Annotated in this window: 94 protein-coding genes, 2 tRNA genes and 2 pseudogenes (1 of these 98 running past the window's edge); 62 read left to right on the top strand and 36 right to left on the bottom strand. The window is 58.6% G+C overall.

Annotated elements, in window-relative coordinates; genetic code table 11:
* The 9 genes and pseudogenes from LJ738_RS07990 to rplT all read left to right on the top strand — a co-directional run.
* Positions 1 to 997: the 3' portion of a DNA topoisomerase IV subunit B gene (locus LJ738_RS07990; RefSeq protein WP_068195191.1), read on the top strand. 947 nt of this gene lie to the left of the window's left edge; the window shows 997 of its 1,944 coding nt (coding positions 948-1,944); its start codon lies off the left edge, out of view; its stop codon occupies positions 995 to 997.
* A gap of 245 nt (positions 998 to 1,242) precedes the next feature.
* On the top strand, positions 1,243 to 3,288 hold the full coding sequence (locus tag LJ738_RS07985; protein ID WP_262907609.1) for a tetratricopeptide repeat protein: 2,046 nt from the start codon (positions 1,243 to 1,245) through the stop codon (positions 3,286 to 3,288).
* Positions 3,289 to 4,154: 866 nt separating this feature from the next.
* Complete coding sequence (locus LJ738_RS07980) at positions 4,155 to 6,893, top strand: DNA gyrase/topoisomerase IV subunit A (protein ID WP_410779911.1); 2,739 nt, start codon at positions 4,155 to 4,157, stop codon at positions 6,891 to 6,893.
* A gap of 184 nt (positions 6,894 to 7,077) precedes the next feature.
* Complete coding sequence (locus LJ738_RS07975) at positions 7,078 to 8,004, top strand: tetratricopeptide repeat protein (RefSeq protein ID WP_227785805.1); 927 nt, start codon at positions 7,078 to 7,080, stop codon at positions 8,002 to 8,004.
* A 181-nt stretch (positions 8,005 to 8,185) separates the two neighbouring features.
* Positions 8,186 to 9,346 carry a tetratricopeptide repeat protein gene (locus LJ738_RS07970; RefSeq protein WP_227785803.1) on the top strand — a complete coding sequence of 387 codons (1,161 nt, stop codon included), beginning with the start codon at positions 8,186 to 8,188 and terminating at the stop codon, positions 9,344 to 9,346.
* Between the two features lie 141 nt (positions 9,347 to 9,487).
* Positions 9,488 to 11,422, top strand: coding sequence for a threonine--tRNA ligase (gene thrS / locus LJ738_RS07965; RefSeq protein WP_227785801.1), 1,935 nt, complete (start codon positions 9,488 to 9,490; stop codon positions 11,420 to 11,422).
* A gap of 226 nt (positions 11,423 to 11,648) precedes the next feature.
* A pseudogene (gene infC, locus LJ738_RS07960) lies at positions 11,649 to 12,206 on the top strand (translation initiation factor IF-3); the annotation flags it as partial.
* Between the two features lie 203 nt (positions 12,207 to 12,409).
* Entirely contained in the window at positions 12,410 to 12,604 is a 195-nt protein-coding gene (gene rpmI, locus LJ738_RS07955; RefSeq protein ID WP_046242504.1) for a 50S ribosomal protein L35, read from the top strand.
* Between the two features lie 152 nt (positions 12,605 to 12,756).
* The gene (gene rplT, locus LJ738_RS07950) at positions 12,757 to 13,101 is read left to right on the top strand and encodes a 50S ribosomal protein L20 (protein ID WP_068195169.1); all 345 of its coding nucleotides are present in this window, start codon (positions 12,757 to 12,759) and stop codon (positions 13,099 to 13,101) included.
* 193 nt (positions 13,102 to 13,294) lie between these two features.
* Here rplT and LJ738_RS07945 read toward each other — a convergent pair.
* A tRNA-Met gene (locus tag LJ738_RS07945) sits at positions 13,295 to 13,368 on the bottom strand.
* 133 nt (positions 13,369 to 13,501) lie between these two features.
* Between LJ738_RS07945 and LJ738_RS07940 the strand changes: the two genes are divergently transcribed.
* The 11 genes from LJ738_RS07940 to LJ738_RS07890 all read left to right on the top strand — a co-directional run bounded on the left by LJ738_RS07940 (position 13,502) and on the right by LJ738_RS07890 (position 24,388).
* Positions 13,502 to 13,915 (top strand): START-like domain-containing protein, encoded by a 414-nt coding sequence (locus LJ738_RS07940; RefSeq protein ID WP_227785799.1) that lies wholly within the window; start codon positions 13,502 to 13,504, stop codon positions 13,913 to 13,915.
* Positions 13,916 to 14,019: 104 nt separating this feature from the next.
* Positions 14,020 to 15,465 carry an LptF/LptG family permease gene (locus LJ738_RS07935; protein WP_227785797.1) on the top strand — a complete coding sequence of 482 codons (1,446 nt, stop codon included), beginning with the start codon at positions 14,020 to 14,022 and terminating at the stop codon, positions 15,463 to 15,465.
* Positions 15,466 to 15,634: 169 nt separating this feature from the next.
* Positions 15,635 to 15,910: a 30S ribosomal protein S15 gene (gene rpsO / locus LJ738_RS07930; protein ID WP_068195160.1), complete on the top strand. Its 276-nt coding sequence runs from the start codon at positions 15,635 to 15,637 to the stop codon at positions 15,908 to 15,910.
* Between the two features lie 201 nt (positions 15,911 to 16,111).
* A complete protein-coding gene (gene pnp / locus LJ738_RS07925; RefSeq protein WP_227785795.1) occupies positions 16,112 to 18,283 on the top strand; it encodes a polyribonucleotide nucleotidyltransferase in 2,172 nt (723 codons plus the stop codon).
* Positions 18,284 to 18,404: 121 nt separating this feature from the next.
* The gene (locus tag LJ738_RS07920) at positions 18,405 to 19,268 is read left to right on the top strand and encodes a sigma-70 family RNA polymerase sigma factor (protein WP_035566352.1); all 864 of its coding nucleotides are present in this window, start codon (positions 18,405 to 18,407) and stop codon (positions 19,266 to 19,268) included.
* A 196-nt stretch (positions 19,269 to 19,464) separates the two neighbouring features.
* Positions 19,465 to 20,400: a thioredoxin-disulfide reductase gene (gene trxB / locus LJ738_RS07915; protein ID WP_227785794.1), complete on the top strand. Its 936-nt coding sequence runs from the start codon at positions 19,465 to 19,467 to the stop codon at positions 20,398 to 20,400.
* Positions 20,401 to 20,580: 180 nt separating this feature from the next.
* Complete coding sequence (locus LJ738_RS21465; protein ID WP_317206788.1) at positions 20,581 to 21,645, top strand: peptidoglycan DD-metalloendopeptidase family protein; 1,065 nt, start codon at positions 20,581 to 20,583, stop codon at positions 21,643 to 21,645.
* A 106-nt stretch (positions 21,646 to 21,751) separates the two neighbouring features.
* On the top strand, positions 21,752 to 22,471 hold the full coding sequence (bshB1, locus tag LJ738_RS07905) for a bacillithiol biosynthesis deacetylase BshB1 (protein ID WP_227785793.1): 720 nt from the start codon (positions 21,752 to 21,754) through the stop codon (positions 22,469 to 22,471).
* A gap of 138 nt (positions 22,472 to 22,609) precedes the next feature.
* Entirely contained in the window at positions 22,610 to 23,050 is a 441-nt protein-coding gene (locus tag LJ738_RS07900) for an Xre family toxin-antitoxin system antitoxin (protein WP_227785792.1), read from the top strand.
* A gap of 8 nt (positions 23,051 to 23,058) precedes the next feature.
* Positions 23,059 to 23,508, top strand: coding sequence for an RES family NAD+ phosphorylase (locus LJ738_RS07895; protein ID WP_227785791.1), 450 nt, complete (start codon positions 23,059 to 23,061; stop codon positions 23,506 to 23,508).
* 85 nt (positions 23,509 to 23,593) lie between these two features.
* The gene (locus LJ738_RS07890; protein ID WP_227785790.1) at positions 23,594 to 24,388 is read left to right on the top strand and encodes a bestrophin-like domain; all 795 of its coding nucleotides are present in this window, start codon (positions 23,594 to 23,596) and stop codon (positions 24,386 to 24,388) included.
* Between the two features lie 108 nt (positions 24,389 to 24,496).
* On the opposite strand, the gene accC is transcribed toward LJ738_RS07890, so the two are convergent.
* Positions 24,497 to 26,008: an acetyl-CoA carboxylase biotin carboxylase subunit gene (gene accC, locus LJ738_RS07885; RefSeq protein WP_227785789.1), complete on the bottom strand. Its 1,512-nt coding sequence runs from the start codon at positions 26,006 to 26,008 to the stop codon at positions 24,497 to 24,499.
* Between the two features lie 216 nt (positions 26,009 to 26,224).
* On the opposite strand from accC, the gene LJ738_RS07880 reads away from it, so the two are divergent.
* Positions 26,225 to 27,472, top strand: a complete 1,248-nt coding sequence (locus LJ738_RS07880) for an aminotransferase class I/II-fold pyridoxal phosphate-dependent enzyme (RefSeq protein WP_227785788.1) — start codon at positions 26,225 to 26,227, stop codon at positions 27,470 to 27,472.
* A 255-nt stretch (positions 27,473 to 27,727) separates the two neighbouring features.
* Positions 27,728 to 27,898 (top strand): annotated as a pseudogene (locus tag LJ738_RS21460) (histone H1); the annotation flags it as partial.
* 355 nt (positions 27,899 to 28,253) lie between these two features.
* On the opposite strand, the gene tyrS reads toward LJ738_RS21460, so the two are convergent.
* Positions 28,254 to 29,594, bottom strand: a complete 1,341-nt coding sequence (tyrS, locus tag LJ738_RS07870) for a tyrosine--tRNA ligase (protein ID WP_227785787.1) — start codon at positions 29,592 to 29,594, stop codon at positions 28,254 to 28,256.
* A gap of 138 nt (positions 29,595 to 29,732) precedes the next feature.
* Between tyrS and holA the strand changes: the two genes are divergently transcribed.
* The 10 genes from holA (at position 29,733) to trmB (ending at position 42,143) form a co-directional block, all read left to right on the top strand.
* A complete protein-coding gene (gene holA / locus LJ738_RS07865; protein WP_227785786.1) occupies positions 29,733 to 30,791 on the top strand; it encodes a DNA polymerase III subunit delta in 1,059 nt (352 codons plus the stop codon).
* A gap of 68 nt (positions 30,792 to 30,859) precedes the next feature.
* Positions 30,860 to 31,084 (top strand): hypothetical protein, encoded by a 225-nt coding sequence (locus LJ738_RS07860; protein ID WP_227785785.1) that lies wholly within the window; start codon positions 30,860 to 30,862, stop codon positions 31,082 to 31,084.
* Between the two features lie 355 nt (positions 31,085 to 31,439).
* Positions 31,440 to 34,688, top strand: coding sequence for a tetratricopeptide repeat protein (locus LJ738_RS07855; protein ID WP_227785784.1), 3,249 nt, complete (start codon positions 31,440 to 31,442; stop codon positions 34,686 to 34,688).
* A gap of 93 nt (positions 34,689 to 34,781) precedes the next feature.
* Entirely contained in the window at positions 34,782 to 36,533 is a 1,752-nt protein-coding gene (locus LJ738_RS07850) for a TonB-dependent receptor (RefSeq protein ID WP_227785783.1), read from the top strand.
* Between the two features lie 108 nt (positions 36,534 to 36,641).
* Positions 36,642 to 37,865: an HU domain-containing protein gene (locus tag LJ738_RS07845; protein ID WP_227785782.1), complete on the top strand. Its 1,224-nt coding sequence runs from the start codon at positions 36,642 to 36,644 to the stop codon at positions 37,863 to 37,865.
* A gap of 8 nt (positions 37,866 to 37,873) precedes the next feature.
* A complete protein-coding gene (locus LJ738_RS07840) occupies positions 37,874 to 38,569 on the top strand; it encodes a MotA/TolQ/ExbB proton channel family protein (RefSeq protein WP_068195124.1) in 696 nt (231 codons plus the stop codon).
* A 95-nt stretch (positions 38,570 to 38,664) separates the two neighbouring features.
* Complete coding sequence (locus LJ738_RS07835) at positions 38,665 to 39,084, top strand: ExbD/TolR family protein (protein ID WP_227785781.1); 420 nt, start codon at positions 38,665 to 38,667, stop codon at positions 39,082 to 39,084.
* Between the two features lie 31 nt (positions 39,085 to 39,115).
* Positions 39,116 to 40,000, top strand: coding sequence for a hypothetical protein (locus tag LJ738_RS07830; protein ID WP_227785780.1), 885 nt, complete (start codon positions 39,116 to 39,118; stop codon positions 39,998 to 40,000).
* A 120-nt stretch (positions 40,001 to 40,120) separates the two neighbouring features.
* Positions 40,121 to 41,434, top strand: coding sequence for a bifunctional folylpolyglutamate synthase/dihydrofolate synthase (locus LJ738_RS07825; RefSeq protein WP_227785779.1), 1,314 nt, complete (start codon positions 40,121 to 40,123; stop codon positions 41,432 to 41,434).
* A gap of 43 nt (positions 41,435 to 41,477) precedes the next feature.
* Positions 41,478 to 42,143, top strand: coding sequence for a tRNA (guanosine(46)-N7)-methyltransferase TrmB (gene trmB, locus LJ738_RS07820; RefSeq protein ID WP_227785778.1), 666 nt, complete (start codon positions 41,478 to 41,480; stop codon positions 42,141 to 42,143).
* On the opposite strand, the gene LJ738_RS07815 is transcribed toward trmB, so the two are convergent.
* Entirely contained in the window at positions 42,140 to 42,736 is a 597-nt protein-coding gene (locus LJ738_RS07815) for a beta/alpha barrel domain-containing protein (RefSeq protein ID WP_227785777.1), read from the bottom strand. The two genes, trmB and LJ738_RS07815, sit on opposite strands and share 4 nt — an antisense overlap.
* A gap of 141 nt (positions 42,737 to 42,877) precedes the next feature.
* Here LJ738_RS07815 and rpe point away from each other — a divergent pair, with 141 nt between their 5' ends.
* From rpe to hisIE, 9 genes are all read left to right on the top strand, one after another.
* Positions 42,878 to 43,597, top strand: a complete 720-nt coding sequence (rpe, locus tag LJ738_RS07810; RefSeq protein ID WP_227785776.1) for a ribulose-phosphate 3-epimerase — start codon at positions 42,878 to 42,880, stop codon at positions 43,595 to 43,597.
* 29 nt (positions 43,598 to 43,626) lie between these two features.
* On the top strand, positions 43,627 to 46,221 hold the full coding sequence (locus LJ738_RS07805; protein ID WP_227785775.1) for a TonB-dependent receptor: 2,595 nt from the start codon (positions 43,627 to 43,629) through the stop codon (positions 46,219 to 46,221).
* A gap of 503 nt (positions 46,222 to 46,724) precedes the next feature.
* Positions 46,725 to 47,576 (top strand): ATP phosphoribosyltransferase, encoded by an 852-nt coding sequence (gene hisG, locus LJ738_RS07800; RefSeq protein WP_227785774.1) that lies wholly within the window; start codon positions 46,725 to 46,727, stop codon positions 47,574 to 47,576.
* Between the two features lie 9 nt (positions 47,577 to 47,585).
* Positions 47,586 to 49,994 carry a histidinol dehydrogenase gene (gene hisD / locus LJ738_RS21455; protein WP_317206787.1) on the top strand — a complete coding sequence of 803 codons (2,409 nt, stop codon included), beginning with the start codon at positions 47,586 to 47,588 and terminating at the stop codon, positions 49,992 to 49,994.
* A 57-nt stretch (positions 49,995 to 50,051) separates the two neighbouring features.
* A complete protein-coding gene (gene hisB, locus LJ738_RS07785) occupies positions 50,052 to 51,152 on the top strand; it encodes a bifunctional histidinol-phosphatase/imidazoleglycerol-phosphate dehydratase HisB (protein WP_227785773.1) in 1,101 nt (366 codons plus the stop codon).
* Positions 51,153 to 51,231: 79 nt separating this feature from the next.
* Positions 51,232 to 51,819, top strand: a complete 588-nt coding sequence (gene hisH / locus LJ738_RS07780) for an imidazole glycerol phosphate synthase subunit HisH (RefSeq protein WP_227785772.1) — start codon at positions 51,232 to 51,234, stop codon at positions 51,817 to 51,819.
* 35 nt (positions 51,820 to 51,854) lie between these two features.
* Positions 51,855 to 52,571 carry a 1-(5-phosphoribosyl)-5-[(5-phosphoribosylamino)methylideneamino]imidazole-4-carboxamide isomerase gene (locus LJ738_RS07775; RefSeq protein WP_227785771.1) on the top strand — a complete coding sequence of 239 codons (717 nt, stop codon included), beginning with the start codon at positions 51,855 to 51,857 and terminating at the stop codon, positions 52,569 to 52,571.
* Positions 52,572 to 52,640: 69 nt separating this feature from the next.
* Positions 52,641 to 53,396: an imidazole glycerol phosphate synthase subunit HisF gene (gene hisF, locus LJ738_RS07770; RefSeq protein ID WP_227785770.1), complete on the top strand. Its 756-nt coding sequence runs from the start codon at positions 52,641 to 52,643 to the stop codon at positions 53,394 to 53,396.
* Positions 53,397 to 53,467: 71 nt separating this feature from the next.
* Positions 53,468 to 54,136 (top strand): bifunctional phosphoribosyl-AMP cyclohydrolase/phosphoribosyl-ATP diphosphatase HisIE, encoded by a 669-nt coding sequence (gene hisIE, locus LJ738_RS07765; protein ID WP_227785769.1) that lies wholly within the window; start codon positions 53,468 to 53,470, stop codon positions 54,134 to 54,136.
* A gap of 87 nt (positions 54,137 to 54,223) precedes the next feature.
* On the opposite strand, the gene LJ738_RS07760 is transcribed toward hisIE, so the two are convergent.
* The 6 genes from LJ738_RS07760 to LJ738_RS07735 form a co-directional block, all read right to left on the bottom strand.
* Positions 54,224 to 55,249, bottom strand: a complete 1,026-nt coding sequence (locus tag LJ738_RS07760; protein WP_227785768.1) for a hypothetical protein — start codon at positions 55,247 to 55,249, stop codon at positions 54,224 to 54,226.
* A gap of 1,064 nt (positions 55,250 to 56,313) precedes the next feature.
* Entirely contained in the window at positions 56,314 to 57,471 is a 1,158-nt protein-coding gene (locus tag LJ738_RS07755; protein WP_227785767.1) for a tetratricopeptide repeat protein, read from the bottom strand.
* A gap of 195 nt (positions 57,472 to 57,666) precedes the next feature.
* Positions 57,667 to 60,267: a DNA gyrase subunit A gene (gene gyrA / locus LJ738_RS07750; protein ID WP_227785766.1), complete on the bottom strand. Its 2,601-nt coding sequence runs from the start codon at positions 60,265 to 60,267 to the stop codon at positions 57,667 to 57,669.
* 213 nt (positions 60,268 to 60,480) lie between these two features.
* Positions 60,481 to 60,711: a hypothetical protein gene (locus tag LJ738_RS07745; RefSeq protein ID WP_227785765.1), complete on the bottom strand. Its 231-nt coding sequence runs from the start codon at positions 60,709 to 60,711 to the stop codon at positions 60,481 to 60,483.
* A 61-nt stretch (positions 60,712 to 60,772) separates the two neighbouring features.
* A complete protein-coding gene (locus tag LJ738_RS07740; RefSeq protein ID WP_227785764.1) occupies positions 60,773 to 61,420 on the bottom strand; it encodes an HD domain-containing protein in 648 nt (215 codons plus the stop codon).
* Positions 61,421 to 61,528: 108 nt separating this feature from the next.
* Positions 61,529 to 62,695, bottom strand: coding sequence for a hypothetical protein (locus tag LJ738_RS07735; protein WP_227785763.1), 1,167 nt, complete (start codon positions 62,693 to 62,695; stop codon positions 61,529 to 61,531).
* 149 nt (positions 62,696 to 62,844) lie between these two features.
* Between LJ738_RS07735 and LJ738_RS07730 the strand changes: the two genes are divergently transcribed.
* Positions 62,845 to 63,657 carry a phosphatase PAP2 family protein gene (locus LJ738_RS07730; RefSeq protein WP_227785762.1) on the top strand — a complete coding sequence of 271 codons (813 nt, stop codon included), beginning with the start codon at positions 62,845 to 62,847 and terminating at the stop codon, positions 63,655 to 63,657.
* 11 nt (positions 63,658 to 63,668) lie between these two features.
* Here the strand turns inward: LJ738_RS07730 and LJ738_RS07725 are convergent, their stop codons facing one another.
* From LJ738_RS07725 to LJ738_RS07710, 4 genes are all read right to left on the bottom strand, one after another.
* Positions 63,669 to 64,538, bottom strand: coding sequence for an EamA family transporter (locus LJ738_RS07725; RefSeq protein ID WP_227785761.1), 870 nt, complete (start codon positions 64,536 to 64,538; stop codon positions 63,669 to 63,671).
* 143 nt (positions 64,539 to 64,681) lie between these two features.
* Positions 64,682 to 64,754: transfer RNA gene (locus LJ738_RS07720), tRNA-Thr, on the bottom strand.
* Between the two features lie 132 nt (positions 64,755 to 64,886).
* On the bottom strand, positions 64,887 to 67,331 hold the full coding sequence (locus tag LJ738_RS07715) for a DUF349 domain-containing protein (protein WP_227785760.1): 2,445 nt from the start codon (positions 67,329 to 67,331) through the stop codon (positions 64,887 to 64,889).
* 91 nt (positions 67,332 to 67,422) lie between these two features.
* The gene (locus tag LJ738_RS07710; protein WP_227785759.1) at positions 67,423 to 67,980 is read right to left on the bottom strand and encodes a YqgE/AlgH family protein; all 558 of its coding nucleotides are present in this window, start codon (positions 67,978 to 67,980) and stop codon (positions 67,423 to 67,425) included.
* Between the two features lie 332 nt (positions 67,981 to 68,312).
* Here LJ738_RS07710 and pdxH point away from each other — a divergent pair, with 332 nt between their 5' ends.
* The 5 genes from pdxH (at position 68,313) to LJ738_RS07685 (ending at position 74,661) form a co-directional block, all read left to right on the top strand.
* On the top strand, positions 68,313 to 68,963 hold the full coding sequence (pdxH, locus tag LJ738_RS07705; protein WP_227785758.1) for a pyridoxamine 5'-phosphate oxidase: 651 nt from the start codon (positions 68,313 to 68,315) through the stop codon (positions 68,961 to 68,963).
* A 134-nt stretch (positions 68,964 to 69,097) separates the two neighbouring features.
* Positions 69,098 to 70,423 carry a DUF1015 domain-containing protein gene (locus LJ738_RS07700; protein ID WP_227785757.1) on the top strand — a complete coding sequence of 442 codons (1,326 nt, stop codon included), beginning with the start codon at positions 69,098 to 69,100 and terminating at the stop codon, positions 70,421 to 70,423.
* Positions 70,420 to 71,010: a Maf family protein gene (locus LJ738_RS07695; RefSeq protein ID WP_227785756.1), complete on the top strand. Its 591-nt coding sequence runs from the start codon at positions 70,420 to 70,422 to the stop codon at positions 71,008 to 71,010. The genes LJ738_RS07700 and LJ738_RS07695 overlap by 4 nt, the downstream gene beginning before the upstream one ends.
* A 15-nt stretch (positions 71,011 to 71,025) precedes the next feature.
* Positions 71,026 to 72,777 carry a hypothetical protein gene (locus LJ738_RS07690; RefSeq protein ID WP_227785755.1) on the top strand — a complete coding sequence of 584 codons (1,752 nt, stop codon included), beginning with the start codon at positions 71,026 to 71,028 and terminating at the stop codon, positions 72,775 to 72,777.
* A 75-nt stretch (positions 72,778 to 72,852) separates the two neighbouring features.
* Positions 72,853 to 74,661 (top strand): hypothetical protein, encoded by a 1,809-nt coding sequence (locus LJ738_RS07685; RefSeq protein ID WP_227785754.1) that lies wholly within the window; start codon positions 72,853 to 72,855, stop codon positions 74,659 to 74,661.
* Between the two features lie 55 nt (positions 74,662 to 74,716).
* Here LJ738_RS07685 and LJ738_RS07680 read toward each other — a convergent pair whose 3' ends face one another.
* From LJ738_RS07680 to sdaAB, 6 genes are all read right to left on the bottom strand, one after another.
* A complete protein-coding gene (locus tag LJ738_RS07680; protein WP_227785753.1) occupies positions 74,717 to 75,145 on the bottom strand; it encodes an EamA family transporter in 429 nt (142 codons plus the stop codon).
* Positions 75,146 to 75,250: 105 nt separating this feature from the next.
* Positions 75,251 to 76,123 (bottom strand): glycosyltransferase family protein, encoded by an 873-nt coding sequence (locus LJ738_RS07675; RefSeq protein ID WP_227785752.1) that lies wholly within the window; start codon positions 76,121 to 76,123, stop codon positions 75,251 to 75,253.
* 6 nt (positions 76,124 to 76,129) lie between these two features.
* Positions 76,130 to 77,119, bottom strand: a complete 990-nt coding sequence (locus LJ738_RS07670) for an NAD(P)H-dependent glycerol-3-phosphate dehydrogenase (protein ID WP_227785751.1) — start codon at positions 77,117 to 77,119, stop codon at positions 76,130 to 76,132.
* A gap of 71 nt (positions 77,120 to 77,190) precedes the next feature.
* A complete protein-coding gene (locus LJ738_RS07665; protein WP_227785750.1) occupies positions 77,191 to 78,600 on the bottom strand; it encodes an efflux RND transporter periplasmic adaptor subunit in 1,410 nt (469 codons plus the stop codon).
* Between the two features lie 88 nt (positions 78,601 to 78,688).
* Positions 78,689 to 80,215 (bottom strand): TolC family protein, encoded by a 1,527-nt coding sequence (locus LJ738_RS07660; protein ID WP_227785749.1) that lies wholly within the window; start codon positions 80,213 to 80,215, stop codon positions 78,689 to 78,691.
* 53 nt (positions 80,216 to 80,268) lie between these two features.
* Positions 80,269 to 80,949: an L-serine ammonia-lyase, iron-sulfur-dependent subunit beta gene (gene sdaAB / locus LJ738_RS07655; protein WP_227785747.1), complete on the bottom strand. Its 681-nt coding sequence runs from the start codon at positions 80,947 to 80,949 to the stop codon at positions 80,269 to 80,271.
* 278 nt (positions 80,950 to 81,227) lie between these two features.
* On the opposite strand from sdaAB, the gene LJ738_RS07650 reads away from it, so the two are divergent.
* Complete coding sequence (locus tag LJ738_RS07650; RefSeq protein WP_227785740.1) at positions 81,228 to 82,220, top strand: tryptophan 2,3-dioxygenase family protein; 993 nt, start codon at positions 81,228 to 81,230, stop codon at positions 82,218 to 82,220.
* 178 nt (positions 82,221 to 82,398) lie between these two features.
* Positions 82,399 to 82,680 carry a hypothetical protein gene (locus LJ738_RS07645; RefSeq protein WP_227785739.1) on the top strand — a complete coding sequence of 94 codons (282 nt, stop codon included), beginning with the start codon at positions 82,399 to 82,401 and terminating at the stop codon, positions 82,678 to 82,680.
* Positions 82,681 to 82,739: 59 nt separating this feature from the next.
* On the opposite strand, the gene LJ738_RS07640 is transcribed toward LJ738_RS07645, so the two are convergent.
* Together LJ738_RS07640 and LJ738_RS07635 are read right to left on the bottom strand one after the other, a co-directional pair.
* The gene (locus tag LJ738_RS07640) at positions 82,740 to 82,901 is read right to left on the bottom strand and encodes a hypothetical protein (protein WP_227785738.1); all 162 of its coding nucleotides are present in this window, start codon (positions 82,899 to 82,901) and stop codon (positions 82,740 to 82,742) included.
* Between the two features lie 358 nt (positions 82,902 to 83,259).
* Entirely contained in the window at positions 83,260 to 84,585 is a 1,326-nt protein-coding gene (locus LJ738_RS07635; protein ID WP_227785737.1) for an MFS transporter, read from the bottom strand.
* 164 nt (positions 84,586 to 84,749) lie between these two features.
* Between LJ738_RS07635 and LJ738_RS07630 the strand changes: the two genes are divergently transcribed.
* Entirely contained in the window at positions 84,750 to 86,321 is a 1,572-nt protein-coding gene (locus LJ738_RS07630) for an NAD(P)/FAD-dependent oxidoreductase (RefSeq protein WP_227785736.1), read from the top strand.
* Positions 86,322 to 86,340: 19 nt separating this feature from the next.
* Here LJ738_RS07630 and LJ738_RS07625 read toward each other — a convergent pair whose 3' ends face one another.
* The gene (locus LJ738_RS07625) at positions 86,341 to 87,021 is read right to left on the bottom strand and encodes an RNA polymerase sigma factor (RefSeq protein WP_227785735.1); all 681 of its coding nucleotides are present in this window, start codon (positions 87,019 to 87,021) and stop codon (positions 86,341 to 86,343) included.
* Positions 87,022 to 87,175: 154 nt separating this feature from the next.
* On the opposite strand from LJ738_RS07625, the gene LJ738_RS07620 reads away from it, so the two are divergent.
* Together LJ738_RS07620 and LJ738_RS07615 are read left to right on the top strand one after the other, a co-directional pair.
* On the top strand, positions 87,176 to 87,601 hold the full coding sequence (locus tag LJ738_RS07620; protein ID WP_227785734.1) for a hypothetical protein: 426 nt from the start codon (positions 87,176 to 87,178) through the stop codon (positions 87,599 to 87,601).
* Between the two features lie 77 nt (positions 87,602 to 87,678).
* Positions 87,679 to 88,047 carry a CoA-binding protein gene (locus tag LJ738_RS07615; protein WP_227785733.1) on the top strand — a complete coding sequence of 123 codons (369 nt, stop codon included), beginning with the start codon at positions 87,679 to 87,681 and terminating at the stop codon, positions 88,045 to 88,047.
* A gap of 57 nt (positions 88,048 to 88,104) precedes the next feature.
* On the opposite strand, the gene LJ738_RS07610 is transcribed toward LJ738_RS07615, so the two are convergent.
* Positions 88,105 to 89,100, bottom strand: a complete 996-nt coding sequence (locus LJ738_RS07610; RefSeq protein ID WP_227785732.1) for an ABC transporter ATP-binding protein — start codon at positions 89,098 to 89,100, stop codon at positions 88,105 to 88,107.
* Between the two features lie 277 nt (positions 89,101 to 89,377).
* Between LJ738_RS07610 and LJ738_RS07605 the strand changes: the two genes are divergently transcribed.
* The 3 genes from LJ738_RS07605 to LJ738_RS07595 are packed head-to-tail and all read left to right on the top strand — an operon-like array spanning position 89,378 to position 92,203.
* Complete coding sequence (locus LJ738_RS07605; RefSeq protein ID WP_227785723.1) at positions 89,378 to 89,938, top strand: RNA polymerase sigma factor; 561 nt, start codon at positions 89,378 to 89,380, stop codon at positions 89,936 to 89,938.
* A gap of 4 nt (positions 89,939 to 89,942) precedes the next feature.
* Positions 89,943 to 91,031 carry a hypothetical protein gene (locus LJ738_RS07600; RefSeq protein ID WP_227785722.1) on the top strand — a complete coding sequence of 363 codons (1,089 nt, stop codon included), beginning with the start codon at positions 89,943 to 89,945 and terminating at the stop codon, positions 91,029 to 91,031.
* Between the two features lie 20 nt (positions 91,032 to 91,051).
* On the top strand, positions 91,052 to 92,203 hold the full coding sequence (locus tag LJ738_RS07595; RefSeq protein WP_227785721.1) for an outer membrane beta-barrel protein: 1,152 nt from the start codon (positions 91,052 to 91,054) through the stop codon (positions 92,201 to 92,203).
* Between the two features lie 157 nt (positions 92,204 to 92,360).
* On the opposite strand, the gene LJ738_RS07590 is transcribed toward LJ738_RS07595, so the two are convergent.
* Positions 92,361 to 93,119, bottom strand: a complete 759-nt coding sequence (locus tag LJ738_RS07590) for a TrmH family RNA methyltransferase (RefSeq protein ID WP_227785715.1) — start codon at positions 93,117 to 93,119, stop codon at positions 92,361 to 92,363.
* On the opposite strand from LJ738_RS07590, the gene tamL reads away from it, so the two are divergent.
* On the top strand, positions 93,110 to 95,806 hold the full coding sequence (gene tamL / locus LJ738_RS07585) for a translocation and assembly module lipoprotein TamL (RefSeq protein WP_227785714.1): 2,697 nt from the start codon (positions 93,110 to 93,112) through the stop codon (positions 95,804 to 95,806). The genes LJ738_RS07590 and tamL overlap by 10 nt on opposite strands.
* 91 nt (positions 95,807 to 95,897) lie before the next feature.
* On the opposite strand, the gene LJ738_RS07580 is transcribed toward tamL, so the two are convergent.
* Positions 95,898 to 98,090 carry an alpha-ketoacid dehydrogenase subunit alpha/beta gene (locus LJ738_RS07580; protein ID WP_227785713.1) on the bottom strand — a complete coding sequence of 731 codons (2,193 nt, stop codon included), beginning with the start codon at positions 98,088 to 98,090 and terminating at the stop codon, positions 95,898 to 95,900.
* A gap of 151 nt (positions 98,091 to 98,241) precedes the next feature.
* On the opposite strand from LJ738_RS07580, the gene hemF reads away from it, so the two are divergent.
* Positions 98,242 to 99,159 carry an oxygen-dependent coproporphyrinogen oxidase gene (hemF, locus tag LJ738_RS07575; protein ID WP_227785863.1) on the top strand — a complete coding sequence of 306 codons (918 nt, stop codon included), beginning with the start codon at positions 98,242 to 98,244 and terminating at the stop codon, positions 99,157 to 99,159.
* Positions 99,152 to 99,727 carry a phosphatase PAP2 family protein gene (locus LJ738_RS07570; protein WP_227785712.1) on the top strand — a complete coding sequence of 192 codons (576 nt, stop codon included), beginning with the start codon at positions 99,152 to 99,154 and terminating at the stop codon, positions 99,725 to 99,727. Before hemF ends, LJ738_RS07570 begins: the two co-directional genes overlap by 8 nt.
* A gap of 88 nt (positions 99,728 to 99,815) precedes the next feature.
* Here the strand turns inward: LJ738_RS07570 and LJ738_RS07565 are convergent, their stop codons facing one another.
* The 7 genes from LJ738_RS07565 to LJ738_RS07535 form a co-directional block, all read right to left on the bottom strand.
* Positions 99,816 to 100,016, bottom strand: coding sequence for a hypothetical protein (locus LJ738_RS07565; RefSeq protein WP_227785711.1), 201 nt, complete (start codon positions 100,014 to 100,016; stop codon positions 99,816 to 99,818).
* A 63-nt stretch (positions 100,017 to 100,079) separates the two neighbouring features.
* Positions 100,080 to 100,670, bottom strand: a complete 591-nt coding sequence (locus LJ738_RS07560; RefSeq protein WP_227785710.1) for a riboflavin synthase — start codon at positions 100,668 to 100,670, stop codon at positions 100,080 to 100,082.
* A 111-nt stretch (positions 100,671 to 100,781) separates the two neighbouring features.
* The gene (locus LJ738_RS07555) at positions 100,782 to 101,105 is read right to left on the bottom strand and encodes a hypothetical protein (protein ID WP_068194976.1); all 324 of its coding nucleotides are present in this window, start codon (positions 101,103 to 101,105) and stop codon (positions 100,782 to 100,784) included.
* Positions 101,106 to 101,238: 133 nt separating this feature from the next.
* Positions 101,239 to 102,906: a S8 family serine peptidase gene (locus LJ738_RS07550; protein WP_227785709.1), complete on the bottom strand. Its 1,668-nt coding sequence runs from the start codon at positions 102,904 to 102,906 to the stop codon at positions 101,239 to 101,241.
* Positions 102,907 to 102,978: 72 nt separating this feature from the next.
* Positions 102,979 to 103,794, bottom strand: coding sequence for a hypothetical protein (locus LJ738_RS07545; protein WP_227785708.1), 816 nt, complete (start codon positions 103,792 to 103,794; stop codon positions 102,979 to 102,981).
* Between the two features lie 30 nt (positions 103,795 to 103,824).
* On the bottom strand, positions 103,825 to 104,982 hold the full coding sequence (gene mnmA / locus LJ738_RS07540; protein ID WP_227785707.1) for a tRNA 2-thiouridine(34) synthase MnmA: 1,158 nt from the start codon (positions 104,980 to 104,982) through the stop codon (positions 103,825 to 103,827).
* 158 nt (positions 104,983 to 105,140) lie between these two features.
* Positions 105,141 to 106,562, bottom strand: a complete 1,422-nt coding sequence (locus tag LJ738_RS07535) for a sugar transferase (RefSeq protein ID WP_227785706.1) — start codon at positions 106,560 to 106,562, stop codon at positions 105,141 to 105,143.
* A gap of 207 nt (positions 106,563 to 106,769) precedes the next feature.
* On the opposite strand from LJ738_RS07535, the gene LJ738_RS07530 reads away from it, so the two are divergent.
* The 4 genes from LJ738_RS07530 (at position 106,770) to LJ738_RS07515 (ending at position 111,288) form a co-directional block, all read left to right on the top strand.
* The gene (locus tag LJ738_RS07530; RefSeq protein ID WP_302716795.1) at positions 106,770 to 107,384 is read left to right on the top strand and encodes a protein-L-isoaspartate(D-aspartate) O-methyltransferase; all 615 of its coding nucleotides are present in this window, start codon (positions 106,770 to 106,772) and stop codon (positions 107,382 to 107,384) included.
* Between the two features lie 204 nt (positions 107,385 to 107,588).
* Positions 107,589 to 109,784: a M43 family zinc metalloprotease gene (locus tag LJ738_RS07525; RefSeq protein ID WP_227785705.1), complete on the top strand. Its 2,196-nt coding sequence runs from the start codon at positions 107,589 to 107,591 to the stop codon at positions 109,782 to 109,784.
* A gap of 169 nt (positions 109,785 to 109,953) precedes the next feature.
* The gene (locus LJ738_RS07520) at positions 109,954 to 110,472 is read left to right on the top strand and encodes an acyl-CoA thioesterase (protein ID WP_068194954.1); all 519 of its coding nucleotides are present in this window, start codon (positions 109,954 to 109,956) and stop codon (positions 110,470 to 110,472) included.
* Between the two features lie 51 nt (positions 110,473 to 110,523).
* Positions 110,524 to 111,288, top strand: a complete 765-nt coding sequence (locus LJ738_RS07515; protein WP_227785704.1) for a hypothetical protein — start codon at positions 110,524 to 110,526, stop codon at positions 111,286 to 111,288.
* 96 nt (positions 111,289 to 111,384) lie between these two features.
* Here LJ738_RS07515 and LJ738_RS07510 read toward each other — a convergent pair whose 3' ends face one another.
* The 3 genes from LJ738_RS07510 to LJ738_RS07500 all read right to left on the bottom strand — a co-directional run bounded on the left by LJ738_RS07510 (position 111,385) and on the right by LJ738_RS07500 (position 115,108).
* Positions 111,385 to 112,515, bottom strand: coding sequence for a TlpA disulfide reductase family protein (locus tag LJ738_RS07510; RefSeq protein ID WP_227785700.1), 1,131 nt, complete (start codon positions 112,513 to 112,515; stop codon positions 111,385 to 111,387).
* Positions 112,516 to 112,669: 154 nt separating this feature from the next.
* Positions 112,670 to 114,127 carry an Asp-tRNA(Asn)/Glu-tRNA(Gln) amidotransferase subunit GatB gene (gene gatB, locus LJ738_RS07505; RefSeq protein ID WP_227785699.1) on the bottom strand — a complete coding sequence of 486 codons (1,458 nt, stop codon included), beginning with the start codon at positions 114,125 to 114,127 and terminating at the stop codon, positions 112,670 to 112,672.
* A 123-nt stretch (positions 114,128 to 114,250) separates the two neighbouring features.
* A complete protein-coding gene (locus LJ738_RS07500) occupies positions 114,251 to 115,108 on the bottom strand; it encodes an energy transducer TonB (RefSeq protein ID WP_227785697.1) in 858 nt (285 codons plus the stop codon).
* Between the last annotated feature and the right edge of the window lie 235 nt (positions 115,109 to 115,343).

Genomic DNA, 115,343 nt, shown 5'->3' with positions numbered 1-115,343 from the left:
GGTGCAGGAGCCCGTGTTTGAGAGCCAGACCAAGACCAAGCTCGGCTCCATCAACATGGGCGAGGACGGCCCCACGGTGCGCGGCTTCATCCTGGACTTTGTGAAGGAGCACCTCGACAACTACCTGCACAAGAACCCCGCCACGGCCGATGCCCTTCTCAAGCGCATTCTGCAGAGTGAGCGGGAGCGCAAGGACATGGCCGGCGTAAAAAAGCTCGCCAACCAGCGCGCCAAAAAAGCCAACCTACACAACCGCAAGCTGCGCGACTGCCGCTTCCACCTGGGCGAAAACGCCAAGGACGGCGCCGAAAAGGAGCTGCTCACCACGCTCTTCATCACCGAGGGCGACTCGGCTTCGGGCAGCATCACCAAGAGCCGCAACGTGGAGCTGGAAGCCGTGTTCAGCCTTCGCGGCAAGCCGCTGAACTGCTTCGGACTGAAGAAGAAAATCGTGTACGAAAACGAGGAGCTCAACCTGCTGCAGCACGCCCTCAACATCGAAGAAGGCATCGAGCACCTGCGCTACAACCGCGTAGTAGTAGCCACCGATGCTGACGTGGACGGCATGCACATCCGGCTGCTGCTGCTCACGTTCTTCCTGCAGTTCTTCCCCGATTTGGTGCGCAATGGCCACGTGTTCATCCTCGAAACGCCGCTGTTCCGCGTGCGCAACAAGAAGGAAACCATCTACTGCTACAACGAGCAGGAGAAGCAGAACGCCATGCGCAAGCTGGGCAAAAACCCTGAAATCACCCGCTTCAAAGGCCTGGGCGAGATTTCGCCCGAGGAGTTCGGCAAGTTCATCGGCGAGAACATCAAGCTTGAGCCGGTGATTCTACAGTCGGACCGCAGCATCCAGCAGGTGCTGACGTATTACATGGGCAAAAACACCCCCGACCGCCAGAACTTCATCATCGAAAACCTGCGCTTGGAAAAGGACTTGGTGACTAGTGATGTGCTGCCCGTGGCCGAGGTGGCCGAAGCCGACCTGGCTTAATTGAGCTGAAATGCTATTGTGTTAGGAGCCCCGTTTGGCATTTGCCAAACGGGGCTTTTTTGATGCAGCCGGTATGCTTTCAGCGCAATAAATGTTAATATATGAATAGTAAAGCCATTCAGCAATAGGCGGGAGCAGCATAAAAACTGCCGTGGATTAAAGTTGACGCATATAGTGCCGCTTGCTTAAATTAGTCAATTCATAGCTCAGCAGTAGTACATTTATGGGCTGATTATCTAGATCTAATGCGGAGAATGATAGCGGGCCTGGGGCCGACTGCGATATTCGCCTTGGTATTTTGCTGGGGCCTGAAGCAGGCGGGGGCACAAGCCCCGTCGTCGGCATCCGGCCCGCGCCAGCCAATTGCATGGGCCGGGGCCGCAGCCCGAGCCACAATTGGCCAGGCCCAGCAGCACCGCATTGATAGCGTGCGTGGGCTGGTGCGGGCCCATCCCCAACTGGATTCTGTTCGGATAGTCCTGCTCACGCACCTGGCCAGCGAGCTGAAGCTGCAGAATGTGCAGTCGGCCCGCCCGGTGCTGGAAGCAGCCGTGCAGTTGTCTCGCCAATTGGCCATCGGGGATTTATTAGCGGAATGCTTGCTGGACCTGGCCGACTACCATATCACCCTGGCCGAATACGGCCCGGCCGTGCGGCGGCTGCGGGAGTCCCGCCAGGAGTTTGCCCGCATGCACAACCAGGGAGGCGAGGTGCGGTGCCTGGGCCGCCTGGCCCTGGTGGCCGACCAGCGGGGCCAGTACGCCTCCAGCCTGGCCTACTGCCTGCAAGGCCTGGCGCTATCCGACAGCGGCGATGTCCGCCGCTTTAATACTACCCTCAAGATTCAAGCCGGTGGCACCTTCAACAAGCTGGGCGACTACGCCCATGCCCGTTCTTACCTGCTGGATGCGTTGCAGGTGGCCCGAAAGTACGATTACCCCGACCGCATCAACCTGGCTTTGGCCGGGCTCGGCGATGTGTGCCGCAGCCAAAAGCAATGGGATGCCGCGCGGCTCTACTACACGCAAAGCCAGGCCGTGAGCCAGCGCTTGAGCAATGCGCCGGAGGTGCTGGCTATGCAAGTCAATCTGGCGGAAGTGAGCGAGCGGCAGGGCAAGCTGCAGGAGGCGTTTGCGCTGGGGTACCCGGCCTTGCGCCAGTCTGTGGCGGCGGGCCAGCTGCTGGCCATTCCGCGGGCGCTGGGGGTGCTGGCCCGGGCTTTCCTGCGCGTGGGCCAGCCTGACAGCGCCATTCTTTACGGGCAGCGCAGTCTGCGCGCCAGCCAGCAGGCCCGCTTCAACGAAGGCGGCCGCGCGGCCAATGAGGTGCTGGCGCTGGCTTATGCGGCCCGCAAAGACTTTGCGCGGGCCTACGAGGCCTCCATTGGCCGCAAGGTGTACAACGACAGCCTACTGAGTGAGGCCACCACCCGCCGCACCGCCGCGTTGCAGCTCAATTTTGAGCTGGGGCAGAAGCAAGCCCAAATCAAGCTGCTCACCCAGCAGGCCCGCCTGCAAAACCAGCAACGCGAGCTGGAAAAGCTGCGGCAAGCAAACCAGCTTATTGGACTGGCCGGGCTGAGCTTGGTGGCCATTGTCTTTGCCGCCTACCTGTTTTGGCGGTTTCGGCGGCGGCAGAGTGCCCGCGAAACCGCCCTGCGTGAAAGCTTGGCCGCCGATTTGCGCAACGACGTGGGGGCATTGCTGCGTCAAATCAGCCTGCAAAGCAATCTGCTGCAGGAGGGCCTGGCCGATGCGGCTGGCCAGCGCTTGCAAATCAGCCGGCTGTCCGATGCCAGCCGCACCGCCGTGCGCCAGCTCAATGACGTGGTGTGGAGCCTCGACGCCAAGAATGATTATTTGGCCGACTTACTCACCCGGATGCGCGACTACGCGCACGAAGTGCTTGACCCTAAAGGCATCGAATTTGCCTACGAGGTGCCTGAGGTACTACCTATTTGCCGCCTGCCAGCCCGGCTGCGCCGCAACCTGTATCTGATTTATAAAGAGAGCCTTCAGAACATTGCCAAGCATGCCCAGCAGGTGTCCCGCACCACCGTGCGCGTGCGGCTGGAAGGACCCCAACTGATTGTTGATATTACTGACAACGGGCAGCTAGTGCCAGAATTCAGCTCAACCGGCCCGGCCGAAAGGGCGGGGAACGGCCTGGCCAATATTGAGCTGCGGGCCACTGCCATGGGCGGAGCCGCCACCGCCGGCCCGGTGCTGGCCGCAAATGGCACTGTAATCGGTTTTGGCGTTCGGGTAGCTGTACCGCTGCCCTCCGCTTAATTCATGAAAATCCGGATGCTTTCGGGAGGGCGCTTTTATATAAGAAAGCCATGTCTTCTTTATTTAATAATTTGAATATTTATATCTATACTAATCACCTTGAGAGAGTATCAAATATTAAATGCACCAATGTTTGATTTTATGTAATTAAGCACTGCTATTGGCTAATAGCATGTTGTATTGGATGAAAGCTCAGCTGTAATAATCCGAAACGCTTGAAAAATTCTGCGTAAAAAGTACGTATTGTGCGCGGACTAAGTATTGTCTTGTACTTTTTTTTTCGTAGGTTTGAACCGCCGCCTAGGGGTAGACTAGTCGGCACATTCCACGGAAAAGCCCGGACCTTTGGTTCGGGCTTTTTTCGTTTGGTTAAAACCAGCATATTGTCGGGCTTTAATGCTATAGAATCCGATAGTATTTGGCTAGTAATTTTAGCTTGTTTTTTGGCCAAAAATTGCCGTATTTTGGGGTCCCTGTCCGCTTTTTCTGACTTACTGGATTTGACGGTTTATCGCGAATTCGCTAAGAAATTTGGGAACTTTCCGGCTTGGGCTGGAATTGTAATATGTTGCGCTCCGCGCTGATTCCGGTATTTTTGATGGCATTCGCCGACCTCTTTCGTTTCCCTCGTGGCTACTCTCGATACTCCTGATTCCGAACTCCCCGACCAAAATATTTTGCAGCCCGGTGATTCGGTCGACTTTGACCTAACGGCGTTTTCGCCTGCCGCGGCGGCTGATGCCCAGGAACTCGCCAGTTTTGCCGACCAAGCGGCCGAGCACGCGGCTGCCGAGAGCAGTCAAGCCGCTGCCGACGCCACCGATTTATTCGGCGACTTGCCCGCCGTGCACCTGGCGGCCGAGACCGTGCCCGAACCCGAAACCGAGGAGGAGCCCAAGTTTGCGCCCGGCGAGACCATTCACGACGTAGCCACGGTAAAGGGCATGTACCAGAACTGGTTTCTGGACTATGCCTCTTATGTGATTCTGGAGCGGGCTGTGCCGGCCATTGAAGATGGCCTCAAGCCGGTGCAGCGGCGCATTCTGCACGCCATGAAGGAGATGGACGACGGCCGCTTCAACAAGGTGGCCAACGTCATCGGCCAGACCATGCAGTACCACCCGCACGGCGACGCCAGCATCGGTGATGCCATGGTGAACCTGGGGCAGAAAGACCTGCTCATCGAAACCCAGGGCAACTGGGGCGATGTGCGCACCGGCGATGGCGCCGCCGCGCCCCGCTACATCGAAGCGCGCCTGAGCAAGTTTGCCCTCGACGTGGTGTTCAACCCCGACACTACGGAGTGGCAGCTCAGCTACGACGGCCGCAAGCGCGAGCCCACCACCCTGCCCGTTAAGTTCCCGCTGCTGCTGGCGCAGGGCGTGGAAGGCATCGCCGTGGGCTTGAGCACCAAGATTATGCCCCACAACTTTCGCGAGCTGTGCAAGGCCAGCATCGACGTGCTGCGGGGCAAAGAGGTGCAGTTGTTTCCGGACTTTTCGACCGGCGGCTTGTGTGACGTGAGCAACTACAACTCAGGTATGCGCGGGGCGCGCATTCGCCTGCGCGCCACCATCGAGAAGGTCGACAAAACCCTACTCATCATCCGCGACATTCCCTACGGCTCCACCACCACGGCGCTGATGGAAAGCATCGTGAAGGCCTCGGAAGCCAACAAAATCAAGATTAAGAAGGTGGTCGACAACACGGCCGCCGACGTGGAAATTCAGGTGCAGTTGCCCGCCGGCGTCTCACCCGACCTGACCATCGACGCGCTGTACGCCTTCACCGACTGCGAAATCAGCATCTCGCCCAATACCTGCGTCATCATCGACGAGAAGCCCCGGTTTGTGGGCGTGGAGGACGTGCTGCGCCAAAGCACCAAGGCCACCGTGCGCCTGCTGGAGCGCGAGCTGGAAATCCGCCAGGATGAGTTGTGGGAGAAATGGCACAACGCTTCGCTGGAAAAGATTTTCATCGAGAACCGTATTTACCGCAAGATTGAGGAATGCGAAACTTGGGCTGAAATCCTCGAAACAATCGACAAGGGCTTGAAGAAATTCGTGCGCATCGAAGGGGAGAAGGCCAAGGCCGACGACACCCGCATCGTGCTGCGCCGTCCCATCGAAGAAGACGACCTTACCCGCCTGACCGAAATTCGCATCAAGCGCATTTCTAAGTTCGACGGTTTCAAAGCCGACGAGTACATCCAGCGCCTGGAAACAGAACTGGCCGAAGTAGCCGACCACCTCGCCAACCTGACGCGCTATGCCATCCAGTACTTCGAAAACCTGCTCAAGAAGTACGGCGCGGGCCGTGAGCGCAAAACCCAGCTCCGCACCTTCGATGTCGTAACGGCTCAGAAAGTGGCCATTGCCAACCAGAAGCTTTACGTGAACCGCGTCGACGGTTTTGTGGGCTACGGGCTTAAGAAAGACGAATTCGTCTGCGACTGCTCGGACCTGGACGATATCATCGCCATTAAGCGCGACGGCACGTTTACGGTGACCAAAATTGCGGAGAAGACCTTCGTGGGCCGCGATATTCTGCACGTGGGCGTGTACAATAAGAACGACGACCGGCTGGTGTACAACATGGTGTACTTGGACGGCGCCTCGGGCATCAGCTTCGCCAAGCGCTTCCTGGTGTCGGGCATCACCCGCGACAAAACCTACGACCTGACCAAAGGCACCAAAGGCACCAAAGTGCTGTACCTGACGGCCAACCCTAACTCGGAATCCGAGATTGTTAACATTCAGCTCTCGGATAAGGCGCCGGCGCGGGTGAAGCAGTTTGACTTTGATTTTGCCGAGCTCGGCATCAAGGGCAAGGGCTCGATGGGCAACATCGTAACTAAGCAGCCCATCAAGAAAATCACGCAAAAAACCCTGGGCGACTCCACCCTGGGCGGGCGCGAGATATTCTTCGACAGCGTGGTTGGCCGCCTAAACACCGCCGGCCACGGCCGTTACCTGGGCCAGTTCGATACCGAGCACCACGTTTTAGTGGTCTTCAAAGATGGCAGCTACGAGCTGACCACGCCCGACCCCGCCAACCACTACGACGTGCCCAATATTGTGCTGCTGCGCAAGTACGAGCCCGATGTGGTGCTCAGCGCCGTGTACTTGGACGGGGAAACCAAAATCCACTACGTCAAGCGGTTCAAAATTGAAACCAGCACGTTGGGCAAGCGCTTCACCTTCATTTCCGAGACCAAGGGCTCGAAGCTGCTGGCCGTTACCGCTAATCCCGAGCCGCTGGTGGAAGTGAAGTTTCAGAAGGACAAGAAGTCTGACAAGGAAACCGAGAAAATCAACCTGCACGATTTCATCGACGTGAAAGGCTGGAAGGCGATGGGCAACAAGCTCAACTACTTCAAGGTGCACGCCTTAACGCTGCTCACCGACGAAGGCCCCGAGCCCCAGCGCCGCGAGGTAGCCAAGAAGCGCGTGGCTGCGGCCTTGCCCAAGCCGGGGGAGAACGGGGGAGGAGCCACTGATGCCGAACGCCCCGAGCCCAGCGGGGCGGTGGACGTGACGGCCGAAGAAGTAGCCCAGGCACGGGAGTTGCTCAAACGGCCAAAGGCGCAGCTAGGCCTGTTCTAATGCGCGCAGCCATTGGTATTGGGTGGTCGGGAGAACTTTTCTTCTGGCCGGCTGCCTGATACCAATAGTGAGCTACTTCTTTTCGGTGCCCCGTTTCTTTGCCCTTATGCTTGTTGTGCCCTGGTCGCGGTTTTGTCCTGCCTTTCCATTCAGGCTGTGGCGAAGCTGGCTGCTGGGAGTACTCATGCTGGGCTGGCTCGCCACGCCTGCCGCTGGACAATTTCGGACCCAGCCGCGCAAGCCAGCCGCAGCCGCCCCCAGCCGGCGGCCGCTCAATGCGCTGCCGCCGGACCCGCCGGCGGTACAGGCACAACTCTTTCAGGCTGCCACGCTGGCCAAGGGCTTTAAAGATTCGGAGGCGCTGGCCGTTTACCAGGAAATTCTGAAAGGCACTCCTAACCATTACTTGTCGCTGTGCCAGGCCGCTGTGCTGAGCGTAAAAATTGGGAGCCGTTACTCAGACGAAACCCGGAAAGCAGCGTATTTCGATGCCGGCCGGCAGTACGCCGACCGTGCCCTGCTTATTCGGCCCGAAGGCGGTGAGAGCAATTACGCTGTCGCATTGGCCTTATTCAACCAGGCCACCCTCTACAAGGCCGGCGCCCGCTTGAAGGCCTTCCGGGATTTGCGCTCGCACGTGTACCTCGTCACCGAGCGCCGCCCTGATATGGCGGAGGGCTGGCAGCTACTGGGCCGCTGGCAGTACCGTGTGGCCCACTACAACCTGCTCGAGCGGCTATACAGCAAATTTGTGCTGGGTGGCGTGCCAGATGGCGGTGACAGCCACGAGGCCATGGAAGACCTGGAAAAAGCCCGAAAGCTCGCGCCCAATAACATCGAATTTTGCTACGACCTGGCCCGCATGTGCCGCTATCAGGGCCGCCGTCGTCGGGCCATCGAGGTTCTGCGCGAAGCGGAAAGAATTTCGCCCATCACCAGCGAAGACCTTGTCATAAGTAGGCTTTGCCGGCAGATGCTACCTCCCTTGCTCCGTGCCGATGCCCGCCGGAACCAGCGCTCCACCCGGCTCGAACAGACAGAATCAGCGCCGGCCGCGCTGCCGCCCAGCCCTAGCCCAGCCGCTGCCGATTCAGTTAGCCGCAAACAGTAGCTTGGCTAGCCGGTCGAGTTGACGCACCGCCAATTGAGCTGATTGCAACCAAGCAGGCCAGCATTTGGCGCTTGGGGCAAAGCTAAAAGGCACTTCCAAGCCACACGTTAAGTTATGAGTACTATCAAAAAAGGTGCTTGACTAATCAGCGGAAGCTTATCCTCAACCGCTGCAGCTACCTTTGAACCACGCTTTCCTGCCGCTTGGCCTGTTCATGACCCGCCGTTTGCCTTTCTTACTGGTTCTACTCGCCGCTTGCCAGGCCGAGCCCAACGAACGGCCTGATACGCTGGTTAATTTGGCTACGGTCCAAAGCGGGCCCCGCGTGCAGGCCGATGAGCTGAACGGAGCCATTGTTAGGGAGCCAAAAAATACGGCTCTGCTGGCGCGTCGGGCCACTTTGCGCCTGGCCGCCGGGCAGCCCCGCGCCGCCCTCCAGGATGTCGCGACTGCCCTGGAAATCGATGACACCGATGGCAGGCTGTACTTTTTGCAAGCGCGGGCATACCGGGCGTTGGGCCAATTGCCCGAGGCCCTGGCCGCCGCACGGCAAGCGGCCGAACACGGGTTTTCCGGGCCAGAGCTGCCTCTACTGGTGGGCGAAACCCATTTAGCCGCGCGCAACTATTCCGCTGCTCTGGACAACCTCGACCGCACCCTGCGCCTCGACCCTGACCAGCCCGCTGCCCTTTTCTACAAAGGCCTGGCCTACGCTGCCACCGCTGATACCTCGACTGCCGTTCAGTATCTGCAGGACGCCCTGGCCCGTGACCCCCGCGAGCCCGAGATTCTGCACCAGCTGGCGTTTCTGCTTAATGCTTGGCGGGTGCCGAGCGATGCCGCCCGCTACGCCGCCTTGGGTATGAAGCTGGATACTACCTCCGGGCTACTTCGGTACGACTACGGTCGCCAGCTGGAGCTGCAGGGCCGCCCCGATAGCGCCCTGTGGTACTACCGCCGCGCCTTAACGCTGGACACCACCGTGTACCGGGCCGACTACCGCCTGGGCTTGGCCGCGGCCAAAGCGCGCCGCCCCCTAGCTGTGATTGAGCACCTCACGCGGGCCCTGCGCCGTAATCCCCGCCTGCCGCAGGCCCGGGCGCTGCTCGCCGAAGCGCTGGAAACCCAAAACCGCCTGCCCGAAGCGTTGACCCAATACCGCCAGCTCGTGGCCGAAAACCCGGGCAACGCGCACTGGACCTATAAAGTCTGGAAACTCAACGGCCGGGTGCAAGGCCAGCTGCCGGATAGCTTGCGTCCCGCGCCACGGTATTATTACCGCCGGCCCCAGCGGCCCGCGCCCATTAGCCCGCTACCATCGCTCAGGCCCAGCACGGGGTGAATGCCATCGGGACGGAAAACCGAAGTGCTTGCGTAAGTTGAAAAATTATAAACCCAGCTTCCTCAGTAATCTTAAATTCATTATTGAGCAACGTGTAACTTGCGCCCCGCTTAGCCCCACGGGGGCTTTTATTCCAATCCTATGCTCAATATTACCCTCCCCGACGGCTCGGTTCGCCAAGTCGAGTCTGGCTCTACGGGCCATGCCCTGGCCGCCAGCATCAGTGAAGGCCTGGCCCGCAATGCCTTGGCTGTGCGCGTCAATGGCGAAGTCCGCGACCTCTACCGTCCCTTCACGGAAGATGCTACCGTTGAAATCCTGACCTGGAACGACGAGGCCGGCAAGGCTACTTATTGGCATTCCTCGGCTCACCTGATGGCCGAAGCGCTCGAAACGCTCTATCCCGGCGTGAAGCTGGCCATCGGCCCCGCCGTAGAGAACGGCTTCTACTACGACGTCGATTTGGGCGAAGGTCGCAGCATTTCCAGCGAAGACTTCCCCGAAATCGAGAAGAAGATGCTGGAGCTGGCCAAAAACAAAAGCCGCTACATCCGCCAGGAAATATCGAAGGCCGATGCCATCGCCTACTTCCAGGAAAAGCAGGACCCCTACAAACTGGAACTGCTCGAAAACTTGGAAGACGGCCAGATTACCTTCTATACCCAAGGTGGTTTCACCGACCTCTGCCGAGGCCCGCACATCCCCGACACCAGCACCATCAAAGCAGCCAAGCTCATGAACGTGGCCGGTGCCTACTGGCGCGGCGATGAGAAAAACAAGCAGCTCACGCGCCTCTACGGCATCACTTTCCCCAAAGCCAAGGACCTCACCGAGTACCTGGAGCGGCTGGAGGAAGCCAAGCGCCGCGACCACCGCAAGTTGGGCAAGGAGTTGAAGCTGTTTGCTTTCTCAGAGAAAGTAGGAGCTGGGCTGCCCTTGTGGCTGCCCAAAGGCACTGCCCTGCGCGAGCGCCTCGAGCAGTTCCTGCGCAAAGCCCAGGTGAAGGCCGGCTACCAGCCCGTGGTAACTCCCCACATCGGAGCGAAAGAGCTGTACGTGACCAGCGGCCACTACGAGAAATACGGCGCTGACTCGTTCCAACCCATCAAGACGCCTAACCCCGGCGAGGAATTCTTCCTCAAGCCGATGAACTGCCCCCACCACTGCGAAATCTATAAAACGGAGCCCCGCAGCTACCGCGACCTTCCCGTTCGCTACGCCGAGTTTGGCACCGTGTACCGCTACGAGCAATCGGGCGAGCTGCACGGCCTGACCCGTGTGCGCGGCTTTACGCAGGACGATGCCCACATCTTCTGCCGCCCCGACCAGGTGAAGGAGGAGTTCAAGAAGGTGATTGACTTGGTGCTTTACGTGTTCAAAAACCTCGGTTTTGAAGACTACACAGCCCAAATCAGCCTCCGCGACCCGGAGAACAAAACCAAGTACATCGGCTCCGATGAGAACTGGTTTTTGGCTGAAAGCGCCATCCAGGAAGCCGCCGCCGAAAAAGGCCTGCCCACGGTAACCGAACTAGGCGAAGCGGCCTTCTACGGCCCCAAGCTCGACTTCATGGTGCGCGATGCCCTCGGGCGCCGCTGGCAGTTGGGCACCATTCAGGTAGACTACAACCTGCCGGAGCGGTTCGACTTGGAGTATGTCGCTTCCGACAACTCCCGCCAGCGCCCCGTGATGCTGCACCGCGCGCCCTTTGGCTCGCTGGAGCGGTTCGTGGCTGTGCTCATCGAACATTGCGCTGGCAATTTCCCCCTGTGGCTGACACCCGAGCAATTCATTGTGCTCCCGATTTCGGACAAGTACATCGACTACGCCAACGAGGTGAAAGCCCAACTGGAACAGCGCGAGCTACGCGGTACCGTGGATGCCCGCGATGAGCGTATTGGCCGCAAAATTCGCGATGCCGAAATGGGCAAAATCCCTTACCTGCTGGTAGTAGGCGAGAAGGAAGCCCAGGACAACATCATTTCGGTGCGCAAGCATGGCGAAGGCGACCTGGGTTCTATGCCTCTCGATGCTTTCGTGAAGAGCGTGCAAAGCCAGATTGTTGAAGCTTATTAATTAAGGAACAGCACCGTCAGGTTGAGCCAGCGAAAGCAGCTCAACCTGACGGTGTTTGATTTTCCTTGCCTGAGGCCGTGCTTAGTGTATTTCACTACTGATTTCACAAGTAATTTGCCTTTACCAAGATAAATACCGATATTTGCCCCCTGATTGCCAGGCCTTACCAGGCCTAAACCGCCCCGAATCTCATTTCCCGCCACTTTTTTAGGAGGAGGACCAAACCATAGCAGCCCCGAATCGTCGGTACGTGCCCCGCCAGCAGGTGGAAGAGCCGTTCAAAATCAACCAAAAAATCCTGGCTCGCGAAGTGCGCCTGGTCGGCGACAACGTCGAGCAAGGCGTTTATCCGACCGACCAAGCCCGGAAAATGGCCCAGGACCAGAATCTCGACCTCGTTGAGATTTCGCCCACGGCCACGCCGCCCGTATGCCGCGTCATCGACTACTCGAAATTCAAGTACGAGCAGAAGAAGAAGACCCGCGAGCTGAAGGCCAAGCAGACCAAGGTCGTCCTGAAAGAAATTCGTTTCGGTCCCAACACCGACGAGCACGACTTCGCCTTTAAGGTGAAGCACGCCCAGGAGTTTTTGCGCGAAGGCGCGAAAATCAAGAGCTACGTGCACTTTGTGGGTCGTAGCATCGTGTTTAAAGAGCGGGGCGAAATCCTGCTGCTCAAGTTTGCCCAGGCTCTTGAAGACCTGGCCAAAGTAGAGCAACTGCCCAAGCTCGAAGGCAAGCGCATGTTCCTCTACCTCGCTCCCAAAGCGGCGGCCGTAGTGAAGCCTGCTGCTAAGCCGGCCGCTGCTCCGGATGCTAAGGCTGAGAAAAAAGCTCCCAAGCCTGCTGCTGAGCCTGCCGACAAGGCAGCTGAATCGGCACCGGCGACCACGGACGCTGAATAGATTTTACCGGTTGAAGATGGCTTCCCGACCCCCGGTCGGTCAGCAATCAACAATCAACAACCAACCCTCCAACAACCACTACAATGCCGAAAGTAAAGACGAAATCCGGTGCTAAGAAGCGCTTTGCGCTCACCGGAACGGGCAAGGTGAAGCGGAAGCACGCCTTCAAATCACACATCCTCACGAAGAAGACGACCAAGCAGAAGCGTGGTTTGACCCACACGGGCCTCGTGAGCAGCGCCGACATGAACCGCGTGCGCCAGATGTTGAACATCTGATTTGTTGTCAGTTGCTCATGGTCAGTTGTTGGGTTTTCCTGCATCTGATTTGATACAAACAACTGACAGCCAACAACTAATAACTAAACAATCACCAGGCTTCCGGCTCTAAGACAACCCTCTGTCGCCGGCTGCCAAAAACTCTCTAGGTTATGCCAAGAAGTGTCAACCACGTGGCCTCGCGCCACCGTCGTAAGAAAATCATGCGTTTGGCGAAAGGCTATTATGGCCGACGCAAAAACGTATGGACCGTAGCCAAGAACGCCGTTGAAAAAGGCCTCTTGTACGCTTACCGCGACCGTAAAGTAAAGAAGCGCGAATTCCGTGCCCTCTGGATTCAGCGTATCAACGCCGGCGCTCGTGAGCACGGCCTGTCGTACTCGCAGCTGATGGGCGGTCTGAAAAAGGCTGGCATCGAACTCAACCGCAAAGTGCTGGCTGATTTGGCGCTGAACCACCCAGAGGCCTTCAAAGGCATCGTGGAAAAAGTGAAGTAATTGCCCCTGTGCATCAAGAACCAAGAAAACGCTGGCCCTTGGGTTCAGCGTTTTCTTGTTTTTAGCCCAGGAAAAATAGTTCAGTCTAAATATTGAGCTAAAAAGAAGTCAGTATTGCTCCGGAAGTAATGCCGTCTTCAAAAGTCCCCAAAGCAAAAAAACCGCCCCAGCGTAGCTGAAACGGTTTCTAAAGTAGCGGGGACGAGAGTTGAACTCGTGACCTCAGGGTTATGAATCCTGTGCTCTAACCAACTGAGCTACCCCGCCGGGTTTTTTGTGGGTGCAAAGGTAACGCTACAATCGGCCCCGACGCAAGGTCCTGGGGCAAAAAAACACTGTATTTCTCCCTCGTGGCCGGTTTCAGACCTTTGTTTGACCAGGCCCCTTCGTATCAAAAACTATGGCTCTGCCTGATACCCAAACTAAAACGCGCTTCGTGGTGGAATTTCCCATCAACGCTTCGCCTAAAATTCTTTTTCCTTATTTGGCTACCGCTTCCGGTCTTTCGCAGTGGTTTTGCGACGATGTGCGCTACGTGGAAGGTCAGCGGCTCAATTTTATTTGGGATCAGGAAAACCATTACGCCGAGATTTCGGGCCAGCGGCTGAATCGGGCCATCCGGTTTGTGTTCTTGAACGACCTGCGCCAGCAAGTAGCGGACGCGAATTATCTGGAGTTCACGCTGGATTCGTCGCAGGTAACCGACGAGGTGTATTTGCGCGTGATTGACTACTCGTCGGCGCACGATGCCGAGGAGCAGCAAGAAATGTGGGAGGGCCTGGTTGCCAAGCTCCGCGAGCAAGTAGGAGGGTAGGCACCGCGTGAACCCTCCAATTGGGCTGGGTTCGGTTCCGGTACTTTTTTCCTTGGACTTTCGTTTCAGCGCCGACGTACAGTTCAGAGGCAGCGCCGTTTTCTATGCTTAAGAAGCTCGATAAGCTTATTCTAAAGGCCTTTGCCGGGCCATTCTTGCTCACTTTTGCGGTGGTGCAGTTTATTCTGCTCACGCATACGCTGCTCAAGTACCTCGACGATATCATCGGCAAGGATTTGGGCACGGGGGTGTTGTTGCAGCTGCTGTTTTACTTCAGTGTGCTCATCGTGCCCATTTCGCTGCCGTTGGCCGTGCTTCTGTCTTCGCTCATGACCTATGGCAACTTGGGCGAGCACCACGAACTCACGGCCATCAAGGCGTCCGGCATTGCCTTAACGCGGATTTTGCGGCCGGTGCTGCTGCTTACGGTTGGGCTGGCCGTGGGCGCCTTTTGGTTCAACGAAACCATCGTGCCCAAGGCCAACCTGAAAGCCTACAGCCTGCTTTGGGATGTACGCCAGCAAAAACTGGCTTTGGACATTCGGGAAGGCGTTTTTTACAACGGCATTCCCGGCTATACCATTAAGGTCGACAAGAAAACGGGCGAAAACGGCGACCGCCTGCACGGGGTGATGATTTACGACCACACCCAGAAGTCGGGCAATGCTACCGTGATGCTGGCCGACTCCGGGCGCATGTTCACGCGCTTTAATGGCGGCTATCTCAGCCTCGAGTTGTTCCATGGCCACAACTATGTGGAGCAGCCCGATGCGCAAGACCGGGCCGGCGCCAGCTTTGTGCGCCAAGGTTTCGACCACAACCTGGTCACGTTTTCATTGGCATCGTTCGACCTGGGCCGCACCAAGGAGGACTTGTTCAAGGAAAACCGGATGATGCTCAATATTCCGCAGCTGCACAATGCCACGGATTCCATCCAGAAGAAGCTGACCCACGAGCAACAGGGGATTCCCCGGCAAGCCAACGCCTACTTCACCTTCCTGCGCTTCGATACCACCGGCCGGGCGGCCAACCGACGCGCAGCCCACTTGCAGGTGCCGGCTTCGCGCCTGGCCGCGCCGACCGCGCCCATCATTCAGCAGGCTACAAACCGGGCTAACAACCTTCGGGCCTTTGCCAACTCCACCGCCGAGCGGCTCAACGATTACGCTCGGAATTCGGCTCTGTTCCGCATTGAGGTCTACCGGAAGTATTCGCAGTCGGTGGCGGTGTTGCTCATGTTCCTGATTGGGGCGCCGCTGGGTTCAATTATTAAGAAGGGCGGCTTGGGGGTTCCCATCCTCGTTTCCATCCTCTTCTTTATCATTTACTACGTGCTCAGCATCATGGGCGAGAAGTACGGCCGCGAGTTTGTGTGGCCGGTTGGCATCGGCATGTGGATGTCGAACCTGGTGCTGCTGCCGGCTGGTTTGTTTTTCCTGTATCAGGCTTATAACGACTCGGGCCTGCTTGAACTGGACTTCTGGCGCCGTTTGCCGCAGCGCCTGGGCATTCCGGGGCTGCGGAAAATTATTGAGCCAGTAGAAGAATAAGCGGCAATTTTAGCTCAATAAAGCAGAACCTTAAGCAATGGAAAATTTCCCGTATCGCGCTTTTATCCTGTTTTAAAATTGCGTACCTTTGCGGCACCCCAATGTGTGGGGTATCAAATCAACATTTTTTTCATTCCAAAATCTAAGACGGGGTAACACCTATCAACCGATGATTTTAACTACAGAAGCAAAACAGGCCATTTTCGAAAAGAACAGCCTGCAGAAATTGAAAACCGATACCGGTTCGGCCGAGGCTCAAATTGGCCTCTTCACCCACCGCATCAACCACCTCACCGAGCACCTCAAGGCCAACAAGAAGGACCACAGCACGCGCTTGGGCCTGCTGAAGCTGGTAGGTAAGCGCCGCCGCATGTTGGACTACCTGCAGCACCGCGAAATCAACCGCTACCGCGCCATCATCAAGGAGCTGGGCATCCGTAAGTAAGTCCAGAGTCTGAGAGTAGGGAGCCTTCCAACGAAGGTTCCCTACTCTTTTTTTGTTCGGGTCGGTTTTGCGCCGAGGCTGGCCCGTGGCACTGTTTTGTATCGGCGCGCTGTTGCTGTGTTTTCCTGAGTAACGAATGCCGCTAGCGGTGTTCGTTTTTGGCTGCTCGCCCGCTGTCGCTTTTCTAAGCAAATCCCGCTGATGTCCCAACCCCACGCCATTACCAAAACCTTGGCGCTGCCTGACGGCCGCGTTATCTCCATCGAAACCGGCAAGCTGGCCAAATTCGCCGACGGCGCCGTTGTGGTTCGCCTCGGCGACACCATGCTGCTTGCTACGGTGGTTTCGGCCCCGAGCCAGCGCGAAGGCGTTGACTTCCTGCCGCTGTCGGTAGACTACCAGGAGAAATTCGGCTCGGCCGGCAAAATCCCCGGCTCGTTCCAGCGCCGCGAAGGCCGCCTGTCGGACTACGAAATCTTGGTCTGCCGCCTCGTCGACCGCATCCTGCGGCCGATGTTCCCCAAGGACTACCACTACGAAGTGCAGGTGATGATTACCCTCATCTCTGCCGACAAAGAAGTTCAGCCCGACGCGCTGGCCGCCTTGGCCGCTTCGGCTGCTTTGTCGATTTCGGACATTCCGTTTGCTGGCCCCATTTCCGAAGTGCGCGTCGCGCGCATCGACGGCCAGTTCCAGATTAACCCCAAGACTTCCGACCTGGCCCGCGCCGACATGGACCTCATGGTAGGTGCTACGGCCGACTCTGTGGCCATGGTGGAAGGTGCCATGAAGGAAGTGAGCGAAGAAGAGATGGTGGCGGCCATTGCCTTCGGCCACGAAGCCATCAAGGCTCAGTGCCAGCTGCAAAAGGACCTGGCAGAAGCCGTAGGCCGTGAAGCCAACTCACCCACCCGCGAGTATCCTCAGTACGAGGAGAACGATGACCTGAAGAAACACATCCACGCCAACATTTACCAGCACGCTTACGCCGTGGCCCGCTCCGGCAACACCAGCAAAGGTGGCCGCAAGGAAGGCTTCTCGGAAGTGAAAAAGGCGTTTTTGGAGAAGCTCTTGGCTGAGCAGCCTGAGCTGGACATGAAGATGTTCAGCCGCTACTACAGCGCGGCTGAGAAGAAGGCCATCCGCGACATGATGGTAAAGGAGCGGGTGCGCCTCGACGGCCGCCAGCTCACCGAAATCCGTCCCATCTGGTCGGAAATCAACTACCTGCCCGGTGCCCACGGCTCGGCCATCTTCACCCGCGGCGAAACCCAGAGCTTGACCACAGCTACGCTCGGCACCAAGCTCGACGAGCAGATTGTGGACCAGCCCCTCACCAAGGGCTACTCGAAGTTCATGCTGCATTACAACTTCCCCGGTTTCTCGACCGGTGAGGTAAAGCCGAACCGTGGCGCTGGCCGCCGCGAAATCGGCCACGGCAACCTGGCCCTGCGCTCGCTGCGCCAGGTGCTGCCGCCCGATGACGAGAACCCCTACACCATCCGCATCGTGTCGGACATCCTGGAGTCGAACGGCTCCAGCTCGATGGCCACGGTATGCGCTGGCTCGCTGGCGCTGATGGATGCCGGCGTGAAGATTTCGGCTGCTGTGGCCGGTATCGCCATGGGTCTGGTACAAGACAAGGAAACCGGTGAATACGCGGTGTTGAGCGACATTCTCGGCGACGAGGACCACCTCGGCGACATGGACTTCAAAGTAACCGGCACCGAGAAAGGCATTTGCGCCTGCCAGATGGACATCAAAATCCAGGGCTTGAGCAATGAGATTCTGACCGCCGCGCTGCACCAGGCCCGCGAAGGCCGCCTGCACATCCTGCGCGAAATGGCGAAGACCATTGCCGCCCCGGCTGCTGAGTTGAAGCCTCACACGCCGCGCTCGCACAAGATGTTGATTGACAAAGAGTTCATCGGCGCGGTAATCGGGCCAGGTGGCAAAGTCATCCAGCAAATCCAGAAGGATACCAACGCTACTGTTATCATCGAGGAGAAGGACGAGAAGGGCCACGTGAGCATCTACGCCTCCAACCAGGAGGACATGCAGGGTGCCATCGACCGCATTCGGGCCATTGCGGCCCAGCCGGAAGTGGGCGAGGTGTACAAGGGCAAGGTGCGCAGCATCCAGCCTTACGGTGCCTTCGTGGAAATCATGCCGGGCAAAGACGGCTTGCTGCACATCTCCGAGGTGACGCACGAGCGGATTCAGACCCTGGAAGGCTTGTTGGAAGTGGGGCAGGATATTGACGTGAAACTGGTGGAAATCGATAAGAAAACCGGCAAGTACCGGCTCTCGCGCAAAGTGTTGCTGCCCAAGCCCGAAGCGGCTGCTGCCAGCAACGGCGAAGCTAAAGCGTAGCTTGACCCGAACGTCCCGAACTAATGTCAGGGGGAGCCTGTTGGCTTCCTCTGACTGAGGGACTGGCCGGGCGGCTTTTTCTTACGTATAACCCCATCAGATATCGTTCTTACCTAGTCCCATGAGACAGCTAAAAATTAGTAAGCAGATTACCAACCGCGAAAGCCAGTCGCTGGATAAATACCTCCAGGAGATTGGCAAGGTTGATTTGCTCACGCCCGACGAGGAGGTAACGCTCGCGCAGCGTATCCGCGACGGGGACCAGCAAGCGCTGGAGAAACTCACCAAAGCCAACCTACGCTTCGTTGTATCGGTAGCTAAGCAATACCAGAACCAGGGCCTGAGCCTCGGCGACCTCATCAACGAGGGCAACTTGGGCCTCATCAAAGCCGCCAAACGCTTCGATGAAACCCGAGGCTTTAAATTCATTTCCTACGCTGTGTGGTGGATTCGTCAGTCCATCCTGCAGGCCCTGGCCGAGCAGAGCCGCATCGTGCGTCTGCCCCTGAACCGTGTGGGTTCGCTGAACAAAATAAGCAAGTCCTTCTCGGAACTGGAGCAGAAGTTTGAGCGCGAGCCTTCGCCCGAAGAAATCGCCGAAGTTCTTGAACTGACCACCTCGGAAGTGGTGGACACCCTGAAAATCTCGGGCCGCCACGTATCCGTGGATGCTCCGTTTGTACAGGGTGAAGAAAACCGCTTGCTCGACGTGCTCGAAAACGAGGACGAAGAGTCGCCGGACATGGCCCTGATGAACGATTCGCTCCGCAAGGAGGTGCAGCGTGCCCTAAGCACGCTCACCAAGCGCGAAGCCGACGTTATCACCCTGTACTTCGGGTTGAACGGTGAAGCCGCCCTCACCCTGGAGGAAATCGGCGAGAAGTTTAACCTGACCCGCGAGCGGGTTCGTCAGATTAAGGAGAAGGCCATTCGTCGTTTGCGGCACACGTCGCGCTCGAAAGCGCTGAAGCCTTATCTCGGCTAATCAATTAGTTTTGCAGAATGAAAAACCCCGACCGTTAGGTTGGGGTTTTTTGTACAGTTTAGCCTTTGCCGCCGTCTGTATGGTGGTAGTGCTACTATAGATTTAGAACTTGCAATTTCTGCGCCGGCAGTTCTGCCAGCCGGTTTCTTTTCAACGTTTATTGATACGCGAAGCTCGATTTCGCGCCGCTTACCCAATGTCTGAACACATCAAATGCCTGATTATCGGCTCCGGCCCGGCCGGATACACTGCCGCCATTTACGCTGCCCGGGCCAACATGGCCCCTGTAATGTACATGGGCTTGCAGCCGGGTGGCCAGCTCACTATTACTAATGACGTAGAGAATTTCCCTGGCTATGCCGATGGCGTGATGGGCCCGCAGATGATGGAAGACCTGAAGAAACAGGCCGCCCGCTTCGGCACGGACATCCGCTATGGCATTGCCACAGCGGTAGACTTTTCGGTGCACCCGCGTAAGGTCACCATCGACGAAACGCTGGAATTGACGGCCGATACCGTGATTATTGCTACTGGCGCCTCGGCCAAGTGGTTGGGCATTCCGTCAGAAGCCCGGCTGAATGGCTCGGGCGTGTCGGCCTGTGCCGTGTGCGACGGCTTCTTTTATCGGGGCCAGGATGTGGCCATTGTGGGCGCTGGCGACACCGCTGCGGAGGAGGCAACCTACCTCGCCAACCTGTGCAGCAAAGTGACCATGATAGTGCGCAAGGGCGAAATGAAAGCTTCCAAAATCATGCAGAAGCGCGTGCTGGACAACCCCAAGATTGAGGTGCTGTTTGATACCGTGACGGATGAGATTCTGGGTGAGCACAGTGTGGAAGGCGTGCGCGTGAAAAACCTGCTGACTCACGAAACTCGGGAAATTAAATTGACCGGCTTTTTTGTGGCCATTGGGCACGAGCCCAATTCCAAGATTTTTCAGCCCTACCTGCACCACGACGAGCAGGGCTACCTGAAGACGATTCCCGGCACGAGCAAGACCAACATCGACGGCGTTTTCGCCTGTGGCGACGTGCAGGACTACACTTATCGGCAGGCCGTGACGGCTGCTGGCACCGGCTGCATGGCCGCCCTCGACGCCGAACGATATTTAGCTGCACTGGGCGTGCACTAAAATCGTTGCATTGACGTGTTAGTAGGGACGAGCTTTGTGATTCGTCTTTACTAACCGCTTTGTTTAGCATGAACGGCACGAAAGCGAAGGCGTTTTCTTCGCGGCCGGCCTTTTTCCTGTTCGCTTTTGTCTTTCCTGAAAACAATCTATTGGCGCCCGGCCCTCTTGTTGCTGACGCTTTTGCTGCTCCTGGTTGGGCTGAACCCAGCCCAGGCGCAACGCCGCAAGGCCCCGCGCACCAAGGCCCGGGCCGGCAGCACCTCCGGGGGCTCCGACTTCTTTCGCATCAAAACGCCACGAATGCGCTACGTGCGGCCGGATACCACCACGGTAATCGAGACCGAAGAATTGCCCGACGATAATTCTGACGCGGCAAAATCCATATACTTCAACCCAGCCAAGAAGCTCAGCATCGTAAGCGAAGACACCTCGACGCTAAACAACGGCGGCCAGGAAATCGTGGAGATGTCGGAAGAAGTGCTCATCGACTCGTCGTGGGTTAAGGTGGCCGGTTATTACTCCATCTGGGACACGCACAGCGTGAATCCCTACCGGGTAGATGGTCGCAGCTACCGCGACTCGCTGAAGCTGAAGCTAACCGACGTGCCCCGACAGCGCTATGCCAAGATGCCCTTGGTTACTACGCCCATCACTTCGGGGTTTGCCTTTCGGGGCTACCGCTGGCACTACGGCATGGACCTGGACCTGGAAACCGGCGACTCGGTGAAGTCGGCGTTCGATGGGGTGGTGCGCATCAATGCCTGGGACGGCGGTGGCTACGGCAACTACATTCTGGTGCGGCACTACAACGGCTTGGAAACCATTTACGGCCACCTGAGCAAGTCGCTGGTGAAGGTGGGTACCTTTGTTAAAGCCGGCCAGCTCATTGGGTACGGTGGCAGCACGGGGCGCAGCACGGGTTCGCACCTGCACTATGAAGTGCGCTATCAGGGCAACCCCATCAACCCGGCCTTGATGTACAACTTCCCGGAGTACAAGCTTCGGAAGGACAATTTTACCATCACCTCGCAGCTGTTTAACTATTACAGCCGCGCGCTGCAGCACCGCGGGAGCAGCAGCCACGGCCAGCCTTCGCGGGCGCGGCAGGTGGTTACGCACAAGGTTCGGTCGGGTGATACCCTCTCGGAAGTAGCCGAACGGTACGGGGTGCGCGTAAGCACTCTGAAAAAGCTGAATCCTGGCGTGAAAACGCTTCAGCCGGGGCGTAAGCTGCGGGTGAAGTAGACTTCTAGTCAATTATCGCCAGATGCTAATGCTGTTGAAAGAACGGCATTAGCATCTGGCTTTTGGTACGGCCTATTTCTGAAATTGAGCTAAAAACCGACCTCACATGAAACTCGATATTCTGGCTCTGGGCGCGCACCCCGACGACGTGGAAATGACGTGCTCTGGCACCTTGCTCGCCGCCGTGGCGGCCGGCAAAAAAGTAGGGATTGTAGACCTTACGCGGGGTGAGCTGGGCACGCGCGGTACGCCCGCCATCCGGGCCGCAGAGGCTGCTGCAGCGGCGAAGATTCTGGGCGTGAGTGTTCGCGAAAATCTGGGGTTGCAAGACGGCTTCTTCCGCAACGACCGGGAGCACCAGTTGCCGCTTATTGCCGCCATTCGCCGCTATCAGCCGGAGATTGTGCTGGCCAATGCCATCCACGACCGGCACCCCGACCATGGGCGCGCAGCCCAACTGGCCACGGAAGCCTGCTTTCTGGCCGGCCTGCGCATGGTTGAAACCCTGGACCACGACGGCACGCCCCAAACACCCTGGCGGCCCAAACACGTGTACCACTACATTCAGGACCGCGCCATTGTGCCGGCTTTTGTGGTGGACGTTACCCCGTATTGGGCCAAGCGGTGGGAGAGTGTTCTGGCCTACGGCAGCCAGTTTTTCAACCCCGCGAGCGACGAGCCGGCCACCTACTTGTCGAGCCAGGAGTTTTCAAAATTCATGGAAGCCCGCGCCCGCGACTTTGGCCACATCATCGGCGTGGAATTCGGCGAGGGCTTTACGGTGCACCGGCCGGTAGGCGTGCGCGAACTGAGCGACTTGATTTAGCGGTTCCAGCCAGGACGGAGCGAGCGGAACGTCTGGTTGAGCTAACGGCAACTGAATTGGGCTGGAACAAAGCGGAAGTTTTTCCCGTTACTACGGAAAATATTCCCATCTTTGGGAATGCATTCTTCGCCTGTGCTCATGACTGCCGCCGCTCACTCTTCCGCCGTTTATTCGCCTGCTTTGCTTGGGCTACAGGCCACCGTGGCCGATTCCTTCGCCTTGGTGATGGAGGCGCGCACGGGCGTGCTCGCCAAAACGGCGTTCGACGTGGCTGCGCTGCTGCAGCTGAGCGCCGACGAACTGGCCGACCTGCTCCACACCACCACCAAAACCCTGCGGACCTACCGCCAAGGCAAGAAACGCTTGGGCCCGGCCCCCAGCGAGCAGGTGCTGAAATTGCTGGCGCTGGCCCGCCTGGGCGAAGAAGTATTTGGCTCGGTGTCGGCCTTCCGCCGCTGGCTCGACAAGCCCGCCTACGGCCTCGACAACCAGCCCCCGCTGACCCTGCTCGAAACCAGCGGCGGCATCGATTTGGTAGCTGACGAAGTGGACCGCATCGCCCACGGCGATTTCGCCTAAGCCCCCGCGTGGAAGTATACCGCATATGCCTGGCGAAGTACGCCGGCGAACTAGTGGCATCCGGCAACCCCGGCCGCTGGAACCAGCGCGGCCAGATGGTCATCTACGCGGCCGGCAGCCGCGCGCTGGCTTGCCTTGAAAACGTGGTGCACCGCAGCGGCGAAGGCCTCAACAGCCTCTTCAAAGTCATCCGCATCGAAATTCCCGATGCCCTGCTCATCGAAGAGCTAACCCTGGACCAAATGCCCGCCGACTGGCAATTCCCGCGCCACTACGCCCGCTGCCAGCCGTTAGGGACCAGCTGGTACCAGCGCCAAAAGGCTGCCGTGCTGCGGGTGCCGTCCTCCATCATCGCCCACGAGCACAACTACGTGCTCAACACCCGCCATCCGGATTTTGGGCAGGTACGCATTGTGGGCTGGGAGGACTTTGAATTTGACCCACGCATCAAGGCGTAAAGAGGTTGATTATTCAGGAGGTGGATTGATTACCAGTGCTGTATGGAAATTGTCCTGAATAGGCAGGTGCTCGTATGCAGTACTCATGGACACCGCGGTTTTCATATCGGCTTTGCCCTCCTGGGCACTATTTGTATTGGTGGTCGGAGTTGCATTGGGAGCCAATGAGGCGGGGTTCCGCTTGGGCCGATTGCTGATTCGGAAAGGGTTACGAGAACCGGAGCAGCCCGTATCGGCGCTGGTGGGGGCCATTCTTGGTTTGTTAGCCTTCCTCCTTGCCTTTACGTTTGCCATGACGTCCTCCCGGTTTGATACCCGGCGGGAGTTGGTAATTGAGGATGCCAACCGGATTCGAACTGCATACCAATACACGCGCCTTTTACCGGAAAAGCAGGGGCAGGCACTCCGAAAGCTTTTTCCGGAGTATGTGGCATTGCGCCTCAATATTACCTCGCTTCCTGATTTGGCCGCAGCCAAAAAGCGCGAACCCCGCACCAATGAAATACAGCGGTTAATGTGGGAACAGGCAGCTTCGCTGGCTCAGGAAAATATGGATTCGGAGTTGCGCAGCCTTTTCATCAACTCGCTAAGTGAGGTGTTTAACGTGCATACCACCCGCAAAACCGTGGCGTTGAACTACCACATTCCAGGCATAATCTGGGCTGTACTAAACCTGCTATCAGCCATGAGCATGCTTAGCATCGGGTACCAAACCGGTATGTTCAGCGCCCGTCGGCTGGCTGGGGTACCCGTGCTGGCTGCATCATTTGCGCTGGTTATTACGGTGATTGCAGCTATGGATGCTACTGTGCAGCATGGGTTTAAGATAAGCCAGCAACCCATGGCAGAGGTAATGCTGCTGATGCAGTCAGGCAAGTAGTAAAGAGTCCCTCATAGTAAAGGGAATCAAGCTTTAAAAAAGCACCATACCATAAAACAAAAAGGCCCGACTAACTCAGCCGGGCCTTTTCTCTCTTTATCTGAATTCCTACCGCACACCCGAGCGGTTCCGACGCCAACCTGAAACATCCGCGCCAGCCATATCGCCAGCTGCTACTGCTGCTTTGGGTTTCTTGTCGCTGAGGAGCATGGCGCCGAGCGTGGCAGCTACTCTCGCCGTGGCATCATCCGGCGCGGTGGGGGCCAGGGTGGTGGGGGTGAAATGGTCGCGGATGAAGTTCGTGTCGAAGTTGCCGCTGACGAAGGCGGGGTGCTGCAGCACGTAGGACCCAAAGGGCAGCGTGGTCTCGATGCCGGTGATTTTATACTCCTCGATGGCGCGCAGCATGCGGGCAATGGCCTCGGCGCGGTCGGCCCCGAAGGTGACCAGCTTGGCAATCATCGGGTCGTAGTAAATCGGGATGTCCATGCCCTGCTCAAAGCCGTCGTCGACGCGCACGCCGGGGCCCTGGGGGCGCACGTAGGTGGTTAGGGTTCCGATGTCGGGGAGGAAGTTGTTTTGCGGGTCCTCGGCGTACACGCGCAGCTCCAGGGCGTGGCCGGTGATGGTGAGGTCTTCCTGCCGGAAGGCCAGGGGCTCGCCCTGAGCTACTTTGATTTGCTCCTTCACCAAATCGAGCCCCGTGATTTGCTCCGTAACGGGGTGCTCCACCTGCAGGCGGGTGTTCATCTCCAGGAAGTAGAAGTTGTGCTGGTCGTCGAGTAGAAACTCCACCGTGCCGGCGCCGGTGTAATCGCAGGCGCGAGCCACGTCTACGGCGCATTGGCCCATTTGGGCGCGCAGCTCCGGCGTGAGCACTGACGAAGGCGCTTCCTCAATCACCTTCTGGTGGCGGCGCTGAATGCTGCACTCGCGCTCGAACAGGTGCACAATATTCCCGTGCTCGTCGCCGAGTACCTGAATTTCGATGTGGCGCGGGCCGGTCACAAACTTCTCGATGAACACCGAGCCGTCGCCAAAAGCCGAAGTGGCCTCGTTGATGGCCAGCTGCATTTGCTCCTCAAACTCGTGGGCACCGTTGACGATGCGCATGCCCTTGCCGCCTCCACCGGCCGAGGCCTTGATGAGGATGGGAAAGCCCACTTCCTGGGCAATCTGCTTGGCGGCGCCCACATCGGAAATAGCCTCATCGGTTCCCGGCACCAGGGGAATGTTGTATGCTTTCACGGCTTGCTTGGCCGAGAGCTTGTCGCCCATGATTTCCATGGCCTCGGGCGAAGGGCCGACGAAAATCAGGCCGGCGGCGCGGACGGCCCGGGCAAACCCGGCGTTCTCGCTCAGGAAGCCATAGCCGGGGTGAATGGCATCGACGCCCAGTTGCTGGCAAACTTCGAGAATCTTGTCGCCGCGCAGGTAGCTCTGGGCCGAGGAGGGCGGGCCCACGCACACGGCTTCGTCGGCATAGCGCACGTGCAGGGCGTTGCGGTCGGCTTCGGAGTAGATGGCCACGGTGGCAATGCCCATTTCCTTGGCCGAGCGCAGCACGCGCAGGGCAATTTCGCCCCGGTTGGCGACGAGCAGCTTGTTGATTTTCTTCATCGAATTCGCTAACAGTTCAGGTTCGAACCACAAAGAAAGTTGGAAAGCGCATGCCTGCGTCAAACATCGTTCGCATATTAGCGTTATCAAGCCCAAATTGTGTACATCCCGGGCTCAGGGTTACCTTTGTCATTGGGCTAACTGCGAGCAAATTTCTCTTCGCCACAGTTGGCTCTTCCCCCGCCTAACTCTTCACATTAACACCCCGTTTTTTCAGTGGATATTTTCGACCGGATTTCGGCCAACCGTGGCCCCCTTGGCTCGCAGTCGCACTACGCTCACGGCTACTTTGCCTTTCCCAAGCTGGAGGGCCAAATTCAGCCCCGCATGCAGTTTCGTGGCAAAGAGGTGCTTACCTGGAGCCTAAACAACTACCTGGGCCTGGCCAACCACCCCGAAGTCCGGCAAGCCGACATCGACGGTGCCACCGAATTCGGCATGGCGTACCCCATGGGCGCCCGCATCATGAGCGGCAACTCCACCCTGCACGAGCAGCTGGAAAACGAGCTGGCCGATTTCGTGAACAAGCCCGGCGCGCTGCTGCTCAACTTCGGCTACCAGGGCGTGGTGAGCATCATCGATGCGCTGGTGAACCGCCACGACGTGATTGTGTACGACGCCGAGTCGCACGCCTGCATCATCGACGGCGTGCGCCTACACCAGGGTAAGCGCTTTGTTTTTCCGCACAACAACATGGCCAGCCTCGAGAAGCAGCTGGAGCGCGCCAAGCGCCTCACCGACGAAACCGGCGGCGGAATCCTGGTAATTACGGAGGGCATGTTCGGCATGTCGGGCAACCTCGGCAAGCTGCCCGAAATCGTGGAATTGAAGAAGAAATTCGACTTCCGCATCTTCGTTGACGATGCTCATGGTTTTGGCACGCTGGGCGCTACGGGAGCCGGCACAGCCGAACATTTGGGCTGCGTAGAGGGCGTAGACCTAATTTTTTACACGTTCGCCAAGAGCATGGCCAGCATCGGCGCGTTCGTGGCCGGACAAGAAAGCGTGATTGAATATTTGCGATACAACATGCGTAGCCAGATTTTCGCCAAATCGCTGCCCATGCCATTAGTAATTGGGGCGCTGAAGCGCCTGGAACTGATTCGCAACCACCCCGAATACCGCGAAAAGCTCTGGACCATCGTGCGGGCCCTGCAGGGCGGCCTGCGCGAGAAAGGCTTCAACATCGGCACCACCGAGTCGCCGGTAACGCCGGTGTTCCTGAACGGTGAATTGTCCGACGCAACGGCCCTAACCTTCGATTTGCGTGAGAATCACGGCATTTTCTGCTCTATCGTGGTGTATCCGGTGGTGCCCAAGGGCGTGATTATGCTCCGCCTCATCCCCACGGCCATGCATACGCTCGACGACGTACAGGAAACGATTGTGGCGTTTGAGGCCATGGCGGCTAAGCTCGACAAAGGGCTTTACAGCAAAACGCAGGTTACCGTCCAAACGGCCTAGAAAAGCCATTTACGGCACTTCGCGCCGGTCATCCGCAAGGGTGGCCGGCGCGTTTGTTTTTGTACTATACCAAGCTAATGGGAGTAGCTCAACTTTGCGCAAATGGCCTTTTTTTTGGCAAAATCGGCCCCCAAAAGCAGGGGAGGGGGTTTTAGAAAAAAAGTGGAAAACTTGCTTGCATTTGAAATCCCTGTATATTAGGGCCGGCTTAACACCACAACAAATTCATTTTTCACCCCAAACCCCCAAATCCCGATGAACAATTTCGGCAAACTGAAGGACCTCGTGATGTCGCTCGAAGACGACTTTTCGAAATTCTACGACAAGCAGAATGCTGCTGCCGGCACCCGCGTACGTAAAGGCATGCAGGAGCTGAAGACGATGGCCCAGGCGTTCCGCACCGAAGTGCAGAACACCAAGAACGCCGGTGCTGGTGCCGCTTCGGCTGCCGGCGGTGCTGCTAAGAAAGCTGCTCCTGCTAAGAAAGCCGCTCCCGCTGCTGCCAAGAAGGCTGCTCCGGCTGCTAAGAAGAAGTAAGGTAACGCGGCTACCGGCTGCTTTTACTTTGCAAAAAAGGGAGCCCGCAGTGCGGGCTCCCTTTTCTTTTGTTTGCTATTCTGAGCTGCGTCAAGCTCGGGCGAATGGCGTGGGTTAATTCCAATCACCCTCGCCCGTGCCTCTTCTTGTCATGCTGAGCGTAGCGAAGCATCTTATCAGGTTAGCTCAATTCGTTCAGCGGGGATAAGATGCTTCGCAGGCTCAGCATGACAGACGAATGTATTTACATCAGCTCAACCAGGAAGTAGTTCTTCTTGCCTTTCTGTACCACCAGGTACTTGCCCGCGAGCAAGGGCATGGCGGCCGCCAGGGTTTCTGGAGAGGCCACCTTCTCGCGGTTGATGCTCACACCGCCGGCTTGAATCATTTTCTTGGCCTCGCCTTTGGAAGGGAAGATTTTATGCAGCGTGGCATCGCTGAGCAGGCTCACGGCATTGAGATTGGGCAAGTCGCTTCTAAGCACGTGCACATGCGGCACGCCTGCAAAAACGTCGAGCAGCATGGCTTCGTCCAGGGCTTGCAGGGCCGAGAGGTCGCCTTTGCCGAATAACACCTCCGAGGCGGCAATGGCGGCTTCGGTGGCTTCGGCGGAGTGCACGCGCGTTGTGACGTCGCGGGCCAGGGCCTTTTGCAGCACGCGCAGGTGGGGTGCCTGGGCGTGCTCGGCTTCCAGGGCCAGGATTTCGGGCTCGCTGAACAGCGTGAACACGCGGATGAGGCGGGGCGCGTCGACGTCGGCGGCGTTGTAGAAGAACTGGTAGAACTGGTAGGGCGACGTGAGCGTGGGGTCGAGCCACACGGTGCCGGTTTCGCTCTTGCCGTATTTGGTGCCATCGGCTTTGGTGATAAGCTGGCCAGTGAGGGCGTAGGCCTTGGCTTCGCGGCCTTCGGCGCTACTCAGGCGGCGAATGAGTTCGGTGCCGGTGGTGATGTTGCCCCACTGGTCGCTGGCGCCCATTTGCAGGGTACAGCCCAACGTCTTATTGAGGTGTACGAAGTCGTAGCCTTGCAGCAGCTGATAGCTGAATTCGGTGTAGCTGATGCCTTCCGCGCGTTGCTCGGGCGCATCGGAGGCGTCGGCATCGGCAGTGCCAATGCGACGCTTTACCGAGTCCTTGGCCATCATGTAGTTTACGGTGAGGTGCTTGCCCACTTCGCGCAGAAACTGCAGAAAGCCGAAGTCCTTGAACCAGTCGTAGTTGTTGACGACCAGGGCGCCGGTAGGGCCTTCGGAAAAATCCAGAAACTTCTCCAATTGGGCCCGAATGCCATCCTGATTGCGGCGCAGCGTGGCTTCGTCGAGCAGGTTGCGCTCGGCCGACTTGCCGCTGGGGTCGCCTATCATGCCGGTGGCGCCGCCCACCAGGGCCACGGGGCGGTGGCCGGCCCGCTGCAGGTGCACGAGCAGCATGATGGTGGCCAGGTTGCCGATATGCAGGGAGGCCGCGGTGGGGTCAAACCCGATATAGCCGGTGATGGGAGCGTTGGTGGCCAGGTGTTCGGCGGTGCCGGGCATGGCGTCGTGGTACATGCCGCGCCAGGTGAGTTCAGGTATTAAATCCAAGGAAGAAAGAAGAATGAGGAATGGAGAATGGTGGTGCCGACCAGGCGGCTTCAAGGTAACAAAGGTAGCTACCGCGTAATTTTGACTCCGGTCGGCCTTTCGCCTGGCTATTCTTTCTTCCTCATTCTTACTTCCTCCTTGATACTAGAAGCCGACGCCCTTCTCAAGCAGCTGCAGCAGCGGCAGTTTCAGCCCGTGTATTTCCTGCAGGGGGAGGAGCCTTACTATATAGATGCGGTGGCCGACCTGATTGAGAAATCGGTCCTGGCCGAGCACGAACGCAGCTTTAACCAGGTGGTGCTGTATGGCAAGGACGTGGACGTGGCCGGCATTCTGGGCCAGGCCAAGCGGTTTCCGATGATGGCCGAGCGGTCGGTGGTCATCGTGAAAGAAGCGCAAACGGTGGCCGACCTGGAGCAGGAGCGGAGCTGGCCTTTTCTGGAGGCTTACCTCAAAAACCCGCTTTCCAGCACGGTGCTGGTCTTTTGCTACAAGCACAAGACCCTGGACAGCCGTAAGAAGTTGGGCAAGCTGCTGAGCGGCAAGGAATCGCCGGTGGTGCTGATGACCAGCAAGAAGCTCTACGACAACCAGGTACCGCAGTGGCTCACGGCCAACGTGCGCGCCCGCGGCCAACAGATAACGGGGCAGGCCACCGCCATGCTGGCCGAATACATCGGCGCCGACCTGGGCCGGCTGGCCAACGAAGTCGACAAGCTGGTGCTCAACTTGAAGCCCGGCCAGCCCATCGACGAGGAACTGGTGCAGCGGCTGGTGGGCATCAGCAAAGACTACAACATCTTTGAGCTGCAGAAAGCCTTGGTGCAGCGCGATGTGCTGAAGGCCAACCGCATATTGGGCTACTTCGCCGCCAACCCCAAGGCCAACCCGCTCATCCCGAACCTGACCTTGCTGTTTGGTTTTTTTACCAAGCTGCTGGTGCTGCACCAGGCCGGCACCAACCCCGCGGATGGCGAGTTTAAGAAGTTGGGCATTATGAACAGCTTTGCCCAGAAAGAATACCAGCAGGCCATGCGCGTGTACCCCGTGGAGCGGGTGGTCGGCATCATCCACCTCATCCGGCGGGCCGATGCGCAGAGCAAGGGCATCGAAAGCGGCTCGATGGACGACGCGGAGATTCTGCGGGAACTGGTGTGGCTGATTCTGCACGCTGTGCCGGCCGGGGTGTTGGAGTAGCGCGGGCAGTAACGCCGCCGCGGGTCTGCCCGTAACAGGAGGGTGTTCCACCCTAACTCTTTTCACTCATGAACCAAGATGCATTTGACAAGCCGAGCGGCACGCTCGGCGGTATGTTGTCGAGCCTGTTCCGGGGCGGCTCTCGTTCGGGGCAGTATAATACTGGTCGTCCCAGTGGGGGCGGTTTTTCGCGCAAATTGCTGAGTGGCGCCTTGCTGGCTGCCGGTGCAGCCTACCTCTACAACCGTTCTAACCGTTCTAAATCTGGCAACGTAATGCAGACTCCGAAGTAATGGAGCAGAGGGTGCCTGTTCGCCCGTTTTACATTTTAAGCCCGGTTATTGGTGCCACATTCTCGTTGGGCGCCAATAACCGGGCTTTTCGATTCTGGTACTGCAACCGGTTTCAGCGAAGCTATCTGCTCGCTGGAAGCAGTGAAATACTGTGGTGCGAGTGCGGCAGATTCTGCCCAGAGTGTCCGAATGCAAGTTGAGCTAACGGCATGGAAGAGCTGCTTCTTACTGCTGTGGTAGCAAGGTGAGAACATTAGTAGCGTCGTTTCTGCGTTATATGGGCAACCTACTGGCATTTTTCGCTACTTTTGGCTACTTCCCGGGCCCTGTGCGGCCCCCCACGCAAGGTATTTACATGAAGCTTTTTCCCCGGTTGGCATTGGCCGCCGCCCTGAGCGCTGCGGCACCCATGGCAGCCCAAGCCCAGCAAACCCAAGTTTTTGCCGCCGACGAGCGGTACTTTCAAGAGGGATTGGAACTGTTTGACCGCGGCCAGTACGGTGCCGCCCAGGAGGCGTTCCGCCAGTACTTGGCCGTTGAGCCCGTTCACACCAGCCAGGCCGGGCCCACCGCCCACGACCGCATTGCTGACGCCGAATACTACTACGCCGTAAGCGGCCTGTACCTGCTGCACCCCGACGCCGAGGGCCTCATCCTCGCATTTGCGGAGCAGCACCCGGCCCACCCGCGCTCCGCGGTGGCTTTCTTCGAGCTGGGCAAGTTTTACTTCGACCAGAAAGACTACGCTTCGGCCATTCGCTACTTCGCGAAAGTAGCGCCCGATAACCTCGGCAACGACCAGCGCGGCGAATCGGACTTTAAGCTGGCATACAGCTATTTTGAGCAGAAGGAGTACGACAAGGCCCGCCTGCTGTTCGACCGCAGCAAGCAGGTCCAAACCGAGTACAAGTACGCCAGCTCCTACTACGCAGGCTACCTGGCCTACCGCGCCGGCGATTACGCCGCCGCCCGCGCCGACCTGAGCGTGGCCGAGCAAAACGACGCCTACAAACCGGTGGTGCCGGCCATCATTTCACAGATTTATTATAAGGAAGGCAACTACGACGAGCTGATACGCTACGCGTCCAATTCCTTAAAAAGTACCCCGCCGCCCCAGAATTCCGACGAAATTCAGCTGTTGCTCGGCGATGCGTACTACCAGAAGGGCCAATACAAGGAAGCGGCCGAGAACTTCGATAAGTACGCGGCCATTCACAAGAGCAAAATTGAGCCGGCGCTGCAATACAAAATTGGCTTTGCCAATTACAAGATGGGCGACTTTAAGGGCGCCATCGCCAGCCTGAAAAACGTGGCCGTGCGCCGCGATTCCCTGGGCCAGAATGCCGCCTACCACCTGGGGTTGAGCTACCTGCAAACCAACCAGAAGCCCCAGGCCGTGACGGCATTTGAAGCGGCTAGGCAAGCCACCTTTGATAAAGGAATTGCTGAAAACGCTACGCTGAAGTTAGCCCAAGTGCAGTACGAGCTGGGCAATTTGCCCGAGGTGACGGCAGTGCTCCGGGACTTTAGAAAGCGCTTTCCCCGCTCGCAAAACCAGAATACCGTCGATGATTTGCTCAGCACCAGCTTCTTGTCGTCCACGGACTATGCGCAGGCGCTGGCTTACCTCGAAGGCCTCGACGAGCGCAGCGACAAGCTAAACGCCACGTATCAGCGAGTGGCTTATTCGCAGGCGGCCACGCTCTACAACAACGGTAACTACGGCGCCGCGCTGCCCTTGCTGGACAAGTCCCTGAAATACCCGGCCGACGACGCGCTGCGCGCCGCCGCCCAGGTGCTACGGGGCGAGATATACAGCGTGGGCCAGCAATACCCCGATGCCATCAACGCCTATGCCTCGGCGGCCCGTTCGGCCCGGCAAGGCGGCGTGAGCGCCGAGGAGGTGGAGTTTGAGCAGAAGGCCCGCTACGGGTTGGGCTATGCCTATTACAATACCAAGCAGTATGAGCGCGCCCGGCCGCAATTCCAGGCGTACTTGAACGATAAATCAGCCACACCGTCGGACCCGAACTACTACGACGCCACCTTGCGGCTGGCCGATACCTATTACGTAGCCAAGAGCTACCCCCAGGCGCTGGAGCTGTACGACAAGGTGATTGGTGCCAACGCCGCCGATAAAGACTACGCCTACTTCCAAAAAGGCCGTACGCTGGGCCTGATGGGCCGTCGCGACGAAGCGAACAACACACTGGCCTCGTTGCTCAAAACCAACCCCAACTCGCGGTATGCAGAGGAGGCAGTGTTTCAGCAGGCGCAGCTCTCGTTTGAAGCTGGCGAATACCAGCCGGCCGTCACGGGATTTTCGCGGCTGATTGACAACCGGCCCAACAGCCCACTGGTGCCGCAGGCCCTCCAGAAGCGCGGCGTGGCCTATGCCAACCTCCAGCAGCAGGACAAAGCCGTGGCCGATTTCCAACGAGTGCTGTCGGACTACCCCCGCAGTGAAGCCGCTTCGCAGGCCATCTACAGCTTGCAGGAAAGCCTCACGGCGCTGGGCCGCACCGAAGAATTTGATGCGGCGCTGGCCTCGTTTAAGTTGCAAAACCCCGACAGCAAGGCCACCGAAAGCGTCGAGTTTGAAGCGGCCAAGTCGTTGTATCTGGCTGAGAAATACCAGCCCGCCATCCTGCGCCTAGAGTCGTACTTGAAGCAATACCCGCAAACCACGCTGGGGCCGGATGCACGTTTCTTCCTGGCCGATTCTTACCTGAAAACTGGTGACAAGCAGCAAGGTCTTATCCGCCTGCGCGACGTGGTGACCGAAGGCAAGAGCGAGTTTGTGAACCGCGCTGTGGGTCGCTTGGCTGACCTGGAGTTTGAAAACAAGAACTACGCCGAGGCCGCCAAATACTATGAGCGCCTGCGCGGCGCCAGCAACAACCGCCGCGAAGTAGCCAATGCCACGCTGGGCCAGATGCGTAGCCTGTACGAGAGCGGCGACTACCCCGGCACCCGGCGTGTAGCCGAAGAACTCCGGACCCAGGCCGGTGCTACGGCCAACGCCACAAACGCGGCGCTGCTGTATTTGGGCAAAGCCAGCTACCGCGCCGGCAACCTGGACCAAGCCGCTACGGAGCTAGCTGCAGCCGCAACCGCCGCCCCCAACGATGTGAACGGCGCCGAAGCCCAGTACTACCTGGCTGAAACCCTGTTTAAGCAGAAGAAGAACGAGGAAGCCATTGCAGCCGCCCTTAAAGTCAACTCCAACTACAGCAGCTATACGCTGTGGCAAGGGCGCGCCTTCCTGCTAGTCTCGGATGTGTACGCGGCCGAAGGCGACAACTTCCAGGCCCGGGGCACACTGAACTCCATCATTGACAACAACTTCCCGGTGGCAGAAATTGTGGAAGCCGCCAAGCAGCGCCTGAAAACGTTGGGAGCAGACCAGCCCGATGAGACTCCGGCTCCTGCGGCGCCTAAAACCACGCCCGCCAAAGCCCCGGCCAAGACCCCGGCAAAAGCCCCGGCCAGTACAAAGCCTGCTGCCGTGCCTGCCCCGGCTAAGGGCAAAGCGACCACCGTGCCCCGCGCCAACCTACGTGGTACCACCGCCGCACCGGCCGATACGGCGACCCAACGCTAAGCTCAGCGTATCCTTTCATTGAATAACAATTTGCTGATGAAGCGTTTGTCGATAAAAAATTCTAAGCCAGCAGTTCGCCAAGGTTCAGGCGTAGTGGCCGGACTGGTACTGGCCGCCGTGCTGGTGGGCGGTGGGGCATCCACCGCCACCGCCCAGACCACCAAGCCGAAACCCAAAACCGGTCAGATTGAAGAAGCGGAAATTGAAATTGTGAAAGAGCGGGTCAATCAGCTGCCCGAAGCCACGCGCAACTTCGATAAAATCAAGCTCCCGGCTCCGCCCAAAACCGAGCGCAAGGTGAGCTACACCTACCCGGATTTCCGCCTGCCCGCCGACCGGCTCACGCCTTCGGTGAAGGTGCTTACCATTCGGGCCGAGGAGCCCACGCCCCTCACCGGAAACTTCGTGAAAGCGGGCCTTGGCAACTACGGCACATTTTACGGGCGGGGCTATTTTCACAGCACCCGCAATACCGACCATGCGTATGGCCTGGACATCAAGCACATCAACTCGCTGACTGGGCCCGTAGATGGCAAGAACTCGGCTACGGCCGAAACCAGTGCCCACCTCATGGGCGAACTGTACCGGGGCACCGCCGCTTTCGGTGCCACCCTGGACCTGGGCCGCGAGGGGTATAATTTCTATGGCTACCAAAAAGCAGCCAATACTCCTGAAGCCACGCCCGTTCCCGAATCCAAGGACATTCAACAGGTATTCAAGCGCTTCGGGGTGAAGGCCTATGCCCACAACCGCGACCCCGAGCAAGTGCTGACCTACGACGCCGGCATCGGCTACCGCTATTGGAACGACATCTTCGGGGCGACGGAAAACAATGTGCTGGTGAATGCTAAAGTGGGCTATGCACTGGGCGATGCCAGCCGGGTAACAGTAGCGGCCGACGCTTCCTTTATTTCGGAAAAGGACATCGTTTCCTTTAATAAACTGAAGCCCGGTGCGCCGACCACAGATGTAACGCGTACCCGCACCTTTGTGCAGGCTACGCCGGCTTATGAATTCATTAACAACAGCATAGCCTTCTCGGTGGGCGCCACATTGGGCTATTCGTCTGATACGGCTACCAACGTGAGCAAAACCGTGGTGTACCCCGCCGTGCGCCTCGGCTATACTATAGAACCCGAGAAGTTTATGGTGTACGCCGGCTTGGGCGGAGCCCTTCAGCGGGTAACCCGGTACGACCTAAGCACCGAAAACCCCTGGCTCAACCGCGGCCTGAACGTGGCAGACACCCACCGCGGGCCCACCGTTTACGCCGGCTTCACGTCGACGCCGGCCCGTGGCCTTGAGCTGAATGCCCGCGCCACCTACGCCCGCGACCGCAACCTGTATTTCTACCTCAACAACGCCATTGACCCCACCAAGTTTGACTTGGTGTACGACCAGAATGCCACTGGCGTGCTGAACATACACGGCGAACTGCTGTACAACGCGGCCGAGAAATTCCGCCTGGGCACTCGGATGGACTACAACAAATACGCGCTCAAAAACCTGCCTCAGCCTTTTCACCGCCCGGAGTTTCAGGGCTCGGTGTTTGGCACCTATACCGCCTTCGAGAAGCTCAACCTGGGAGTGGAGGGCTATTTCTACGCGGCCAGCTATGGCATCAGCTACCGGCCTGCCTCCAGCGCTGGAGCAGTGCGGGTCCCCGACTTTTATCGGGCCACCGACCCAATTGTTGACCTAAATCTTCGGGCGGATTACCGCATTACGCCAAAAATATCCATCTTTGTAATGGGTAATAACCTCGCCAATCGCCAGTACCAGCGCTTCTACGGATATCCGGTGAAGGGCATCAACGTGCTGGGAGGGGCGACCTATACGTTTTAGCTTTCTGGTTACTAGGAGCTTGCTGCAGGCTAGGGGCAATTATTGCCTTCAGTCTGAGGTAGGAATTGACCAACCAGCAACCGGAAACCAGCAAACAACAGCCGCATAATGCACTTAGCCGACCACATCCGCCCCCTGCTCCGTAACCACGACTGCGTGATAATTCCGGACTTTGGGGGCCTTGTGGCCGATGTGTCGCCGGCGCGGGCCCAGCCCGGGCGCCAGGCGCTGAGCCCACCCACCAAACTGGTGGCCTTCAACCAGGCCCTGACCCGCAACGACGGCCTGCTGGTAGATGCCTTGAGCCAGCACCTTGGGCTGTCCATCGCGCAAGCCCGCGAGGCCGTGCGCAACGCCGTAGCCGGCCTGCAGCAAGAGCTGGAAGAAACCAACCGCACGGAGCTGCCGGGCATCGGCATTTTCCGCCGCGCGGTGGGCCGGGGGCTGGCGTTTGAATACACCGGCACGGATAACCTGCTGGCTTCTGCCTTTGGACTCCCTGAACTGGCCGCGCGTCCCGTACGGGCCAATGATGCGCGCATCAAGCGCCCGCAGCCGGCACTGCGTGGCGCCGCAACGCGCCGCTCGCGCCTGGTTCGACTCTTGCCCGGTGGCGCGCTGGCCGTAGCCGCTGGTTTGCTGCTGCTGTTTAGCAACGCCAGCTACGTGCCCACCCGCTGGCAAAACCAGCTGCCGCAGTTGGAATGGGCCCAGCGGCGCACAGCGCCGGCTACTCCCATTACCGAGCCACAGCAGGCCACCTTGGGCCAGCACGACTTCAGCAGCAGTTCCCTGGATTCTGAGGGCATGACTCCGCTGGAGAATGCGGCTTCGGCGCCCGTGCCGCAGGTAGAAACCCAGCCCAAGACAATTATCAGCACCGAAGTTTCAACTACTACGGAAGGTGCAACTGTGGCAAAAACGGAAGTAGCACCGGCCTCCCCCGCCAAAATTGAGCCCACTGTTGCTGCTCCCACGAAGGCAACTGCACCGGTGGCTCCGGTAGCCAGGCCAGCTCCCGTAGCTGTGGCTAAGCCGGCAGCTGCTAAGGTTCCAGTAGGCCCGGCTGCCGCGGCAAGCGCTACTACAATTAAATACCGCACCGGCCGTTATTACGTGATTGCGGGGGCTTACAGCAGCTTGAAAGGTGCCGAGCGGGGCCGCCAGGTGCTGGCCCGGACCGGCCACGCCACGCACATCATTCTGCCGCCCTTCGGTAGCCGCTTGTTCCGTCTCACGGCTGCTGACTACCCCGACCTGGCTTCGGCTCAACGCGAAGCTCAGCGCCTGCGCGTGAGCACGCATTGTGATTACAATACTTTGAAATTTTAACCCCACGCATGTCCGTATTCCTTTTGCAAGTTGCTGCCACTGCGGCCGATAGTGTAAATACCGCCGTTACGGCCGCTCCGGTAGTGCAAGCCGATGTTCCCGTTATCGACCTCATTATGCGCGGGGGGTGGATAATGGTCCCCCTGGTAGCCCTTTCCATACTCTCGGTTTACATTATTATCGAGCGTTACTTCACCATCCGCCGGGCCGCCGGCAACCCCGATTCGTTCATGAATGGCATTCGCTCCCTCATGGTGAAGGGAGACCTGGCCGGAGCCAAGCTGCTGTGTGCCCAAACGGCCTCGCCGCTGGCCCGCATGGTTGAGAAAGGCCTGCGGCGCATTGGCCTGCCGCTGAAGGAAATCGAAACCAGCGTAGAAAACGTGGGCAAGATTGAAATTGCCCGCCTCGAAAAGAACATCAGCATTCTGGGCATCATCGCCGGTATTGCGCCCATGATTGGCTTCGTGGGTACCATCATCGGCGTTATTAAGATTTTCTATTCCATTGCCGCTACCAAGGAGTTTGGTATTCCGCAGGTGGCCGATGGCTTGTATGTAAAGCTGGTGACCTCGGCTACGGGCCTTATCGTCGGCATTATTGCCCACGTGGGCTATCACTGGTTGAGCATTTTGGTGGAGCGTATGGTGTTCCGCATGGAAAACTCGGCCATCGAATTCATGGACATTCTCCAGGATAATTAATTTCAATGAGGAATGAAGAATGAGGAATAAAGAGTTGGCGTTTTTAGCCGTTCTAAATTCCTCATTCTTCATTCCTCATTCTTCATTACACAAGAATGAATCTATCCCGCCGTCATCGCCTCACGTCCCACGTCGAGACCGGGGCCATGAACGACATCATGTTCTTCCTGATGTTGTTCTTCCTGATTGCCTCCACGCTGGTGAACCCCAACGTCATCAAGTTGCTGCTGCCCAACGCAAAATCGAGCAAGCAGGTGATGAAGCAGCCCATCACTATTTCAGTAGATGCGGCCGGGACCTATTTTGTGAATAAAAAGCCGGTGAATCCCGCGTCGGTAGAGCCGGAGCTGGTGGCGCTTATCGGCAACGTACCCACTACCGAGCAGCCCACTGTGGTGCTGCGGGTTGATAACTCGTTGAACGTTCAGAAGTTGGTTGACATTCTAGAAGTTGGCAACCGGCTTAAGCTCAAGATGGTGATGGCCACCCAGGCCCAGCAAGCAGCCGGCAAATAAGACCATTTGTTAGGCTTAGCGTATCATTCCCATGGCTATTGATTATCAGGAACCGCACCGCCGAGAAGGCCTAATTGGCACGCTGGTAGTGCACGGGTTGCTGTTGCTGCTGTTTATGTTCATGGTGTTCAAAGGTCCCAATCCGCCTTTGTCGGCAATTGGTGGCGACGGCGTTGAGTTGAACTACGGCCTCGACGAAGCCGGCTCGGGCGATGTGCAAACCATGGCCACGGCCAACAAATCGCTTAACCGCGTCGATAGTCGCCCGCCCATTGCCAGCCCAGACCCCACGCCACGGCCGCCTGTAGCGGCCGCCACGCCCAACCCTACGCCACCGTCACAGGAAAAAATTATCACCAGCGAGGCCGAAGAAAGCCCCGTTTCCGAAGCGCCCGTCGAAACACCCGCTCCGCCCAAGGAGGAAGTGAAAGCGACGCCTAAGCCCGCTCGGAAAGTTGCGGTAGCTTTTTCGCCCAAGGGCAGCGCCACTGGCGGCGGCAACGGTGAGAATGGCAGCAGCAACACGCCCACCGGCAACAACAACGGTGACCGCCCCGGCTCCGTGGGCGACCAGGGCGACCCCAACGGCTCACTCGACGCCAAAGCGCTGTACGGCGCGCCCGGCAGCGGTGGCAGCGGCAGCAGCCCTGGCAGCGGCGGTCTCGAAATGAGTGGCTGGCGCTTTGAAAGCACGCCCGTGGTTGAGGCCGTAGACGATAATTCCGGCGTGATTCGCTTCAAGATTAAAATCTCGGCTGATGGCGAAGTTCAGTCCGTGACCAAGGTTTCGGGCAACGTATCGGCCGCTCAGGAAAAGCTTTGCCGCGACAAGCTGCTCAACGCTAACTTCGTCAAGACAAATGGGGCACCAGGCGGCGCTACCGGCTTTTACACCTTTAAGATTGTGGTTAGGTAGCTTAACTCAAAAACACGTATCGCCCCGCCGTCTGCTGAGCAGGCGGCGGGGCTTTTTGCTTCTATACCACCCGTAGGGCGTTAATTTGTGACTTCCCAACGTGTTTTAACCCGCGAGTCCGTGACTTATTCCGAAACCCTGGCTTACCTCTACGACCAACTGCCCATGTTCCAGCGGGTGGGCACTGCCGGCTTCAAAAAAGGATTGGGCAACACGCTGGTGCTGGCCGAAGCGCTGGGGCACCCGGAGCAGCGGTTCCGAAGCGTGCATGTGGCGGGCACCAACGGGAAGGGCAGCAGTTCACATTTGTTGGCGGCGGTGCTGCAGGCCGCGGGCTATAAAGTGGGACTGTACACGTCGCCGCACCTGCGGGAATTCACGGAGCGCATTCGAGTAAATGGACAGGAACTGGCTCCGGAGTACCTGGTGCAGTGGGTAGAAAAGTGGCGTCCCCTTTTTGAGCAGGTGCAGCCCTCATTCTTTGAAATGTGCGTGGCGCTGGCTTTCGACTACTTCGCCGAGCAGCGGGTGGACATTGCGGTGGTAGAAGTTGGGTTGGGTGGCCGGTTCGATTCCACCAACATCATTACACCGCTCGTTTCGCTCATTACCAACATTAGCTTCGACCACCAGGCCCTGCTGGGCAACACCCTCGTTGAGATAGCCGGCGAAAAAGCCGGCATCATCAAGCCGGGGGTGCCGGTGGTGGTGAGCCAGACCCAGCCCGAAGTGGCCGAGGTGTTTAAGCGCGAAGCTGCGGCTAAGCTTGCCCACCTGGTGTTTGCGGACCAGATTTATCAGGCTTCGTTTACAGCCGAGCCTTCGGCCGAGACCGGGTTGCGCCCGGTGGCGGTTACCCAGCACGGGCGGCCGTATCTGCCCAATACCGAGCTAGGGCTGCCCGGCGATTATCAGCAATTTAACCTGCCCGGGGTGTTAGCTACGCTGGATGAGTTGCGTGCCCAGGGCTTCCATATTACCGAATCGGCGGTGCGTACCGGCTTGCGGCAGGTGGCACGCCTGACGGGCATGCGCGGGCGCTGGAGCATTATCGGCCGCCGGCCGCTGGTGGTGTGCGATACTGGCCACAACGCTGCGGGCCTGCAACTGGTGGTAGCCCAACTGCGGCGGCTTTCGTACCGGCAGCTGCACCTGGTCATCGGCACGGTTAACGATAAGGACGTAGCCGCCATGCTGGCTTTGCTGCCGGCGGATGGCATCTATTATTTTTGTGCGGCTAAGATTCCCCGGGCATTGCCTGCAGTGGAGTTGGTCCAGCAAGCGCTGGCTTTGGGTTTGGTGGGGCAGGCTTACGACTCTGTGACGGACGCCGTAGCCGCGGCCCGCACGGCGGCTGGGCCCGACGATGTCGTGTTCATCGGCGGCAGCACATTTGTGGTGGCCGAAGTTGAAGAACTATTTGCGATGGCCTAAACAGCTCAATCTCCTTTTTCCTTCATTTTTACAGATTATCGATTTGCCTCGCGTCAAACTGCACCGTTTCAACGACAACGCCACCCGTCCGGATATTATTGAGCCGGGAAAGCCCGAGTACGAGCAGCTTGGCGGCCGTTGGCGCACCGACTTTTTCCAGGCGCCCCATTCGCTTACCCTGGAAGTGGGGTGTGGCAAGGGCGAGTACACCGTGGGCTTGGCCCAGCGCCATCCGGACCGCAATTTTCTGGGCCTCGACATCAAAGGCGAGCGTATCTGGCGGGGCAGCACCCGCGCTTCTGAAATGGGCTTGACCAACGTGGGCTTCGTGCGCATGCGTGCCGAGGCCTTGGCAGCTCAATTCGGTGCGGGCGAGCTGGACGAAATTTGGATTACGTTTCCCGACCCGCGGCCTCGGGACCGCGACATCAAGCGCCGCCTCACGTCGCCGCGCTTCCTGGCACTCTACGAACAATTGTTAACTCCCGGTGGATTGCTGCACCTCAAGACTGATAATGAGGGGCTTTTCGAGTTTACACTTGAAACGCTGGCTACCCGGCCCGGGGCACGGGTAGAACGGTTCACGCGTGACTTATACGCCGAAACCGGCCCGGAATTCACCGAAGCGCAGGCCATCCAAACCAACTTTGAAGGCAAGTACCGGGCCGTAGGGGTGCCCATCAAGTACGTGCAGTTCCGGCTGACTTAGTCGTTTTCCAAAGCTTCGAAGACGGCTTCGAGCTGGTCGAAATCCCGCAGCCCCGGCTTTACTTCATCTCCCGACGGGAAAGAAAGGCCGGCTAACCGCAGGTGCGTGGCCAGGTAATGCGCCCGCTCGGGGTCGAGGCCAGGGCCTACCCAAAGCGGGCTCCGGTCGCTTGCCTGGCGCAACGTAACCAAGCTTTCCTCGGGAAATTCCTCGGGCAACTCGAGCACGAAGCCCACAGGAGCCGCGGAAAAACCCTCGAGCTGCGCGGCCGTCTCAAAGGTCAGCTCCACGTACACCGGCGGCGCAATTTCCGCCAGCTCAGCTGCCGTGCGGGGGCGGCGTAGTAGCACGGCGTCTAGCGCGCATTCCGCAGATATTGCATTGATTTCTGGCGCACTAAGTTCATCAAATTCACCTATTAGTTCAACTCCAGCAATCCAGCCAGTGAGCTCCTTTACGGTTTTAGTATCGAGGTGGCCGGGCAGGGCCGGGTCTAGAATAAAGGTGAGTTTGTCGGCGCCCATGCCGGCGCAGTAGCGGGCATCGGAGAGGTTGTTGATGCCGCGAATGAGGAGGGGAACGAGGTGGGGCACGGGAAACGAACGGTGAGGCGAAGAAGAATTCGGGCGCGGTGAAACGAAAGAAACCGGGCGCGCTTAGTGCCTGCAAAAGTAGAGCCTTGGGACTGGCTGGGCCGCACCGGGCTAGCGCTTGGCCGCTGTATCTTCGCCCCCATGAACTTAACTCGCCGCGCCCCGCTGTTGGCCCCGTCATTTCTGGCCGCTGATTTGGCCAACCTGCAAGCAGAAACCGAGCGACTGGCTACCAGCGCAGCCGACTGGCTGCACTTTGATGTGATGGACGGCCGCTTCGTGCCCAACATCTCCTTTGGCTTGCCGGTGCTGCAGGCCGTGGCCCGCTACGCCAAGCAGCCCCTGGACGTGCATTTGATGATAGAAGAGCCCCAGCATTACCTGGCGGCCTTCCGCGATGCCGGCGCGACCAACATCACGGTGCACTACGAAGCCTGCACCCACCTGCACCGCGTGGTGCAGCAGATTAAGCAGTTGGGCTGCAAAGCCGGCGTGGCCCTGAACCCGCACACGCCGGTGGCCCTGTTGGAAGACATTGCCACCGAGCTTGATGTGGTGCTCATTATGTCGGTAAACCCCGGCTTTGGGGGCCAAGCGTTTATTCCGAATACTCTCAAGAAGGTAGCCATGCTCAAGGAGCTGTTCATTGATACGGGCTCCGATGCGCTGATTGAGATTGACGGTGGTGTGAGCCTGGCCAACGCCGGCCCGCTTGTGCAAGCCGGTGCCGATGTGCTGGTGGCTGGGAATTTCGTATTTAGTGCCCCCGAAGGCCCAGTGGCCACGTTGGCTCGCATGCGCGACCACCTAGCTGGCCTGGAGCAGGATTCGGCCGACGAAGTGGTCAGCCAGAGGCAATAGCTGCCACCGCCGCACGTTAATTGAGCATCGTGAAACAACCCATTACGCCAGGACTGCCACCATTACGGGAGAAAGCCAACCGCCGCCTGGGCAAGGCGGTGGCGTGTGGCCTGGTGCTCATGCTGGTAGCGCCGGCGGGCGTCTTGGCTCAGAACCCGCTGCCTAGCCCGGCTCAGGCCCCGGCCGCGGGCTACGTCACGATAATCGGCACGTTGCGCGATGCCAACGGGCTGCCATTGGAGCTGGCCGCGGTAGGAGTAGAGGGCCAGCCCGGCGGCACCAATACCACGGCGGAAGGGGACTTTTCGCTGCAGGTACGCGTGCCCGCACCCGGCCAAAGCGCCATCTTGCTGGTGCGCCGCTTGGGCTACCTCCCGCTGCGGGTGACGCTGAAACTGCCGGCTGATGCGGGCGAACCCCTGCGCTTGACCATGCGCCTCGACGTACGCGCGCTGAGCGGCGTAAAAGTGACGGGCCGCTCCGACCAAGCCGATACCCGCGAGCAGGTGAGCATCACCCACATCAACCCGCGCACTGCGAAGGAAATCCCATCGGCCTTCGGCGATTTCAACGCCATTCTCAAAACCCTGCCCGGCGTTACTTCCAACAACGAGTTGAGCAGCACCTACAACGTGCGTGGCGGCAACTACGACGAAAACCTGGTGTACGTCAACGGATTCGAGATTTACCGGCCTTTTCTGGTTACCTCGGCGCAGCAGGAGGGCCTGAGCTTCATCAACCCCGATATGGTGAAGCAGGTGGAATTCAGCAGCGGGGGCTGGCAGCCTAAGTACGGCGACAAACTCGCCTCGGTGCTGAGCATAGATTACAAAACCCCGGAGAAGTTTGCCGCCTCGCTCACGGCAAGCCTGGTGGGCGGCGCGGCCCACACCGAAGCTCGATCGGCCAACGGCCGGGTGAGCTACCTGGCCGGGGTGCGTTACAAAAATGCACAGTACGTACTGCGTTCCCTCAAGCAGGCACAGGGCGGTTACAACCCCACGTTTTACGATGCGCAGGCGTTTGTAAATATTGGGCTGGGCAAGAAGGACGACATGCAGCGCACTACGCTAGGTCTGCTAGGTGTCGTAGCGCACAACGATTACCGCTTTTCGCCCGAAACCGGCCAGGCTACTTTCTCGACGGGTACCAACCAGTTTACGCGAGTGTTCATTGCCTACGACGGCCGCGAGCGGATGCAGTTTGACACCTACCAGAGTGGGTTTAATCTCAAGCACGACTTCTCGGCCAACCTGCAAATGGAGCTGCTGGGCTCGGCCCTGATTTCGCGCGAATTTGAATACCGCGACGTGGAAGCGGCCTATAGATTTGCTGACATCAACCGTGACCCGACCTCGCCCGATTTCAATCAGACCGTGCGGGAACGCAACATCGGTTCGCAGTTCAAGCACTCCCGCAACCACCTCACGGCTCAGATATACACTGCCGAAACCCGCGGCCGCTGGACGCCCACTAGCGCGCACACCGTGCGCTGGGGTGCCAAAATCGGCCGGGAAAAAATCGAGGATACCATCGACGAATACAGCTTTGCGGACTCGGCCGATTTTGTGCCCGATGCCCGCCGCCTGCGCCTGCGCTCCGATTTGAGCCTGCTCAGCACCCGCAGCCAGGGCTTTGTGCAGGACACCTGGTCGCTGGATTCGCTGCGCACGCTCACCTACGGCGCCCGCGCCCACTACTGGACCACCAACGGTCAGCTGGTCATCAGCCCGCGGGTGCAATACTCCCAAATCAGCCGCAGCCACCCCAATCGCTCGTTGAAGGCGGCGGTGGGCGTGTATTACCAGCCGCCCTTTTACCGCGAGCTGCGCGACCAGCAAACCATTCAGCTCGGCGTACAGCAGGCCTACCTCAACCCCGAGCTGCGGGCCCAGAAGTCTTACCACTTCATTGTAGGCAAGGAAATCAGCTTCCAGCAATTTGGCCGCCCCTTTAAGTTTTCGGCCGAAGCTTACTACAAGTACCTGACCGATGTGGTGCCCTACGATGTGGACAACGTGCGGCTGCGCTACTTCGCCAAAAACAATGCGAAGGCCTACGCCGCCGGCTTCGACACCCGGCTCAGCGGCGAATTTGTGAAAGGGGCCGAGTCGTGGTTTAGCCTGGGCGTGCTCACCACCCGCGAAGATGTGAACGGCGATTCCATCAGCTCCTTCGATGCCAACGGCAAAGAAATCAGCCGCCGGTCCAAAGGATTTATCCGGCGCCCGCAGGACCAGCGCCTGAATGTGGGCGTGTTTTTCCAGGACCACTTGCCCAACAACCCCTCAGTGCGCGGCTACGTGAACCTGGTGTTTGGCACGGGCCTGCCGTTCAGCCCGCCCAACCAGCCCGATTTGCGGGGTACCAATGCCTTAGAGCGCAGCTACAAGCGCGTCGATTTGGGCTTCTCCAAAGTTATTGGGCTAAAAAACACCGACGCTCCCAAAGCACATTTCTACAGCTTCGAAAGCCTGTGGCTGGGGTTGGAGATTCTCAACGTGCTCGCCGCTAACAATGTGGCCGGCTACAGCTACCTGCAGGATGTAAACGGCGTCACGTATTCAGTGCCCAGCTACCTCTCGCAGCGCCTGGTCAACTTGCGGCTCATTGCACGCTTCTAAGCTGCTTGCTTGGCTCAATAGGGCGAGTTGGAATAAGTCACTCGGGAAGAAAATCCTTCTAGCCGCTGGTGCGCGTGAGGTACTGCGCCGGATTTATTTCAGGCCCCGGCAAACCTTTCACCCCGGGAGCGGGTATGGACTGGCGAAACGAAACCCGCACCACCAGTATTGGCCGTTGAGGTTTCCGTTTTACCTTTGTGCCCAATGACCCAATTGGCTTTCCTGTTTAGCTTCGATGCAGCTGCCGCGCCGGCTTTGTGCCTGGCTGCCGGCTTTGTTGTAGCTGTAGGTGCCCACCATCGCCACCACCATCTGTGGGAGGCCGGGTTGTGCGCCGGGTGCTAAGCTAGCACCGGCCGCCCGCGCCTCCACCGCCGCGTCCCGGGGTGAGTTTGCGCCGGGCTTACTACTTCAATTTTCGGGAAATTTTGCTGCGGGCCACAGGTGCCGGCGTGCAATTGACATGTGCTCAGCATTGGGCCGTCCCGCCTTTTTTACCTTACATGCTACGATTAGCCATCCAAAAGTCCGGTCGCCTAAGCGAGGATTCCCTTGCCCTCATTCGCGAATGCGGCATCAACTTCATCAGCAGCTCCTATAAGCTAAAGACCGAAGCGACCAACTTCCCGCTCGAAATCCTGTTTTTGCGCGACGACGACATTCCCGGCTACGTGCAGGATGGTGTGGCCGATTTGGGCATTGTGGGCCAGAACGTGTTGGTAGAAGCCGGCTATCCAGAGCTGGAGGTGGAGGCGCTGGGCTTTAGCAAGTGCCGCCTGAGCCTGGCCGTGCCGCGTGCCGACGCCTATGCTTCGGTAGCTGCCCTGCAGGGCAAGAACATCGCCACCTCTTACCCCAACATTCTCGGCCGCTACCTGGCCGAGAACGGGGTGCAGTCGCACCTGCACACCATCAGCGGCTCGGTGGAAATTGCGCCCAGCATTGGGCTGGCCGAGGCCATTTGCGATATTGTGAGCAGCGGCTCCACTTTGCTCGGCAACGGCCTCCGCGAAGTTGAAACCGTATTCCGCTCCGAAGCCGTACTCATTGCCCAGCCCAACCTGTCGGTGGAACAAACGGAGCTACTCGAACAGTTGCGGTTCCGCATGCAGGCTGTGCGTCGGGCCAAGCGCAGCAAATACATTGTGCTCAACGCCCCCCTGACGGCCCTCGACGAAGTACGTCGGTTATTGCCCGGCATCAAGTCGCCCACCATTACGCCACTAGCCGAAGCCGGTTGGGTTTCGGTGCAGTCGGTGGTGCAGGAAGACGAATTCTGGCACATCACCAGCCAGCTCAAGGCCGTTGGGGCCGAGGGTATTTTGGTGTTGCCTATCGAAAAGATGATTGCCTAGCCCCACGCCATGCAAGTCTACTCTTATCCCGATTCCAGCCGCTGGGCCGCATTGCAACAGCGCCCCGCTGCGGCCGAAGCCCCCCAGGTGGCGGCCCGCGTGCGCGAAATTTTCGGCCAAGTGCGCGAGCGGGGCGATGCCGCCCTGCTGGCCCTAGCGGCCGAGCTTGATAAGGCGACGCTTCAGCACCTGATTGTATCCGAAGCTGAGTTTACGGCAGCCGTAGCTCAAGTGCCCGCGGCTTTGCAGGCCGCTATTCGCCAGGCCAAAACCAACATTGAAACCTTCCACACCGCCCAGCGCGAACCCGAGCTTCGGGTGGAAACGATGCCGGGTGTGGACTGCTCGCGGCGGGCTGTGCCCGTGCAGCGTGTGGGTCTGTACGTGCCGGGCGGTTCGGCGCCGCTGTTTAGCACGCTGCTCATGCTGGGCGTGCCGGCCCGACTGGCCGGCTGCCCCGAAGTGGTGGTGTGCACGCCGCCCCAGGCCGATGGCTCGGTGAGCCCGGTTATCCTTTTTGTGGCCCAATTGCTGGGAATTGATAAGGTGGTGAAAGTGGGCGGTGCCCAAGCCATTGCAGCCCTCGCGCTGGGCACCGCCAGTGTGCCGGCCGTGGATAAAATCTTTGGTCCCGGCAACCGCTACGTTACCGCGGCCAAGCAGCTGGCTGCCGCCGAATTCGGCGTGGCCATCGACATGCCTGCTGGCCCTTCCGAGGTACTCGTTATTGCCGATGCTAGCGCCAACCCTGCGTTTGTAGCTGCTGATTTGATGTCGCAAGCTGAGCACGGGCCCGATTCCCAAGTGGTGCTGCTTAGCGATTCAGAAGCCGTAATTGCGCAGGTTCAAGCCGAGTTGGAACAGCAGCTGGGCATGCTGCCCCGCCGCGACGTTGCGGCCCAGGCCCTGGCCAATAGCCGGGCCGTGTTGCTGCCGGATTCTGCCACGATGTTGGCATTCTCCAACCAATACGCGCCCGAGCATCTCATCCTGGCCACCGACAACGCCGATGCTTTGGCCGCGCAGGTAACCAATGCTGGCTCCGTTTTTCTGGGCCACTTGACGCCCGAAGCAGTGGGCGATTACGCGTCCGGCACCAACCACACTTTGCCTACCGGCGGCTATGCCCGCCAATACAGCGGGGTGTCACTCGATTCTTTTGTTAAAAAAATCACCTTCCAGCGGCTGTCGCCGGTTGGGCTGCAGTCTCTGGGCCCGGTGGTTGAAACCATGGCTGAAGCGGAAGGGCTCGCCGCGCACGCCCGGGCCGTAACGCTGCGCCTGGCAGCAATGGCCAGTTCTTCCCCAGTTGCTGCTGGCCCTCAGACGGATGCGGCCAATCCCTACGCCGGGCTTATCCGGCCCAGCGTCGAGCGCATGCAGCCGTATTCTTCGGCCCGTGATGAGTTTGAGGGCATGGCCCCGGTGATGCTGGATGCCAACGAAAACAGCCTGGGCTCTGTGGGCCCCGATGATTTCAGCCGGTACCCCGACCCGCACCAGCGTGCTATCAAGGCAGATTTGGCTCAATTGAAAGGTGTTTCGCCCGAAAATATTTTCCTCGGCAACGGTTCCGACGAAGCCATCGATTTGCTGGTGCGGCTCACCTGTACCCCCGGCCAGGATAGTATCGTGGTATGCCCGCCCACCTACGGCATGTACGAGGTGGCCGCCAACCTCAATGATGTGCGGGTAGAGCGGCTGCCGCTCACAGCCGATTTTCAGCTTCCCGCCAATGCAGCTCAGGTGTTAGCTGCCTCCAGCGCTAAGCTGGTCTTTTTGTGTTCGCCCAATAACCCCACCGGAAATTTGTTGGCCCAAGATGCCATTGAAGCCATTTTGCGCTCGTTCAAAGGGTTCGTTGTGGTCGATGAAGCATATGCCGACTTCGCCACGTCGCCCAGTTGGACCACGCGGCTAGCCGATTTTCCGCGTTTGGTGGTGCTGCAAACCTTCTCCAAAGCGTGGGGCCTGGCGGGCTTGCGCCTGGGTGTGGCCTATGGCTCGCCGGCCCTAATTGCCTACCTCAACAAAATCAAGCCGCCCTACAATATTTCCGCCGCTACCCAGCAGCATGCCTTGGCCGCATTGGCCGCTGCTCCCCAGCTGCCCGAAATGCAAGCCGAACTGCTGAACAGCCGCAGCTGGCTGGCCGAGCAGTTACCGCTGCTTCCCATCGTGGAGCACGTATTTCCTTCGGATGCCAACTTCCTGCTCGTGCGCTTCAACGTAGATGCCACCGCCGTATACGACCAACTCCGAGCCCGCGGCATCGTGGTTCGCAACCGCACGACTCAGCCCGGCTGTGCTGGCAGCTTACGCCTCACCGTTGGCACCACTGATGAAAATGCGCAGCTGCTGCAGGCACTCACCGAAATAGGTGCGGAGCTTCCCGCAGAAGTGGCCACCAACTGTTGAGCCGGAAGCCAAGTGCGGTAGCAAAGAGTATTTGATAACTGTTTACGAACTAAAGATTTGAAAAAGGCCCTTTTTATTGACCGCGACGGCACCATCCTCGTCGAGCCCCAGCCGAGCCAGCAAGTCGACAGCCTGGAAAAGTTTGCTTTCCTTCCGGGCTGTATTAGTGCATTGGCGCGCATTGCCCGCGACCTGCCCGAGTATGAACTCGTACTCGTTACGAATCAAGATGGCTTGGGCACAGATAGTTTTCCGGAAGACACATTTTGGCCCGCCCATCGGCTCATGCAGGAAATCCTGGCTGGAGAAGGCATTCACTTCGCTGCCGAACTCATTGACCGCAGTTTCCCGCAAGAAGGCCTGCCCACCCGCAAGCCCGGAACCGGGCTGATGGGCCGCTACCTTGACCCAGCCAACGAATACGACTTGGCCAATTCCTACGTCATCGGCGACCGCCTTACCGACGTGGAGCTTGCCGCCAACCTCGGCAGCCAAGCCATACTAATAGGAGAGGAGCCCGACGAGCGCGCCGCCCTCACCACTACCAGCTGGGATGCTATCTACCGTCACCTGCGTTATCCGTCCCGCACCGCAGTTATTGACCGAAACACCAACGAAACCCAAATCTCCGTTCGGCTGAACTTGGATGGCACCGGGCAAACAGACATTCACACCGGCCTGGGCTTTTTCGACCACATGCTGGAGCAGTTGGGCCGCCACAGCGGCGTCGACTTGTCCATATATGTAAAGGGTGACTTGCACATTGATGAGCATCACACCGTAGAGGATACCGCTCTTGCCTTAGGCACAGCCTTCTCTCAAGCGCTTGGCGACAAGCGCGGTTTGGCCCGCTACGGCTTTCTGCTGCCTATGGATGAGGCCTTGGCCCAGGCCGCGATTGACTTCTCGGGCCGCCCGTGGCTTGTTTGGAACGCTGAATTTCGCCGCGAGCGAGTAGGCGACCTGCCCACCGAGCTGTTCTTCCACTTCTTCAAGTCCTTTACCGACAATTCCCGGGCTACGCTGAACATCTCCTGCACTGGCGACAATGAGCATCATAAGATTGAAGCGATTTTCAAAGCAGTAGCTAAGGCCATCAAAATGGCCCTACAGCGGGATGAATCGGCCTCAATACCCAGCACCAAGGGCATACTGTAGGATATTGTATGATATGTACAAATGTGTAACAATTGATTTGCGTTGCGCTATTGCACAAATGGATTAACAAATCAGATTGATGGAAATTGCAGTTGTGGATTATAAGGGAGGAAACGTGCAGTCCGTGCTGTTTGCATTGGAGCGCCTGGGGGCCCAGCCCACGCTCACTTCCGACCCGGAAGTGTTGCGAAAGGCCGATAAAGTGCTTTTCCCTGGCGAAGGCGAGGCCTCTTCCGCAATGGAAGCCCTGCGTGCTGCCGGACTGGATAAAGTTTTGCCCACCCTTACTCAGCCCTTTTTAGGAATATGCCTGGGCATGCAGCTGCTGGGCCAGCACAGCGAAGAAAACGACACGCCCATGCTGGGCCTGTTGCCTTTCACGGTGCAACGCTTCGTGTCGGATGCGACACATAAAGTCCCTCACATGGGCTGGAATAATCTCCAGGCGTTGCAAGGGCCGCTTTTTGCGGGTCTAACCGATGCCGACCACGTTTACTTTGTGCACAGCTACTACGCCCCGGTGGGGGTGTATACCACGGCTCAATCGACGCATCCCGCACCTTTTAGCGCGGCGGTACAACACGGCAACTTTCACGGAGTGCAGTTTCACACCGAAAAGAGCGGCGCCGTCGGTACCCGCATCCTGGCCAACTTCCTGGACCTATAGTTTCCTCCCTTCAGCTCAATTCACAATAGAATCCCGTGGAAATTATTCCCGCCATCGACCTGATGAATGGCCAGTGTGTCCGCCTCAGCGCCGGAGACTTTGCCCGCCAAACTACCTACGACGCTGACCCTGTGGCCGTGGCCCAGCGTTTCGCTGATGCCGGTGTGCGCCGGCTGCATCTGGTAGACCTGGACGGCGCCCGTTCCGGCCATCCGGTCAACCTGGCCGTGCTGGAGGCCATTGCCCGGCATACGACTTTGGATATCGACGCTGGCGGTGGAATTCAGACCCACACATCCCTCACCCAAGTGTTTAACGCTGGCGCTTCTCATATCACTGCCGGTAGCCTTGCCGTGCGCGAGCAGGCCGCAGTAGAAGGTTGGCTGGAACTTTATGGAGCGGATAAAATCTTTTTGGGTGCCGATTTCAAGGGCGAGCATATTATGATAAATGCTTGGGCTGAGCAAAGCCCCTGGACCTTGGCGGCCTTCATTGAATCGTACTTGGCGGCGGGGGGCAGCACATTCATTTGTACCGATGTAAGCAAAGACGGCCTGCTGCAAGGGCCCTCGCTGGCTACTTATAAGGCATTGGTGGTGCAGTATCCGGATGCCCGCTTCATTGCCAGTGGTGGGGTCACTACCGTTGCCGATTTAGAAGCCCTCAGTGATGCAGGCATGCACGGAGCCATTATCGGCAAGGCCCTGTATGAAGGGACCATTTCCTTGCCGGATTTGCAGCCGTTCTTATAGAATCACCCAAAGTGGCCGATAGCTCAATTTATCGGCCTCGCAATTCATTTTCCATTAAACTTTAAATCCGTGGTCAAGAAAAGACTTATCCCTTGCCTCGATGTACGTGATGGCCGTACCGTGAAGGGCATCCAGTTTGAAGGACTGCGCGATGCTGGCGACCCGGTGGCTTTGGCTGCCCGGTACGCCCGCGAGGGGGCCGATGAACTGGTGTTCCTTGATATCACGGCCACGAACCAACGCCGGAAACCGCTTACGGAGCTGGTTCGCGACGTGGCACGGGTGCTTGATATACCGTTCACCGTAGGAGGTGGAATTGGCAGCGTTGGCGATGTAGAAGCCTTGCTGCTAAGCGGAGCCGATAAGGTTTCCATCAATTCGGCCGCCTTGGCCCGGCCGGAATTTATTGCGGACCTGGCCCGTCGGTTTGGCTCCCAGTGTGTGGTAGTGGCGGTGGATGCCCGGTTGGTGAACGGAGAGTGGCAGGTAATGACACGCGCCGGTACGGTGGCCACTGGGCGCGAAGCCGTGGCGTGGTGCCGCGAAGCCGCAGATTTGGGTGCCGGTGAACTGTTGCTCACTTCCATGAGCCACGATGGTACCAAATCCGGGTTTGCACTCGACCTGACCCGGGCGGTTAGTGATGCCGTGCCCGTCCCGGTTATTGCATCAGGTGGAGCTGGTCAGCCTTCCGACTTTACCGACGTTTTTAATGCTGGTGGAGCCGACGCGGCTTTAGCCGCTAGCATTTTCCATTTTAACGAAACTGCCCTGCCTGCTCTGAAGCACTACTTGCATAACGCAGGTATTCCCGTTAGGCTTTAGATTTCACATTTGTGCATTTTCGGGTGTAGCAATTGAGCTAACTTCCGACGCTTCCCTTTTTCCTTTATCCAATGAGTGCTGCATTTTCTCACCCCGCAACCGTGCGGTTTGACCCCGCTACTGGTTTGTTGCCCGCCATTGTGCAGGATGCTGATACCGGCCAGGTGCTCATGCTCGGTTATATGAACGAGGAAGCCTGGGCCAAAACTCAGCAGGACGGGCGGGTGACCTTCTTTTCCCGTTCAAAAAACCGTTTGTGGGTTAAAGGGGAAAGCAGCGGCAACTTCCTTACCGTTGTCAGCCTGCACGTCGATTGTGACGCAGATACGGTGCTTATCCGGGCTATTCCCGCCGGCCCGACCTGCCACAGAGGCACCGTGAGCTGCTTTGAGCAGCCGGAGCAAACGTTGGCGCCAGCAGCACCCATTGGCTTTCTGGCAGGCCTGGAACGGCTAATTGTGGAAAGGCATAAGTTCCCCGAGCGTGCACCTACTTCTTATACGGTGTCCCTGTTTAATAAGGGAATTGCTAAAATCGCTCAAAAAGTAGGAGAGGAGGCTGTTGAAACGGTTATTGATGCTGTAGGCGGCAACCGTGAAACCCTTCCCAGCGAAGTGGCAGATTTGCTGTATCACTTATTGGTATTGTTAGTTGCCTCGGGTGTGCCGATGGCAGAAGTTATTAGTGTGTTACAGGAGAGACATCGTTTGCCGAACACCCGCCACCTTACAGAAGGTTAAGTATTAAAGGCTAAAACAAAACGGCGGCTAAAAACTCATTTTATCGAGTTGTAGCCGCCGTTTTGTTTGAACTCAATACCTGCGTTACTATGCCTTCAATTGTCTTCTGATTTTCTCCAGAAGTGCAATAGCAATGGTAATATCTTCTTCCTCAGTGATTGATAGCGAGGTGTTAATGCCAGGGCCACTGACCTGAATTTGGTAACCACTATTGGTTCCTTGAAGACTTTGCATAGGAATTGCAGCTACTTGATTCGTTACTTGTTGAGCTTGCGGCTCCGTCATGGGTATACTCGTATCTTCAGAGGTTGCTCGGGTAGTTGCTGCTGGTGATGGTTCGGCGGGTCTTGCCGGTTGAGAAGTTCCCGTAAAACCAAATAAACTGGCAATTGCATCCTGGCCTCCTGATTTTTGGGTGGGGGTAACTACAGGTCTAGCAGTGGGCATTATATCTACTAAGGGCTTTACAGACTCGAATTCGTCATCAAAAAAAGGCTCGCTATGTGCATGGTTTGATTCTGCCGTTTCAGGTTGCTGGGATGGATAGCTGTCGTTTTGGTTAGAATGCTCGCCTCTGAAGGAATTGACGATAGGTTGTGGGCTCGCTAACTCACGTCGTGGAGCCTGTTGGGCTGCAAGCGCGTCTATATCAGCAATCATATTCCGCTCATCCAGTAGGCCCACCATTCTGCAGCCTTCAACGAAGGCCTTTGCAACGCCCTGAGCATTGATTTCTTCCACCCCAAACTCGCGGATGAGCATGACGTCAAGCATTTGAATAGGAAGCTCCCTTGAGCGAAATTTTCTACACAACTGAGTGAAGAGTGGTGGTGTTAGGAATGCCTCTCGGTGAAAAAGCAGCTCTTCCTGCTTATCGTAAGCATGCTTAATTCGCTTAAATAGCGTTGTTGTTGTAAGCAAGTCTCGTTTGCTTGTTAACAGCCCAAACTTCACTGCTGAGCCGATTATGGCTTTGAATGAGCCACTTACTTTACGGTTAAGCTTACGTGCTGCAGTTTCAATAGCACATTTTCCGCCAGTATCGTCGGTTACCTCCGCTAGTTCCCAGGCTCCAGCATAGGTAGTTCTTGGGTAGTCTATAAGTTTTGGCATTAGTATTCGTCCTTGGGTCTTGTTAGGGTTTGCAAGTATAACGTTAAGGTTGAGATTAGGATAAGGTTAAATTTCAAAAGTATAAAAAAGTTTTAAAAATGTGGGATTTTTGTACTTAATTATACTCTATGTTTGGTATTTATGTATGTGCTCTGTCAGCAATAGGAGGGAATTAGACGACGCCAGTTAAATACTTGGTTTTGTACTGATATGTTTAAGTTTCATTTGTAAACTTAAGCAACTATAGTTTTTAGGTTTCTTCAGTAATAAAGTTTGAGTTCTAAAAAATGCATTACTCGATGTCCAATAATAGGGTAGGAGCATAAACCGCTAACACCATTGCTTCCGATAAAAGTATACAAAAGTATAAAAAATTCTACTGGTTTGTACTTTTTTGTATCATCTAAAAAGAAATCTTGACAAGACACAGAAAGTTTTAGCATAGCCCAAGATTATTGCCCAGTGATGTAATAAATTGAAATCTATGTTCTCTTATACATAAATCATTTACTACCAAATACGCTCTCAAAAACTGAGATATGACACCGCGTCAGCATAATTGCTTATAATTATACTAATCATATAATAGCAACTAATAATGAAGCGCATTTTTGAGATGGCCACCAACGACTGGACATCAAACATCTTTATAAGAAGCAGCTTTTATTCACAGCACTTATAATATTGAACCCAACAACTACAACTCAAACGTTAGAAACTCCGCCATAAAAAAAGGGTAGCAAACATATAGCTTACAAAAACTCGTTTGCATGACAATACCAAAACTAGCCGTGCTAAAATACTTACTCAACAATTTCTTAAAGATGGTTCACAGTTAACTTAATCTACAGGTATAGTTAACATCAAATAGACGCCTCATAGACGTCTTAAATCATCTGACTAGTAAGCTTTTCACTAGACTGGATAAAGTGGCTTGATAAATAACACCACTAGTTGTCTTATAATTTATATTATGTTAAATTGATTTCCGCAAATCATGGTGAAACCGCAAAAAAAGGCCCGCCCACACTGTGGACGGGCCCTCCTCTTATCAAACTAAAAGCTTATTTTCCAAGGGACTTGAGCTTCGCGTTGAGTCTTTCAGAGTCAGCAGTACGACCTAAGCGGAAATACACTTTCTGAAGCGACGAGAGTGTGTTGCGGTCATTGGGCTGCAACTGCAAAGCCTTTTCAAAATACGGAACCGAAGCCTCAAAATACTTCTTACCTTCGGCTTCGTATTTCTTACCAGACGTCTGATAGGTTTTCAGGTCCATTTTGCTTGCCCTGGTGTAAGCGTCGGCAGCACGGTTATAATTGTAGACGCCGAGGTTGAACTGAGCATCAAAATTATTAGGGTCCAGCTCAACGGCTTTCTTATAATCGGCCAAGGCCAGGTCTGTTTTTTTCTGCTGGTCGTACATCGAACCACGCACCGCATACAGATTCGAATTGCTTGGGTCGGCGACAATGGCTTTATTGATTTTACCCAAAGCATCCTCGCCCTTGCCGCTGGCCAACGACATGTTCAGGTCTTCGAGCATGAAGGCCTTGTTGGTGGGATAAGCTGCCAAGGCTTGTTGTAGAACCTTAGCAGCTTCAGCATTGTCGCCTTGCTGTTTAGCCAATTGCAGCAAACGAGCATACACGTTCACCGATTTATAATTCATGCCAAGCAGCTGGTTGTAGCTAGCTTTTGCACCGGCCAAATCCTGCTTTGCTTCCGACGCATAAGCCGAATACAGCACTGCTGTGGTATCCTGGGGCTTAATTTGGGAAGCCAGCTTGTAATTGGCAATGGCTTTGTCATACTCCTTGGCATTGTAATTAGCCACGGCATCGTTGAACGCACGGCCATACAAATTGTCCATTCGCGTTACCGCCTGCTTGCCAAACTCACCGGTTTTGGTGTCCAGCTCAATGGTTTTGGCATACGACTCGTAGGCTTTCTGCAGTCCCTCACCAGGCTGGAGCTGCTTGCTGTAGATGGGGCTTTCCATCATAGCCTGGTAGATTTCGCCGCGCGTAAACCATGTCTTGCCTTTGGTGCTGGTTTTTTCATTCACAATGGCCTTATCAATATCAGCGCGGGCCTTATCGAGCAGGCCGGTGCGCTGGTTCAGGATGGCATTGGTCACTGCCGAATTTTGGGCCGACGCAAGCGAAGGCAAACCAGCTGCTAGCACGGTGGCCGCGGCAAACGTCAAAAAAGTCTTCTTCATAAAATCGGGAATGTGCCGTGGGTGTGTTAATTAAGCAGGTTGATTCCGGTTATAACTAACACATTTTGAGCGGAAAGGATGAAAAATAGATGAGCAAAAAAGTGTTTACTGATGCAATTATAACGGTAGTATTGCATTCAGTATGCCAAAAATAAACGGGGCGACCCATTGGACCGCCCCGCTCCTCTTCAGCAATTATGCCAAATCTTCGGCATCGGGTTCTTCATCGGCGGTATTGTCATCAAGCTCGATGTCAAGCACGCCAACGGTAATAACTCCACTGCTGGATTCGGCCAACTCTTCCGAGCTATCTACTACTACCAACGTAGCTTCCGTCTCGGATTCATCTTTCTCTTCAGCCGCTACTTTAGCCACCGATGAAATCTCGTCGTTGCTGCCAATCTTTATCAGCCGCACGCCCTGAGTGGCCCGACCGATAGTCCGCAGGTCGCTCATGCGCAAGCGAATTGTGATACCCGACTTGTTAATAATCATCAAGTCGTCGGTATCATTTACGTCTTTGATGGCTACCAAATTTCCGGTCTTTTCCGTCAGTTTCATGGCGCGTACGCCTTTACCACCACGGTTGGTCACACGGTATTCGTCCAGCGGGCTGCGCTTGCCATAGCCATTCTCACTCACCACAAGCAGTTCCTGCGTGGGGTCGGCGAGGCAGACCATGCCCACCACCCGGTCGCCGGGAGTATCGGACAAGCTGATACCGCGCACACCCGCCGCCGAACGGCCCATGGAGCGCACCTTGGATTCGTTGAAGCGAACAGCACGGCCGAAACGCGAAGCCAATACCACTTCCGAGTTCGGAGCCAGCAGCTGCACGTCCAGAATCCGGTCGCCATCGTTGATGGTGATGGCGTTGATGCCCGCGGTGCGAGGACGCGAGTAAGCCTCCAGGGGAGTTTTCTTCACGGTGCCTTGCTCGGTGCAGAACATCAGGTAAGTGTTCTCCAGGTAGTCCGGGTCCTTCAGGCCGCGCACGTTGAGTACGGAGCGAACCTTGTCTTCGCGGGGAATTTCGATGAGGTTCTGAATGGGCAAGCCTTTGGTGGCCTTCCCTCCTTCCGGCACTTCGTACACCTTGAGCCAGAATACGCGGCCAAGCTCCGTGAAGAACAGCAGGTATTCGTGCGTCGTCGCAACAAAAAGGTGCTCGGTGAAGTCGTCTTTCTTGGAAACAGCCCCACGCGAACCGGCGCCACCGCGGCCCTGGGCCCGGTACTCGTCGAGGTTGGTGCGCTTAATGTACCCCTCGCGGCTGATGGTAATCACCATAGCCTCGTCGGCAATCATGTCTTCCGTCGAGAAGTCGCCGCCTACGTAGTTGATTTCCGTGCGACGGGCATCGCCGTACCGCTCGCGGATATCTTCCAGCTCCGTTTTGATGATGCCACGCTGCAACACATCCGACGCCAATACAGCGTTCAGGTGGTCAATCAGGCGCATCAGGTCCTCATATTCAGCCACGATTTTGTCGCGCTCCAGGCCAGTGAGGCGCTGCAGGCGCATGTCCAGAATGGCGCGGGCCTGTACTTCACTCAGCGCAAAGCGCGAAATGAGCTGTCCACGGGCCACTTCCGGGTCACGCGAGCCGCGAATCAAGGCAATTACCTCATCGAGGTGGTCGAGCGCAATCAGCAAGCCCTCCAGGATGTGGGCACGCTTCTGGGCTTCGGCCAGCTCGTATTTCGTGCGGCGGATGATGACCTCGGCGCGGTGCTCTACAAAGTATTGAATGAGCTGCTGCAGGTTCAGCGTCATCGGGCGGCCTTTTACCAGGCACACGTTGTTGACGCCGAAGGAGCTTTGCAGTTGGGTGTACTTATAGAGGTTGTTGAGCACCACGCTGGGCATGGCGTCGCGCTTCAGGTCGTACACAATGCGCATGCCGTCGCGGTCCGACTCATCACGCATGTCCGAAATGCCCTCAATCTTCTTGTCGTTGATGAGCGCGGCGGTCTTCTCAATCATCGACGCCTTGTTCACCATGTAGGGAATTTCGGTGACGATGATTTGCTCCTTGCCGGTCTTGCTGGTTTCGAAAGTGGCCTTGGCCCGCATCACCACGCGGCCGCGGCCGGTGTGGAATGCTTGCTTCACGCCCTCGTAGCCATAAATGATGCCGCCGGTGGGGAAGTCTGGCGCCGTCACGTACTGCATCAGTTCATCCACCGTGATGTCCGGGTTGTCGAGGTAGGCAATGATGCCGTTCACAACCTCCGTCATGTTGTGGGGAGCCATGTTGGTGGCCATGCCCACGGCAATGCCCGACGTGCCGTTCACCAGCAGGTTTGGGAATTTGGCCGGCATCACGCTGGGCTCCTCCAACGAGTCGTCAAAGTTGGGCTGAAAGTCAACGGTGTCCTTGTCCAGGTCGTTGAGCATTTCGTCGGCCAGGCGCTTGAGGCGGGCCTCCGTGTAACGCATGGCAGCCGGCGAGTCGCCGTCGACCGAGCCGAAGTTACCCTGGCCGTCCACCAGCGGGTAGCGCAGGCTCCAGTCCTGGGCCATGCGCACCATGGTGTCGTACACCGACGTATCGCCGTGCGGGTGGTATTTACCCAACACCTCGCCCACGATACGGGCTGATTTTTTGTAGGATTTATTGTAGCCCACACCCAGCTCGCTCATGCCATAAAGCACGCGCCGGTGCACGGGCTTCAGGCCGTCACGAACATCGGGCAGGGCCCGGGAGATGATGACCGACATCGAATAGTCGATGTACGCGCCCCGCATCTCGTCTTCGATGTTTATCGAAATGATTTTTTCGCCTTCCGCCATTTAGGGGGTTGATAGGCGGCTCAAGAAACCCCGAATTAGAGTGATTTAAGCCGCAGGGTGAATGGTTCTTTATATGCGTGCGAAGTTACAACAAAAAGGCCGTAACGACAAGCGCCACGGCCTTTTTAGGGCATCTTTTGCTGAGGTTCAAAGCGGTGTGTAAACCGAGTTTACAGCCTTAATAAACATTAACAAAGCACTATACTTTAGCCCCTATTTGAGCGTCTTGCTCTTATCGTTGTCGTGGGTGCCAGACTTGGGGTTATAAGTCTTGATTTTTTCGCCAATCGCCGGGTTCTGTTTTTTGAACCAGGGCTGGCCGTGATACTTTGTGCCACTGTGCAAATGCACCTTGCGCACGTGGCAGGATTCTATGGGGCAGGTACGGCAGCTGGCCACTGCCAACAGCAGCAGGCAAGGCACCAAACGGAGGAGCAATTTCATAAGACAAAGGTAGCGGATACGGGTACCGACGAGCATCACATAAACGTCGGGCCCTCCCCTTTTAGTCGATTCCGTCCCACTCGGCCAAGAATCGGGCCACGTAGGTTTCCATGAAAGCGTGCCGTTCCTGGGCCACCTGGCGGGCGGCATCAGTGCTAAGCCGGTCTTTGAGGTGCAGCAGCTTTTCGTAAAAGTGGTTGAGCGTAGGCGCCGAGTTCTTTTGGTAGCTGGCGAAGCTGTCGTGCGCCACTGGCGCCACGGCCGGGTCATGGAGGGGGCGGCCTTTGTGCCCACCATAGGCGAAGGCCCGGGCTATACCAATGGCCCCAATGGCATCGAGCCGGTCGGCATCCTGCACCAGCGCGGCTTCAATGGAAGAAACCGGCGTGGCAACCCCCAATCCCTTGAAAGACACCTCCCGGATAACGGTTTCAACCCGCGCAATCAAGGCTTCTGGGGATTGCTGGCTGCGCAGCCATTCACGGGCAGCGCGCGGCCCGGCTTCGTAGTCGCCATCGTGGAACTTCCAGTCGGCAATGTCGTGCAGCAGCGCGGCCAGTTCCGTTACCTCGTGGTCGGCTTCGGGAGCGGCCGTGGCCAGACGGCGGGCCATCAGCCACACCCGGCGGATGTGCGCCCAATCATGCCCACTGCCCTCATCGGCAAACTTCTGTTCGATAAACTGGGCGGTTGCGGCTATTATATCCAAAAGATAAAAAGTTGAGCTAAACTGAAAAACCTAAGCCTCGCGGACTACTCCCCGGGCAAACAAAAGTAACAGCCTGTACGCGGGCCAGAGTTAGCTCAACAGCTGCAATCACTCAATTACCGGCGCGCGCTCAAAGGGCTTATCGCGGTCAAACAAGTAGCGGTAAGTGGCGTGAGTGCGCCAGATGCGGCCATTTATGGTTTCGGCAATGCGCATCATTTTGGGGTTGAAGTCCCCTATCCAGTTCATCACGAAGTCCTCGTAGTTGACCTTGGTAGTGTCCTGCACCATTTTGGAAACAGCTAATACAAAAGCCATTTCCAGTCCTTTGCGCTGGTGCTCGGGCACTATGCCAAAGGCAATACCGGTAAGGGTACGAACCGCACCCCGCCACCGGTACCAGGCAAATTTGAGCTTCCCGAGCCAGTTCAAATTGCCATTGACATACTTGAAAAGCTCGTTAAGCTCCGGCAAGGAGATGAAGAAACCCACGACCTCACCCCGGTAATAGCCAAACCAGCATACCCGCTCGTCGATAATCGGGCGCAGCTTTTTCATGATGTGAGCCGACTGCTCGGGGCTCATCTCCTTCACCCCGTCGTGCTTTACCCACGCTTTGTTATACACCTGCCGAAAATCCTCGGCATACTTAGCCAGGTTGTTGAGCCGCAGGTGCTCGAAGCTGTATTCGGAGTTGGTAAACAGCGCAGCGGCTTTCTCTTGGTATTCCGGCGAAATCGGGTCGGCTACTTTGCGGAAATACGTGTACTGATTGAAGTAGAGCTCAAAACCGTACGTTTCCAGCAGGCGTTGGTAGTAGGGCGGATTGTAGTTCTGGCAATATAGCGGCGGGCCGAAGTTGTCCAGCAGCAGGCCCCACCACTGGTCCCGGTCGCCGAAATTAATGGGCCCATCCATGGCTTCCATTCCCCTATCTGTCAACCAGGCTCGGCAGCCATCGAGTAGCATATTGGCGGCTTCCTGGCTATTGATGCACTCAAAAAAACCCATGCCTCCGGTGGGTTGGGCAAAAGTGTTTGCTGTCCGCTCATTCACAAAAGCCGCCACCCGGCCCAAGGTCTGGCCGGACTCGTTTACCACCAGCCACCGGGCCAGGTCGCCGTGAGTGAAGTATTTGTTCTTGTTCCGGTCAAATATCCCTTTGATATCCTGGTTTAGTGGCCGCACATAATTGGGGTCGCCAGCGTATAGGCGTACAGGGAAGCGTAGAAATTCCTGGGCCTGAGCCGGTGACACCACTTCCAACAAACGCATACTTAGACAGAAAGATAAAGGGAATTCAGAACGGGGCAGCAAGTTAACTTGCTCCGCCACGCTACCGCTTATATGCCCATTGGGAAGTCTCGTGTCAGACTTCGCTCTTAAGCCAGTTTCTTCGCACCCCGAACGCAGTTCCTCCCCCGATGTCTCGCTATATCCTCCCGCTAGTATTCGCATTCGCCTTGAGCGAAGCCCCACAGCTTGCCACTGCCCAGGTACCCCAGGCAGCCCCCGCTCCTGCCGATACGACTCATAAGTATCAGACTCCCCCTTCCAAGGCAAATACTACCCACCGGCCGTTTCTCAAAAGCAAGGGGTTTCGGGCGGTAATTGTGCCGGCCGTACTCATTGGCTACGGAGCCAGCACCATCAATGGGCATGGTTTCTATAGCTCCTACGATGCGCAAAAGGACATTCGCCACACATTTGGCAGCTACCGTACCCATATTGACAACTATCTGCAGTTTGCGCCCTATTTCGAAATTGGGGCCGTCTTGCTGGCTGGGGTTGACTCCCGCGACGACCGCCTGAACCTGGCCCTGGTGCTGGTGAAAAGCGAGGCCATTATGCTTACGACGGTTTATGCCATCAAAACCCTGACCGCCATTGAGCGCCCCGATGGTTCTAACCACTTGTCGTTCCCCTCGGGGCACACAGCCCAGGCGTTCTTGGCGGCCAGTATCGTGCACACCGAGTTTCGGGACAAAAGCCAGTGGTACGGCGTGGGCGCCTACACCATTGCAACCAGCGTAGCCGCCCTGCGCATGATTAACGACAAGCACTGGGAAAGCGACGTAGTGGCCGGCGCCGGCGTGGGCATCCTCTCGGCCCACTTGGCTTACCTATCGCACCGCAACCGCTGGGGCCGCAAGCCCATAGGGCGCGATGTGGGCGTGCTGCCCATGTGGAGCCCGGCCGGCGGCACGGGCCTTAGCATCACCTGGCAGCCGAAATAGATATCGACCTTTCAGACTTCTACGGGCGCTATTACTTTTTTTGCCGACACCGTAGCTCCAATACTAGCTGCTACCACCAGCGTGATGGCCAACCACTGCGTTGGAATCAGGTGCTCTTTCAGAAATACCAGCCCGCACAAGGCCGCTGCTGCCGGCTCCAGACTCATCAGTATGCTGAATGAGCGGGCCGGCAGTATCCGCAGGGCATTCATCTCCAGGCTAAATGGGAGCGCGCTGGAAAGCAGTGCCAGCGCCACCCCGGCTCCATACAAGGTCGGGGTGAGCAAAGCCAGGCTACCGCTGGCCACGGTGAAGGGCAATATGGTGAGGGTAGCAAACAACATTCCCGTGGCAACCGCTGCTCCGCCGGGCAAAACCTGCGATACCCGGCCGCCCAGCACAATGTAGGCCACCCAGCACGCGCCAGCCAGTAGCGCAAACAGAGCACCCAGCAGGTCGACACCTTGGCCGGTCCATGGAGCGATAAGCGCAATGCCCACGCCCGCTAGCAATACCCAAACCAAGTCTAATGCCCGACGTGAGCCGGCCACGGCCAGCAGCAAGGGGCCCACAAACTCAAGCGTTACGCACAGCCCCAGCGGAATGCGAGCCAAGGCCAGGTAAAACAAGAAGTTCATGGTGCCCAGTGCCACACCGTAGGGAATCACCGCCCGCCACTGCACGGCCGTCAATTGCCGGAGCGGCGGCCTGAAGGCTACCAACAACATCACGGCTGATAGCCCAATCCGCATTCCCGCCGCCCCTGCCGCGCCCACCACCGGAAACAGGCCCTTGGCGATGGCCGCGCCCGCCTGAACGCTCAATATGGCCATGAGCACGGATGGCACCGGCGGCAGCGAACCAAAACGGAGAGATTTCATCACAATAAATTTCCAGACGGAGTCTTGCTCACATTGCGTGCGGCAATATCAGCTCAACCTACGAGGACAGCTCAATTCCTTGGCATACGCCCACAAAAAACCCGCTGCAAATACTTGATTTACAGCGGGCGTTTAGCAACGTGAGCCTCCTGCCGGGATCGAACCAGCGACCTACTGATTACAAGTCAGTTGCTCTACCAGCTGAGCTAAGGAGGCGTTGAGGTACCACAAAAGTACATAAGCGACGTGCTTCTGCCAGCCTCTGTGGCTCAATTTCTATAAAAAAGGGCCCCGACAACAATGCTGTCGGGGCCCTTTCAACTGTAAAACAGTGCCTTTACCGTCGCGTTAGCTGCGAATAATTTTCAACTGCTTCTTCAGCGTCTCAATGCGCTTTTGTCCCTCGGCGATGCGGCCTTGGTATTCCTCGCGCAATTGGTTGGCATTTTTGGAACGAGCGAAGAAGTCCAGGTTTGTCTGCAGCGTGGCGTGGTCGTTCTCCAGTTCGTTGATTTCCTTGCGCAGGGCCATTTCTTTCCGGGAAAGCTGCTGCTGGGCCTGCGGGCGCGCTTTCAAACGGCCCACTTCTACCTGGAACAACAAGTCATTCTTGTCGGCGTAGCTCAGGCCGGGCACGTGGTCGAGGTACTTACCGAGCAACGTGAGCAATTGCTCCTCGCTGCGGTCGGAAGTGCCACGGCCGGGCTGGTCGTCGGTGGGGTCAAACTCAGCCACCCAGCCCGCGAGTATTTCGCGGAAGCCTTCCAGCGTGCCGGGGTTATCAGCCGTGAGGGCGTTGACTTGGTCGGCAATCTTGTCGAGGTGCGTGGTTTGCTCCACCGATGACTGCTGCACCTTTTCCTCGCGGAACCGGGCCTCTTGCTTGGGCCGCTCAAATACGGCGTCGCAGGCGGCGCGGAAACGGTGCCAGAGCTTGTCAGCCAATTTATCCGGCACGCGGCCCACGTCCTTCCACTCCTTCTGTACCCGAATGATGACCTGACGGGCAGCATCCGAATCCGGGTTGTTGGCGGCTTCTTCGGCCTGCTCGATGAGGGCCACCTTCGCTTTCACGTTGGCCGACTTCTCGTTGTCGAGGGACTTAAAGAATTCGTTTTTGCGGTTGAAGAAGGCTTTGTAGGCAGCCCAATATTGTTTGTTCAGGGCATCGGCCTGCGCGCGGGGCACAAGCCCTGCGGCTTCCCACTCGGCTTTGATTTCCTGCAGCTCGTCGGTTTTGGAGCGCCACAGGTTCACCCGGTCGGTGTCGAAGGTAGCGAAAGGCAACACGCGCTCCAGCAGGGCCTGCTTTACTACCAGATTGGCCTTTTCCTGCGTCGAGCGGATATCTACAAACTCCTTGCGGCGCTGGTGCAGCACGTCGGATGCCGCGATGAAACGCTGCCACAGCGGCTCGCGCTGGTCATTGGGCACCGGGCCGATGTGCTTCCAGTCTTCGTGCAGCTTGGTCAGCTCGTCCAGCGCCTTGTTGATGCCGGGAACATCGGCCAGGGCCTCCGCCCGCTTGATGAGGGCTTCTTTGGCCTCCAGGTTGCGGCGGCGGTCGAGGTCCTTCATCTCCAGGAAGCGGCCCTGCTTGCTGTAGTAAATATCGAGCAAGCCGTGGTAAGTATCCCAAATGGCCTGGCTGTCGGTTTGGGGCACCGCGCCGGTGGCCTTCCACTCGGCCTGCAGGGCCTTGAGCTTGGCCGAGCTGTCCTTGGTTTCGGCCGCTTCTACCAGCAAGCGCAACTGGTCGAGCAGCTGCTTTTTCTTGGCGAGGTTATCGGTACGGCTGGCATCTTCTGCTTTGGCATCCTTGGCGCGGCTTTCGCGGAATTCCTGTAGGGCTTTGTTAAGCTCCTGCTGGCCCTCGGGCTGCTGGAAAGCAAAGGCTTCGGCGCCTTCGCCGCCTTCGGAGAACTTCTGGCGGGCGGAGCTGCGCGCCAGGCCCACGTTGGTTTCGTACTGACGCGTGAGGTCCTGAATCTGCTTGCGGTTGCGGGCGGCATCGGGCCGGCGCAGCAACTGCACCAGATAGGCTGCCTGAGCCGGCAAGTCCAAGGCCGTGAAATCCGGGGCGGCGGTTTCGGGCACAAAAGTGTCCTCGCCATGCGCACCACCTTCCTGCTCGGCAGTGGCAGGCTCTGCATTCAAAGGCGTTTCTTCCGAAGTAGGCAGCGTTGCTACCGCTTCGGGTGCCGCATCAATCTCGGCAGCACTGTGCAGGTTCACCGTGGGCAGCTCCGGTGCTTGGTCTTCTACGGTGGCTTCCGGGGCGGGAGCACTCAGCGTTTCGGGGTCGGCAATGGGTGCGGGCGTTGCGCTGGCAATGTGCTCATCGGCGGGCAGGGCCTCCGGATTGGGCGCCGGAAAGTGGGCTTCCTCCGGGTGGGCCATTTCGCTGCCATAGTGGTTTACCGCCCGGGCAAGTGGAGCCGACACATCGTGGCCGTTTACGGTCACGGAATCGGGCACGTGGTGGGCCGTTTCGGCCGCGGCAGCCGCTTCGGGCGTGCCGGCCTCGGGAGCCAGGGCAGCTTCTGAGGCAGTTGCGGGGATTTCGGCAAGCGGTTCGGCCGTTCCTGCGCCTACGGGCTGGTCGGCGGGCAGCTCAGGCGTACCCTGGGGCGGCATTTCTACTTGAGCAGCCCCATCAGCCGAAGCTGGTGTGGCGGGCTCGGGGGTTCCTTGAATCTCGGCTAAGCGACGTTGCAAAATGGTCATTCGGTCGTCTGCAGCCGGGTCGGTGCCACCGGCGAGCGGGGCAGTAGGTATTTCTTCAGTAGCCATAATTCTACGTAAAAGCCAGCTTCACTACGGAAGCCAGAAGAGAGAGCAAAAAGAGATTGGAATAAAACAAAAATATGTCCCTGCAGCCGCATTAATTTAAACGAGGGTCTACGGGATAGTTCGACAGCACCTTGAATCGCCCGCCTTTCTCCCGCAAAATATCCCGCCAAAAGGCATCAGATGCCAAAGTAAACACTTTCCCGGCGCTTGCGGGGTGCCGTATCCAACTCTGCCCCTGCATTTCAGTGGCCAATTGGCCCACCGACCACCCCGAATACCCAGCAAAGAGGCGCACCTGGTCAGGGCCTACCGCGCCACTACCGATGAGGCCCAGCAGCAGCTCAAAATCGCCGCCCCAAAAAACATCCTGCCCCAAATCGGTGGCGCCGGGCAGGTCGGCCCGCCGGTGCAGGTAGTGCAGGGTATCGGGCTCGACGGGCCCGCCCACATAAATGGGCAGGTGAGCGGCGGCAGTAACCAAGTTTGCTGGCAATTCGAGCACGTCGCCAAGAGTGAGCGTAGTAAGTCGGTTGAGCACCAGGCCAAACGTGCCGTCAGTGGGCTCGTCGCGGCATACCAGCACCACGCTACGTTCGAAGTTAGGGTCGCCGAGAAACGGCTGCGAGATAAGCAATGTACCGGGTCGCATGGTGTTAAATTAACAGTTATCGGCGAACAATCATCACAAAATATACGGTGGATGTGACGGCAAGGGCTGGGAACTGGCCGTTTAGAGCATGGCCTTACAGATGTTAGTACCTTGCGCGCCAAACGCCTTTTTGATAACGATAACTCGGGAGCGAGCCACCGGTTTATGGAATATTGATTATTTGATGAGGTTGAGCTACATCGACTTTGCGCTTGCCATAGTACCTGGGCTAAGCCAGCGATAGATTATTAAGAGGTGTAATCTACTCATTTCGATACAATTATTTCTAATCAAATAAACATTTTTTTTATTAATTCGCGCCCAAACAAGCAATGAACGACCCTCACCTCGCCGAACTGCGCAAAACCTACTCCCAGCGCACCCTTTCCGAAACGGACGTGCTACCCGATGCCGTCCAGCAGTTTCGGGTGTGGCTCGAGGAGGCGCTTTCGGCCCAACTGGAAGAGCCCACCGCTCTCACCCTGAGCACCGTGGCCGCCAATGGGCAGCCTTCCTCCCGCGTGGTGCTGCTCAAGGGGCTTCCCGATGACGCGGGCTTCTTATTCTATACGAATTACGAATCGCGCAAAGGCCAGGAACTGGCCGCGCAGCCGCTGGCCGCCATCAACTTCTTTTGGCCGGGGCTGGAGCGGCAGGTACGGGTAGAAGGCCGGGTAGAAAAAGCTCCGGAAACCATGTCAACTGAATATTTCCAGAGCCGGCCGCGCAGCAGCCAGCTTGGCGCCTGGGCCTCGCCACAAAGCCAGGTTATCGGCAGCCGGGAGGAGTTGGAAGCCCGTGAAGTGGCCATGGCCAATGAGTTTGTGGACCAAGACCCGCTGCCGCGCCCGCCGCACTGGGGCGGCTACATATTGCGGCCCCAGCGCCTCGAATTCTGGCAGGGCCGCCCCAGCCGCCTGCACGACCGGATAGTGTACGAGCTCGAAGGCAACAGCTGGCGCCGCACCCGCCTGGCTCCCTGAAGTCATTTTTCATTTAACAATTAACAGTTATCAATCAACAGCGCTTTCGGCACTTTATATTAAAGGCCAGCCCGTTATAGAATTTCTTTTGATTGTTGATGTGTTAAATGATAATTGTTAATTGATAACTGAACGTGGCTGAAATTCAACCTTTGCGCGGCTGGCGCTACAATCCCACCCTCAGCGCCAACATCGACGCGTACGTATCCCCACTGTTCGATGTGGTATCGGCGAAGCAGCGCGAAGCGCTTTATCGCAATCCGCTCAACTCCATTCACCTCTCGGTGCCCCGTGCCGAAGACCCGGCCGCTGCGGCCCTGGTCCGGCTGCGCGAGTGGCAGGCCAGCGGCGTGCTCCTACAGGATGAGTTGCCTGGCATTTACGCCTATTACCAATACTTCCGGCTTCCGGGCAGCACCCGCGAGTACTGCCGGAAGGGCTTCATGTGCCACATCAAGGCCTATGAATGGGACGAGAAAGTGGTATTGCGCCACGAGAACACCCTGCCGGCGTCGGTGAACGACCGGGCCGCGCTCCTGGCCCGGACCCAGTTCCAGACCAGCGCCACGCACGGCCTGTACCGCGACGAGAACTTTGAGCTGGAAACGTACCTGGACGAGGCGATGCTCTCGCCGCTATATGAAACGGAGGAAGACTACCAGGGTGCCCGCGACGTGCTGGCCGTGATTCAGGACGCGGCCAAAATCCGGCGGTTTCAGGAAGTGCTCAGCGCCCGGCAGGTGATTCTCGCCGATGGCCACCATCGCTACGAGGGCTCGCTTACCTACCGCCATACCCGCCAGGCCACCAGCCCCAACGCCACCGGACACGAGCCCTGGAACTACCACCTCATGTACCTCACCAATGCGGCAGCCGACGACCTACGCATCCTGCCCACCCACCGACTGCTCCTTGAACTGCCCGGCAACCTGAACGACGCGGAGCTATTGGAACGGCTGCAGCCCTACTTCACCGTCACCCCCAAGGACGACGCCAACGACCTGCCCGAAATCATAGCCGGCAAACCGTGGGCCTTTGGGCTGTACCTGGGCGGGCAAGCTTACAAAATCCGCCTGCTGCCCGAAGCCCACGCCCTGCTGGATTGGGACACGACCGACGAAGTAAAAGCCCTGGACTTGACGGTGCTTCACTATTTCGTGCTGGAAAAAGCCCTTGGGCTGGTTGGGCCAGATGTGCAGCGCACGTGGCCGGGCGTGGCCTACGTACGCAACTTTGCCGAATGCCTGCAGCGCGTAGACAGCGGCGAGGCCCGCGCCGCCTTCATCGTGAACGAGGTGAGCATGGCGGAGGTAGAAGCCGTGTGCCACTCCGGCGCCGTGATGCCGCCCAAGTCCACGTTCTTCTACCCCAAAACCATCGGCGGCTTTCTGTTCAGCAGCATTGCCGACGAAGAGGCGGACAACCACTTCGTCAGCCATTTTCAAAACGATTCCTTGTGAAACTAGTATTAGCCTCCAATTCTCCGCGCCGGCGCCAGTTGCTCACCGACATGGGGCTGGATTATGAAATCCGCCTTCTCGAAGTCGATGAAGATTTCCCCGCCCACTTGCGGCGGGCGGAGGTAGCCGAATACCTGGCCGCCCGCAAAGCAGCTGCCTACACTGAGGGCCTCGCGGCCGATGAAGTGGTGCTAACCGCCGATACCATCGTGTGCCTGGGCCACGATGTGCTCAACAAACCAGCCGACGTAGCGGAAGCTACCGCCATGCTCACCCGCCTACAGGGCCGGGCCCACGATGTATTCACCGGCGTGTGCCTGCGCTGCGGCGACGGCCGCGAAGTAGTATTTTCGGACCAGACCACCGTGCACTTCCGCCCGCTGAGCCCGGCCGAAATCAGCCACTACATAGCCACCGCCAAACCCTTCGACAAAGCCGGGGCCTACGGTGCCCAGGATTGGCTGGGCATGGTCGGTATTGCCCGGCTCGAGGGGTCGTACTTCACGGTAATGGGCCTACCCACGCACCGCGTTTGGGAAGAACTGGAAAAGCTGGGGGCATTGCCCGCACGTGGGGTTAGCGCTTAATTTTCGGCTTAATCCATGCGCTTTCTCTCGCTCGTTGCTACGTTTTGCATCCTGGCCGCCAGCTTGTACCTCGTCAGCATTTATGGCCTGGCCTCATACAGTGAGGTTGAGCGCCTAGGACGAATTCCTTATTTCGAAGACGTCCCCGATGGGCTTCTTTTCCTGAGCCTCCCATTGACTCCAGGACGATTTGCAGTGTTTCAAACCTTTATTTGGGTTTTACTGATAGGTAGCTTTTCAGCCAACGTTTTCCTGCTTAAGGACAATGCTTACCGCTTAGAGCTTAAGTACCTGGGCCGGGAGTTTAATAAGTCGTTGTCCGCCCTCAAGCGACGGGTGCAACGTCTGTCTGCTTCAGAGCGCGCGGTAGCTGGCACCTTGTTGCTCGCTATTCTGCTGACGCGGCTGGTGTGGTTCATTATCGACCCCTTGAGCCCGGACGAAACGGCTTCCTATGACTACTTCGTACGGGAAGGGACAGTATCGGTGACTAGCTTCTACCCGATTCCTAATAACCACGTACTCTATAATTTTATTTGTTGGGTTGTGTCGGAGCTGATGCCTGAAAATGTCAGGGTTATCATGCGGTTGCCTTCCCTGCTAGTGGCAACGGTGGGCACAGCACTCAGTTACGTGCTGCTGATGCATTTCAGCAATTTTCGGATTGCCACTCTGGTCACCGCCTTGTTTAGCTTAGTGCGCCTCACTATCATTTATGCTGACTCCGGCCGTGGATACTTTTTGCAGATGGTGTGCATTCAGCTTTCCTTCTTCGCTGTTGTTGGAATAGTTACGAGGCATCCTTTCAGGCGCCTCGCGTGGGCAATGCTCATTGGCAGTAGCATTATCGGGCTCTACACCATTCCTACTTATGCAGCGCCGTTGGCATCACTGGCACTAGTGCTGTTAATTGCTGGAATGCAGCTCGAGCCCCATTTCCGGCATCGTTTTTTGGGCCAGTTGGTGTTGGCTGGTGTCATCATCGCTGTAACCACGATATTCTGCTATACGCCAGTTGGGATTATTTCTGGCTGGTCCCGGCTCCTAGCCAACCGCTACTTGGCATCCCATTCTCTGGTCACATTTTTGACGGGCAGCAAGGCCTATGCTTATGAAGCGGCTAGTCTGGTGGGACCCGTGCAGCCCACCCTTCTTATCTGCACGGCGCTAATTATTTTTACACCAGTCTTGCTCCGCCGAACTCAACTGAAAGGCTGTGGTCAGTGGATGGCTTGGGCAAGCTGGATACTAATTCTAACCCCGGCAGTCATTATGCTGGTCCAGCACGTGTTCATGCCAGGGCGCGTGATAATGTACACCACCTATTTCGTATTCTTGCTGGCCGCCTTATGGGCTGACCAAGCCTTGAGCCAAGGCGGCACAACTTGGACACATCGGCTACCGATGGCGTTCCTAACAGCCTTCATAGCGTTTCGGATTGTGGAGTTGGGCACACAGGTGCCCACCCTGCTTCAAAGCCAAAAACAGGATGCCATTGTGGCAAAAGCATACCATTGGCTGCGGAGCCAACCCGCCCGCCGTGTTTTCGTGCAAGCACCCTACCATGCCGTTATGTTCAGGCACTATGCAATGCTGGATAATCAAACCATGGCACTATACACCAAGCATGTGTCCGGAGTGCACTATGCATACTTGGTTTGCCGCAACGACCAGCCTTTACCCCCTGCCTGGGCCGCCGGGCTCAACTACCAGGCTATTTATCAGGATGAGATGGCAATTATATATCAGTTGAAAGCAACCCTCTGAACACAATCATAAATAGCCAATATACTAACCGGCCCTAAAATGGTAGGCCAATATCTAAAGTCAAGCTGAATATTCATGCCCGACACCACTACTTGCCTTCGCGTGCCCCGGCTTTCCATCATCCTGATGCTGCTGATTATTGCGGCTATTTGCGCGGCTTTTGCGGCCCTAGTGCTTAATCAAGCAACATTTTCGGAAGCAGTGGCGCTGAGCCGCATTACCTTTCACAACGGCTCTTATCAATACCTACCCGTTCGGGTGTCTGCCGATGAGTTTTCCCTAGCCCAAGGGGGGAGCTTAGCCTTGGCGGCCATTTTGGTGCTCACCGTGGGCGTAAGGTTGGTAGTTGGCGCCGGCCGCCGCGAGCTGGCCGCCGGGGTAGCTGAGATGCGTGTAGCCTCGCACTACATCGGGCAAGGCGTGGCAAGGCTGAGTACCCGGGAGCAATGGGTAGCGGGCCTCTGCCTGGCCTTGCTCACAGTGTCGCGCATTTATTTTGGCATCGTTAAGTCGTACCACTCCGAAGAAGTGGCCTCGTACGACTTCTTCATCAGCAGAGGGCTTTTGGCCGTCACGAGTTTCTATCCCATTCCGAACAACCACGTTCTGCCCAACACTCTGAATTGGCTATTCTTTCAGGTGAGCCCAAACGTGTGGTTTACCCTTCGGCTCCCGGTGCTGCTAATAAGCACGGCTGGTACCATGGTCCTGTTTGCGGGACTAGTTCGAATTGCTACGTTCCGAACGGCTCTAATTGCGCTCACCTTGTTCTCGTGGATGCAGCTAAGCATGTACAACGCCGTGGCCGGGCGCGGGTACTGGTTGCTTATGACCCTGGCCGGAATACACTTCTTTGCAATGTTGGCGCTGGCTCGGCGGCTTCCCTTTCCACGAGCAGCATGGGCCGTGCTACTCCTGACTGGCGTTCTCGGTTGCTTTACAGTGCCTGCCTTTGTCTATGTCGTTGTGTCTGCAGCCAGTTATCTGGGCTTAGTCTTCTTACTCGAGCGCGATTGGCGAAGCATTTGGCACACTGGCTGGGTGGGAAGCGGGATTTTGGTGGGGGCTTCGTTGCTGTATTTTCCGTTGCTGTTGATTTCCGGCTGGCGCCTACTCCTGGCTAACGGTTATGTAGCCTCTCTCCCATGGGACTTCTTCTTGCGTGAGCTAGCCAGCTTCAGCTGGTTTACTGAGGGAACATTAGCAGGGCAGCGAACTATCGGAGCATTCTTATTTATTGTAGTGGTATTCGCTACGCTTTTGTTGCTCAATCCCAAAAGAAATGGCAGGCTCTCTCCTGAGCTGCAACGCGCTGTGCGAAACCTTTGTCTGCCAGCCATTTGGTTTATCCTGCTGCCATATATTTTGATTAGCATCCAGCGGGTGTTACCACCCGAGCGGGTTTTGCTGTACAAAGCGTTCTACCTTTTTGCGCTAGCAGGTCTGGTGCTCGATGCTTGGTTGCAAGTTCATCCCGGCCGTCTCTGGAGAACGTTGGCCAGTAGTGCAATTATGCTATTTGTCGCATACCAAGCCTTCACCATGCACAAACTCGTGCAAGGCAACCGGCAGTACATTGAGTCAATAAGCAATGCTTTCGATTGGTTGAAAGGTCGCCCCGCGGGGCGCGTGCTGGTCGGCGTAAATGAAACTTCGCTGCACTTCTTGTTTTTCGCACACTACCGCACGCCACAGCGCCACTGGCAGTTCGACACGAGCCCGCAACTGGGGGCACGCTACCGATACATCATTGTTTCACCCGATTACAAGGGGCCATACCGCCCGCCAATACCTGCAAAGCCCGCTTTTAAAGACGGAGTAGATGAAATCTACGTCCTACCTGCCTTTGGTCAGCCGGTGCCAAACGACCCCAGCCGCGAGTAAAACCGCCCCGAGGCGCCCCGTTCCCGATAAAATTTGCGCCAAAACGGGACGAAACCTAGTGCCCCCGCGCCAACAGCGCGATGCCAACCACAATCAACAGCATGCCCCCGGCTTGGGTCGGCGTGAGGACCTCTCGCAACACCACCAGCCCAAGCAGCGCGGTAAGCAGCACTGAGCCGCCCACAATCAACGGCGTACCCACCGAGGAATTGACCCCGCGCTGAAACACCACAAAAGTCAAAATCTCGGCCAGCCCAACGCCAACCCCGGCCAGTGCCGCAAGGGCAAGGCCTTTGCTGCTCACGGGCAGCGGCTGGCCCTGCAGCTTTAGTTTCAGGAGCCACGCGGCACCGAGCGCAGCGGCTACCAACTGCAACACCACAGCTCCCATAGCCGCCGGCAAATGATTTGAGGCCAGCTTGATAAAGAAGTTGTAGAGCGCCAGGCACAAGGCCGTGAGCAAGGCAAGGGGCAGCCAATTCATATTACCGGTGCGTTATCAGGCGGGTATTGCTTGCTGAATAGATTAGGCTAAGCCCCTAGGTGAAGTTGAGCTAAAGCGTGAACTGGCTAGCTAAATCTGACGGTTCTATAGCAGCTTGTAGTTGCGGTATTCGCCCAGGCGGTAGCCGGTAAGTTTTTCAATAACCTGCTTGAGCTGGTCCTTGAAACGGTAACGGTTACGGGACATATCGTGGGCGAACTGCCAGTTTTGCCGGTGAATGCGCCCTAGCATGGCGGCCGGATGGCGGCCCTCAAACGGCTTCAGAGAATCTATCTGGCTGTAATCAAACTCGGCGGCGGGCACCACGTTGGCGGCCACCCATTCGTCGGAATGCCACAGCCGGTTGAAGGTTTCCTGCTTGCGCTGCATGGCGGCCGGCGGCTTCACCCAGCCGTAATGGTGCACGGTAGCATCGAGCAGCTTCACTTGCAGCTTCTCATTTTTGCCCTTCCGGAAGCCTTGGGCATCGCGGTAAGAATACACGCCCCGGTTGGGCCGCACGATTCGGATTTCGCGGCGGTACCAGCGGCGCGAGTCGCCCACGTAATCATAGGAACCGTAGAAATGGCGGTAGTTCAGCAGCAGGCCGTCCACCTGCGGGTCGGCCGCCCACCGGGCCATGCCGGTTCTTATAGCGGGGTAGTCGTCTTCGTGCAACACTTCGTCGGCCTGCAGGTAAATGGCCCAATCGGCATCAGCCGGCACAGCGGCCAACGCTTTATCTGTTTCCACGGCCAGCACCCGCCCGCCTTCGCGCAGGGTGTCGTCCCACACAGTTTGGATGATGCGGATTTTGGAGGAGTTAATGCCCTGAATTAAGCCCAACGTATCATCGTCGGAGTTACCCACGGCCACCACTACTTCATCGCACAGCGGCAGCAGCGAATTGATGCTTTCTACCACCGGGTAGTCGTAGGTGACAGCATTGCGAACGAAGGTGAAGCCAACGACTTTCATGAACACTTAACGCAGCTGCTCCTTCAAAATCTCCATCTCCACGGGCGGGGCTACCTTTTCATAAAGCACCCGGTACGCCGCCGAGGTAATGGGCATGTGCACCTTCAGTTTCTTGTTGAGCTCGTAAATGCTTTTCACGGCGTAGTAGCCCTCGGCTACCATGTTCATTTCCAGTTGAGCTGATTTTACGGAATAGCCGCGCCCCACCATGCCGCCAAACGTGCGGTTACGCGAGAACTGCGAGTAGGCCGTCACGAGCAAGTCGCCGAGGTAGGCTGAGGCCGACAGGTCGCGCGGCTGCGGATTGATGGCCTGCAAAAAGCGCCGGATTTCCTGCACCGCGTTGCTCACCAGCACGGCTAAGAAGTTGTCGCCGTAGCCCACGCCGTGGGCAATGCCCCCGGTGAGGGCGATGATGTTTTTCATCACCGCACAGTACTCAATGCCGTCGAGGTCGGTGGCCGGATGGGCGCGCACGTAGCGGTTGCGCAGCAGCTCGCAAAACTCCAGGGCCAGGTCCGCATCGGGCGAGCCGATGGTGAGGTAGCTCTGCTTTTCCAGCGCCACTTCTTCGGCGTGGCACGGGCCGGCAATCACGCCCAGCTGGTTGCGGTTGAGCCGAAACCGCTCAGCCACGTAGTCGGTCACCAGCTGGTTTTTGGCCGGAATCATGCCTTTAATGGCCGAAATCACGCGCTTGTGCTTCAGGGCATCGCGGTCCAGCTTGTCCAGCACCGACTGCACAAAGGCGGCGGGCACGGCCAGCACCACCCAATCGGCTTCTTCGATGGCTTCCTCTAAATCGGTGGTCGGGTACACGCGGTTCAGGTCGAACTGCACGGCCGAGAGGTAGCGCGGGTTGTGGCGGGTGCGCAGCAGGTGCTGCACGTCGTCTTTCGAGCGCAGCCACCAGTCTACCCGGGCCCCGTTTTCACTCAGGATTTTGGTAAGGGCGGTGGCCCAGGAGCCGCCGCCAAGCATGGCAATTTTTTCCAAGAGAACAAAGGCTTAAAAAGCAACAAACTCCCCTGCTGGCTGCAGCAAGGGAGTTTGTGCTCTAGTTCAAATTACTTATTCGCGTCCGGGTCTTCCTTCAGCGCTTCTTTATTAAGGCTTTTGGCGTCCTTGATGTCCACCACCGCTCCATCTTTCAAGGTTTTGGCCACGGCCCGGAAAGGCCCGCTCACGACCTGCGCCCCGGCGGGCACCCCGCTGAGAATCTCAATATTCTGAAAATCGCTGATGCCGGTCTTCACGGGGGTAAGTACGGCCTTGCCGTCTTTCACGACGAACACCACCTCCTGAATTTCAGCTTTGGGGGCGGCTCCCGGCGTTTCGGCGGTAGCAGTGCCCCGGCCGCGGTTCGAGCTCACACCCGGGCCACCCTTATCGTCGCCCTTCGCCGAAGCAGAGTCGGAGCGGGTAGTAACAGAAGCCAGCGGCACGCTCAGCACCCCGGACTTTCGGTCGGTGATGATATCGACCGAGGCCGTCATACCGGGCCGGAAAGGCACGATGGTTTTCTTGCCCACGGTGCGCAGCAAGTGCTTGTAGCTCTCGGGAAGCAGGCGGATGCGCACTTCAAACTCGGTCACGGCCTCGGCGGTGAGGGCGTCTTTGGCCGTATTGGCAATGTTGGTGACAAGGCCCTTGAATTTCTCATTCCGGTTGCTGTAGGCGTCCACGTCCACGTCCACCGAGTCGCCGATGCTCACGTTGTTCACGTCGTTCTCGTTCACGTTCACGCGCACCTCCATGTTGTTGAGGTTGGCAATGCGCATGATTTCGGTGCCCGCCATTTGGGTGGTGCCCACTACCCGCTCGCCCTTTTTCACGTTGAGCTTGCTTACGGTGCCGCTCACGGGCGCATAGATGGTGGTTTTGTTGAGGTTTTTGCGGGCTTCCTCCAGCGAGGCCGACGCCGCGCTCACGGTGCTTTGCGAAGCGCGAATCTGCTGGCGGGCGCTGTTAATTTCTTCCTGCGAGGCGTTGTACGCGGCCTGGCTGGCTTCGTAGTCGGCCTGCGAAATCACCTTCTGCTTATACAGCGAGGCATTGCGGCGGTAGGTGAGCTCAGTTTGCTTGGCGCTGGCCATCAGCTGCTGCAGGCGGGCCTGGGCTTGGCCCACGTTGGCGCGCTGGGTGCCCACCTGGGCGCTTTGCATGGCCACTTGGGCTTGGTAGTTATCGGGCCGGATGCGCAGCAGCAGCTGGCCTTTGCGCACCGAATCCCCTTCCTGCACATACAGCTCAATAATTTCGCCCGATACGTCGGGGGAGATTTTCACTTCCGTTTCGGGCTGCACCTTCCCCGAGGCACTTACTTTCTCCACGATGTTGGTCGGGCCGGCTTTGGCCACCAGCACCTCCACCCCGGCTGGCTTGCCAATCCAGCCTCGTTTTTTTGCCACGGTGTAGCCCACAAGTGCCACCAGTACGACGGCGGCCAGGATATAGAGTAAACGGTTGTTTTTCATTTAAATGAAGGGGTGAATTAGCAAAACGGGGAATGAGGGAATGTTGAGGTAGCGGGTAAGCGTGGTCACCCATTCGCTCAGGCCCCACTTACAGGGACAGTGGCTTGCCCTGGTAGAAGTCCAGCACCTTGCGGCGGAAGAAAAACTCGTACTTGGCCTGAATCATGTCCGATTCGGCGGCCGTGAGGTTGTTGCGGGCAATGTTGAAATCGGTACCGTTCAGCAAGCCGTTGTTGAAGCGGATTTCCGCGTTGCGGAAGGCCAGCGAGAGGGCCTCCACCTGCCGGGAGCTGGCAGCAAAGCGGCGCTGAGCCGCCAGGGCATCGGCATAAGCCTGCTGAATGGACTGACGCACCTGCAGCCGGGTTTGCTCGGCCCGCAGCTCTACTTGCTGCACGTTCACCTGGGCGCGCTGCACTCCTACGCGGCTTTGCAAGCCATTAACGATGGGTATGTTAAGACTGAACTGCAAAAACTCACCCCGGTTATCGGCCAGCTGGTCGAAGAAGTTGTAGGGAAGCTGCTGAAAGGTCGTCTGGGGGCTTAGCAAGACGTACGGCGAGGGCGAATAGCCCCCCGGGGCGGTGGGGTTCACCTGAAGGACCGGCACAGCAATGGGTTCGCCAGTAACCCGCAGCTGCTGGGTGCGCACCGACGAATAACCGGTTTGCACGCCACCCGCCATGGTTAGGCGGGGATAGTAGGCGCCGCGGGCAATGTCGATGCCGCGCCGGGCGCTTTGCACGCGCAAGTCAGCGGCCTTGATTTCGGGCAGGTTCTGGCGAGCCAGCTCAAAGGTGGCGTTGGGGTCCATGTCCTGGCCCGTTGCGGCAGCAAAGGCCGTGGGGTCGGGCAGCACGGGGGCCACCACCTGGAAGCGGGCGGCGCCGGCGGGGTCTAAGTTGAGCTGCTGCACCAAGGCCAGTTGGGCCAGGTCGCGCTGGTTTTGGGCCGTTACGAGGGTGCGCTCTTCGCCGGCAAGCTGGGCGCGGCTGTCGAGCACATTGCCTTCGGCTACGGCACCGGCCCGCAGCAGCTTTTCGCTGCGCGACACCTGCTCGCGCACCGTGCTCAGGCGCGCTTCGGAGGCCCGAATCAATTCCTGCGCCAGCAGCAGCTGCAAAAACGACGAAGCCACGTTCAGCGACAAATCGTTTCGAGCCTTCACGATGTCCACCCGCGCGGCTTCGGCGTCGAGCACGCCTTGCTTCACCGTGTTTCGCAGCTGAAAGCCCGAAAACAGGGTTACCTGCGCACTGGCCGTGAAGTTGTTGCCGCGTACGTTCACCGCCTGAAACTGGTTGGTGAACGGGTCTTTGTTGGTACCGAAGCTGAACGTCTGGCTGCCATTGAGGCCGGCCGTGGGCAGCAGCGCGGCGCGTTGCAGGCGCTGGGTGGCCTCCTGCTGCTGGGCCGTTAGCTCACTTTGCCGCACGCTTAGGTTGTGGGCCAGGGCGTAGTCGACGGCCGCTTGCAGGGTCCAGGGGCCGGCGGGCGTGGGCTGGCCCGCCAGCGCCGAGGCGGGCGGTGAAGCCGGGGTTTGGGCCCGGCCCGGTACTGCCAACAGGCAGCCCAGCACGAAAGAGGCAGCGAAAGGAAACCCGGTTGTGTTCATAAAGGGGGTAAAACCGCGTAGAAAAAAACAGTTTGCTGCAAAGTAAGGCAGCCCTAATCCAAAGTGGGAATGTAGGTGATGCGCTGCACCCAGCTGAGTTGACGCAGATAGGCCAGCGTTATTTCTTTGATGGGGCTGTCCATCTCGATAAACTGCCGCGCAGCATCGTTGCGGCCCTTGCGGCTCACAAACATGGTGGCGATGTTGCACTGGTCGTGGGCAATGACCGACGCGATAAAGGCAATGGAGCCGGGCACGTCGTTGGCATCGATGATGAGCGTGTGCAGCGCGCCCGAAAAGTCGGAAGGAAACCCATCGACTTCCACTATGCGGATGACGCCGCCGCCCCGGCTTTGGCCCACCACTTCCACGCGGTGGCCGGTGCGGCCATCCAGCAGGTTCAGCTTGATAGTATTGGGGTGCATGGTGGAGGCGTTGCCCACGCTCTGAAACTTATAGTTCAGGCCGGCCTCCTGGGCGTGGTCGAACGCCGTGCGAATCCGAATGTCATCGGGCGCGTAGCCCAACAGCCCGGCCACGATGGCCCGGTCGGAGCCGTGGCCCTCGTAGGTCCGCGCAAACGAGTTGTAGAACGTGATGACGGCCTCGGTGGGCACGGCGCCCAGAATGCGAATGGCGGCGCGCGCTATCCGCACCACCCCGGCCGTGTGCGACGAGCTGGGCCCAATCATCACGGGCCCAATCATATCAAAAATGCTGGATTTTTCAGCCATGTACTTGCACCTGCCTAACGGTTGTGAGGCTAAAAGTAGCGGATTTGCGCTTTACCGGGTCTTGCGGCAGTTTTAGCATTGGGCGAAGCAAAAGCACACTTCCCACCGGCTAAAAATACCGGCACCCGGTTATTTGAGGACAAAGATGCGCCGCAACCGGGCTAGTTGCGTTTTGTTTGGAAAAGGGCCGGGATGCGCCCTGCCTAACCTGGGTTATTTGCCGATATTTGCCCTTGCCCCACCCAGGCATTTCCCTCCCACCTCACCCCTCTTTTTCCATGTCCCCTCATCCCACCCAGGAGGAGTTTTCTCCGGCTGTGCTCGCCCAGCTGCGCCGGCTGCAGGAGAAATACGCCCCCGACGGCCAAGACCTGGCCGCCTACCTCGAAGGCCTGTACCACGCCAAGTACATCAACTACTGGGACTACATCGAGCTCGACACGCTCCTCTCGCTGCAGCGCCCGCTGACCAACCTGCCCGACGAGCGGATTTTTATCATGTACCACCAGATTTCGGAGCTGTACTTCAAGCTCTGCCTCTGCGAATACGAGCAAATCGGCGACCTGGCGCAGCCCACGCTGGGCGAAGTGGTCTTGCGTCTTGGGCGCATCAACCGCTACTTCGACAACCTCATCGACTCATTTGATGTGATGGTTGACGGCATGGACAAGCAGCAGTTTCTCGATTTCCGCATGGCGCTGATGCCCGCTTCCGGGTTTCAGTCGGTGCAGTACCGCATGATAGAAATTGCCAGCACCAGCCTCGAAAACCTCACCGATAAGGCCAAGCGCCAGGCCCTGGGCGAGGCCTCAGCCCACGACTACGACCAGCTGCTGGGCTGCATTTACTGGAAAGCCGGCGCCACCATTGAAGCCAGCGGGGCCAAAGCCCTCACCTTAATAGAATTCGAGCGCAAGTACACGGCCGACCTCGTGCGCCACGCCGCCGCCTTCCACGACCGCAACGTGTGGGCCGTGGTGCAGCGCCTGCCCGAAGAAGACCGGCACCACCCCCGCCTGCTGCGCGCCATGCGCCAGCTCGACGTGAGCGTAAACGTGAACTGGCCGCTTATGCACTTCAAATCGGCGGTGCGCTACCTGCAGCGCAACCCCACCGACGTGCCCGCCACCGGCGGCACAAACTGGCGCAGCTACCTGCCGCCCAAGTTCCAGCGCCGCATTTTCTACCCCCAGCTCTGGACCGAGCAAGAACTGGCCGACTGGGGCAAAAGCTGGGTGGAGAAAGTATTAGAAGAAGGCGTTCGGGCTTAGCCCAACTTTCGCCATTCAGCTTTGACAATCTTCAGAAAAGCCGCTACACCCAGGTGCGGCGGCTTTTTTAGCGTAGTAGCCAGTGGAAATACGGCGGCTCTATAGCTACCTGCCACCAGCCAGCCGTACACACTCAGCGGGCGACCGCTGGCCGCCTTCCGTCCAAACAATCCTACTTATGACCCATACCGACCAAAAAAGCATTGACGATGCGCTCGAGCACCTGCGCAACCTGCACCACAACGCCTCCAGCATGTGGGACAGCGACACCCTTGCGACGTTTTACTACAGTGTCATCGGGGGCACCATTGCCCGCAATGGCCCAGAAGTAGCGCAAGCGCTGTTGGCGACCCTTACCGAAGTGTATACCAGCACCGCCAAATCGCACGTGGAATTGGGGCAGCTGACCAAAGGCTTTGCTTCAAACCCAACCCAGCAGCCCGACCAGCCCCAGGCTTAGCTCCCGCCCAAAGCTAGCAGGGAAGCCCAACGCCTGAGGCTGTGCTTTTCAGGTTCTTGTTAGGAGTGCGTGGGGGTATGGCCGCTCCTTCTAAAAATCAGATAGGCCACTATCATGATGACAAAACCCGCCGGAATATACAAGAGGCCACCCTGGCCGGTTTGGGTCCAGCTCCACCAGGCTACCATTCCTGCAACCACCATTACGGTCATGAGAAACATAACCCATCCCCAGGATAAGGGCCGCGAACTATCAAGCAATTTCATGGCAAAGGCGAAAAGAGTGTAGGTAAAAAGCCTGAGTTGAGCCAATCCGGGGCCTTAATCTAACGGCGAGGAATTACGCCGATGTCCTAGCGCCCCAATAAGCGGGATAACCCATTGACAAAAGACCCTTTGGCTCTCCCCAAGATACTGTGCAGCCACCCCAAAAGCAATGGAGGAGCTTAGGTTTCTTTGGGCTACCGGGCATCGGGCAGGCACTTAAGTGTGCTTACATTTTTCGGGTGGCAGTAGAAAGCCAGCCCCACTATGCCTAGAGTGGCAGTGGGGCTGACTTCACACGGCAATCCGTCGGCAATTAGTCTTCCATCATCCCGGCATCCCGCGTGTCGCCCATGCGCCAGTACACCAGCAGCGACAGAAACGCGCAGCCCGTCACGTACCAGTAGAACCACTCTTCTACCCCCCGATTCTTGGCCAGCAGAGCCACGTATTCGGCCGTACCACCAAAAATGGCGACCGTGAGCGCAAACGGCAGCCCCACCCCCAAGGCCCGGATGGACGTCGGAAAAAGCTCCGCCTTCACCACGGCGCTGATGGAAGTGTAGCCGCTCACCACAAACAGTGCCGCAATGAGCAGGCCGGCGGCGGCCCAGGCATTGTGGGTGTGGGCCAGCAGGCGCAGCAGCGGCACCGTACCCAGCGTGGCTCCAATCCCAAACATCATAAGGACGGGCCGCCTGCCCACCTTATCCGATATGGCGCCCATCAAGGGCTGGAATAATAACGCGACGGCCATTACCCCGAAAGAAATGAGGGTGGCCTGCTCCTTGCTGAACCCCGCGGTGTTGACCAGGAATTTCTGGGCATAGGTGGTGAACGTATAAAAAGCCAGCGTGCCGCCCATGGTGAGGCCCACCACCGTGAGCACTGCCCGCGGATGCTGCCGGAGCAAGTGCATCTGGCCCCGTGATGGAGCCCGGCCCTCTCCTTCCGCATCGGCGGCCACCACGCCCAGCTGGTGCTGCTCGAAAGCCGCCGTTTCGCCCATGTGCGTCCGCAGGTACAGCGCGCCCATAGCAGCCACCGCCCCAATCACGAAAGGCACGCGCCAGCCCCAATCGCCGAGCTCGGCGGGCGTGAGCAGCCGCTGCAAGCCCAGCTGCACCACCAGGGCCAGCAGCTGCCCGCCCATCAGGGTCAGGTACTGAAAGCTGGACCAAAACCCGCGGTGCTTGGCGCCGGCCATCTCGCTGAGGTAGGTAGCCGAGGTGCCGTACTCGCCGCCCACGCTGATGCCCTGCACCAGCCGGGCGAGCAGCAATAGCGCCGGGGCCGCCACCCCAATGCGTGCATAGCCAGGTGTGGCCGCAATGAGCAGAGAGCCGCCAGCCATCAGCCGGACCGATAACAACAAGGCCGCCCTTCGTCCGTGCCGGTCGGCATAGGCGCCGAGCAGCCACGCCCCAAGCGGCCGCATCAGAAAGCCCACTGCAAAAATGGCCGCGGTGTTGAGCAGTTGAGCCGTGGGGCTGCCCTTCGGGAAAAACACCGGCGCGAAATACAGCGCGAAGGCTGAGTAGGCATACCAGTCATACCATTCCACCAGGTTGCCAATAGAGCCACTAACGATGGAGCGCAGGCGCGAGATGGTGCGGGAAGTAACGGGAGCTGAAGCTGTCATGCGGCAAATAAACAGAACGGATTCGCGTCGGCGCAGTCCCTTCATGTGGTGGGTTGCGCGTCTCAGCTTTCCAAATCCCCCGCAGCGCCGCAGCTTAACTTTGTGTGTTCACAGCCCAAGTTGAGCCGAATTCCTAAAGGATAGCCACCTTTCTTATTACACAAATGTTAAAACAAGAATTAGAGGTCCTCCTTGCCCCCGAAGTAGCTTTTGATGAGCTGGCGCGCTATGAAGCCATCTTGCAGCAGGCAGGGCTTCAACCCGGCGAGGCCGATTTTGTGCATTTAAAGCGGCGCTCAATAGATGCCCGCGGACGCCAGGCCATGGTGCGGCTCCGGGCCGACGTGTACCAATCTGCACCACCTGCCGACTTATTTGGGCCTTGGTTTGTTTATCCAAATGTTAAAACATCCACTCGTACTACTATCATAGTTGGAGCAGGCCCAGCTGGATTGTTTGCGGCCTTGCGCTGCATTGAGCTAGGTATAAAACCCATCGTGCTGGAGCGCGGCCTCGACGTTCGCGCGCGGCGTCGCGACCTCGCGGCTATCAACAGAGACCAGGTTGTTAACCCCGATTCTAATTACTGTTTTGGTGAAGGTGGTGCTGGCACTTATTCCGATGGCAAGCTTTACACCCGGGCCACCAAGCGCGGCGACGTAGGCCGGGTGTTGCGCCGCCTGGTGCAGCACGGCGCCACCCCCGACATTCTCGTGGATGCCCACCCCCACATCGGCACCAACAAATTGCCGGCGGTAGTGCAGGACTTGCGCGAAGCCATTATTGAAGCCGGCGGGGAAGTTCGTTTCGATACCCGCGTAACCGACCTCATTCTGGAAAAGGACCGCCTGCGCGGCGTGGTCACGGCCACCGGCGAAGTGCTGGAAGCTGATGCCACCATTCTGGCCACCGGCCACTCCGCCCGCGACATCTACGACCTGTTGTACCGCCGGGGAGTGCTCATCGAAGCCAAGCCCTTTGCCCTGGGCGTGCGGGTGGAGCATCCGCAGGCGCTCATCGACCAGGCCCAGTACCGCCGGGCCGAGCGGGGCCTGCTACCCGCGGCTTCCTACTCGCTGGTGCACCAAACCGAAGTGCGCGGCGAGCAGCGGGGCGTGTTTTCATTTTGCATGTGTCCCGGTGGGTTTATCGTGCCGGCTGCTACGGCCCCGGGTGAAGTGGTAGTAAACGGCATGTCGCCCAGCCGCCGCGACTCCCGCTTTGCCAACTCTGGCATTGTGGCCGCCGTGGAGCTGTCCGACTTGGACGTGAAGCAGTATGGCCCCATGGCCGGCCTGCAATTCCAGCAGGAAATTGAGCAGCGGGCCTGCCGCATCGCGGGTGGCACCCAACACGCACCAGCCCAGCTTCTCGGCGATTTTCTGAAGGATAAGCCGTCGAATACACTGCTCGAAACTTCTTACCAGCCCGGCCTGGTGTCGGTGCGCATGGACGATGTGCTGGGGCCTGTACTAGCCGAGCGCCTGCGCCAGGGCTTCCGGGACTTCGGGCGCAAAATTCCTGGGTATGCCACCAACGCCGCCCAGATTGTGGGTGTAGAAAGCCGGACCTCAGCGCCGGTGCGCATTCCGCGCGATAAGGACACCTTGCAGCACCCCGTGGTGGCGGGGCTGTTTCCATGCGGCGAGGGCGCGGGCTATGCCGGCGGCATCGTATCGGCCGCCATGGATGGCGAGCGGTGCGCCGAAGCGGTGGCCGCGCTGGTGGGCCGGTAGCGCAGGCAGCTTGCTTGAGCTAGTTTAGGTCGGGTGCCCACGGTTGGGCACCCAGGCGGGCTAGTACGTGGTGAACCATATTGTCGCAGCGGGGTCCGAGATAGGCGAAGGCTTGCTGGGGGGCGAATTGAGCCAGCTGGTTTCGGAGCCGTTCGCGGGCCCGCAGCAGCCGCACTTTTACGTTGGCTTCGGTGAGATGAAGGGCGTCGGCGGTTTCGTGCACGCTCATTCCTTCCACTTCGCGCAGCACAAAAACGCTCCGATACATTTCGGGCAGTGACTCTACGGCGGCTTCCAGGGCTTCGCGCAGCTCTTCGTTCAGAAGATTCTGTAAGGGCGTGGTGGCCGCGGTGCGTTGGTCGGGCGCGTCTTCGGCTGTGTCGTCGTCCAGGTCCACGAGGCGCTGCTGGCGGCGGCGGTCCATGAGGCATTCGTTGAGCATGATGCGCGTGAGCCAGGTCGGGAAACTGGCGCGCTCTTCAAACTTAGCCAGTTGCTCGTAGGCCTTTACCCAGGCATTCTGCATGGCTTCTTCAGCGGCCGCGGGGTGGCCAAGCATGGCAATGCCGGTGCGGTACAGGCGCTGGTTGTAGCGGCGCATGAGCAGCTCAAAGAGCTTCTTTTCACCCGCCAGCACCCGGTGGATGACCTCAGAATCGGTAAGCGGAACGAAAGGCATAACGGCCAGGGGCGGAATCATGGGGCGAAAATTGAGCTACGCGCGGCATCGCGCGGCGACAATGGTTGGATGCAAATTCTTCCAAAAGGTTACAACTTCCATTGGCCCACCGCTCCTGTAACCCCAGCCCCGGGCCGTGCATCTAATGGCAACAAACCATTTAACCCCTAGCGCCATGCAACCTTCTGCAAATTTCCCCTATAGCCAGCAACGCACCCAGCCGACTTCCAGCGCCGCGTACTCCGTTGCCCGGGCCCTGACCTTGACGTACGGCGTCGTGCCCATCGTAGCGGGGCTTGATAAGTTCACGAACCTACTCACGAAGTGGGAAGCCTACCTCGCCCCGGGCATCGTAAAGATGTTGCCCGTTCCGGCCCACACGTTTATGATGATTGTGGGCGTCATTGAAGTTATCGCCGGCATTCTGGTGTTTGCCCGGCCGCGGATTGGGGCGTGGGTCGTGATGGCCTGGCTGCTGTGCATTGCCGCCACCTTGATAATAGGCGGTCATTATTATGATGTGGCCGTGCGCGACGTGGCCATGGCTGTGGGCGCGTGGTCGCTGGCCCGCCTGAGCTCCGCTCCCGAGAGCCATTCGTAACTCCCCGGCCCCTAAGGCGGTTGTTGCGTACAGATAAGCCCGTCTACATTTCACTTATCCCAACGCTTCGCCCGCTCATGGAATCCAATAAGAAAACCCTCGTCCTCGGAGCTTCCGATAATCCCGCGCGCTACTCCTTTCGCGCCGTGCACATGCTCAAAAACCACGGCCACGACGTAGTGCCCGTGGGCATTCGCAAAGGCCAGGTTGCCGGGCTCGACATCCACACCGACCGGCCCACCGATGGTGACATCGACACCGTGACGCTCTACGTGGGCCCGCAGAATCAGCCCGCCTGGTACGACTACATTCTGGACCTCCAGCCCAAACGAATTCTATTCAACCCCGGCACGGAGAACCCGGAGCTGCAGCGCCTGGCCCGGGACCGTGGCATCCAGACCGAAGAAGCCTGTACGCTGGTTCTGCTTTCCATTGGGCAGTATTAACACGTCACGATATTAATAATAAAAAGGCCCTGGCAACAATTGCCGGGGCCTTTTTATTTAATTAGGCAACGCCATGTTCCAGCCAGCACCGGGCATTACTGAAACCTGAGCCATATCTCCAGGAGAAAACGCGGCTGTATCGGTTCGGACATTGATGGTGGTCTCTGAGAGGGCAACTTGGACCTCGTAATACCCCCCGAAAAACCGAACAGCGGCCACGGTACCATTCAGCCCACCTCCGGTGGCTGGCCCAAGCCGCAGCTGTTCCGGGCGCACCATGAGCTGGGTTGTCAAGGCTTTACGCTTGGGTGTGGGGGCCAGGGCCTGGCGGTCAGCGCCGCGCAGCAGGTTGTAGCCGCCGAACAGCGCGGCCGTGTACTCGTTTACCGGCTGCTGGTAGATTTCCTGAGGCAAGCCTTGCTGAATGATGCGGCCGCGGTGCATCACCAGGATTTCATCGGCCCACGACAGCGTATCGGCCGCGTCGTGCGAAACCAGTAGGCAGGTGATGCCCAGGCGAGAACCCAATTCATCGATGATTCCCTGCAGCACACGCTTGTGCATGCGGTCCAGGTTGGAAAACGGCTCATCGAGCAGCAGCAGTTGGGGCGAGCCGAGCAGCAGCCGCGCCAGCGCCACCCGTTGCTGCTCGCCGCCGGAGAGCTGGTCGGTGCGGCGTTGTGCTAAGTGGTCGATGCGGCACAACTCATACAAGGCTTGGGCTTCTGCGGCGGGGCGCTTATTGGCGTAGCGCAGCACTTGCTCCACCCGCAGCGAGTGCGGCAGCGCAGAGTTCTGCGCGAGGTACGCCACGCCGGGGTGGCCGGGCACCAGCGTCTCGGCCGGGCCGCGCACCCGGCTGCCATTCACGCGCACTTCGCCGGAATTGGGCTGAATAAGGCCGGCTATTATTTGCAGCAAGGTGCTTTTGCCGGTGCCGGATTCACCCGCCAGCGCGATTTTCTGGTGTGGCTGTTGCGTGAAGCTAATCTGCTCCAGTACGCGGTGGCCGTGTTCTTCCAGGCCAATGCCGGATACTGCTAGCAAAGCCATGCGGGCCAAATTGAAGGATGGGGCGGAAAGGGCAGCAAGTAGTTGGGGATTTCGGGCAGGCGGTGTGAAGTGGCGCAAGCTACGCAAGCCCAGCGGTTACCATGGAGCATGGAGGCGCTGGTTTGTTCGCTTAAAGGCTTACTAGATTAGCTCAATTTCCAACAAAACCGCTTTTCAAAGAGCCTTTTAGCGCTTTCCGTAAAAAAAGCAAAGTGGGCAGGCAACCATTATTCCTACTTTCGCATCTACCGCGTCGATTCACCAGCTCTTCTGCCTTTTGCCCACTCTTACCGTGACGACCGAAGCCGACCTCATCGCTGCCTGTGTGCGGGGCGAGCACCGGGCCCAACGCCAGCTCTACGACCAATTGGCCGGGCTCATGCTCACCGTGTGCCGCCGCTACCTCAAGCGCCGCGAAGACGCCGAAGAAGCTTTGCTCCTGGGCTTTGCCAAGATGTTTCGGGCCCTGCCCAACTACCGGTTCGAGGGCAGCTTTGAGGGTTGGGTGCGCCGTATCATGGTCAACGAAGCGCTGATGCAGCTTCGCCAGCGCGAGATGATGACGGTTTCGTTTGAAGATTTTCAGCAGCCCGAAAACCTGGCCACCACCGCGGCCACCGCTGACACCCAGCTGCAAGCCGAAGACCTGATGAGTCTGCTCACCACGTTGCCCGCCGGCTACCGCACCGTATTCAACCTCTACGCTCTGGAAGGCTATGGCCACCAGGAAATTGCCGAGCTGCTGGGCATCTCCGAAGGCACCAGCAAATCGCAGCTGAGCAAGGCCCGCGCCATGCTGCAGCGCCGCATTCAGTTTTCTGCCATCGCTAGCAATTAGTATTATGCCTCCTGAAGATATCGACGACTTATTCCGCGACCGACTGGACGGCCATACCACGCCGCCCGGCGATGCACTCTGGGCCCGGCTCCAAGCCCAAACGCCCCCCGAACCCGCTGCCGACGCCAATGCCGAGCGGCTGGACCTCCTGTTTCAAAAAGGGCTTAACACGCACCGCACCCCGCCCGGCCGCGAACTCTGGGAGCGCCTTGAAGACGAACACCTGCGCCCCAAAAAGCGCCGGGCCGCCGCCTGGTGGCCCATGGCCGTAGCCGCGGCCCTGGCGCTGCTGCTGGTAGCCGGCGGCGCCGGCCTCTGGCTGGGCTTCCCCCTGCGCCCCGCCCAAACGGGTTCGGTGGCTTCCCAACAGCAGGCAAGCTCCGACCAGCCGGCCCTAAACCAGCCCAATAACACCGATGCCACTAAAGCAACTCCCGGCGTTCCTGCTACTGAGCAAGAAGTGGTAGCAGCTGCCGAGCCAAACCACACCCCCGAATCCACACTGCTAACGCCAGCAGAAAAAAATATAACAAGCCAAGCAACCCGCCCCGAAGCTCTTGCATCTACCGCACCAAAGGCCAGGATGTCAGCCCCCGGGCAGTCGCCTCGCCACCTGATGGAAACCAGCCGGCAGCCGGACGCGGCCACCGCTCGGCTTCCCCTCGTGGCCCGTGCCACGGCTCGCGCCGCCTCCCATCCTACCCCGCCCCGGCCCACCGCTGCTGACGAGCAGCGGCCCACTAATGAGCAGGAACGGGTGCTGGCCCTGAACCCCAAGCCTGCCCCCGCTGCGGAAATCGTCCCGGCTAGCTCAATTCCTAATCATGCCGTTGCCACGGCGCCTGAGCTCATCACGGTAGAAGTGCGCAATGGCGGCGAGCCCGCGGTAACTCCCAGCAAGCTCACCGCCGTGGCCATGGCTACCGAAGCTCCGTCGGAGCGGCGGCGCCTGGGCGGCCGGCTGCTGCAACAGGCCGGCAACCTGGTGCGGGGCGAGCGGGTCAGCCTGGCCGAAGTCACCGGCCTCCCCGAGAATGTGACCGTGCGCGCCACCGTGGCCGGCCACAGCCTCACCAAATCCATTCAACTCTAACCTCTCTTTTTCCAGAAACCATGCAACGCTCTTTTCTCTCCTTTTCTCTGCTGCTGCTCATGCTGCTAGGCGGGCTGAATGTGGCCCGCGCCACCAGTTTAGGCCCTAATGTCCTGATGAAGGACACCATTGTGGTGCGCCTGCCCAATCAGGCCACCCTCACGCTGGTGGTGCGCGACGGCGCCCAGCTGCGCCAGATGAAAAACTACCACCTCGACTCCCTGACGTCGCGCCTGGCCGGCTACATTGCCCAAGCCGAGCTGGCCGCTAAAAATGCCAGCACCGACCAGGTCACCATGCAGTTTTACCCCGACAAAGACCAGCCCGGCAAAAACCTGCCCGAGCAAATCCGCATCACCACCCGCAAAAAAACGCCCAGCAACAACCGGGTCGACGTGATGCTCAACAAGGCCTTTGGCGTAGTCGTGACTACTGACCAGGACGGCTCGAAGTCCTACAATACATCGGAGGGAAAATCGAAAGAGCAGCGCCAGGCCCACCGCGACTCCACCCGCCTGCGGAATATTGAGCGCAAGCACACCTCGAGCAACCTCATCTTTGACCTGGGCCTGAACGCCTTCGTCAACCAGAAGCAGTACCTCAGCCCCACCGGCCAGCCCGAAGCCGTGGACCTGCGCACCGAAGGCTCCCGCTACGTAAACCTCGGCTGGGACTGGGACACGCGCCTCGGCGGCAAGCACAGCCCCGTGAGCATCACGGTGGGTCCCCAGTTCGCCTTCAACAACTTCATGCTCAGCGGCAACAACAAGTGGGTGAGCGCCAACGGCCGCACCGACGTGGTGCACGAAGCCGACAGCCGCCAGCTCCAGAAAACCAAGCTGGCGACGTCCTCAATCAACCTGCCCCTGATGCTGCGCCTTCAGCTACGCGACTCGCATTACAAGGAGACGTTCACCATCGGCGCGGGCGGCTTCATTGGATACCGCATCAAGTCCTGGACCAAGCTGAAGTATACCAACGAAGGCACCGTGTACAAAGACAAGGAAGACGGCAGCTACAACATGGAAAACTTCCTGTATGGCCTGCAAGGCACCATTGGCTACGGCAGCATGGAGTTCTTCGCCAAGTACAACATGAACCAGCTGTTCAAAACCAACGCCGGCCCCGACACCCAGGTGTTGAGCTTTGGCATCCGCCTGTTTGGCAACTAAGCCCAATCTAATTCAAAAGTAAAAGCCCCAGCTCAACGCGAACTGGGGCTTTTGCTTTTAATTAGGAGGCTTAATGAAATCGGTTTTCACCATGTAAGCCAACCGGTTTATTAATTGAGCTAAATAAAAATCAGCTCAATTTCCCCCTGCGGCTTAGCTATTGATTGCGAAAGAAATTATCCAGCAGTATGGCGGCTGAAATGGCAACGTTGAGGCTTTCGGCGCCGCCCTTCGCACCGCGCGGGATGTGCAGCCGGCGCGTGAGGCAGGCTTCGACCGAGGGAGTGAGGCCGTGCGACTCGCTGCCCATCACCAGCACCCCGGCGGGGCGCAGCTTGATGTGGTGCACGTTGTCGCCTTCCAAATCCGCCCCAAAAATCCCCACACCGGCCGGCAGCGTGGGCAGCCACTCTGCCAGGTCGCGCTCCCAGACCTGCACCCGCGCAAAGGCACCCATAGTGGCGGCTACAGTCTTGGGCGAATACGGGTCGGCGCAGCCGGGGCTGAGCACCACGCCGGGCAGCCCGTACCAGTCGGCCAGTCGCAGCAGGGTGCCCAGGTTGCCGGGGTCGCGCACTTCGTCGAGCGCCAACAACAAACCCGCTTCGGGTAGCGTTGGAGGCAAAGGTTTTTCAGCGGGCAGCCGGGCCACGGCCAGCGCAGTAGTATTGGTGGCCAGCGTACCCAGCTGCGTCAATTCGTACTCGGTGGCAATGGCAAGCGGCAGCCCATCGGAAAGGTGCGCGTGGTGGGTCGAGGCAAACTCGGCCGTCGCCAGCACGTGTTCGGTTTCCAGGTCGGAACTTAGCAGCTCCAACACGCTTTTGCCGCCTTCTACCAGAAAGGCGCCGTGGCGTTGCCGGTATTTTTTTTGGTGCAGGGATTGCACGTATTTGCCAAGTGCTTTTGAAACCATTGTTATCTAAGAATTCGTCGAAGCTACGGCCAGGGCGCTGGCTGAGTTGGAGCATGGCGCCCGTGCTGGGGCTGTGGATGTTGGCGGCGTGCTCGCCGTTCAGTTTGCTGCGGCCCGGCCAGCGCCTGCTCAGCCGCGTTGAGCTCAAGGGAGTGGAACAGGCCGACAAAGAACGGCTGACGGCCCTTGTCCAGCAAAATCCCAACACTCGCTTCCCCCTCCCCAAGCTAGGGATTTATCAGTTGGGCCACCGATTTTACGATTCGGCGCGCATCAAAAGCAAGATGCTCGAAATCCAGACCAGCTACGATGCTCAGCTGAAAGCCGCCGGCACGGACTCGGCCAAGCTGGGCAAGCTACTGGCAAAGCGCGAGCGTAAGATTAAGCGCAAGCAGCTGGCCCTTGATAAGGGCAACGCCATTATGCGCCTGGGCGAGTCCCCGGCGGTGTACGACTCGGCCCTCACGCGCAAGTCAGTAGAGCAAATGACGACTTACCTGCGCACCCAGGGCTTTTTCCGGGCGCGCGTGACGGCCACCGACACCGCCCAATACCGCCGGGGCATCGTGTTGAAAGCACTGATGGCGGTGGGCTCCATATTTCCGGGCAAACCCGACACCCTGGATGCCGCCAAGCGCTATCGTCGCGTCACGGTCACCTACAACATCATCGAGAACCAACCCTTCCGCTACCGCCTCCAGCCGCCCAGCATTCCTGACTCGGGTGTGGCTAAGGTGGTGCGCGACGGGCAAGCCAAATCCCTGCTCCACGACAACGAGCGATACAACGAGGAGCAGATTAGCGCCGAGCGCCTGCGCCTCGAAACCTTGCTCAAAAACGCGGGCTACTACGATTTCCGCCAGCAGTACATCACCCTCGAAGCCGATACCAGCTACGAGCCTCTCACGGTGCGGCTGCGCACTCTCATTGCCAACCCGGCCCCGGGCCAGGGGCACCGCGTTTATTCGGTGCGCCAAGTGCGGTTTGTGACCGATGCCGGCGTGGGCCGTACCCTGCGGGCCGCCACCGGCGATACCCTGCGCCGCGCCGGCACGCTGGCCGGCCAGCGCCGGCGCCCCAGCCTCGGCGTGCGCACCGATACTGTCGTAACGGATTCGGTGCACTTCGCCGCCTACGAACAGAAGTACAGCACCCGGCTTTTGGCCCGCAAGGTGATGGTGCGCCCAGGCCAGCGGTTCAGCCTCGACCGCACCATACAAACCCAGCACCTACTGGCCGACCTGGACATGTTCCGCTTCAATACCGTGAACTACCGCAAGGTGCCCGACTTGCCCTCGGCCGACAGCGCCGGTGTGCACCCGCCTACCGGCGAACTCATAGCAGTTATCAATGCGTCGCCTGCCCCCAAATTCGCCGAAACTAGCGAAGTAGGCGGCACTTATATTGCTACCAAAGCGGGTCCATTCCTCAACCTGCGCCTCAAAACCCGCAACCCCTTCGGCGGGGCGGAGGTGCTGGAGCTTGGCGTGCGCGCCGGCCTCGAGGGCCAGCTGACCCGCGTAGCCGACTCCGAGGGCAAAGACACTCCAGAGTCGGTATACACCCGGCAGTTGGGGGCTACCGCCGCGCTGGTACTGCCCCAGTTTTTGGTGCCTTTCAACACCAACCGCTTTTTAACCCGCTACAACCCCAAAACGCGGCTTTCACTTTCCGAAACGTTTGTGCAACGGCCCGAATACACACGTTCTAACTTCGAGTTTGCCTTCGACTACATCTGGCAACGCTCTCTGTTTCACCAGTACGTGTTCTCGCCCGTTGTCATCACCCTGGTCAACACGATAAAACAGGACGATTTATTCAAAGCCCGGCTTATTCAGTTGCGCGACTCCACCGGCTCTTCCCTATACCGCTCTTTCAGCAAGCAGATTGAGCCAAGTATGAGCTTCACCTCGCTTTATAACTCCAACGATTTCAACCAAACCCGCGACGCCAAGTACCTACGTCTTTTCGTGGAGGTAGGGGGCCTGACCCGCGGTCTGTATAAGGATAATCTATTCAGCAGCACGGGGCTCAACGTATATGACTTTGCCCGCTTCAGTGCTGATTATCGCCGCTACCATCACCTCACCCCCAACACGTTCTTCGTGTGGCGCCTCAACGGTGGGGTAGTGCACGCCCTCACCCGCACCGACGACCCTGAAGTACCCGGCTATGACCCGCAATACATCATTCCCTACGACAAATCCTACTTTGCAGGTGGCTCCACCAGCCTGCGGGCCTGGCAGCCTCGGAAACTAGGCCCCGGTGGCTATAGCCCGACTCGCATCACCAAAGACGGCAGCGTGGTACGCGACTTCCTGACCGAACAACCCGGCGAATTGCTGCTCGAAGGCAGCGCCGAATACCGGTTTCCGATTTATGGCTTTATCAAAGGGGCCTTCTTCACTGACTTTGGCAACGTGTGGGGCCTGCAGGAGCGCAAAGGCAAGCAAGGCGAATACCTCCGCCCGGGTGCTCAATTTCAGCTCAATACCTTTTACAAGCAGATTGCCGTTGGCTCCGGCATGGGAATTCGCTTCGACTTTACATTCCTTATCATACGGCTGGATATTGCCACCAAGATTTACGACCCCACCGCCCCCGGCGCTGATAGATGGGCCCTGCGCAATTTCGATTCCAGTGCCAACCCAATCGCCTTCAACTTAGGCATTGGCTACCCATTCTAGGGCGAATAAGAGTCTAAAAAAAGCAAGAAGGGGTAAATGAAGCGTTGCGCTTCATTTACCCCTTCTTGCTTTTCCACCTTTATATGTCGGCTCAATATGCCAGCAGCTCGCCGAGTGCCACTGCGACTTTTGCCGCGCTCGGCAGCATTTGCCGCTCTAGCTCCACATTCAGGGCGATGGCCGGCAGGTTGGCGGCGCCGAGGGTGAATACTGGGGCATCTAGTACCTGGAAGCACTGCCGCTGAATACGGCCGGCCAGGCTTTCGGCAAAGCTGTTCAGCAGGGGCTCCTCAGTGAGCACCAGCACCTTGCCATGGCGGCGGGTGGCCTCGGTCACGGCCTCAAAATCAATGGGGTTCAGGGTACGCAAATCCAGGATTTCGACCTGCCCGGGGAAGTCTCGGCTCGCGGCTTTAGCCCAATGCACGCCCATGCCATAGGTCACAACCAAGGCGGTGTCGCCTTGGCGCAGCTTTTCCGGGTCGGCGGCCTGGGCCACTGCCGCTTTCCCCAGGGGGATGACGTAACCGGTCGCCGGCTCGGTGGTTTTGGCGTCTTCGGTGCCTGACACTTTGCTCCAGTACAGGCCCTTGTGCTCGAGCATCACCACCGGGTTGGGGTCGAGAAAGGCAGCCCGCATCAGCCCTTTCATGTCGGCGGCGTTGCTGGGGTACACCACTTTGATGCCTCGAATGGTGAGCAAGGTGCTTTCAATGGAGCCCGAATGGTAGGGACCGCCGCCGCCATACGCCCCAATCGGCACCCGAATCAGGGCCGAAACCGGGAACTTGCCCATGGTCAGGTAGCAGGATTTGGACAGCTCCTCTACCAGCTGGTTGAGCGCGGGCCAGATGTAATCGGCAAACTGAATTTCGACAATGGGTCGGGCGCCCACGGCCGCCATGCCGGCTGTGCTGCCCACAATGTAGGCCTCCTGTATGGGCGTATTGAACACCCGGGCATCGCCGTACTTTTTGGCAAGCAGCGCCGCTTCGCGGAAAACCCCGCCCAGCTCACCGCCCACGTCCTGGCCATAAAACAGGGCCTCGGGAAACTCCCGCAAAATATCGTCGACGGCGTGCAGGGCGGCATCCACCATCAGGGCTTTTTCGGCGCCGGCGGGGCTGCGCTCACCGGCTTCGGCGGTAACAGCAGCCGGCGCAAACTCATGGTCGGCAAACGTGGCCGGGTCCGGATTGGGAGCCGCTACTGCCGCCTGCCAGTCGGCGCGCACCGTGGCCTGGGCCTCGGTGGCTAGGGCCGTTAGGTCGGCTTCTAAAAAGCCAGCCTGGAGCAGGCGCGCGTGCAGGCGCGGCAAGGGGTCCTGCTCCTGGTGGGCGGCCAGGTCGTTGCGGTACCATTCGCGGCGCACCCCGCTGGTGTGGTGGCCAAGAAGCGGGCATTTGGCATGCACCAACACCGGCCCCCGGCGGCTCCGCACGTGGGTGAAAGCCTCGGCCATCCCTTGGTAGGAAGACCCAAAATCAGCCCCATCTACCTGCATGCGGTGCAAGCCCGGGAAACCCGCCGCAAATTCAAAAGCATTCATGGCGCGCATTTCGCGGCCCGTGGCCGAGATGCCCCAATCGTTATCCTGTACCAGGTATACGATGGGTAATTGGTGCAGCACCGCCATTTGCAGCGCTTCCGACACTTCGCCCTCCGTCATGGCCCCGTCGCCAATGGAGCAGAGCACCAGTGGGCTGGCTTCCACCCCCGGATTATTCAACCCTTGCGGAGCCTCGATGCGGAGGCCCTGCTTCTCGAAATAATGAATGGCGTGGGCCATACCCGTAGCCGGAATGGCCTGCATGCCTGTGGCCGAGCTTTGGTGCGGAATAACCGGAATGCCCGCCCGCCGCAGCGAGGGATGCGAGTAATAAGTACGCCCGCCGCTAAAGGGGTCGTCGGCTTTGGCTAGCAGCTGCAGCATCAGCTCGTAGGGCCGCAGGCCCAGGCCTAGCAGCATAGCGTCATCCCGGTAATAGGGAGCGGCGTAGTCGGTTTCCAGGAGCAGGAACGCGGCGGCCAGTTGCACGGCCTCGTGGCCGCGGGCGGTGGCGTGCACATAGCGCGAGGCCACTGCTTTTTCCTCTTCATACAGCGTGGCCATGGCGGCGGCCGTGTGCATCAGCTGATAAGCGCGCTTGAGGAGTTCATTATCCAGAACCGGAGAGGGTGCACCAGTTGCAGGGGCTGCAAAAGCGGCGGCGGCCGCGGCAGCAGCGGCCGTCACGCGGGTAGAGGCCGGGGTGGCAGTATCAGAAACAGCGTATTCAGACATTAGCGGCGTGGGAATTTGGAGCACAAAAGTACGCCCCTCCCGCGCCCGTATCTTTGCCGAGCCAATGCCCACCCGCTAGCTTCGGCCCTAATGGCGGCATTGTTTCCGCAAAATCTTCTGCGCCCCCGGCGGTTAACTTCTCGTGCCTGCAATTCCCTCCCCTACCATCCGCCCCGAAATAGAAACCTGGCTCGCTGATTTTCAGCTGCGTCTGTGCCAGCAGCTCGAAGCCTCCGATGGCGGCCCCGCCCATTTTCTCACCGATGCCTGGCAGCGCGAAGGCGGTGGCGGAGGCCGCTCCAAAGTGCTGGAAAATGGCCGCATCCTCGAAAAAGGCGGCGTGGGGTTCTCGGCCGTGTGGGGCCAGATGAGCGAAGCCGCCGCCCGGCAGCTGCACATGCCCGACCCTTCCTTTTATGCTACCGGGGTGAGCGTGGTGCTGCACCCGCGCAGCCCTCGCGTGCCCATCATCCACATGAACGTGCGATATTTTGAGGCTGGCAATGGCGAAGCCTGGTTTGGCGGCGGCATCGACCTGACGCCCATTTACGTGGACGAAGCCCAGGCCCGCCGCTTTCACCAGCGCCTGCGCGAAGTGTGCGACCGCCACAACCCCGCTTACTACCCCAAATTCACCCGCTGGGCCGACGACTATTTCTTTCTGCCCCACCGCCAGGAAACCCGCGGCGTCGGCGGCATCTTTTTCGACCGCCTGACCGTGGGCCAGGACGGCTCGGCCGAGGAGCTGTTCCGTTTTGTGCAGGACGTGGCCGAGCTGTTCGGCCCCTTCTACACCGAGCTTATGGCCGAAAACCACGCGCTTCCCTTCACCGAGCGCGAAGAAAACTGGCAGACACTGCGCCGCGCCCGCTATGCCGAGTTCAACCTGGCCTTTGACCGCGGCACCCGCTTTGGCCTCGAAACCGGCGGCCGCACCGAGTCCATCCTGATGAGCTTGCCGCCGCGCACGGGCTGGGCTTACAATCCCCCCCCACCCGCCCCCGGCTCGCCGGAAGCCACTACGCTGGCCTGGCTGCGCAAGGGGGTAGACTGGCTGGCCCATGCTTGAGTACCTACGCTCCCTCGACGTTGAGCTGCTCCTGGCTATCAACCGGGCCCACACCCCAGCCTTGGACGCGCTGATGGTGACGGCATCGGACCGGTACACTTGGTTTCCGGTTTATGGCCTGCTGATAATTGGGCTGATTTACCTGTTCCGGCGCCCGGCCATCCTGCTCCTGCCGCTGCTGATTCTGGCCATTACGCTGGCAGACAGCATCACCAGCCGCTTGTTTAAGCCTTTTTTTGCGCGGCCCCGCCCCTGCCACGACGCTGGCCTGGCGCCCCTACTGCACCTGCCCGACGGCTGTGGGGGCCAGTTTGGATTTCTGTCGTCGCACGCGGCCAACTCCTTTGCCCTGGCTGTTTTTCTGGCCATTGTGCTGCCGGCGGGTCGTTTCCGGGTAGCTAAGATGGCGGTGTTTCTGTGGGCGGGCCTGCTCTCCTATAGCCGCATGTACCTCGGCGCTCACTACCCTACCGATGTACTGGGCGGCGCCGCCGTAGGTGCCTTGTTGGGCTGGGCAGCCGCAACGGCCTACCAAAGATGGTCGCACACGTTGAAATCTTCAACTTGAGCTGAGCCTCAATCCTCACTTCCGCAAATAGAAAAAGGCCTCATGGATAAATTCCGTGAGGCCTTTTTTACAGTTTGTTGAGCTGATTTTACTTTGGAGCTTTCCGGTTTCCCGTGTGGCCGTCGCCTTTATCGCCTTGGCCGGGTTTGCTGGTCTTTCTGGAGTTGTGCTTATCGTCTTGCGATAAGGAACGGTTCAGGTCGACGGACTGCTCAATCTGGCCGTCTTCATCGCGCCGAATGTACCGCTTATCGCCTTCGTTGGGCTCAATTAATTCACGCTTAGACATGCTGAAATCTGGTTACGTGGAAGGATATATATCCTACGCAGGGATGCGGCCCAGGTTTTCGGGCTATTTGCCCAGCAGCTTCGCCACGTATTTGCCCACGATATCAAATTCCAGGTTCACGGTTTCGCCCGCTTGCAGCTGCTGAAAGCTGGTGTGCTCGTAGGTGTAGGGAATGATGGCAACGGTGAAGCCGTCATCGGTGCTTTCGAAGCAGGTCAGGCTGGTGCCATTCACACAAATCGAGCCTTTCTCGACGGTGAGGCGTCCCGGGCCGGGCGCGTGCCCGAAGCGGAACAGCCACGACCCCTGCTGGTCGGTCACGCTAAGGCAGGTAGCGGTGGCATCGACGTGGCCCTGCACAATGTGGCCGTCGAAGCGGCCAGTGGCGGCCAGGCAGCGTTCCAGGTTTACGTGGCGCCCGGGCTGCCACTGGCTCAGGTTGGTCACGCGCATGGTTTCGTCGATGGCCGTTACCACGTGGGTCCCGGCCGCTGCATCCACCGCCACCACGGTAAGACATACGCCATCGTGAGCCACGCTCTGGTCAATTTTCAGTTCGGCGGCAAAGGGCGAGGCGACGGTAAAATGGCGGTTGCTGCCTTGGGTATCTACGGCGACAATGGTGCCCAGGGCTTCAATAATTCCAGTAAACATGTATTGCAGATTTAGACATGGGTGGCAGCTGCCACGGTTTCTTACACAAAGAACGGCACCCCGGGGCCAGGGTGCCGTTCGTGTTGAGTAACCAGAAAGGGTGTGGAATGATTAGCGGTCGGCCTTTTCCAGGGCTTTCCAGTCGAGCTCACCGCCTTCGCGGCGGCGCAAAAACACGGTCTGGTCGTCTTTTTGGGTTTTGCCGAAGGTTAAGTCGGCGCGGCAGTCCATGCACCGCACCGAAGTGTACTTGAATTTGTCCATGGCCACGCGGCTGGTCAGGTCCAGATTATCGGAGCCGCAGAGGCCACAGTTGGGCACGTCGGGGAAGCTAAGCCGGTCGTATTCAGCTACGGTTTCGTGGAAATTATTGCCTTGAACGGTGAAGTGAAACTGGCGGCGCCCGATGCGCTTGGAAATCATCATTTGCAACATATACTGCAAGAAAATGGGGTTAATTTACGGTTTAAAATTACGAAATATCGACCTCTAAAACAAGCTGATATATTACGGTAGGCGCATAAAAAAAGGCACTTTTCAGCGCCTTTTTTTATGCATGTATCTGCACTTAGAGCTGTACAAATTTTACCGAGCGTCGGGTAGTGCCCGCGCTTACTTCGCAGATGTAAACGCCCTTGGCCAACCGGCCCAACTGGAGCGGGGTGCGGCTGCCTGCCACCGCCGCCAGCTGCTGCTCAGCTACCAGAGCGCCGCGCGCATCTACCACGCGCACCAGCAAAGGCTGGCCGCGCATCGGCGAGGGCAAGAACAGCATAACGGGTCCGTCGCCGGTGGGATTTGGAAACAGCGTCAGGGCGTCGCCATCGCCGGGCAGCTGGCCGTTTGGGTCGAGCGGGGCGCTGGTGTGTTGGGCGTTGTAGGCCTTTACGAAATTGGGAATGCCGTAGCCCAGTACATTATCCGGTGCGGAGGCCTGCGAGGCGGTGCTGCGCAATGCTGTGATTACTTGTTGGGCCGTGAGCGTGGGGTTGGCTTGCCAGAACCCGGCTACCATACCCGCCAGAATGGGGCAGGCATAGGAAGTGCCGCTGCCCCGGAAAGCCGCCCCATTGGGAGCCAGCACGGCCGAAGCGCGCCCCATGGCCGAGAGCGTGGGCTTGATGCGCCCATCGGCCGTGGGGCCATAGGAGCTGAAGTTGGCGTGGTTGCCCAACGAATCGACGGCCCCTACCGACATAATGGAATCCGCATCGGCAGGCGCCGAAACGTAGTGCCATGGGTCGTCGCCTTCGTTGCCGGCGGCATTCACCACCAGAATGCCCACCCGGGCGGCCATGGTAGCGGCCCGCGAGCTAATGGCGGTGCGGCCGTTCATGTCGGCGTAGGTGTAAGATTTCGAGGGCGCGTCGAAAGTAGTGTAGCCCAGGGAAGAGCTGATGATGTCCACGCCCGCCGAATCGGCGTACTCGGCGGCGGCCAGCCAGTTGGCTTCTTCGATGGGGTGCTCGGAATTGACGTCCTCCGTAATGCAGAGGTGAAAGGTGGCTTTGGGAGCGCTGCCTATGTAGAACCCGGTCTGGTTGCCGGCCATTGCCGACAGGCAATTGGTGCCGTGGCTGCTGCGCTGGTACACGCTGGTGCCGCCATCCACGAAGTTGCGGGTGCTCACCAAGCGCTTTTCCTGGTACAGCGGCTGCAAGGCCGCAATAAGGTCCACACCCGGGAAGCCGGCATCGAAAACGGCAATCTGCATGCCTTCGCCGCGATACCCGGCCTCGTGCATGGCCAGCGCACCAATCTGCTCATTCTGGCGATAAGCCGAGCCGTATTGGGCGCGTTTGGTCTGCGGGTTGCTGGCTGCATTCGCAGTTACCTGCACAGGGGCCGGCGTAGGAGCCACGGGCTGGAAGCTGCGGTTGAGCGTGGCGGCACTGCGCACGGCGGGCAAGGCCTTGATACGGCCCAGCGTGAGAGAATCGCAGGAAACCACGGCGGCATTGAACCAGCGCGAGGTGTAAAGCACCTGCGGGCTGCCGGCCACGCCCCGCACCTGGCTCACGTAAGTTGGGCTAACGGGCAGGTCGCGGGGCAGAATGGCAATGCCCTGCCGGCTACGCCGCGCGAGTGACCGGGCCGAGAGAAACTGCTCGGGTTTGCCAACGGTGAACGGGGTGCCTGCCTTATCGCGGAAATAAATTAAATGGCGGCGCACGGTGCCTTGCGCCGCGACCGGCGCTGCCGCCAATACCTGCAGCGCGCCGGCTACCAGAGCCAAAGACAGCCATTTACCAATAGTTGTGGGCACCATTCTAGACCGTATTACCTGAAAAGAAAAAAAGCAGCCCGCCTAGCGCGGGCCGTAATCGATAAGGGTCTCGGTACGCGAGAAGCCCACGGAATATGAACCGGGAGGATACACTTGGTTTCCAGTCGAAGCTACGTAGGTATAAGGCAGGAACGAAAACCGGTGCCGATACACTGGCCCCACTCCTTTGGCAAAAACCTGCTGGTAGCCGGTGCGCTTCACCAGGCTATTCTCGGCAGCCGTGCCAGTGTTGGTGGTTGTGAGCGTTTCGGCGTAGGCCTTGGCCGGAGCACCTGCAGTAGCGGCCGTGGTAAACGGCTTGCCCACCAGGCTGTACCGCCGCGTTTCGGCCGTAATGGTGTCGTTGCTGTTGTTGTTGTAGCCGTTCAGGTTCCACAGCCGGCCTTCCCGCACCGGGAAAATCAGCTCCAGGGTGCGGGCGTTGTTGCGGTTCAGAACAACGGACTGGGGCGTGGCGCTCAGCACAAATACGCTGTCGTCCTGAAACGTGGTGCCCACCGGCCCCAGCTTGGAGCGCACCAGGCGGTAAGCCGTTTTGCCGGCCGCATCGGTGAAGGTTTCGGTGACTTTCTCCCGGAACTGGTACACGGTGCGCGTGGGCACGCTGGCCACCAGCTGCGAGCCCTGCCCGGAGGCGGCGCTCCAGGTGGTGTCCACTACTGAGTAAATCCAGAAGTTGCCCACGGCTACAGGGTAATAATCGACGCCGGTTTCGGGGGCGGGCTCGGTGGTGGTGCTACAGCTGGCGCAGCCCATGGCAACGGCCACGGCCACACCAGCCAGCCCAACGCGGCACGCCGCTACATTCCAATTCAGAGTCGATAAAATCCGAGGCATATATCCGGGTAAAGGAAGTAATGGAGAGACTTAAACACTAGCCTCAACGGCAGCAAAAGGTAGGGGGAATTCGCCGATTACGTGGCGCTCAATCCAGCCGCCGCCCAGTACGTCGTTGCCGTCATAGAATACAGCGGCCTGGCCGGGGGTGATGGCGTGCACCGGCTCTTCGAAATACACCCGGATTTTGCCGTCTACTTCTTCCAGAAACGCAGAGGCGCCGTCGTGGTTGTAGCGCACTTTTACCACGGCCGGCACCAGGCCACGGCCCTCGAGCGAGGCCAGCTTGCCCATGTTCAGCTTGCCCACCACGGTGGCCGTGCTGGCCAGCTCCTCGTAGTTGCCCAGCACCACTTCGTTGGTATCGGGGCGAATTTCGAGCACGAACGCGGGGTAGCCCAACGCCACGCCCAGGCCCTTGCGCTGCCCAATGGTGTAGAACGGGTAGCCTTCGTGCTTGCCAATCACGCGGCCGTTTTTGGTCACGAAGTTGCCGCCGGCCACGCGGGCCTCCAGGCCCGGCACGCGCCGGCGCAGGAAGCCCCGGTAGTCGTTGTCCGGAATAAAGCAGATTTCGTAGCTTTCGGGCTTGTTCACCAGCTCGTTGAAACCGCGCCGGCGGGCCTCGTCATAGATTTCGGTTTTGCGCATGCCGCCCAGCGGGAACAGCGTGCGGCTCAGGCTCTCCTGGCTCACGCCCCAGAGCGCATAGCTTTGGTCCTTGTTTTCGTCCAGGCCTTTGCTCACCACAAAACGACCGGTTTCGGCGTCCTTGCGGATGTTGGCGTAGTGGCCGGTGGCAATAAACTGGCAGCCCAATTGGTCGGCCCGGCGCAGCAGCGCATCCCACTTGATGTGGGTGTTGCAGAGCACGCAGGGATTGGGCGTGCGGCCAGCGAGGTATTCGTCGGTGAAGTTGTCGATGACAAAGTCGCCGAACTCATCCCGAATGTCGATGATGTAGTGCGGGAAACCGAGCTGCACGGCAATGTCGCGGGCATCGTTGATGCTGTCGAGCGAGCAGCAGCCGGTTTCTTTTTTGGACCCGCCCGCACTGGCGTAATCCCAGGTTTTCATGGTCATGCCGACCACTTCGTAGCCTTGTTCGTGCAGCAGCACAGCGGCCACACTTGAGTCAATTCCGCCGCTCATCGCGACTAGTACCCGTCCTTTTATTTCGGTATTCATAGGTGGTGCAATTCACCCGGGACTTGAATGGTTCCGGCTGGCAACCGCAAAGGTACCTGACGCTGCGCGTAATGAAGAATTGAGAATTAGGAATGAAAAATTAGCCCAACGACCAATTCCTAATTCTTCATTCTCAATTCTTCATTAAGCGCAGCGTTCTACTTTCCCCGGCCTTCCAGGATGATTTTCAGGGTGTAGAGTACCACCCGAAAATCCATCGCCAAACTCATATTTTCGATATAGAGAATGTCGAATTTGAGCCGTTCTACCATTTGCTCCACGGTTTCGGCGTAGCCGTATTTCACCTGCCCCAGCGATGTCAGGCCCGGGCGCACGCGGTGCAGGTGGCGGTAATGCGGCGCGATTTTGACAATCTGGTCGATGAAAAACTGGCGCTCCGGGCGCGGCCCCACGATGCTCATGTCGCCCTTGAGCACGTTCCAGAACTGCGGCAGCTCATCGAGGCGCACCTTGCGCATAAAGCGGCCCCACTTCGTAATGCGGGGGTCATTGTCAGAGCTCAGCGAGGGGCCCAGCTTCTCGGCGTCCACAAACATGGAGCGAAACTTAATAATGCGGAACGGGTGGCCGTTTATCCCAATCCGGTCCTGCCGGTAAAATACCGGGCCCGGCGACGACAGCTTCACCATTAGGGCCGTGAACGCATACACCCAGCATGCCAGCAGCATAAACAGCGCCGAGCCCAGGATATCAATGGCCCGCTTCAGCACTTGCTGCCATACCGGCAGCAGGTCCTGCTTGATTTCAATCAGCGGGGTGCCAAACAAGTGGTGCACTTTCACCGAGCCCAGCAGCATCTGGTACAGGTCGGGCAGGATGCTCACCCGGGCCGTAGTGCCTTCGAGCAGTGCCAGAATATCTTCAATTTGGCGGTGCTCGCTGGGCTCGATGGCAATGACGACCTGCTCAATTTTGAGGGCCCGCACCAATGCCCGCAGGCGCCGGTAGGAGCCGCGCGTGGGCAGTTCGGCCGCCAGGCGCGGGTCGATTGTATCGCCCACGGGCGCGAAACCCACGATGCGTAAGCCCAGGTGCCTGCTCGTGCGGGCCAGCTCGTGGAACGTATGCAGCGCCAGCACATTAGAGCCCACCAGCAGCGTGGGGAAGAAGATGCGGCCGTTGCGAATCTGGCGCTGCACGCTGGTCACGGCCCAGGTTCGCAGGAAGCCTGTGATAAAAAAGTGCAGCAGGTAGTACGCCGTGAAGGTTTTATAGTAGGCCCGATAGTTCACCACGCCCTGGTCGTCGAGCAGCAGGGTGAAGAAAATAACCACCGCCCCCAGCGCCGAAACCTGCGCCAACCGCAGGATTTCGGCCAGGCGCGACTTGCGGTAGATATCGCGGTACTCGCCCACGAGGCTGTAGAGCACGGTCCAGAACACTGCGATGAACATCGCCGAGCCGGTGAGGTCGAAGAGCACGCCCTCGGTGAAACGGTAGCCGGTGAGCTCGTTGAGCAAATATTTGCGCACGAGGTAAAAACACATCCATGCCACCAGAGCCGCCCCAAAGTCGGCGGCGATGAGCTTGATGTATTGGAAGCGGCGGATTAGCTGCAAAACGGCGTTCTAGGTAGTATTTTCGCGGCCTGTCGAAGGGTCAGGCCCGGGCCAAAGGTAGGGCTTGCCGGAAGTTGTTGGGCCGACCTTGCAATTGCCCTCCGGTAAAATTCGGTGGCATGGGATTATCTTTTTATTCTAAAATAAATATCCGCTATTACACCGCTTAAGGACACATACCGACACCAGGGACTGCGGCGCGGGCTGGTGCGCGAGCTGCGCCAGCGCGGCATTCACGACGAGCGGGTGCTGGCGGCGCTGGCCGCGGTGCCGCGCCATTTGTTTTTCGAGCCCGCTTTCGAAGCGCACGCCTACCAGGACAAAGCGTTTCCCATCGGCGAGGGCCAAACCATTTCGCAGCCCTACACCGTGGCCTACCAAACCCAGCTGCTGGGCGTGCAGCCCACCGACCGCGTGCTGGAAGTGGGCACCGGCTCGGGCTACCAGTGCGCCGTGCTGCTGCGCCTCACGCCCCACCTCGACAGCATAGAGTTCAACGAAATCCTGTTTGCCCGCACCCGCCAGCGGCTGGCTTTGCTGGGGGCCAATGGGGCGGGGCTGCACTGCGGCGATGGCTCGGTGGGGCTGCCGGAGCGGGCGCCGTTCGATGGCATCTTAGTGACGGCCGGGGCCCCGGGGCTGCCCCCGGCCCTGCTGCGGCAGCTGCGCGTGGGCGGCCGGCTGGTGATTCCGGTGGGCGGCAACCACACCCAGCGCATGGTGCGCGTAACCCGCGAAGGCCCCGAAACCTTCGTGCGCGAGGAGTTCGAAGAGTTCCGGTTTGTGCCGCTGCGCGGCGCCAGCGGGTGGCAAACCAAGTAAACCGGGCCTGCAAAGCAACCGGATTGAACTGCGAAAGCCAGCCGTGCGTTGGACGTGCAAGAAAAGATTTCTTGGCCTGAACCTTACCACTTTAAGGGTTGAATTCCGGCACTTTTCATAGTAAATTTGACGTCCTTGTTTCAAATTTTCCGGTATTGGCCCAGGTTAGCCTGGCTTCTCTCTGCTTCCTCACTTTATTATTCCATGCTGAAAAGAATTTTACCCTCGCTGCTCACGGCGGCCATGGCCCTGGTTAGCCTAGGTGCCACTGCCCAAAGCATGGCCGATGAGCGTGGCCGCAACTGGTGCGGCGCCGTGGCAGAACAGGAGCGCTACTTTTCCCAGCACCCGGATGCCGCCGAGGCCCAAAAGGCCCTCTATCGAAAGCTCGAGGCCAGGGAGCAGATAGTTCAGCGCAGCACCGCCGGCACTAGCTCGCCCGACGTGACCATCCCGGTGGTGGTCCACGTTATTCACTCTGGCGGAACCGACAACATCAGCGACCGGCAGATTTACAGCGCCATCGAGCAGCTCAACCTCGACTACCAGAAGCAGAACGGCGACACGGCCAATACATTGGCGCAGTTCCGGCCGATTGCCGCTTCGCTGGGCTTCCAGTTTCGGCTGGCCAAGAAAGACCCCAACGGCAACTGCACCACGGGCATCACCCGGCACTACGCCCCCAGCCTCACCAACGACGACTATAGCGGCGCGGTGCAGGCCGTATCGGTTTGGGACCGCAACCGCTACCTCAACATTTGGGTGGTAGGCAGCATCGGCACGCCCACCGCCGGGGGCGGCATCGTGTTGGGCTATTCCAACCTGCCCCAGAACTCGACGGCCACGCGCGATGGCTTTGTGGTGCGCGGCGATTGGTTTGGCAACCAGGGCACCAGCAACCCCACGCGCGCCCTAAGCCGCACCGCTACCCACGAAATTGGCCACTACTTCGGCCTGCTGCACCCCTGGGGTGGCAACAATAACCCCGAAGTGCCCGGCTATTGCAGCGATACCGACTTCGTGGCCGACACCCCACCCACCAACGGTACCTTCTCCTGCAACCTCAACTATGCGCCCTGCGGCGATGTGGCCAACGTGCAGAATTTCATGGACTACGCCACTTGCCCCACCATGTTTACCCAGGGGCAGAAAGCCCGGATGCGGGACGTGCTCAACACCATTCGCACCGGCCTAACTACCCCGGCCAACCTGGTGGCTACCGGCACCAACGACGGCTACGCCGCTCCCGACTGTGCTCCCATTGCCGCCTTTGCCGCGGTACCCGGGGCCAGCACCAACGTGTGTGTGAACACCACCGTGAGCCTGCGCGACTACTCCTCCAATTTTAGCTCAACCGGCGGTACGCTCACCTATACCTGGTCGTTTCCCGGCGGTAACCCCTCCACTGCTACCGGCCAGAACGTGACGGTGAGCTACCCCACCGCTGGCTACTACCCCGTGACCGAAACGGTGAGCAACAGCATCGGCACCAGCAGCAGCACCGTGACGGACTACATCCGGGTAGAAGGCCCCTCTGGTGGCGAAACCGCCCCCTTCGCAGAGTCGTTTGAAAACTCCAACTTCCCCAACCTGTTCAATGCCCCAACGCTGCGCAACTACATCGTGACGGGTGCCACCAGTTCGGGTACCGCTTCCAATTTCCGCTGGGCGTGGCAGGCCGCTTTGCCCGCCGCCGATGGCTCAGCCTATCTTGTTGTCAACGACCGCAGCTATCCCGCCGGGGCAGTTACTACGCTCATCACGCCCAATATCAACTTGTCGGGCGTGTCAAACTCGGCGGTATTGAGCTTCTCCCGCGCATTTGCCCTCCGTTCGGCCGGCGCCAACGACCAGCTGCGCATCTCGTTCAGCAACGACTGCGGCGTGAACTGGTCGAGCCCCACCGTGCTGGACGTGACGCAGCTCACGACCCAGGGCCTCACTCCTATTGATGGCTACGTGCCCGCCAACAGCAGCGAGTGGCAGCAGTTGGTGGTGCCCATTCCAGCTCAATTTCAGGGCAGCGGCTTGTTTAAAGTGCGCCTACAAATGGTGAATAGCACCACCCAGGGCAACAGCTTCTACTTGGACAACCTGCGTGTGTCGGCGCCGCTGGCCACTAAAGCCGACGCCCTGGCCAACCACGGCATAAGCGTATACCCCAACCCGCTCACCAACGAAACCGCCGTTCATCTCAACCTGACCGGTACCACCCAGGTGCAGCTAAGCTTGACCGACGTGTTGGGCCGCAACGTGCTGAACCTGCCCACCAAAATGTACGGCGCGGGCCCGCAATCCCTGTCCCTGCAAACGGCCGGGCGAGCGCTCCGGGCCGGCGTGTATGTGGTGCGCATTTCGCTCAACGGCGAAACCTACACCAGCAAACTGACGGTGAACTAAGCCAGGAATCAGCTCAATTTCCCTGCAAAACCAAAAAAGCTCCGGCCAACAGCCGGGGCTTTCTTGTTGCCCGGGGATTTCGCCCAGGGCCGGGCCGTACCTTTGCATCCCTGCACTCGGGAGCTTATTCCGGAGCAGCACTCTAGTTTTCGACCCTTCCCATTCGCCGATGCGCAAGCAAAAACCCGTCGCCGACTCGTTCGTCATCATGACCGAGCTGGTGCTCCCCAACGACACCAATACCCTGAACAACCTGATGGGAGGCCGCATGATGCACCTCATGGACATTGCGGCCGCCATCTCCGCCCAGAAGCATTCCAACCGCATTGTGGTCACGGCGTCGGTCGACAACGTGTCGTTTCGCGACAGCATTCGGCTCGGCAATGTGGTCACGCTGCAAGCCCAGGTCACGCGCGCTTTCAACTCCAGCATGGAAGTCCACATCGATGTCTGGGCCGAAGACATTCCCAGCGGCACCAAACTCAAGACCAACGAAGCCTTTTTCACCTTTGTGGCCGTGGACCAGGCCGGCCGGCCCATCGACGTGCCCGAAGCCGTGCCCACCACCCAGGAGGAAATCCACCTCTACGACGGTGCCCTGCGCCGCCGCCAGCTCCGCCTCGTGCTGGCAGGCCGCATGAAGCCCGCCGAAGCCGAAGAACTCAAGGCCTTATTTGCGCTGGAATAGCTCAATTTCACGCTTTTTTGATACCTTCATCGCTCACTTATTTTCGCTGCCATGTCTGCTGAAAAGCTGGCCTTTCTGCAAAACTTCTACACGGACGTAACGCTCTATATGCCCGTAGAGTCCGCCCCCGCTGCGGAGGCGCCACCGGCGGCCGAAGAAAAGCCGGTGCAGCAGCCCGCGCCCGCGCCTATAAAACCGGTGCGTGAAGTGGTGGTGCCATCCAAGTCTTACAGTCAGCCCTCCGCCGGCCTGGAGCGCTTAGCGGCCGGGATTACGCCGCCCATTCTAGCGCCCGAGCCTGCAGTTGAGCCAGCCCAACGGGCTCCTGCTCCCGTGGCGGCGCGCAACCCGGTGTCGCCCATAGCTCAGGCTCCCGTGCCAGCGGCTGCCCCCGCCGTGCCGCCCGTGATGCTCACCCGCTTCACCACCCTCGGCGACAACGCCCAGGGCGTGGTGCTGCTGTTTCGGCTGCCGCAGGAGCAGTTTGTGAAGCTGCATCGCAACGTTTTCTTGAACAAGATGCTGCAGGCGCTGGGCTTCGTGATGGCCGATGTGGTCCTCGTAAATGTGGAGTCCGACCTGCCGGTGGCGCTGGTGAACCTGCGGCGCGAGCTGGCGGCCACCCACATCATTGCCTTCGGCAAGAACCTCCTCGACAGCACCATCCGCAACACCCAGATATACGAGCCCGTGCTGTTCCCCAGCCTCAACCTCTCCTATCTGGCCTCGGCCACCGTCGACCTGGTGGAATACGATGTGAGCTTGAAAAAACGACTCTGGCCCGGCCTGCAGCGCATGTTTGGCAACGCAGGCTAATCCGCGTAAGCTCACCCGGCCGAGGCGTAAATTCTTTAAAACACAAAGGCCCCGTCTCTTTGCAGACGGGGCCTTTGTGTTTTAAAATAAGACTGACTATTTCACAGCCGGCTTGTTGAGCACTTCGGCCAGTTTGGCGGCCAGGGCTTCCCCACGCAGGTTCTTGGCGATAATCTTGCCTTGCGGGTCAATCAAGAACGATTGCGGAATGGACTTCACGCCATAGGCCGCGCCGCCCACGCTGTTCCAGCCCGCCAGGTCCGATACGTGGTTCCAGGTCAGGCCGTCGGACTCGATGGCTTTCTGCCACTTGGCCTTGTCTTGGTCCAGCGACACGGAATAGATGGTAAAGCCTTTGTCCTTGAACTGATTATAGGCCTTTACCACGTTGGGGTTTTCCTGGCGGCAAGGGCCGCACCAGCTCGCCCAGAAATCGAGCAACACGTATTTGCCGCGCAGGCTGCTCAGGGCCAGCGTGCCGCCATCGGGCTTGGGCAGGTTGATTTCCGGGGCCAAGGCGCCCGAGGCCGTTGCCCGCATGGGCTCGAGCCGGGCCGTCAGGTCCTTCGTGAAAGGCGAATTGGGGTTGACTTTGCGCTGAATGGTGGCAATAGAATCGGCAAACTGGAACTCTTCATCCGGATTGAGGAATGCGCCCACCGCAAAACCGCCCACCACGGCCGTGGCGTTATGCCGAATTACACTTTTAATCTTGGCGTTGTTGCTTCCCTGAATCACGTAGTACTGCTTCTCGATGGCCTTCATCTCATCGGCTTTGCCGGCCTGGCCGGCCGCGTTGTAGCGCTGGCCAAGGCCTTCAAGCTCCGACTTGGTGCCCTGCATTACCTGGATGAGCTGCTGCAGCACTTCGCTGTCTTTGCTGCCCTTCACGGTATAGGTAGCGGCCAGGCTTTTGGCGTCGCCGTTGAGCTGCACATGCGATTTGTTATCGAGCATGAGCAGCACTTGGTTGGCGTCGTCTACCTTCAGCTGGAACACGCTGGGCGTGGCGCTGGTCCCCTTGAAGGTGTATTTACCCGAAGCATCCGTTTTGGCTTGGCCTTTCTCCACAAACTGGTTGGCCACCAGCTCAGAAAGATGGATAACGGTACCGGCCGGTGCATTCTTGAGCTGGCCGCTTACCTCATAGCCATCGGAGGCCACCGCGTTTTGACAGCCGTTGGCCAGGCCGAGCACGGTGGCGGCCACGAAAACAGATTTCATCATAGTGGTAGGGTGTAGCATCCGCGTGAGTATGTGCGTAAAAATAGCCAACGCAAGGCGTTAATCGGTATGTTTCCAGGCATTTCCACCTCGAAGCTGAACTCTCCGGCGTGTAGCAAACACACGGTAAAGCCCTAACGAATATTAGAAAAATAAATTATCCATCGAGCGCCGTGCGCAGCAGCTGGTTGGCCAGTTTGGGGTCGGCCTTGCCACCGGTCAGTTTCATGAGCTCGCCCATGAACATGCCCGTGAGCGACTTTTTGCCCGCCCGGTACTCGTCCACCTTGGCCGGGTTTGCGGCCAGCACTTGCTGCACCAGCGTGGCCAGCTCGCCGTTGTCGGCCTGCGTGAGCAAGCCCAGGCATTCGGCTGAGCCGGTCGCGTTGGCCGTGGGGTGCTCGAGCAGGTGCGGGAAGAGCTGCTTGGATGCCACTGAGTAGTTGAGCTTGCCGGCGTCAATCAGCTCAATAATGCCCGCGAGTTGAGCTGGGTCGAGCGGGAAGTCGGCCATGGTGAGGGCACGCTCGTTGAGGTAGGATTTCACCGGGCCCATCACCCAGTTGGCCGCAGCCTTGGCGTTGGGCGTGAGGCGCGAAAGCTCATCAAAGAATAAAGCCACTTCCTTCTGGTCGACCAGCACCGAGGCGTCGTAGTCGTTCAGACCCAGCTCGCCCGTAAAGCGCGAGTAGAGCTGCTGCGGCAGGGCCGGCAGCTCGGCGGCCACGCGGTGCAGCCACTCGTCGGAGATGATGAGCGGCGGCAGGTCGGGCTCGGGGAAGTAGCGGTAGTCGTTGAGGGTTTCTTTGCTGCGCTGGCCGGTGGTGGTACCGCTGGCGGCGTCGAAGCCGCGGGTTTCGCTGTCGACTTCCTCGCCGGCTTCCACGATGGCAATCTGGCGTTCCACTTCGTAGGCAATGGCGCGCTGCACGTTTCGGAAGGAGTTCATGTTCTTGACCTCCACCTTGGTACCAAACTTCTCGGCCCCCACGCGCATCACCGAAATGTTGGCGTCGCAGCGCAGCGAGCCTTCTTCCATATTGCCGTCGCAGATGCCGAGGTACTCCACCAGCTTCTTGATTTCCAGCAAGTAGTTGTAGGCTTCTTCGCCGGTGCGGATATCCGGCTCGCTCACAATCTCAATGAGGGGCACGCCGGCGCGGTTCAGGTCCACCAGGGTTTCGGTTTCGCCGGCCAGGTGCATGCTCTTGCCCGCGTCTTCCTCCATGTGAATGCGGGTGACGCCAATTTTCTTCACCGTGCCGTCGGCCAGGCGCACGTCTACGTGGCCGTCGTGGCAGATGGGCGTTTTGTCTTGGGTAATCTGGTAGCCCTTGGGCAGGTCGGGATAAAAGTAGTTTTTGCGCGCAAACAGGTTGTCGCGGCGAATCTGGCAGTTGGTGGCCAGGCCCATTTTCATGGCAAACTCCACGGCCGTGCGGTTCACCTTGGGCAAGGTGCCGGGGTGGCCAAGGGTAATCACCGAGAGGTTGGTGTTGGGCGCCACGCCGTACTCGTTTTCGTCGGACGAGTACATTTTGCTGTGCGTGAGGAGCTGAGCGTGTACTTCGAGGCCGATGACCGGCTGGTATTTGGCAAGAATGGCTTCGTCCATATCAAAAAACGCGGGGTACTAAGTGCTATTTGCCCCTAAAGGTAACGGGTAGCGGTGTGCGCGCCGAATTAGAACGGCGCGCCTCATGCCATCTCCCGGCCCAATCCCAGCTCAAGCAGCATTCTAACGCCGATACAATCGAGCAGCAGGCGGAGGATTCGATGGAGGCCGGTACGGCATTACCATCGTGTAAGAGACTGGCACGAGGTAGTGGCACACCACTACCTCGCCATCGCGGCGGGCCGGCACAAACTGCCGCTTTAAATTCTCCACTGACCTGAGCGCGGCATTATTCAGAAAATCCGCGTTCGAACGCTCCACTTTGGCACTGGCAACCCGGCCGTCTTCGCCCACCAGCAGCTCTACCAAGACCTCCCGCTTTAAGCTCATTTGCCCCGGCTGCATTATCCGCGCTCTTTCCTTCCGCATCGCATCTAATTCCTGCGAGCTGAGCCGGACGCCACGCGCCAGCTCTTCTATAAGCCAAATATCCCCACCAGGGTAAAGCGGCAGCTGCTCATAGGTAAAATATGGGACCTGAACGCCATTGGGGCCGTAGCAGGTGCCCACGCCACAGCGGCCGTTCACGTACTGGTCGCGCCGCTTGAGGGTGCCGTCCGGATAGTAGGTTAGCAGCTCGCCGTGCCGCTTTCCCGCCACGTAATCCTCCTTGGTGCGCATCACACCGTTCTCATACCACGTGGTGAGCGTGCCGTACAAAATGCGCTCCCTGACGTCGGCATAGGGCACAAATTGCTTCAAATACCCCGACGGATAAAACACCCGGGTGACGCCCGATACACTGTCGCGGTATGTGGTTTCGGCGCAGTACGCGGTGGAGTCCTGGGAATTAGTAGGCGTGAAATTTTCTGTGAAAAAGCTGGCCACTGGTTTGGGCAAAGCGCCAGGAGCTGGAGTTTGGGCATGGCCAGCCAAGGACCAAGCAATAAGAAGCCCGAAGGAAAGTACGTGTTTTTTCACCTTCAATTATGGGGTAGCATAAATTGAGGGCAAGGTACTTTTCAGGTACTGATTTTCAGCAGGAAATTATTTATGTAAGTCTGAAAATCGGGAGGCAAAGCTTATGAAATGAAGACGCCTCTTTGCTTGCCCCAGATTGCTCCAAAGGCCTATGTAGCTTAGAGCCTGTTAAAATTTACGGATAAGGTGTCGAATGCTGGATAAATAGAGCGTTGCTTCGGCGCTGCTGGTCTCG

Origin of the sequence: Hymenobacter plasmatis, from assembly GCF_020711255.1 — a bacterium.
Taxonomy (GTDB): Bacteria; Bacteroidota; Bacteroidia; order Cytophagales; family Hymenobacteraceae; genus Hymenobacter.
This window is presented reverse-complemented; position numbering and strand designations above follow the sequence as displayed.

Excerpts from the sequence above, each read along its gene's own strand:
- LJ738_RS07985 (WP_262907609.1), top strand. The coding sequence starts at position 1,243 with ATGCGGAGAATGATAGCGGGCCTGGGGCCGACTGCGATATTCGCCTTG.
- LJ738_RS07975 (WP_227785805.1), top strand. The coding sequence starts at position 7,078 with ATGCTGGGCTGGCTCGCCACGCCTGCCGCTGGACAATTTCGGACCCAG.
- thrS (WP_227785801.1), top strand. The coding sequence starts at position 9,488 with ATGCTCAATATTACCCTCCCCGACGGCTCGGTTCGCCAAGTCGAGTCT.
- rpmI (WP_046242504.1), top strand. The coding sequence starts at position 12,410 with ATGCCGAAAGTAAAGACGAAATCCGGTGCTAAGAAGCGCTTTGCGCTC.
- rplT (WP_068195169.1), top strand. The coding sequence starts at position 12,757 with ATGCCAAGAAGTGTCAACCACGTGGCCTCGCGCCACCGTCGTAAGAAA.
- LJ738_RS07940 (WP_227785799.1), top strand. The coding sequence starts at position 13,502 with ATGGCTCTGCCTGATACCCAAACTAAAACGCGCTTCGTGGTGGAATTT.
- LJ738_RS07935 (WP_227785797.1), top strand. The coding sequence starts at position 14,020 with ATGCTTAAGAAGCTCGATAAGCTTATTCTAAAGGCCTTTGCCGGGCCA.
- rpsO (WP_068195160.1), top strand. The coding sequence starts at position 15,635 with ATGATTTTAACTACAGAAGCAAAACAGGCCATTTTCGAAAAGAACAGC.
- pnp (WP_227785795.1), top strand. The coding sequence starts at position 16,112 with ATGTCCCAACCCCACGCCATTACCAAAACCTTGGCGCTGCCTGACGGC.
- LJ738_RS07920 (WP_035566352.1), top strand. The coding sequence starts at position 18,405 with ATGAGACAGCTAAAAATTAGTAAGCAGATTACCAACCGCGAAAGCCAG.
- trxB (WP_227785794.1), top strand. The coding sequence starts at position 19,465 with ATGTCTGAACACATCAAATGCCTGATTATCGGCTCCGGCCCGGCCGGA.
- bshB1 (WP_227785793.1), top strand. The coding sequence starts at position 21,752 with ATGAAACTCGATATTCTGGCTCTGGGCGCGCACCCCGACGACGTGGAA.
- LJ738_RS07900 (WP_227785792.1), top strand. The coding sequence starts at position 22,610 with ATGACTGCCGCCGCTCACTCTTCCGCCGTTTATTCGCCTGCTTTGCTT.
- LJ738_RS07890 (WP_227785790.1), top strand. The coding sequence starts at position 23,594 with ATGGACACCGCGGTTTTCATATCGGCTTTGCCCTCCTGGGCACTATTT.
- accC (WP_227785789.1), bottom strand. The coding sequence starts at position 26,008 with ATGAAGAAAATCAACAAGCTGCTCGTCGCCAACCGGGGCGAAATTGCC.
- LJ738_RS07860 (WP_227785785.1), top strand. The coding sequence starts at position 30,860 with ATGAACCAAGATGCATTTGACAAGCCGAGCGGCACGCTCGGCGGTATG.
- LJ738_RS07855 (WP_227785784.1), top strand. The coding sequence starts at position 31,440 with ATGAAGCTTTTTCCCCGGTTGGCATTGGCCGCCGCCCTGAGCGCTGCG.
- LJ738_RS07845 (WP_227785782.1), top strand. The coding sequence starts at position 36,642 with ATGCACTTAGCCGACCACATCCGCCCCCTGCTCCGTAACCACGACTGC.
- LJ738_RS07840 (WP_068195124.1), top strand. The coding sequence starts at position 37,874 with ATGTCCGTATTCCTTTTGCAAGTTGCTGCCACTGCGGCCGATAGTGTA.
- LJ738_RS07835 (WP_227785781.1), top strand. The coding sequence starts at position 38,665 with ATGAATCTATCCCGCCGTCATCGCCTCACGTCCCACGTCGAGACCGGG.
- LJ738_RS07830 (WP_227785780.1), top strand. The coding sequence starts at position 39,116 with ATGGCTATTGATTATCAGGAACCGCACCGCCGAGAAGGCCTAATTGGC.
- rpe (WP_227785776.1), top strand. The coding sequence starts at position 42,878 with ATGAACTTAACTCGCCGCGCCCCGCTGTTGGCCCCGTCATTTCTGGCC.
- hisG (WP_227785774.1), top strand. The coding sequence starts at position 46,725 with ATGCTACGATTAGCCATCCAAAAGTCCGGTCGCCTAAGCGAGGATTCC.
- hisD (WP_317206787.1), top strand. The coding sequence starts at position 47,586 with ATGCAAGTCTACTCTTATCCCGATTCCAGCCGCTGGGCCGCATTGCAA.
- hisH (WP_227785772.1), top strand. The coding sequence starts at position 51,232 with ATGGAAATTGCAGTTGTGGATTATAAGGGAGGAAACGTGCAGTCCGTG.
- hisIE (WP_227785769.1), top strand. The coding sequence starts at position 53,468 with ATGAGTGCTGCATTTTCTCACCCCGCAACCGTGCGGTTTGACCCCGCT.
- LJ738_RS07760 (WP_227785768.1), bottom strand. The coding sequence starts at position 55,249 with ATGCCAAAACTTATAGACTACCCAAGAACTACCTATGCTGGAGCCTGG.
- LJ738_RS07755 (WP_227785767.1), bottom strand. The coding sequence starts at position 57,471 with ATGAAGAAGACTTTTTTGACGTTTGCCGCGGCCACCGTGCTAGCAGCT.
- gyrA (WP_227785766.1), bottom strand. The coding sequence starts at position 60,267 with ATGGCGGAAGGCGAAAAAATCATTTCGATAAACATCGAAGACGAGATG.
- LJ738_RS07745 (WP_227785765.1), bottom strand. The coding sequence starts at position 60,711 with ATGAAATTGCTCCTCCGTTTGGTGCCTTGCCTGCTGCTGTTGGCAGTG.
- LJ738_RS07735 (WP_227785763.1), bottom strand. The coding sequence starts at position 62,695 with ATGCGTTTGTTGGAAGTGGTGTCACCGGCTCAGGCCCAGGAATTTCTA.
- LJ738_RS07730 (WP_227785762.1), top strand. The coding sequence starts at position 62,845 with ATGTCTCGCTATATCCTCCCGCTAGTATTCGCATTCGCCTTGAGCGAA.
- LJ738_RS07725 (WP_227785761.1), bottom strand. The coding sequence starts at position 64,538 with ATGAAATCTCTCCGTTTTGGTTCGCTGCCGCCGGTGCCATCCGTGCTC.
- LJ738_RS07715 (WP_227785760.1), bottom strand. The coding sequence starts at position 67,331 with ATGGCTACTGAAGAAATACCTACTGCCCCGCTCGCCGGTGGCACCGAC.
- LJ738_RS07710 (WP_227785759.1), bottom strand. The coding sequence starts at position 67,980 with ATGCGACCCGGTACATTGCTTATCTCGCAGCCGTTTCTCGGCGACCCT.
- pdxH (WP_227785758.1), top strand. The coding sequence starts at position 68,313 with ATGAACGACCCTCACCTCGCCGAACTGCGCAAAACCTACTCCCAGCGC.
- LJ738_RS07690 (WP_227785755.1), top strand. The coding sequence starts at position 71,026 with ATGCGCTTTCTCTCGCTCGTTGCTACGTTTTGCATCCTGGCCGCCAGC.
- LJ738_RS07685 (WP_227785754.1), top strand. The coding sequence starts at position 72,853 with ATGCCCGACACCACTACTTGCCTTCGCGTGCCCCGGCTTTCCATCATC.
- LJ738_RS07680 (WP_227785753.1), bottom strand. The coding sequence starts at position 75,145 with ATGAATTGGCTGCCCCTTGCCTTGCTCACGGCCTTGTGCCTGGCGCTC.
- LJ738_RS07675 (WP_227785752.1), bottom strand. The coding sequence starts at position 76,123 with ATGAAAGTCGTTGGCTTCACCTTCGTTCGCAATGCTGTCACCTACGAC.
- LJ738_RS07665 (WP_227785750.1), bottom strand. The coding sequence starts at position 78,600 with ATGAAAAACAACCGTTTACTCTATATCCTGGCCGCCGTCGTACTGGTG.
- LJ738_RS07660 (WP_227785749.1), bottom strand. The coding sequence starts at position 80,215 with ATGAACACAACCGGGTTTCCTTTCGCTGCCTCTTTCGTGCTGGGCTGC.
- sdaAB (WP_227785747.1), bottom strand. The coding sequence starts at position 80,949 with ATGGCTGAAAAATCCAGCATTTTTGATATGATTGGGCCCGTGATGATT.
- LJ738_RS07650 (WP_227785740.1), top strand. The coding sequence starts at position 81,228 with ATGTCCCCTCATCCCACCCAGGAGGAGTTTTCTCCGGCTGTGCTCGCC.
- LJ738_RS07645 (WP_227785739.1), top strand. The coding sequence starts at position 82,399 with ATGACCCATACCGACCAAAAAAGCATTGACGATGCGCTCGAGCACCTG.
- LJ738_RS07640 (WP_227785738.1), bottom strand. The coding sequence starts at position 82,901 with ATGTTTCTCATGACCGTAATGGTGGTTGCAGGAATGGTAGCCTGGTGG.
- LJ738_RS07635 (WP_227785737.1), bottom strand. The coding sequence starts at position 84,585 with ATGACAGCTTCAGCTCCCGTTACTTCCCGCACCATCTCGCGCCTGCGC.
- LJ738_RS07630 (WP_227785736.1), top strand. The coding sequence starts at position 84,750 with ATGTTAAAACAAGAATTAGAGGTCCTCCTTGCCCCCGAAGTAGCTTTT.
- LJ738_RS07625 (WP_227785735.1), bottom strand. The coding sequence starts at position 87,021 with ATGATTCCGCCCCTGGCCGTTATGCCTTTCGTTCCGCTTACCGATTCT.
- LJ738_RS07620 (WP_227785734.1), top strand. The coding sequence starts at position 87,176 with ATGCAACCTTCTGCAAATTTCCCCTATAGCCAGCAACGCACCCAGCCG.
- LJ738_RS07615 (WP_227785733.1), top strand. The coding sequence starts at position 87,679 with ATGGAATCCAATAAGAAAACCCTCGTCCTCGGAGCTTCCGATAATCCC.
- LJ738_RS07610 (WP_227785732.1), bottom strand. The coding sequence starts at position 89,100 with ATGGCTTTGCTAGCAGTATCCGGCATTGGCCTGGAAGAACACGGCCAC.
- LJ738_RS07600 (WP_227785722.1), top strand. The coding sequence starts at position 89,943 with ATGCCTCCTGAAGATATCGACGACTTATTCCGCGACCGACTGGACGGC.
- LJ738_RS07595 (WP_227785721.1), top strand. The coding sequence starts at position 91,052 with ATGCAACGCTCTTTTCTCTCCTTTTCTCTGCTGCTGCTCATGCTGCTA.
- LJ738_RS07590 (WP_227785715.1), bottom strand. The coding sequence starts at position 93,119 with ATGGTTTCAAAAGCACTTGGCAAATACGTGCAATCCCTGCACCAAAAA.
- LJ738_RS07580 (WP_227785713.1), bottom strand. The coding sequence starts at position 98,090 with ATGTCTGAATACGCTGTTTCTGATACTGCCACCCCGGCCTCTACCCGC.
- LJ738_RS07570 (WP_227785712.1), top strand. The coding sequence starts at position 99,152 with ATGCTTGAGTACCTACGCTCCCTCGACGTTGAGCTGCTCCTGGCTATC.
- LJ738_RS07565 (WP_227785711.1), bottom strand. The coding sequence starts at position 100,016 with ATGTCTAAGCGTGAATTAATTGAGCCCAACGAAGGCGATAAGCGGTAC.
- LJ738_RS07560 (WP_227785710.1), bottom strand. The coding sequence starts at position 100,670 with ATGTTTACTGGAATTATTGAAGCCCTGGGCACCATTGTCGCCGTAGAT.
- LJ738_RS07555 (WP_068194976.1), bottom strand. The coding sequence starts at position 101,105 with ATGTTGCAAATGATGATTTCCAAGCGCATCGGGCGCCGCCAGTTTCAC.
- LJ738_RS07545 (WP_227785708.1), bottom strand. The coding sequence starts at position 103,794 with ATGCCTCGGATTTTATCGACTCTGAATTGGAATGTAGCGGCGTGCCGC.
- mnmA (WP_227785707.1), bottom strand. The coding sequence starts at position 104,982 with ATGAATACCGAAATAAAAGGACGGGTACTAGTCGCGATGAGCGGCGGA.
- LJ738_RS07525 (WP_227785705.1), top strand. The coding sequence starts at position 107,589 with ATGCTGAAAAGAATTTTACCCTCGCTGCTCACGGCGGCCATGGCCCTG.
- LJ738_RS07520 (WP_068194954.1), top strand. The coding sequence starts at position 109,954 with ATGCGCAAGCAAAAACCCGTCGCCGACTCGTTCGTCATCATGACCGAG.
- LJ738_RS07515 (WP_227785704.1), top strand. The coding sequence starts at position 110,524 with ATGTCTGCTGAAAAGCTGGCCTTTCTGCAAAACTTCTACACGGACGTA.
- LJ738_RS07510 (WP_227785700.1), bottom strand. The coding sequence starts at position 112,515 with ATGATGAAATCTGTTTTCGTGGCCGCCACCGTGCTCGGCCTGGCCAAC.
- gatB (WP_227785699.1), bottom strand. The coding sequence starts at position 114,127 with ATGGACGAAGCCATTCTTGCCAAATACCAGCCGGTCATCGGCCTCGAA.